Source organism: Clostridium sp. CS001, from assembly GCF_020443565.1.
In the GTDB taxonomy this organism is placed as follows: domain Bacteria; phylum Bacillota; class Clostridia; order Clostridiales; family Clostridiaceae; genus Clostridium_AD.
In genome coordinates, this window is the sequence record NZ_JAIZZN010000003.1 from 57,672 (window position 1) to 173,014 (window position 115,343).

General features: G+C 31.4%; 107 protein-coding genes, 1 other RNA gene, 2 pseudogenes and 1 riboswitch (2 of these 111 cut by a window edge). Of the genes and pseudogenes, 104 read left to right on the forward strand and 6 right to left on the reverse strand.

Annotation, left to right across the window (positions count from 1 at the left end; genetic code table 11):
* The 8 genes from LGK97_RS03155 to holA all read left to right on the forward strand — a co-directional run.
* Positions 1-339, forward strand: the 3' portion of a protein-coding gene (locus tag LGK97_RS03155) for a V-type ATP synthase subunit D (RefSeq protein ID WP_226258289.1). The gene continues 282 nt to the left of window position 1, outside the view; only the last 339 of its 621 coding nucleotides appear in the window; its start codon lies beyond the left edge, outside the window; it ends in the stop codon at positions 337-339.
* A gap of 318 nt (positions 340-657) precedes the next feature.
* Positions 658-837: a hypothetical protein gene (locus LGK97_RS03160; RefSeq protein WP_226258290.1), complete on the forward strand. Its 180-nt coding sequence runs from the start codon at positions 658-660 to the stop codon at positions 835-837.
* A gap of 195 nt (positions 838-1,032) precedes the next feature.
* Entirely contained in the window at positions 1,033-1,197 is a 165-nt protein-coding gene (locus LGK97_RS03165; RefSeq protein WP_165413721.1) for a zinc-ribbon domain-containing protein, read from the forward strand.
* 163 nt (positions 1,198-1,360) lie between these two features.
* Complete coding sequence (locus tag LGK97_RS03170; protein ID WP_226258291.1) at positions 1,361-1,912, forward strand: MORN repeat-containing protein; 552 nt, start codon at positions 1,361-1,363, stop codon at positions 1,910-1,912.
* A gap of 505 nt (positions 1,913-2,417) precedes the next feature.
* Entirely contained in the window at positions 2,418-4,880 is a 2,463-nt protein-coding gene (locus LGK97_RS03175; RefSeq protein WP_226258292.1) for a cation-transporting P-type ATPase, read from the forward strand.
* A gap of 90 nt (positions 4,881-4,970) precedes the next feature.
* Positions 4,971-5,213, forward strand: coding sequence for a hypothetical protein (locus LGK97_RS03180; protein WP_226258293.1), 243 nt, complete (start codon positions 4,971-4,973; stop codon positions 5,211-5,213).
* Positions 5,214-5,257: 44 nt separating this feature from the next.
* Complete coding sequence (locus LGK97_RS03185) at positions 5,258-7,000, forward strand: ComEC/Rec2 family competence protein (RefSeq protein ID WP_226258294.1); 1,743 nt, start codon at positions 5,258-5,260, stop codon at positions 6,998-7,000.
* A gap of 16 nt (positions 7,001-7,016) precedes the next feature.
* Positions 7,017-8,051 carry a DNA polymerase III subunit delta gene (holA, locus tag LGK97_RS03190; RefSeq protein ID WP_226258295.1) on the forward strand — a complete coding sequence of 345 codons (1,035 nt, stop codon included), beginning with the start codon at positions 7,017-7,019 and terminating at the stop codon, positions 8,049-8,051.
* A gap of 85 nt (positions 8,052-8,136) precedes the next feature.
* Here the strand turns inward: holA and rpsT are convergent, their stop codons facing one another.
* Positions 8,137-8,403 (reverse strand): 30S ribosomal protein S20, encoded by a 267-nt coding sequence (gene rpsT, locus LGK97_RS03195; protein WP_226258296.1) that lies wholly within the window; start codon positions 8,401-8,403, stop codon positions 8,137-8,139.
* A 231-nt stretch (positions 8,404-8,634) separates the two neighbouring features.
* On the opposite strand from rpsT, the gene gpr reads away from it, so the two are divergent.
* From gpr to ppdK, 24 genes are all read left to right on the forward strand, one after another.
* Positions 8,635-9,609: a GPR endopeptidase gene (gene gpr / locus LGK97_RS03200; RefSeq protein WP_226258297.1), complete on the forward strand. Its 975-nt coding sequence runs from the start codon at positions 8,635-8,637 to the stop codon at positions 9,607-9,609.
* Positions 9,610-9,751: 142 nt separating this feature from the next.
* Positions 9,752-10,009, forward strand: a complete 258-nt coding sequence (locus LGK97_RS03205) for a hypothetical protein (RefSeq protein WP_226258298.1) — start codon at positions 9,752-9,754, stop codon at positions 10,007-10,009.
* A 183-nt stretch (positions 10,010-10,192) separates the two neighbouring features.
* A complete protein-coding gene (gene lepA, locus LGK97_RS03210; protein WP_226258299.1) occupies positions 10,193-11,998 on the forward strand; it encodes a translation elongation factor 4 in 1,806 nt (601 codons plus the stop codon).
* Between the two features lie 30 nt (positions 11,999-12,028).
* The gene (gene hemW / locus LGK97_RS03215; RefSeq protein ID WP_226258451.1) at positions 12,029-13,150 is read left to right on the forward strand and encodes a radical SAM family heme chaperone HemW; all 1,122 of its coding nucleotides are present in this window, start codon (positions 12,029-12,031) and stop codon (positions 13,148-13,150) included.
* 180 nt (positions 13,151-13,330) lie between these two features.
* The gene (gene hrcA / locus LGK97_RS03220) at positions 13,331-14,377 is read left to right on the forward strand and encodes a heat-inducible transcriptional repressor HrcA (protein ID WP_226258300.1); all 1,047 of its coding nucleotides are present in this window, start codon (positions 13,331-13,333) and stop codon (positions 14,375-14,377) included.
* A gap of 113 nt (positions 14,378-14,490) precedes the next feature.
* A complete protein-coding gene (grpE, locus tag LGK97_RS03225) occupies positions 14,491-15,126 on the forward strand; it encodes a nucleotide exchange factor GrpE (RefSeq protein WP_413228415.1) in 636 nt (211 codons plus the stop codon).
* A 79-nt stretch (positions 15,127-15,205) separates the two neighbouring features.
* Positions 15,206-17,050: a molecular chaperone DnaK gene (gene dnaK, locus LGK97_RS03230; protein WP_226258301.1), complete on the forward strand. Its 1,845-nt coding sequence runs from the start codon at positions 15,206-15,208 to the stop codon at positions 17,048-17,050.
* Positions 17,051-17,203: 153 nt separating this feature from the next.
* Positions 17,204-18,316, forward strand: coding sequence for a molecular chaperone DnaJ (gene dnaJ, locus LGK97_RS03235; RefSeq protein WP_226258302.1), 1,113 nt, complete (start codon positions 17,204-17,206; stop codon positions 18,314-18,316).
* 240 nt (positions 18,317-18,556) lie between these two features.
* Complete coding sequence (prmA, locus tag LGK97_RS03240) at positions 18,557-19,492, forward strand: 50S ribosomal protein L11 methyltransferase (protein ID WP_226258303.1); 936 nt, start codon at positions 18,557-18,559, stop codon at positions 19,490-19,492.
* A gap of 37 nt (positions 19,493-19,529) precedes the next feature.
* Positions 19,530-20,282: a 16S rRNA (uracil(1498)-N(3))-methyltransferase gene (locus tag LGK97_RS03245; RefSeq protein WP_226258304.1), complete on the forward strand. Its 753-nt coding sequence runs from the start codon at positions 19,530-19,532 to the stop codon at positions 20,280-20,282.
* Positions 20,282-21,589: a tRNA (N(6)-L-threonylcarbamoyladenosine(37)-C(2))-methylthiotransferase MtaB gene (gene mtaB / locus LGK97_RS03250; RefSeq protein WP_226258305.1), complete on the forward strand. Its 1,308-nt coding sequence runs from the start codon at positions 20,282-20,284 to the stop codon at positions 21,587-21,589. Before LGK97_RS03245 ends, mtaB begins: the two co-directional genes overlap by 1 nt.
* Before the next feature lie 85 nt (positions 21,590-21,674).
* A complete protein-coding gene (locus tag LGK97_RS03255) occupies positions 21,675-22,025 on the forward strand; it encodes a histidine triad nucleotide-binding protein (RefSeq protein WP_226258306.1) in 351 nt (116 codons plus the stop codon).
* A gap of 174 nt (positions 22,026-22,199) precedes the next feature.
* Positions 22,200-22,376: a 30S ribosomal protein S21 gene (gene rpsU / locus LGK97_RS03260; protein WP_226258453.1), complete on the forward strand. Its 177-nt coding sequence runs from the start codon at positions 22,200-22,202 to the stop codon at positions 22,374-22,376.
* Between the two features lie 386 nt (positions 22,377-22,762).
* Positions 22,763-23,047 (forward strand): sporulation protein YqfC, encoded by a 285-nt coding sequence (gene yqfC / locus LGK97_RS03265; RefSeq protein ID WP_226258307.1) that lies wholly within the window; start codon positions 22,763-22,765, stop codon positions 23,045-23,047.
* A complete protein-coding gene (gene yqfD / locus LGK97_RS03270) occupies positions 23,040-24,164 on the forward strand; it encodes a sporulation protein YqfD (RefSeq protein ID WP_226258308.1) in 1,125 nt (374 codons plus the stop codon). Before yqfC ends, yqfD begins: the two co-directional genes overlap by 8 nt.
* 43 nt (positions 24,165-24,207) lie before the next feature.
* Complete coding sequence (locus tag LGK97_RS03275; RefSeq protein WP_226258309.1) at positions 24,208-26,379, forward strand: HD family phosphohydrolase; 2,172 nt, start codon at positions 24,208-24,210, stop codon at positions 26,377-26,379.
* Between the two features lie 5 nt (positions 26,380-26,384).
* Positions 26,385-26,885: an rRNA maturation RNase YbeY gene (gene ybeY / locus LGK97_RS03280; protein ID WP_226258310.1), complete on the forward strand. Its 501-nt coding sequence runs from the start codon at positions 26,385-26,387 to the stop codon at positions 26,883-26,885.
* Between the two features lie 95 nt (positions 26,886-26,980).
* Entirely contained in the window at positions 26,981-27,679 is a 699-nt protein-coding gene (locus tag LGK97_RS03285; protein WP_226258311.1) for a diacylglycerol kinase, read from the forward strand.
* Positions 27,680-27,840: 161 nt separating this feature from the next.
* Entirely contained in the window at positions 27,841-28,239 is a 399-nt protein-coding gene (locus LGK97_RS03290) for a cytidine deaminase (protein ID WP_226258312.1), read from the forward strand.
* A 38-nt stretch (positions 28,240-28,277) separates the two neighbouring features.
* The gene (gene era / locus LGK97_RS03295; RefSeq protein ID WP_226258313.1) at positions 28,278-29,159 is read left to right on the forward strand and encodes a GTPase Era; all 882 of its coding nucleotides are present in this window, start codon (positions 28,278-28,280) and stop codon (positions 29,157-29,159) included.
* 21 nt (positions 29,160-29,180) lie between these two features.
* A complete protein-coding gene (gene recO / locus LGK97_RS03300) occupies positions 29,181-29,921 on the forward strand; it encodes a DNA repair protein RecO (protein ID WP_226258454.1) in 741 nt (246 codons plus the stop codon).
* Between the two features lie 32 nt (positions 29,922-29,953).
* Positions 29,954-30,535: a DUF4342 domain-containing protein gene (locus tag LGK97_RS03305; RefSeq protein ID WP_226258314.1), complete on the forward strand. Its 582-nt coding sequence runs from the start codon at positions 29,954-29,956 to the stop codon at positions 30,533-30,535.
* Between the two features lie 323 nt (positions 30,536-30,858).
* On the forward strand, positions 30,859-31,491 hold the full coding sequence (locus tag LGK97_RS03310; protein ID WP_413228416.1) for a helix-turn-helix transcriptional regulator: 633 nt from the start codon (positions 30,859-30,861) through the stop codon (positions 31,489-31,491).
* 96 nt (positions 31,492-31,587) lie between these two features.
* Positions 31,588-34,224, forward strand: coding sequence for a pyruvate, phosphate dikinase (gene ppdK / locus LGK97_RS03315; RefSeq protein WP_226258455.1), 2,637 nt, complete (start codon positions 31,588-31,590; stop codon positions 34,222-34,224).
* Positions 34,225-34,291: 67 nt separating this feature from the next.
* Here the strand turns inward: ppdK and LGK97_RS03320 are convergent, their stop codons facing one another.
* Entirely contained in the window at positions 34,292-35,374 is a 1,083-nt protein-coding gene (locus LGK97_RS03320; protein ID WP_226258316.1) for a CotS family spore coat protein, read from the reverse strand.
* Positions 35,375-35,590: 216 nt separating this feature from the next.
* On the opposite strand from LGK97_RS03320, the gene LGK97_RS03325 reads away from it, so the two are divergent.
* From LGK97_RS03325 to LGK97_RS03400, 16 genes are all read left to right on the forward strand, one after another.
* Entirely contained in the window at positions 35,591-36,619 is a 1,029-nt protein-coding gene (locus LGK97_RS03325) for a deoxyguanosinetriphosphate triphosphohydrolase (RefSeq protein ID WP_226258317.1), read from the forward strand.
* A gap of 227 nt (positions 36,620-36,846) precedes the next feature.
* On the forward strand, positions 36,847-38,616 hold the full coding sequence (dnaG, locus tag LGK97_RS03330; protein ID WP_226258318.1) for a DNA primase: 1,770 nt from the start codon (positions 36,847-36,849) through the stop codon (positions 38,614-38,616).
* Between the two features lie 22 nt (positions 38,617-38,638).
* Positions 38,639-39,733 (forward strand): RNA polymerase sigma factor RpoD, encoded by a 1,095-nt coding sequence (rpoD, locus tag LGK97_RS03335; protein ID WP_226258319.1) that lies wholly within the window; start codon positions 38,639-38,641, stop codon positions 39,731-39,733.
* Between the two features lie 102 nt (positions 39,734-39,835).
* Positions 39,836-40,723, forward strand: a complete 888-nt coding sequence (locus tag LGK97_RS03340) for a PH domain-containing protein (protein ID WP_226258320.1) — start codon at positions 39,836-39,838, stop codon at positions 40,721-40,723.
* A gap of 11 nt (positions 40,724-40,734) precedes the next feature.
* Positions 40,735-41,427, forward strand: coding sequence for a tRNA (adenine(22)-N(1))-methyltransferase (locus LGK97_RS03345; RefSeq protein WP_226258321.1), 693 nt, complete (start codon positions 40,735-40,737; stop codon positions 41,425-41,427).
* Between the two features lie 53 nt (positions 41,428-41,480).
* An RNA gene (gene rnpB / locus LGK97_RS03350) (RNase P RNA component class A) lies at positions 41,481-41,869 on the forward strand.
* A 273-nt stretch (positions 41,870-42,142) separates the two neighbouring features.
* Entirely contained in the window at positions 42,143-43,486 is a 1,344-nt protein-coding gene (locus tag LGK97_RS03355; RefSeq protein WP_226258322.1) for an alanine/glycine:cation symporter family protein, read from the forward strand.
* Between the two features lie 185 nt (positions 43,487-43,671).
* On the forward strand, positions 43,672-47,484 hold the full coding sequence (locus LGK97_RS03360) for a phosphoribosylformylglycinamidine synthase (RefSeq protein WP_226258323.1): 3,813 nt from the start codon (positions 43,672-43,674) through the stop codon (positions 47,482-47,484).
* 296 nt (positions 47,485-47,780) lie between these two features.
* A riboswitch (purine riboswitch) is annotated at positions 47,781-47,880 on the forward strand.
* A 130-nt stretch (positions 47,881-48,010) separates the two neighbouring features.
* A complete protein-coding gene (gene purE / locus LGK97_RS03365; RefSeq protein ID WP_226258324.1) occupies positions 48,011-48,490 on the forward strand; it encodes a 5-(carboxyamino)imidazole ribonucleotide mutase in 480 nt (159 codons plus the stop codon).
* A gap of 24 nt (positions 48,491-48,514) precedes the next feature.
* The gene (gene purC, locus LGK97_RS03370; RefSeq protein ID WP_226258325.1) at positions 48,515-49,222 is read left to right on the forward strand and encodes a phosphoribosylaminoimidazolesuccinocarboxamide synthase; all 708 of its coding nucleotides are present in this window, start codon (positions 48,515-48,517) and stop codon (positions 49,220-49,222) included.
* A 41-nt stretch (positions 49,223-49,263) separates the two neighbouring features.
* The gene (gene purF / locus LGK97_RS03375; protein WP_226258326.1) at positions 49,264-50,697 is read left to right on the forward strand and encodes an amidophosphoribosyltransferase; all 1,434 of its coding nucleotides are present in this window, start codon (positions 49,264-49,266) and stop codon (positions 50,695-50,697) included.
* 9 nt (positions 50,698-50,706) lie between these two features.
* Positions 50,707-51,705: a phosphoribosylformylglycinamidine cyclo-ligase gene (gene purM / locus LGK97_RS03380; protein ID WP_226258327.1), complete on the forward strand. Its 999-nt coding sequence runs from the start codon at positions 50,707-50,709 to the stop codon at positions 51,703-51,705.
* Positions 51,693-52,301: a phosphoribosylglycinamide formyltransferase gene (gene purN / locus LGK97_RS03385; protein WP_226258328.1), complete on the forward strand. Its 609-nt coding sequence runs from the start codon at positions 51,693-51,695 to the stop codon at positions 52,299-52,301. The genes purM and purN overlap by 13 nt, the downstream gene beginning before the upstream one ends.
* A gap of 29 nt (positions 52,302-52,330) precedes the next feature.
* Positions 52,331-53,833, forward strand: a complete 1,503-nt coding sequence (gene purH / locus LGK97_RS03390; RefSeq protein WP_226258329.1) for a bifunctional phosphoribosylaminoimidazolecarboxamide formyltransferase/IMP cyclohydrolase — start codon at positions 52,331-52,333, stop codon at positions 53,831-53,833.
* 84 nt (positions 53,834-53,917) lie between these two features.
* The gene (gene purD / locus LGK97_RS03395) at positions 53,918-55,168 is read left to right on the forward strand and encodes a phosphoribosylamine--glycine ligase (RefSeq protein ID WP_226258330.1); all 1,251 of its coding nucleotides are present in this window, start codon (positions 53,918-53,920) and stop codon (positions 55,166-55,168) included.
* Positions 55,169-55,294: 126 nt separating this feature from the next.
* On the forward strand, positions 55,295-55,555 hold the full coding sequence (locus LGK97_RS03400; RefSeq protein WP_226258331.1) for an ATP cone domain-containing protein: 261 nt from the start codon (positions 55,295-55,297) through the stop codon (positions 55,553-55,555).
* 55 nt (positions 55,556-55,610) lie between these two features.
* Here LGK97_RS03400 and LGK97_RS03405 read toward each other — a convergent pair whose 3' ends face one another.
* On the reverse strand, positions 55,611-56,366 hold the full coding sequence (locus LGK97_RS03405; protein ID WP_226258332.1) for a TSUP family transporter: 756 nt from the start codon (positions 56,364-56,366) through the stop codon (positions 55,611-55,613).
* A gap of 363 nt (positions 56,367-56,729) precedes the next feature.
* On the opposite strand from LGK97_RS03405, the gene LGK97_RS03410 reads away from it, so the two are divergent.
* From LGK97_RS03410 to recJ, 8 genes are all read left to right on the forward strand, one after another.
* On the forward strand, positions 56,730-57,131 hold the full coding sequence (locus LGK97_RS03410; protein ID WP_226258333.1) for an RDD family protein: 402 nt from the start codon (positions 56,730-56,732) through the stop codon (positions 57,129-57,131).
* Between the two features lie 16 nt (positions 57,132-57,147).
* Positions 57,148-58,503, forward strand: coding sequence for a 23S rRNA (uracil(1939)-C(5))-methyltransferase RlmD (gene rlmD / locus LGK97_RS03415; protein WP_226258334.1), 1,356 nt, complete (start codon positions 57,148-57,150; stop codon positions 58,501-58,503).
* A gap of 123 nt (positions 58,504-58,626) precedes the next feature.
* Complete coding sequence (locus LGK97_RS03420; RefSeq protein WP_226258335.1) at positions 58,627-59,031, forward strand: hypothetical protein; 405 nt, start codon at positions 58,627-58,629, stop codon at positions 59,029-59,031.
* 111 nt (positions 59,032-59,142) lie between these two features.
* Positions 59,143-60,171, forward strand: coding sequence for a tRNA 2-selenouridine(34) synthase MnmH (gene mnmH / locus LGK97_RS03425; RefSeq protein WP_226258336.1), 1,029 nt, complete (start codon positions 59,143-59,145; stop codon positions 60,169-60,171).
* Between the two features lie 154 nt (positions 60,172-60,325).
* Positions 60,326-62,281 carry a DNA gyrase/topoisomerase IV subunit B gene (locus LGK97_RS03430; RefSeq protein WP_226258337.1) on the forward strand — a complete coding sequence of 652 codons (1,956 nt, stop codon included), beginning with the start codon at positions 60,326-60,328 and terminating at the stop codon, positions 62,279-62,281.
* 17 nt (positions 62,282-62,298) lie between these two features.
* Positions 62,299-65,235, forward strand: coding sequence for a DNA topoisomerase IV subunit A (locus LGK97_RS03435; protein ID WP_226258338.1), 2,937 nt, complete (start codon positions 62,299-62,301; stop codon positions 65,233-65,235).
* 106 nt (positions 65,236-65,341) lie between these two features.
* Entirely contained in the window at positions 65,342-66,577 is a 1,236-nt protein-coding gene (locus LGK97_RS03440) for a M16 family metallopeptidase (RefSeq protein ID WP_226258339.1), read from the forward strand.
* Between the two features lie 101 nt (positions 66,578-66,678).
* Positions 66,679-68,457, forward strand: coding sequence for a single-stranded-DNA-specific exonuclease RecJ (recJ, locus tag LGK97_RS03445; RefSeq protein WP_226258340.1), 1,779 nt, complete (start codon positions 66,679-66,681; stop codon positions 68,455-68,457).
* A 37-nt stretch (positions 68,458-68,494) separates the two neighbouring features.
* On the opposite strand, the gene LGK97_RS03450 is transcribed toward recJ, so the two are convergent.
* Positions 68,495-68,686, reverse strand: coding sequence for an alpha/beta-type small acid-soluble spore protein (locus LGK97_RS03450; protein WP_226258341.1), 192 nt, complete (start codon positions 68,684-68,686; stop codon positions 68,495-68,497).
* A gap of 230 nt (positions 68,687-68,916) precedes the next feature.
* Positions 68,917-69,102, reverse strand: a complete 186-nt coding sequence (locus tag LGK97_RS03455) for an alpha/beta-type small acid-soluble spore protein (RefSeq protein WP_226258342.1) — start codon at positions 69,100-69,102, stop codon at positions 68,917-68,919.
* A 221-nt stretch (positions 69,103-69,323) separates the two neighbouring features.
* On the opposite strand from LGK97_RS03455, the gene LGK97_RS03460 reads away from it, so the two are divergent.
* From LGK97_RS03460 to LGK97_RS03675, 45 genes and pseudogenes are all read left to right on the forward strand, one after another.
* Positions 69,324-70,397 (forward strand): undecaprenyldiphospho-muramoylpentapeptide beta-N-acetylglucosaminyltransferase, encoded by a 1,074-nt coding sequence (locus LGK97_RS03460; protein WP_226258343.1) that lies wholly within the window; start codon positions 69,324-69,326, stop codon positions 70,395-70,397.
* 177 nt (positions 70,398-70,574) lie between these two features.
* A complete protein-coding gene (locus tag LGK97_RS03465) occupies positions 70,575-71,000 on the forward strand; it encodes a flavodoxin (RefSeq protein ID WP_226258344.1) in 426 nt (141 codons plus the stop codon).
* Between the two features lie 103 nt (positions 71,001-71,103).
* The gene (gene nifJ, locus LGK97_RS03470; protein ID WP_226258345.1) at positions 71,104-74,622 is read left to right on the forward strand and encodes a pyruvate:ferredoxin (flavodoxin) oxidoreductase; all 3,519 of its coding nucleotides are present in this window, start codon (positions 71,104-71,106) and stop codon (positions 74,620-74,622) included.
* Positions 74,623-74,797: 175 nt separating this feature from the next.
* Positions 74,798-75,196 carry a DUF1292 domain-containing protein gene (locus tag LGK97_RS03475; RefSeq protein WP_226258346.1) on the forward strand — a complete coding sequence of 133 codons (399 nt, stop codon included), beginning with the start codon at positions 74,798-74,800 and terminating at the stop codon, positions 75,194-75,196.
* Between the two features lie 108 nt (positions 75,197-75,304).
* Positions 75,305-75,949, forward strand: coding sequence for an HAD-IB family hydrolase (locus tag LGK97_RS03480; protein ID WP_226258347.1), 645 nt, complete (start codon positions 75,305-75,307; stop codon positions 75,947-75,949).
* A gap of 86 nt (positions 75,950-76,035) precedes the next feature.
* A complete protein-coding gene (locus LGK97_RS03485; protein ID WP_226258348.1) occupies positions 76,036-76,911 on the forward strand; it encodes an aminotransferase class IV in 876 nt (291 codons plus the stop codon).
* Positions 76,912-76,996: 85 nt separating this feature from the next.
* Positions 76,997-78,985: a flagellar assembly protein A gene (locus LGK97_RS03490; protein WP_226258349.1), complete on the forward strand. Its 1,989-nt coding sequence runs from the start codon at positions 76,997-76,999 to the stop codon at positions 78,983-78,985.
* Positions 78,986-79,059: 74 nt separating this feature from the next.
* Complete coding sequence (locus tag LGK97_RS03495) at positions 79,060-79,509, forward strand: chemotaxis protein CheW (protein ID WP_226258350.1); 450 nt, start codon at positions 79,060-79,062, stop codon at positions 79,507-79,509.
* A gap of 12 nt (positions 79,510-79,521) precedes the next feature.
* Positions 79,522-80,010, forward strand: a complete 489-nt coding sequence (locus LGK97_RS03500; protein ID WP_226258351.1) for a chemotaxis protein CheD — start codon at positions 79,522-79,524, stop codon at positions 80,008-80,010.
* A gap of 34 nt (positions 80,011-80,044) precedes the next feature.
* Positions 80,045-81,085, forward strand: coding sequence for a protein-glutamate methylesterase/protein-glutamine glutaminase (locus tag LGK97_RS03505; RefSeq protein WP_226258352.1), 1,041 nt, complete (start codon positions 80,045-80,047; stop codon positions 81,083-81,085).
* Positions 81,086-81,094: 9 nt separating this feature from the next.
* Positions 81,095-81,859, forward strand: coding sequence for a CheR family methyltransferase (locus LGK97_RS03510; protein ID WP_226258353.1), 765 nt, complete (start codon positions 81,095-81,097; stop codon positions 81,857-81,859).
* Between the two features lie 49 nt (positions 81,860-81,908).
* Positions 81,909-82,698, forward strand: a pseudogene (locus LGK97_RS20025) (Hpt domain-containing protein); the annotation flags it as partial.
* Positions 82,699-82,853: 155 nt separating this feature from the next.
* Positions 82,854-83,993 (forward strand): annotated as a pseudogene (locus LGK97_RS20030) (chemotaxis protein CheA); the annotation flags it as partial.
* A gap of 12 nt (positions 83,994-84,005) precedes the next feature.
* Complete coding sequence (locus LGK97_RS03520; RefSeq protein WP_226258355.1) at positions 84,006-84,605, forward strand: chemotaxis protein CheC; 600 nt, start codon at positions 84,006-84,008, stop codon at positions 84,603-84,605.
* 16 nt (positions 84,606-84,621) lie between these two features.
* Complete coding sequence (locus LGK97_RS03525) at positions 84,622-84,981, forward strand: response regulator (RefSeq protein WP_226258356.1); 360 nt, start codon at positions 84,622-84,624, stop codon at positions 84,979-84,981.
* A 12-nt stretch (positions 84,982-84,993) separates the two neighbouring features.
* Entirely contained in the window at positions 84,994-85,395 is a 402-nt protein-coding gene (locus LGK97_RS03530) for a chemotaxis protein CheW (RefSeq protein ID WP_226258357.1), read from the forward strand.
* Between the two features lie 73 nt (positions 85,396-85,468).
* On the forward strand, positions 85,469-86,464 hold the full coding sequence (gene fliM, locus LGK97_RS03535) for a flagellar motor switch protein FliM (protein ID WP_226258358.1): 996 nt from the start codon (positions 85,469-85,471) through the stop codon (positions 86,462-86,464).
* Entirely contained in the window at positions 86,457-87,599 is a 1,143-nt protein-coding gene (gene fliY / locus LGK97_RS03540; protein ID WP_226258359.1) for a flagellar motor switch phosphatase FliY, read from the forward strand. Before fliM ends, fliY begins: the two co-directional genes overlap by 8 nt.
* 163 nt (positions 87,600-87,762) lie before the next feature.
* The gene (locus LGK97_RS19915; RefSeq protein ID WP_226258360.1) at positions 87,763-88,035 is read left to right on the forward strand and encodes a flagellar biosynthesis anti-sigma factor FlgM; all 273 of its coding nucleotides are present in this window, start codon (positions 87,763-87,765) and stop codon (positions 88,033-88,035) included.
* Between the two features lie 2 nt (positions 88,036-88,037).
* Positions 88,038-88,448, forward strand: a complete 411-nt coding sequence (locus LGK97_RS03550) for a flagellar protein FlgN (RefSeq protein WP_226258361.1) — start codon at positions 88,038-88,040, stop codon at positions 88,446-88,448.
* Between the two features lie 14 nt (positions 88,449-88,462).
* Positions 88,463-90,265, forward strand: coding sequence for a flagellar hook-associated protein FlgK (gene flgK, locus LGK97_RS03555; RefSeq protein WP_226258362.1), 1,803 nt, complete (start codon positions 88,463-88,465; stop codon positions 90,263-90,265).
* A gap of 38 nt (positions 90,266-90,303) precedes the next feature.
* On the forward strand, positions 90,304-91,263 hold the full coding sequence (gene flgL / locus LGK97_RS03560) for a flagellar hook-associated protein FlgL (RefSeq protein WP_226258363.1): 960 nt from the start codon (positions 90,304-90,306) through the stop codon (positions 91,261-91,263).
* Positions 91,264-91,342: 79 nt separating this feature from the next.
* Entirely contained in the window at positions 91,343-91,768 is a 426-nt protein-coding gene (fliW, locus tag LGK97_RS03565; protein WP_226258364.1) for a flagellar assembly protein FliW, read from the forward strand.
* A gap of 50 nt (positions 91,769-91,818) precedes the next feature.
* The gene (gene csrA, locus LGK97_RS03570) at positions 91,819-92,034 is read left to right on the forward strand and encodes a carbon storage regulator CsrA (protein WP_226258365.1); all 216 of its coding nucleotides are present in this window, start codon (positions 91,819-91,821) and stop codon (positions 92,032-92,034) included.
* A gap of 16 nt (positions 92,035-92,050) precedes the next feature.
* Entirely contained in the window at positions 92,051-92,398 is a 348-nt protein-coding gene (locus tag LGK97_RS03575) for a flagellar protein FlaG (RefSeq protein WP_226258366.1), read from the forward strand.
* Positions 92,399-92,471: 73 nt separating this feature from the next.
* On the forward strand, positions 92,472-92,762 hold the full coding sequence (locus tag LGK97_RS03580) for a hypothetical protein (protein WP_226258367.1): 291 nt from the start codon (positions 92,472-92,474) through the stop codon (positions 92,760-92,762).
* A gap of 12 nt (positions 92,763-92,774) precedes the next feature.
* Positions 92,775-93,170, forward strand: a complete 396-nt coding sequence (gene fliS, locus LGK97_RS03585) for a flagellar export chaperone FliS (protein WP_413228413.1) — start codon at positions 92,775-92,777, stop codon at positions 93,168-93,170.
* A 15-nt stretch (positions 93,171-93,185) separates the two neighbouring features.
* The gene (gene fliD, locus LGK97_RS03590) at positions 93,186-94,844 is read left to right on the forward strand and encodes a flagellar filament capping protein FliD (protein WP_226258368.1); all 1,659 of its coding nucleotides are present in this window, start codon (positions 93,186-93,188) and stop codon (positions 94,842-94,844) included.
* A gap of 35 nt (positions 94,845-94,879) precedes the next feature.
* Complete coding sequence (locus LGK97_RS03595) at positions 94,880-95,221, forward strand: hypothetical protein (RefSeq protein ID WP_226258369.1); 342 nt, start codon at positions 94,880-94,882, stop codon at positions 95,219-95,221.
* Positions 95,222-95,504: 283 nt separating this feature from the next.
* Complete coding sequence (locus tag LGK97_RS03600) at positions 95,505-96,332, forward strand: flagellin (RefSeq protein WP_226258370.1); 828 nt, start codon at positions 95,505-95,507, stop codon at positions 96,330-96,332.
* A gap of 119 nt (positions 96,333-96,451) precedes the next feature.
* A complete protein-coding gene (locus tag LGK97_RS03605; protein ID WP_226258371.1) occupies positions 96,452-98,251 on the forward strand; it encodes a motility associated factor glycosyltransferase family protein in 1,800 nt (599 codons plus the stop codon).
* A gap of 29 nt (positions 98,252-98,280) precedes the next feature.
* Positions 98,281-98,628: a hypothetical protein gene (locus tag LGK97_RS03610; RefSeq protein ID WP_226258372.1), complete on the forward strand. Its 348-nt coding sequence runs from the start codon at positions 98,281-98,283 to the stop codon at positions 98,626-98,628.
* Between the two features lie 12 nt (positions 98,629-98,640).
* Positions 98,641-98,856 (forward strand): hypothetical protein, encoded by a 216-nt coding sequence (locus LGK97_RS03615; protein WP_226258373.1) that lies wholly within the window; start codon positions 98,641-98,643, stop codon positions 98,854-98,856.
* 60 nt (positions 98,857-98,916) lie between these two features.
* On the forward strand, positions 98,917-99,915 hold the full coding sequence (locus tag LGK97_RS03620) for a DUF2920 family protein (protein ID WP_226258374.1): 999 nt from the start codon (positions 98,917-98,919) through the stop codon (positions 99,913-99,915).
* Positions 99,916-100,056: 141 nt separating this feature from the next.
* Complete coding sequence (locus tag LGK97_RS03625) at positions 100,057-100,245, forward strand: hypothetical protein (protein ID WP_226258375.1); 189 nt, start codon at positions 100,057-100,059, stop codon at positions 100,243-100,245.
* 137 nt (positions 100,246-100,382) lie between these two features.
* A complete protein-coding gene (locus LGK97_RS03630; RefSeq protein WP_226258376.1) occupies positions 100,383-100,559 on the forward strand; it encodes a hypothetical protein in 177 nt (58 codons plus the stop codon).
* Positions 100,560-100,577: 18 nt separating this feature from the next.
* The gene (locus tag LGK97_RS03635) at positions 100,578-100,835 is read left to right on the forward strand and encodes a hypothetical protein (protein ID WP_226258377.1); all 258 of its coding nucleotides are present in this window, start codon (positions 100,578-100,580) and stop codon (positions 100,833-100,835) included.
* 157 nt (positions 100,836-100,992) lie between these two features.
* Positions 100,993-101,730, forward strand: coding sequence for a cytidylyltransferase domain-containing protein (locus LGK97_RS03640; protein ID WP_226258378.1), 738 nt, complete (start codon positions 100,993-100,995; stop codon positions 101,728-101,730).
* Positions 101,731-101,779: 49 nt separating this feature from the next.
* Positions 101,780-102,364 carry a formyltransferase family protein gene (locus LGK97_RS03645; protein WP_226258379.1) on the forward strand — a complete coding sequence of 195 codons (585 nt, stop codon included), beginning with the start codon at positions 101,780-101,782 and terminating at the stop codon, positions 102,362-102,364.
* A gap of 4 nt (positions 102,365-102,368) precedes the next feature.
* Complete coding sequence (pseI, locus tag LGK97_RS03650; RefSeq protein ID WP_226258380.1) at positions 102,369-103,424, forward strand: pseudaminic acid synthase; 1,056 nt, start codon at positions 102,369-102,371, stop codon at positions 103,422-103,424.
* A 367-nt stretch (positions 103,425-103,791) separates the two neighbouring features.
* A complete protein-coding gene (pseG, locus tag LGK97_RS03655; protein ID WP_226258381.1) occupies positions 103,792-104,787 on the forward strand; it encodes a UDP-2,4-diacetamido-2,4,6-trideoxy-beta-L-altropyranose hydrolase in 996 nt (331 codons plus the stop codon).
* 221 nt (positions 104,788-105,008) lie between these two features.
* Positions 105,009-106,226 carry a flagellin lysine-N-methylase gene (gene fliB / locus LGK97_RS03660; RefSeq protein WP_226258382.1) on the forward strand — a complete coding sequence of 406 codons (1,218 nt, stop codon included), beginning with the start codon at positions 105,009-105,011 and terminating at the stop codon, positions 106,224-106,226.
* Between the two features lie 35 nt (positions 106,227-106,261).
* The gene (locus tag LGK97_RS03665; RefSeq protein WP_226258383.1) at positions 106,262-107,269 is read left to right on the forward strand and encodes a dTDP-glucose 4,6-dehydratase; all 1,008 of its coding nucleotides are present in this window, start codon (positions 106,262-106,264) and stop codon (positions 107,267-107,269) included.
* Positions 107,270-107,291: 22 nt separating this feature from the next.
* Entirely contained in the window at positions 107,292-108,308 is a 1,017-nt protein-coding gene (locus tag LGK97_RS03670; protein WP_226258384.1) for an SDR family NAD(P)-dependent oxidoreductase, read from the forward strand.
* A 145-nt stretch (positions 108,309-108,453) separates the two neighbouring features.
* Positions 108,454-108,633, forward strand: coding sequence for a YjfB family protein (locus LGK97_RS03675; protein ID WP_226258385.1), 180 nt, complete (start codon positions 108,454-108,456; stop codon positions 108,631-108,633).
* Between the two features lie 110 nt (positions 108,634-108,743).
* On the opposite strand, the gene LGK97_RS03680 is transcribed toward LGK97_RS03675, so the two are convergent.
* On the reverse strand, positions 108,744-111,086 hold the full coding sequence (locus tag LGK97_RS03680; protein WP_226258386.1) for a hypothetical protein: 2,343 nt from the start codon (positions 111,084-111,086) through the stop codon (positions 108,744-108,746).
* Positions 111,087-111,578: 492 nt separating this feature from the next.
* Between LGK97_RS03680 and LGK97_RS03685 the strand changes: the two genes are divergently transcribed.
* The 3 genes from LGK97_RS03685 to LGK97_RS03695 form a co-directional block, all read left to right on the forward strand.
* Positions 111,579-111,920: a hypothetical protein gene (locus LGK97_RS03685; protein ID WP_226258387.1), complete on the forward strand. Its 342-nt coding sequence runs from the start codon at positions 111,579-111,581 to the stop codon at positions 111,918-111,920.
* A 146-nt stretch (positions 111,921-112,066) separates the two neighbouring features.
* The gene (locus LGK97_RS03690) at positions 112,067-112,903 is read left to right on the forward strand and encodes a flagellin (RefSeq protein ID WP_226258388.1); all 837 of its coding nucleotides are present in this window, start codon (positions 112,067-112,069) and stop codon (positions 112,901-112,903) included.
* Positions 112,904-113,008: 105 nt separating this feature from the next.
* A protein-coding gene (locus LGK97_RS03695) for a DUF5050 domain-containing protein (protein WP_226258389.1) crosses the window boundary here: on the forward strand, positions 113,009-115,343 show its 5' portion. It continues 1,946 nt past the right edge of the window; the window shows 2,335 of its 4,281 coding nt (coding positions 1-2,335); its start codon is at positions 113,009-113,011; its stop codon lies beyond the right edge, outside the window.

Sequence of the window (115,343 nt, forward strand, 5' to 3'; positions counted from 1 at the left end):
AGTGTTATGGGAGTGGAAGTTCCTAAGATTGTTTTTGAAAAAAAAGAAATTAAGCCAAAGTATGGATTTTATAGAACTAGTGCGGCAATTGATGATGCAATGAAAGAGTTTAATAAGGTAAAGTATTTAACCTATGAGCTGGCAGAGGTAGAAAATGCTGTATACAGATTAGCCGTGGAAGTAAAGAAAACTCAAAAAAGAGCAAATGCACTTCAAAACATTCAAATTCCTAAGTTTGAGGAAATAGTAAAGTTTATTACAGAAGTTTTAGAAGAAAAAGAAAGAGAAGATTTCTTTAGATTAAAGGTAGTAAAAAAGAAACATAGGAAAGATGAGTAAAATTAAACTAATAAATACTTGAAAAGTTTAAAGATTAAATATTATGGCGCATATTAAGCTAAAAAGCTTGTATGCGCTAATTTTATTTAAAATAAAAAAATTATAAATGGATAATTAGAATAAGGAATATTCAAAATATTTTAAATGTGTTATAATGGTTTTATAAAAGGAGGTATATTGAAGTTGTAATAAGTTTAAAGTTACTAAATAAAATTTTAGGAAGTTTTAAGTTGAGTAGCATTAGTGTTTAGTTTCAAATGATATATACCAAATATATAATTATGAACAAAATTTTAAATAAATAATAAGAGGTGTAATATGGAAGAATATAGAGGGTATGCAATAGAAATCACAGAAAATAATGAAAAAGAATATCCATATAAGGTAATTGCAAGAAAAGGTGAAGAAGAGATAAAACACAAGGGATATAGCAAACTACAGGCTCTTGATCTTGTTAAGGAAACAATTAACCTATCAATAGCTAGAAATGGTAAATAATAAATATTTAGTATTTTTTTAAAGTATTTTTAATAAAAGTATTGCGTATTAGCAATATATATGTTATTCTAATTATGTTGTGATTGATAAAAATCAACAACAGCAAGATTTAATATGATTTAGACATTACCTTTTTAGGCATATCAGTAAATCAGATCTTAAATCTTAATATAAATAAAAAGGAGAAATGTTTAAATGGCAGATAAGACTATAGTATGTAAAGATTGTTCACAAGAATTCGTATTCACTGAGGGTGAACAAGAGTTTTATAAAGAAAAAGGATTCGAAAATGAACCACAAAGATGTCCTGATTGTAGAAGAGCTAAAAAACAACAAAACAATAGAGGATTTCAAAGATAATATTACTTAATAAAAATTGCCTATAGGAATTTATTCCTATAGGTTTTATTTTTGTAGAAAATTATTCTCTGATTTCCGCAAAATTATGATATAGTATATTTAAAGTATTGTATATTAAACAAAATGATAAGTAATGTATGATTTATAAAGGAGCGATTTGAACATGAAAAATATAAAATTAAGTAAAAGTAACTTGGATAAAATTAAAATACATAGTGGGATACTGCCAAAACCAAAATCAGCACATATTCATGGGGGAACCTATGAAGGAGAAAGACTTGAAGGTAAGAAACATGGAGAAGGAGTCTTTATTTACACTGACGGAAGTAAATATGTAGGCAATTGGAATAATAATCAGATGCATGGACAAGGAACTCTTACTTGGTCATGTGGAGAAAAATATATAGGTGAGTGGAGCAATGATGAAAAGCATGGACATGGAATATATACTTGGCCAGACGGTGAAAAGTATATAGGCAGTTTTGAAAATGGAGAAAAATCTGGAGAAGGTATATGTGTATGGCCAGATGGAGATATTTATGTAGGTGACTGGAAGGATGGTCTTAGACATGGTGAAGGCATTCATACTTGGTCACAAGGAGACAAATATGTAGGGCAGTGGGAAAATGATGAAAGAGAAGGTCAAGGAATGTACGTATATTCTGATGGGGTAATTGAAATGGGCCGGTCTAAAAATAATCAATTAATAAGATAAAATATATTACTAAAATAACAGAGGAAAGATTCTGTTATTTTTCTTTTTGCAACATTTAAATGGAACCTTTTCAGAGGCAATATAATACTATGTACAAACAAAAGAATCATTAAAGAAATAACTTAAGAAAGTGATTCTAAGAAGGAATTACTTGAGTATAGGTTAAAATTTTTTCCTTGAGAGAGGGTGAAATATATATGTGCTGCTGGCTAATAGCATTATTATTACTATGTGACAATAATGGATGTGATAATAATAGTAGTTGTTGTTGTTGCAATACTTTTATTATAAATGGCAATAAGAGACGTTGTAATAAAAATCATAATAAATGCAGATGTTAAATTTGCTGTAGTGAAACTTAAAAGGTTAATATATAAAAGAAGTAATCAAAGTAGTTTAAAATACAGAGGCTTTGGCTTTTACGCTAAAGTCTCTTATTAAATGGACGAAAATTATAATAAGTGAAAATTATAGTAAGCGAAAACACAAAGGATAGGTTGACAATATGATGAAATGGTATGGTGAAGCAATTGGAAAAGTAGTTCAAATTTTAAATTCAGATATAAGTTCGGGACTTACTGAAGATAAAATTAAATATATGAGAGAAAATTATGGAGAAAATATTATACTAAAACCTAAAAAGCCAAGTATTCTAAACTTAGTTATTGATGAAATAAAGCAATTATGGATGCTTATATCCCTTAGTTTAGTGGCTATGCTATGTTATAACGGATTATATATTATAGGGTGCATTGTAACTCTTACATTGATAATTAGTATTGCGCTATTAGTTAAGGCGGACTATAAAGAAGAAAAGAGTTTGAGGGCTATAGATAATTTAAACACGCCTTTTTCATATGTAATACGAAGTGGTAAGGTATGCCAGATAAGTTGTGAGGAAATTGTAGTTGGAGATATAGTTTTGCTAGAGAGTGGAGAATATGTTCCAGCAGATATTAGGATAATAGAATCTAAAGGGCTTAAGATAAAAGAGGTTGCAGTAACTGGTGAAAAATACGAAGTAGAAAAATACCCTATGGTGATAGAAGGAGAGGTTCTAAATCTTTCTGAACTTAAAAACATAGTGTTTAAGTCTTCTGTTGTTACCCAAGGGGAGGGGCTAGGTATAGTTATTGCTACTGGCATGGATACGCAGATAGGTGAAATAATAAAGGTGTTACTTGAACAGAAAAACAGCAATAGTGGTTTTAATACGGGGCTTACTAAGGCTTTAAATAAGATGTCTCTAATTACTGTAGTAGTAAGTATAGTTACTATAGGATTTGCTGTATACAAGAAATTTAATATTAATGAAATTATAAATGCACTTATACATATTGGTATAACATTTAATTTGCCAAGCTTTATTATAGTATTATTTATGTTTTTTGAAATTTTATTTATTAAATTTAAGAAAAAAAACATAGATATAAAGAATATTTCTGTTATATATTTTCTTTCCAATATAACTACAATATTTATGAAGAAACTAGGATCTGTTTCTGAGAATAAGCTTATTCTTAGAGATGTATATTGCAATAACATGTATATCGATGTTCGAAATGAAGGTCTTGAAATTGAAGATGCCATAGAAAGAATAATGAGTATAGCATTGCTTTGCAATGATGCAAAGTTAAAAGTTGAAAATGCTAATTCCTTTGAAGGCTTAGTAGAACAAACAATTCTTAAATTTTGCAGTGAAGCGTCAATAGAACTTAGTGAAGTTGATAGTAGGCAAGAGAGGATATTTCAAATACCCTATGATTCTCATAAAAGAATTAAAACTGTTGTAAATAGGATTGACAATAGGTATAGAGCTAATATAACGGGTGTTCTTGATAAGTTAATAAATAAATGTACACACATTTTAGTTAACGGTATAGAAAAGGAAATAAATGATGATGACATACAAGACATCATAAGTACGCATATAGCAATGTCTAACAAAGCCTATAATGTGGTGGCGTTTGGATACAGAAACTTTAATTATGAACCAAGTATTGATGAAAATATAGAAAGTAATTTAGTTTTTGTAGGTTTAATAGGATTTGAGAACCCCACAAAGGAAAGTTCATATGAAACTATAAAAACCTGTAAAGACATTAACGTTAGACTAATTATTGATGAAGAGGATAATAAATTAGCTGCATTTGCTTTTGGCAAGCAAGTAGGACTTGTACATAAAAAAGAAGAAATATTATCAGGTATAGAAATAGAACATATGAGTAAGGAAGAGTTTGACAGGAATATTGAAAGGATTAGTATTTTCTCAAAGATTTCTCCAAAACATAAGAGTGAAATTGTTAATACTTTAAATTCCAAGGGTAATTATATAGCTTCAGTAGGGGATACACTAACCGATTTGGAATATCTTAATAACTCCCAAATATCTATTTCAGCAGGAACCGAATGTAGCGCTATAGTAAAAAAACTTTCAAGTATATTTATGCTGGAAAATGATTTTAGTGAAATAATTAATTTAGTAAGGTATAGTAAAAGTATTATTAACTATGTAAGAGAAACAGTATTGTTTTTTATTGCTTCAGTGATGAGTGAGATATTTATTATATTAATAAGTTTAATTATTTTTGGCAAATTGCCATTTGAACTTGTTGAAATTTTATATTTAAACTTTATAATTATACCTATTTGTGGGATTTCAATTCTATTACAAAATAGAATTGCTAAACAAACTGTAAGTAATATTGACGGAGGTTACATAAGAAGATTCTCTATAAAGAATTCATTCTTAGCTAGTGTCATCTATTTTTCAATGCTTACTTTCATAGATAAGTTGTCCGTTATAAATAATCATCATGTTAGTTTTATTATTTTTGCTGTGTATGAAAATATATTTAGCTTAAAGCTATTAAATCAAAAAGGATTTTTTAAAAATAAAATTTCTTATGTACTGATTTTTTTAAATTTATTACTTCAAGGTATTTTTGTTTTATATTTAGTAAAATAACTTCACTTTCCTAAACTGGCATAAAATAAGTAAAAGAATGCTGATTAATTTAATACTTATTGGATAAGATAAAGTTGTGGAGGTGCTAAAATGCTTGAAAATATATTTGAAACAAAGGTTATAGGAAGTAACACCATTTTTTTAGATATACCAGAAGAAGAGTATTTTATTAATTATAGTAATTTATCAAACAAAGTAGCAGAGGAGATTACTTATAATTATTTCAAAGAAAGAAATAAAGTTGGAATACCTCATGTAAAGCATATTCGTGCAATTCCTAATATCCACAATGTTGAGATTGTAATAGAAGTAGAAAAGGATGGAACAATTTAATATGTTCTTATTAATAAATGCACTTTTAAGTAGGATAGTTTATCATGTCTAGGCCCTTGGTGTATTATGCAGCAACAATATTTATGGGATGCGTTACTTGTTTGATTTTAATTAATAATCTCATTTTAGGTGCAGCTATAGCTGCATCTTTTTTAGCTATAATGTATTTTACTATAGAAAAAAGGTTTTTTTACCTAGTTGTTTGTTTTTTTATCATTGGAACTGCAAATTATTACGCTTATTTCAATATTAATTTACCCAATTCACAAAATTTAAAAGTGAGGATTTCTGAAAAGAGCAAATATAATTGCATTGCAAAATCTGGTAACAAGAAGATTCTATTAGAAGGAAATGTTTTTAAATTAACAGAAGGTAGAAGTGTTTGGGTTAAAGGTAATTTTTATAAAAAAGCAGTTTATGAAAGAGGGATAGTTGGGACATATAAGGTTAATGATTATAAGATTTGCAATGAGGATTTAATTTCAAAAATTGAAAGTTTTAGAAGAGACTTATATGAGAAGTTCTCGAAAATACTGGGAAAAGAAAAATCAGCTATAGTAATGGCTGTGTGCTTTGGAGATAGCGGATATATAGAAAAGATACAAAAGGAAGATTTTAAAAAGTTAGGTATTAGTCACGTTGTAAGTGTATCGGGGCTCCACATGTCTATAGTTTATAAAGCTTTAGAACTTATTATTGGCTATAAGGTAGCTTTATTATTCTCTTTTGGATATATGATATTTACAGGTGGAAAAGCATCTACCATAAGAGCGTTTATAATGATTTTTATATTAAAGATATCTAGTAAGATTTATAAAAAATATGATAGTCTTTCATCTCTTAGTTTAGCAGCGGTTATACTTCTAATTATTAGGCCGTTTTCTATTCTTGATATAGGATTTATGCTTTCATTTCTTTGTGTTCTCGGGATTATAGTATACAATAAAAAGATGAAAAAAGTTTTATATAGATTGCCGAAAGTGTTAAATGAGTCCTTTAGTTTAAGCATAAGTTCACAAGTGTTTTCTATGCCTTATGTAGTTTTTGCTTTAAAAACTTTTAGCATAGGGTTTGTTTTAAGTAACTTATTATTATTACCGTTTTATACTGTGGTGGTTATACTAGGTAATGCTTGCTTGGTAAGTAGCTTAATTGACCCGATTTTCAATTTGATAAACTATGGATTGTTTACCGTTTTGATGATTTTAGAATTTATTCAGAAAAGTTTAGCATTAGCGTTGCCAGAACTGATATACTTTTCATATATAGACAGTTTAGTTGTGTTTGGGTTATATATATGTTATCTTGGAATTAAAAAAGGGTATGAACAATTTAAGTATGTTCCCCTTTGCATTATTTTTATTTTTGCATTTCAAAATTATAAGGTTTTTCCTGAGATTAGCTATATTAATGTAAATAATAATGATATAGTTTTATTGCAGTATAAAAAAGAGACAATTGCTGTGACCACGGGAAATATTAGTGCAAAAGATTTGAAAATACCTGTAAAAATAGATAAGTTTTTAAATGGATACAAGGGAGATTCAACTATAAGTATCGGTGGCAAATATAATATTAGGCTAATTAGTCTCAGAAATAAATTAGAGGTTGAGCTGTGTTTTTTAGAAAAATCAAACATAGAACCAGATTCTTCTGTATTTAACATAAGAGAGAGTACAGAATTTAAGTATAATATAAAGCTGAAAAAAGATGAAACATATACGCCACCAGGTACAATAATAAATAAATATATAATTATAGGAAATAAAGGTTTGAAATTTCCATAGGGTTGGAGGGGTTGCTTTGATTAACCATGCAGATTTAGAAAAGAAAATAAAAAAAAATGAATTTGATAACTGTTACATATTTTGCGGGCCTGATGAAAAATTGATAAAGGATTGCGTTAAAAGTATAACTGATAGAATATTAAGTAAGGAGTATATAGATTTAAATTATTCGAAATTCGATGGTAGCAAGGCAGATTTTGAGGTAATTATTGATGCTTGTGAAACCATGCCCTTTATGAGTGATAAAAAGGTAGTTGTAGTATATAGGGCTTCATTTTTAGAAGACAGTGCAGGAAGTAAGAGTTCTGGAGATTTAAAGAGTAGAAGCTTTGCTTTGATGAGTGAATATTTAAATAATCCTTCACCTAATTGTATTTTGATTATATATTATGTATTTTCAAATGACAGAGAAAAACCAAGTAGCAAAATAAAAAAACTAGATAAAAAGGCATGTGTAATAAAAGTTGATAAATTAAAAGGCGAATTTCTTCAAAAAAAATGTAGGGATTTATTTGAGGAGGCTGATGCGAAAATTGGAAAATCAGAACTTACGCTATTTTGTAGCCAAATAGATAACAATATTGATATTATATCAAATGAAATAGAAAAGTTAGCATCCTATGCTAATGGACGGGAGATTACAAAAGAAGATATATTTGCAATGATGCCTCAAAAGAGTGAAAATGATATTTTTAATTTAGTGGACTATTTATCTCAAAAAAATATTAATAAAGCTTTGGATATTTTAAATGAACTTATATTTAAAGGAGAAAAGATACCGTTTATTTTATTTATGATAGGAAGACAATTCAATATTTTATTTAATATTAAATTGGGGATTGACAGTGGTAAAACAAAAGAAATATTAGCAAATGAATTGAAACTTCATCCATATGTTTGTGAAAAGATGATTTCACAAAGCATGAAATTTACGTTAAAGGGCTTAAAAAGAAATATTGAGTTATGTGTTGATACAGAAAAGACATTAAAAAGCACTTCTAATGATCATAAGATAAATATTGAGGTTTTCATGATAAAGACTGTTATGTAAAAGATTAATATAATTTATTTACACTATGCAACAAAAATATAATAAACAAAAAAATAAAAAACCGGTGTAGATCACCGGTTATTTATTATGCAGTTAAAGAGTTTAACTTAGCTGCTAACCTAGATTTTCTTCTTGCTGCCTTGTTGATGTGAAGTATTCCTTTTGTTACAGCCATATCTAAAGCTTTAACAACACCTGCATATGTAGCTGTAGAATCTTCAACATTACCACTAACTATAGCTGCTTCGAATTTTTTTATCTTAGTTTTTAAAGCAGACTTAATCATTGTATTTCTAAGTGTTTTAGCCTCAGTAACTTTAATTCTCTTTTTTGATGATTTAATATTTGCCATTTGTTTTCACCCCCCTTTGTATTTAATAACGTTTCAGCAGCTTTGGGGAAAACTGCATACGAGTCTCTTTAATAGACAACTGAAATTATAGCATTAATATTAAAGCACTTCAAGTGAAATTTACTATGTACATGCAAATTTTAATAATAATTATGCTGAAAATGCGTTCTTCTAAGAATAGGAAAGGCTCATTTGGAAAAGCTAATATTAAAATTCAATTGAGGTGAAGTTATGAAAAATGTAAGAACTGACTTAGCGGTAGAAGCTAAAGAGATATACAAAGCGGAAAATAAAGGTGAGATACAAGGTGTTGAGGTAGAGGAATATAGCGAGGGTGATATTAAAATTACCAATGTGGAGATAGTAAGTGATATTGGGGAAAATATGATGGGAAAGCCAAAAGGTACATATATAACTATTGATATCCCGGAATTTGCTCACTATGATGCTGATTGCATGGATAGAGTAAGTGTGGTAATGGGAAAGGTTCTAATGCCATTAATAAAATTAGAGGATAGTATGACGGCATTAGTGGTTGGATTGGGTAATTGGAATGTTACTCCAGATGCCGTAGGACCAAAGGTAGTATCGAAAATAATGGTGACTAGGCACTTAAAAGAGTTGGTGCCAGATTCTATAGATGAAGGTATAAGGCCGGTATGTGCAATATCACCAGGGGTGCTTGGGATAACAGGTATGGAAACTGGTGAAATTGTTAGAGGGATAGTAGAGAAGATTAAACCTAATTTAGTAATTTGCATTGATGCGCTTGCTTCTAGAAAAATGGACAGAGTTAATAGGACCATACAGATAGGAACTTCTGGAATTTCTCCAGGAGCAGGAATAGGAAATCAGCGTATGGAAATAAGTGAAAAGACATTAGGTATACCTGTTATTGCTATTGGTGTTCCAACAGTGGTTGATGCGGCTACACTAGCAAATGACACCATTGATTTAGTGCTTGATGAAATGATTAAGTCTGCAAATGCAGGTGGAGAGTTTTACAATATGCTTAAATCAATTGACAAGGTAGAAAAACAAAAAATGATTACTGAGATATTAAATCCATACGTGGGTAACCTTGTGGTGACCCCTAAAGAAATTGATATGGTTATAAATTCTGTTTCCAAAATTATTGCTAATGGAATTAATATAGCTCTACAGCCAGCACTTGATTTAAGTGATATAAACAAGTATTTAAATTAATAATAACAGCTTATATTACCTCACATAAATTTTGTGTTATAAATCAAGAAAATGGGAAAACGAATAATTTTTTATAAAAAGTGCATCCTTAATAAGGAGATAATTATTATTTTCTTAAGCTAATGTTAAGGAGGCGCTTTTTATGCGTAAAAAAGGAAGAAGTAAATATTTTTTATTGGCTTTTCTTTGTTTTTCTATGTTTATTTATGGTTTCTTTGCAATTAATATTACAAAAGATGAGGATGTGAGAAAAAAATCAAAGTTTACAATAGACTTAAAATTGAAACCTGTTGATTTAAGAATAGAGACAAAAAAATATGTTTTTTATGCAAACAACAAAATTATTTATGATGTAAAAGAAAAATATATGGAAATTTATCATGAGATTTTGTCAAGATAATACAAATGCTAGCTTTTTTAGTGAAATAAATGAGTTGCAAAAGACTTTGTATTGACAAAGCTTTGGATATTTATGATATAATTTAATTTGATTTATAAAAACTACTATGTTTAAAAAAAAGATACTTAGGTTAAGCTAAAGAAAATGACTTAGCCACATATAGAATAATGGGGGTTAAAATTAATGCAAAGCGATAGACAAAAATACATAAGAAACTTTTCTATAGTTGCACATATTGATCACGGCAAGTCTACACTTGCGGACAGATTATTAGAAAGTACAGGTACTTTAACTAAAAGGGAAATGGAAGAGCAAGTGCTTGATAATATGGATTTAGAAAGAGAAAGAGGAATTACGATTAAATCTCAACCGGCACGGCTCGTTTATAAACGTGAAGATGGACATGAATACATATTAAACCTTATAGATACTCCAGGTCATGTGGATTTTAATTATGAGGTTTCAAGAAGTTTGGCAGCTTGTGAAGGCGCGGTACTTGTAGTAGATGCATCACAAGGAATTCAAGCTCAGACCCTTGCAAATTGTTATCTTGCCTTAGATAATAATTTGGATATTGCACCTGTTATTAATAAAATTGACCTACCAAGTGCAAGGCCAGAAGAGGTTATTCAAGAAATTGAGGACATAATAGGCATTGAGGCTGAAGATGCTCCACTAATTTCAGCTAAAACTGGACTTAACATAAAAGATGTTTTAGAAACGGTAGTTAAAAAGATTTCACCACCTAATGGAGATGAAGAAGCTCCACTTAAAGCTTTAATTTTTGATTCATCCTATGATAGCTACAAAGGCGTTGTATGCTATGTAAGGGTTAGGGATGGTAAAGTTAGAGCAGGATCAAAAATTAAGCTGATGAATACTAATAAAATCTACGATGTAGTGGAAGTTGGAGTGTTCGTGCCTAATTATCTACCTGTAGCTGAGCTAAGTGCTGGGGATGTTGGATATATAACTGCTTCAATAAAAAATGTTAGGGATGCACGAGTTGGAGATACAGTGACAGAGGCGGCGAGACCAGCGTTAGAGCCACTTATTGGGTATAGACCAGCTGTACCTATGGTGTTTAGTGGTATTTATCCTATAGATGGAGCTAAATATGGAGAGTTAAAGGATGCGCTAGAAAAACTTCAGTTAAATGATGCAGCTTTGGCATTTGAACCAGAAACATCAATTGCATTAGGCTTTGGATTTAGATGCGGATTTTTAGGACTTCTTCATATGGAAATAATACAAGAAAGAATAGAAAGAGAATTCAATCTAGATATTATTACCACAGCACCTTCAGTTATATATAAGGTAATGAAAACAAGTGGAGAATTAATAGAAATAACAAACCCTACAAATCTTCCAGAACCTACAGAAATTAATTATATGGAAGAACCAATAGTTAAAGCTTCTATAATAACTCCATCAGAACACTTAGGAACAGTTATGGAGCTATGCCAACTAAAAAGAGGTATATATATTGATATGAAGTATATAGAAACAACTAGGGTAGTAGTAAATTATGAGTTACCACTTAATGAAATAGTATATGATTTTTTTGATGCCTTAAAGTCTAGGACAAAGGGATATGCATCTTTTGACTATGAATTAAAGGGATATGTTACTACAAAGCTTGTAAAATTAGATATTTTACTTAATGGAGAAAAAGTTGATGCACTTTCTATGATTGTTCCAGAGGAGACAGCTTCTCATAGAGGAAGAATTATGACTGAAAAACTAAAAGAACATATACCAAGGCAAATGTTTGAAATTCCTATACAAGCAGCTATAAATGCAAAAATAATTGCAAGAGAAACTGTAAAAGCAATGAGAAAAGATGTTTTAGCTAAATGTTATGGCGGGGATATTTCGAGAAAGAGAAAGTTGCTTGAGAAACAAAAAGAAGGTAAAAAGAGAATGAGACAAGTTGGAAGTGTAGAAGTTCCACAAGAAGCATTTATGGCTATACTTAAGGTAGACTAATTAAAACAGTGGAGAAAGAAGGCTTTGATTATGAAAAGTGTGGCACTATATATACATATTCCTTTTTGCAAGCAAAAGTGCTTATATTGTGATTTTCCGTCCTTTGCTGGTAAAGAGGAACATATGCTTGATTATGCCGCAGCCTTAGCAAAAGAAATAGATAGTATAAAAAATAAAAAAATAAAAACTATTTTTATAGGTGGGGGAACTCCCACCTATTTATCTTTAGAGGGCTGGGAAATTATAAAGAAAAGTATAGACGGATTAGAAATCTGTGAGGATTTAGAGTTCACTGTGGAAGCAAATCCAGGAACTTTTACAAGAGAAAAATTAAAATTTTTAAAAGAAATGGGAGTAAATAGACTTAGCATTGGTCTCCAGGCATTTCAAGATTCTCTTCTAAAAGAATTAGGGAGAATCCATACTGCCAAGGATTTCAAGCAAAGCTTTGATATAGCTAGGGAAATAGGATTTGATAACATAAATGTAGATTTAATGTTTGGATTACCTAATCAAACATTAAAGCAGTGGATGGAGACATTAGAGAGTGTAGTTCAAATTAATCCAGAACACTTATCCTGCTATAGCCTTATTGTAGAAGAAGGCACAGACTTTTACAAAAGGTTTGAGAAAGGCATGCTAAACCTTCCAGATGAAGAATTAGAAAGAACTATGTATGCAGAGGCCATAGGATATTTAGAAAAGAAAGGTTACTTGCAATATGAAATTTCAAACTTTACAAAGAACCATAAACCTTGTAGGCACAACTTAGTATACTGGGAAATGGAAGAATATATTGGATGTGGTGCGGCTTCTCATTCATATAGTGATGGCTTTAGGTATAGTAATGAAGAAAATGTAGAAAAATATATAAATAAAATAAACCAGCAAGGTAGTGCAACGGTAGAAAAAACAAAAAATTCCTACAAAGATGACATGGAGGAGTTTATGTTTATGGGGCTAAGGAAAAATGTAGGCATAAACAAAAGTGAATTTTCAAAAAGGTTTAACAAAGATATACATAGTGTTTATGACCAAGTAATAAACAAGTATGTAAGCACAGGGTTTATGGAGGAAAGTGAGAATAACATTTTTCTAACGTATAAAGGTATTGAGTTATCCAATGTAATTATGTCGGAATTTCTTTTGTAAAACTAAGTCGCTTAGTAAGGACGAGATAAATTGAGCATTTTGAATTTAAAATCATTTAAAGGTCATAAAATAGCTATACTCATATATTAAGGTTATTGACAAATACATTAGTAAATGATATTTTAAATACATACTCGTTAGCACTCAACGACAGTGAGTGCTAATAAAAGAGGTGATATTATGGAAATGGATGAAAGAAAGATTAAAATACTTCAGGCTATAGTTACAGATTATATAAATAATGGTGAGCCTGTGGGGTCCAGAACCATAGCTAAAAAGTATGATTTAGGTATTAGCTCTGCAACCATAAGAAATGAAATGTCAGACCTAGAAGAGATGGGATATATAGAACAATTGCACACCTCATCTGGGAGAAAACCATCTGATAAGGGTTATAGGTTATATGTTGATAGACTTATGCAAATAACCAAGTTATCTAATGAAGAACAATATATGATTAAAAATCAGCTTATTAATGCTGCGTTGTATGAGGTTGACAAAATAGTTAAACAAGCAACCCAAATGCTTTCTGACCTTACAAATCTAACATCTATTGTTAAGGCGCCTTCAGTTCAAAAGAGTTGTGTAAAGTATGTTCAGCTAATGAGCTTAGATGCTTTAAGTGTTCTGTTCACAATTATTACTGATAGTGGTATTATCAAAAATAATGTAATTAAAATCAGTAAACCTATTAGCAATGACACCATGGAAAAGCTTACTAACATAGTTAATTTCAGATTAGTAAGATTAACCATAGAGCAAATAAATTTAGAGGTCATTAATAATTTAAAAGTTGATTTAGCGTCTTATCAAGAAATTTTCAATGGTATTATTCCAGCTTTATATGATAGTTTATCTGGTATTGAAACTTCAGAAGTTTATATTCAAGGTGCTACAAATATATTTAATTACCCAGAGTATAACAATATTGATAAGGCTCGCGAATTTTTAATTTTAGTAGACAATAAAGAAAGTATAAATACATTACTTGAAGCTAAAGACATTACCGGCAATATTACAATAAAGATTGGTGGAGAAAATTTTGTTGAATGTGCTAGGGAGTGCAGTATTATAACTGCAGTTTATAGCGCATCTGGAATACCACTAGGGTCCATCGGTGTTATAGGCCCAACAAGAATACCTTATGGTAAAGTTATATCTGTATTAACTGAAATAGTTAAAGAATTAAATGATAATATAGCTCAAATCTATGATGATCATAGGTAAAGCGCTATTTTTAAAAGCTTTACTTTGAGTTTGAAATGGAGGAATGATCAGTGCATACAAATAAAGTGCATAAAAGTAATAAAGAAATTTTAGAAGAAATTACAAAGATGTCAATGGAGGATGCGAGTCCACTTGATAAAGAGAATGAAATGGAAGAAATTCAAAGTGACGTTGATGGAACTAATTGTGTTAACGAGGAAACTTTAGAGCAAGCTAAAGCATCAGAGGAAGCAGAGTTAATAAATGAAGAGTCAAATGAAATTTTAGAAAGTGAAAGAGAAAAAGATATGAAGAAAAAAACAATTAAACTAGAAGAAGAAAATAAAAAGTTGCAAGATGAAATTGATATGTTTAAAGATAAACTTTTAAGAACAACTGCTGAATATGAGAATTTTAGAAGAAGAACAGCAAAAGAGAAAGAGGGCATATATGTTGATGCTTGTGCAGATGTTTTAAAGGAAGTTCTACCAGTCCTTGATAATTTAGAAAGGGCGATTTCTATTGATGGTTCTGGGGAAGAATTAAGAACTGGCGTGGAAATGACAGTAAGACAGTTTAATGATGCCTTTACTAAATTAGGAATAGAGGAGTTGCCTTCAGAAGGTAATTTTGATCCAAATCTTCATAATGCAGTAATGCATATTCAAGATGAGGATTATGGAACAAATGAAATAGTGGAAGTATTCCAAAAGGGATACAAAAAAGCAAATAAAGTGCTTAGGCATAGTATGGTTAAGGTAGCAAATTAAAATTTATAATATAAGAAATTCGAAAAACATAACAGTTATAATTGTTATAAATTAAAAGGAATATAGGGAGGAAATAATAATGGGAAAAATTATAGGAATAGACTTAGGTACAACAAATTCATGTGTAGCAGTAATGGAGGGTGGAGAACCCGTAATAATTTCTAATTCAGAAGGTGCAAGAACTACACCATCAGTAGTTTCATTTCAAGCTAATGGAGAAAGATTAGTTGGCCAAGTTGCAAAGAGGCAAGCAATTACAAATCCGGACAGAACAATAATGTCAATCAAAAGAGAAATGGGTAGTGACCATAAGGTAACTGTAGATGGAAAATCACATACACCACAAGAAATTTCAGCATATGTACTTCAAAAAATTAAAGCTGATGCTGAGGCTTATTTAGGAGAAACAGTTACAGAAGCAGTAATAACTGTACCAGCTTATTTCAATGATAGCCAAAGACAAGCAACAAAAGATGCAGGTAAAATTGCTGGACTTGAAGTAAAAAGAATAATAAATGAACCAACAGCAGCAGCACTAGCTTATGGTTTAGATAAAATGGATGTTAACCAAAAAATATTAGTATACGATTTAGGTGGCGGTACATTTGACGTATCTATATTAGAACTTGGTGATGGATTATTCGAAGTTAAATCAACAAACGGAAATACTAAACTTGGTGGAGATGACTTTGACCAAAAAGTTGTAGATTTTATAGCAGAAACTTTTAAAGCAGATAATGGAATAGACTTAAGAACAGATAAAATGGCACTTCAAAGACTAAGAGAAGCTGCTGAAAAAGCAAAAATTGAATTATCATCATCAATGCAAACAGCTATAAATTTACCATTCATTACTGCAGATGCAACGGGCCCAAAACATGTAGATATGAACTTAACAAGAGCAAAATTTAATGAGTTAACTCATGATTTAGTTGATGCTACAATAGAACCAATGAAAAAAGCTCTTGCAGATGCTGGTTTATCACTTAGCGAGATAGATAAAGTTGTGCTTGTAGGTGGTTCAACAAGAACTCCAGCAGTTCAAGAAGTAGTAAAAAACTTTACTGGAAAAGAGCCTTCAAAGGGAGTAAATCCTGATGAGTGTGTTGCAATAGGTGCAGCAATCCAAGCTGGAGTATTAAGCGGAGAAGTTAAAGATATTTTACTTCTAGACGTAACACCACTTACACTTGGAATTGAAACTTTAGGTGGGGTAGCTACTCCTTTAATTGAAAGAAATACTACAATTCCTGCTAAAAAGAGCCAAACATTCTCAACAGCAGCAGATGGTCAAACATCAGTTGAAATTAATATTGTTCAAGGTGAAAGACAAATGGCTGCAGGTAACAAGACATTAGGAAGATTTACTCTTTCAGGAATAGCAGCAGCACCAAGAGGAATACCACAAATAGAAGTTACTTTTGATATAGATGCTAATGGTATAGTTAATGTATCAGCTAAAGATAAAGGAACAGGAAAAGAAGCTAAAATAACAATTACTGCATCAACTAATTTAACTGATGCTGAAATTGATGCAGCAGTAAAAGAAGCAGAAAAATTTGCAGAAGAAGATAAAATTAGAAAAGAATCAGTTGAGGTTAAGAATGGTGCGGAACAATTATCATACCAAACTAAAAAAAGCTTAACTGAACTTGGAGAAAAGGTATCAGAGGAAGATAAGAAGGATATTGAAGCTAAATTAGAAGCTCTTGATAAAATTAAAGATGGAGAAGATACAGAAGCTATAAAGAAAGCTACTGAAGAATTAACTGAAGCTTTCTATGCTGTAACTACAAAAATATACCAAGCAGAAGCAGCTCAGCAAGATCAAGGTGCAGAAGCTAACCCAAATAACATGGGTGAAAATGCTGCTCATGATGACAATGTAGTAGATGCTGATTTCAAGGTAGAAGATAAAGAATAAATAAAATTATTAAAATTAAGGGATGGGTATTTACCCTTCCCTTAATTTTAGGCACATGAAAATAAATAAATAAGTATTATAGTTTGAGTTGAATTATTTTAAGTATTAGTTTATATTATACAAGTATATATATTTTAGGTGGTGGAAAACAGCATGGCAAAAAGAGATTATTATGAAATTCTTGGCATTGAAAGAAATGCTAGTGAGGAAGAAATTAAGAAGGCCTTTAAAAAGGCTGCATTAAAATATCATCCAGATAGAAATCCAGACAATAAGGAAGCAGAAGAAAAATTCAAAGAAATGAATGAGGCATATCAAGTATTATCTGATCCACAAAAAAAATCAAGATATGATCAATATGGCACAGCGGATGATAATGGAGCAGGCTTTGGTGGTGATTCAGGCTTTGGCGGTTTTGGAGACATATTTGGAGACATATTTGGAGGCGGTTTTTCTTCAAGAAATCAAAATGGACCAAGAAAAGGTGCGGATTTAGAATATAATCTAAATTTAAGCTTTGAAGAGGCTGTTTTTGGTGTAGAAAAAGAGATATCTATTACAAGAAATGAAAAATGTGAAAGCTGTAGCGGTAGTGGTGCCAAAGCTGGTACTTCAGCAAAAACTTGTGATAAGTGTGGTGGAAATGGACAAATAAAGGTTCAAAGAAACACTGCTTTTGGAAGCTTTGCTAGCATGAGTACCTGTGATAAGTGTGGTGGGAAGGGCAAGATAATTGCTGAACCATGTAAAACATGTCATGGATCAGGAAAAGAAAGAAAAAACAAAAAGATTACAATAAATGTTCCAGGTGGAGTTGATACTGGAAATGTTATGCCACTTAGGGGACAAGGTGAACCAGGAGAAAAGGGTGGTCCATCAGGAGATTTGTATATTAATATTAGAGTAGCTCCTCATAAAACATTTAAGAGGAATGGAATTGATATTCATATAGAAACACATATAAGCTTTGGATACGCAGCTCTAGGCACTGAAATTAAGGTAGCTACAGTAGATGGAGACGTTAAGTACAAAGTGCCTGCAGGAACGCAACCAGGTACAGTGTTTAGACTTAAGGGTAAGGGCATACCTAGAGTAAATGGACATGGAAGAGGAGATCAATACGTAAAAGTTATTGTTGACGTTCCAAAATCCTTAAATGATAAGCAAAAGGATGCGTTAAAGCATTTTATGGAAGCTAGTGGAGAAGTTATAGAAAGCTCTGAAGAAAATAAGAAATCTTTTGTAGATAAAATATTAGGTAAATAGTAATAAAAAACTTCGTTTAGTAAAACGGAGTTTTTTATTATAATATTGTGTTAGATTAATAGAAATGATACACTTATATAGAAAATTTCATACTCTTTTGTGTATGAAGGATCAATGAACAATGATCATTTTAAAATTGACTTGTTAATATTGCAGCACCGCAGGTGATGATTTAATGTTCATAATAACAGCATAGTAAACAATTAATATATAAAGCAGATATAAATAGGGAGGAAAACAATGGATAAAGATTGGATTGAAGTAACTATAATAACAAGCAGTGAGGCAGTTGAGGCTGTGTCAGGTATGCTATATAATACTGGCGTAAAAGGGGTTTCTATTTTAGATCCTTTAGATTTAATTTTTAGGCGTGACCACACCACAGATTGGGACTATTTTGATGAATCAATAATAGATACAAATAGTGGAGTAGTAATTAAGGGATATTATAAAAAAGATGAAAAGTTTGAGAGTTATTTAGAAGAAATTAAAGCTGGAGTAAATAGACTTACGGAGTTTGGACTAGACAAGGGAGCTGGAACTGTAACTGCCAATAAGGTAAATGAAGAAGATTGGGAAAATAACTGGAAACAGTATTATAAACCAATAAAAGTAGGAGAAAAGATAGTTATAAAGCCTATATGGGAAGAGTACAATAAAAAGTCTGATGAAATAATCGTAGAACTAGACCCGGGCATGGCTTTTGGTACTGGAACTCATGAAACTACTAGAATGTGCATAAAAGCTCTTGAGAGGCACGTGAAAGCCGAGACAACAGTATTTGATATAGGAACAGGGTCGGGGATATTATCTATCGCAGCGGCTAAATTAGGAGCTAAAAAAACCATAGGAGTTGACCTTGATCCTGTAGCTGTTGAATCTGCAAAGCAAAATGTTAGCTATAATGATTTAAATAACATTGAAATACTATATGGTGACTTAATGGAAGTTGTTAAAGGGAAGGCTGATATTGTTATAGCTAACATAATGGCTGACATAATTATGTTTTTAACTGAGCAAGTTAAAGGATTTATAGTAGAAGGCGGATATTTTATATCTTCAGGAATAATCTTAAGTAAAAAAGATGAGGTAATCAATAAGTTAACTCAGTGTGGATTTAAAATTGAAGAGATAAATATAGAAGGAGAATGGGTTTGTATAGTTGCAAAGTTATAATATAGTAACTATATAAAAATTAAGGAGAGAATTAATAATGCATAAATTTTTTGTTCCAAAACATAGCATAGTAGACAATATTGCCACTATAGATGGCGAAGATGTAAAACATATATACAAGGTATTAAGACTTAAACTTAAGGATAAGGTTAGTATAAACAACTGTGAAGGTAAGGAATACTTAGGTGAAATCACTTTAATAGATAAAAGCTCAGTAACTGTAAATTTACTAGAGGAAAGCGCTATAAATAATGAAAGCCCTATAGAGGTACATTTATTTCAAGGTATGCCTAAATCAACAAAAATGGATTTAATAGTCCAAAAGAATACGGAACTTGGGGTTAAATCAATAACACCTATAATTACAGAGAGGGTAATAGTTAAAACTGAGCTAAAGGAATTTAAGAAGGTAGATAGATGGAATAGAATAGCGCTTGAAGCTTGTAAGCAAAGCAAAAGAAGCTTGGTACCAGAAATCAATGTTCCTATGGAGTTTGAAAAGTTATTAGAAGAATTAAAACATATGGATTTAGTTGTAGTTCCTTATGAAAATGAAGAGGGTTATGGTATAAGGAAACTAGTAGAAAATATAAAAAAAGATACTATTAGTAAGGTTGCTATTATTATAGGACCAGAAGGCGGGTTCGAAGAAAGTGAAATATTAAAACTTAAGGAAATTGGAGCCATGGTAGTCACATTAGGACCTAGAATTCTTAGAACTGAGACTGCAGGGTTTACATGTTTAAGTTTAATAATGTATGAACTTGGAGATTTGGGGGGTGTTTTGTAATGAAAGTTGCTTTTGCCACCTTAGGTTGTAGAGTAAATCAGTATGAATCAGAAGCAATGACAGAAAAATTTATTAGAGAAGGATATGAAATATCTGATTTTGATGGATTTTCAGATGTATATGTAATTAATACTTGCACAGTTACCAATATGGGTGATAAAAAATCAAGACAGATGATAGGAAGAGCTAGAAGAAATAATGAGAATGCTATTATTGCTGTAGTGGGATGTTATGCACAAATAGCCACACAGGAAGTGTCCGATATCCAAGGGGTGGATGTAGTTTTAGGTAGTAGAAATAAAGGTGACATTGTTTATTGGGTAAACAGATCTCGTGAGGAGAAGAAACAAGTTGTAGAAGTTAGTGATGTCCTAAAAAACAAGGTATTTGAGGATTTAAACATTAATGAATATCAAGATAGAACAAGAGCTTTTTTAAAGATTCAAGATGGATGCAATAGATTTTGCTCTTATTGCTTAATACCATATGCAAGGGGAGCTGTATGTAGCAAAACACCTGAAAAAATAATATCAGAGGTTAAGGAACTCGCTGCAAATGGTTTTAAAGAAATACTTTTATCAGGGATACATATAGCATCCTTTGGGTTAGATTTAGAAGGGAACTGGGATTTAGTTAAAATTCTAGAGGAAGTGGATAAGGTGCCTGGCATTGAGAGGATAAGGATAGGGTCAATAGATCCAACCTTCTTTACAGAGGGCGTTATTGAAAAAATAATGTCACTTAAGAAGCTATGTCCTCATTTTCACCTTTCACTTCAAAGTGGATGTAATGAAACTCTTAAAAGAATGAATAGACGCTATACTGCGGAAGAATATAAAACAGTTGTAGATAATCTAAGGCAAAATATTAATGGAGTATCAATAACTACTGACATAATTGTAGGCTTCCCTGGGGAAACACAGGAAGAGTTTGATGAAACTTATGCTTTTTTAAAGGATATAGAATTATCAAAAATGCATATATTCAAGTATAGCCCAAGAAAAGGAACTAAAGCAGCGCAAATAAAAGAGCAGATCCAGGGAAACATAAAAGAAGAAAGAAGTCACAAGCTAATTGAACTTAACAATACATTAGAAAAGAAGTATATGGACAGATTTACAAACAGCTGCATGAAAGTTCTTTATGAGCAAAAGGTAAGTGGTAGTGCTGATGAGTTCGAAGGGTATACGGACAATTATATAAAGGTTATTTCTAAGGCTACTAGGAATATAGAGGGTGAACTTCATATGACAAACCTTGTAAAATGTCAAGATAATCATATAATTGGAGAAGTCTCTAATATTTAGCAGGAAAATAAAATTACATGTGGAATAGTATAATTGATCATTAGTTATTTGTACATTGATCATTAACATGATGGGAGGTGATTATATGGGTGAGGAAAATTGCATTTTTTGTAAGATTATAAAAAAACAAATTCCCTGTGAAGTGGTTTATGAAGATGATAAGGTTATAGGGTTTAAAGATATAAGTCCTCAGGCTCCTGTACATATTGTAATTATTCCAAAAGAGCACTTTGATGACTTAAATTGCGTAAAAGAAGAGCAAGCAGAAATATTAGGTCATATATTTATAGTTGCAAAGAAAATTGCGCAAACCCTAGGTGTTGCGCAAAGTGGATATAGAGTTATTACTAATTGTGGTGAGCAAGGTGGTCAAACTGTTGAGCATTTGCATTTTCATTTATTAGGGGGAAGAATGCTTCAGTGGCCTCCGGGATAATGTGAACTGATTTTATGAAGGTAAGCGCTAAGTAATTAATTATATATAACAAAATAGCAATGAAAATCTTGACATTATGTAAAAATGTGTTGTATAATAAAAACTGTGCTATTTAGCCCCGCATTGGCTACTTTTAATTTAAATTGAATTGAGCTAGCGGAGGGAGGGATAATGATGTCAGAAATTAAGGTTGGACCAGATGAGACAATTGAGAATGCTTTAAGAAGGTTTAAGAAAAAATGTGCAAGAAGTGGAGTGCTCGGAGAAGTAAGAAAAAGAGAGCACTATGAAAAACCAAGTGTTAAGAAAAAATTAAAATCAGAAGCTGCAAGAAAGAGAAAATTCAAATAGAATTTTTGAAATAAGGTACTGCTTTTGTCCCTTAAAGAAAGATTATATGAAAACTAGAAGTGCCATTGAAATATTGTAAAATACCTTCCTCAGCGGTTACTGAAGTATAAATTTCAGGTTTAATCAGGGAGACAATGGTAGAGTTGGGAACTAATAGCATGAAGCACGTGGGAAAAGTTATGTTTACCTTTTGCATTATTGCTTAAGTTTATATGCAAGGCATATGGTAAGCTTGTTAGTCAAATACTAAAATAATATTTGAATAAATAAAGATTCAGCAAAAGCTGGGTCTTTTTTTTTATTCGAAAATTATAAAGTTTTTAAAATGTAATTTCTTAGAGTTTTTTTTCATAAATTTAATATAAAGTATTTTATGAGGTGAGTGTATGGAAAATAAGTTATATACAGCAAAGGAAACTATAGCTAGCAAGTTAGAACTACCAAGAGATATTATATTGGATTTGCCAAGGATAACTATCTTGGCAAATAATGAGATAAATATAGAAAATCATAAGGGTGTGGTAATTTTCGAAGAAGATAAGGTAAAGATAAACTCAAATGTAGGACCAATTGCCATATACGGTAAAGATTTTAAAATATTATTCATAGGAGGAAACACAATAACCTTAAGTGGTAATTTTAAGTCTGTTGTGTATGAAAATCATGAATAATTTTAAAAGATATAAAAAAGGCATTATTACAATGGAAGCTCAATCATTAATGCCTGAGAAGTTTATAAATTTGTTATGGAGAAATAATATCGTAGTTAAGAATATAAAAAAGATAAACATAACAACTGTAGTTTTAGAAGTGAATTTAAGTGATTATGGAGAAATTAATAAATTGGCAAAAAAAGTGGACACCAAAATTAAGATTATAGGTAGACAAGGATTATCCTTTTTTTTAATGAAAGTAAAAAGTCGATTTGCACTTTTGCTAGGGGTAGTTTTATTTGGAAGCTTTATATATTATTTATCTTCATTTGTTTGGAATATTGAAATTAACACAGAGCACTATATAAGTCCTTATGAATTGAGGCGTCAAATTAAAGATTTTGGAATAAAACCGGGGCTTAGAAAGAAAGACATAGATGTTTATTATATTGAAAGTAATATTGCAAGAAATAATGATGAAATAATGTGGGTAAAAGCGAGGATTGAGGGTGTTAAGTTGAAAATTGATATAATAGAGCGGCAATCCCCCCCAATTATAATTAGTAACCAAACACCCTGTAATTTAGTAGCGAGTAAAGATGGTATAATAGTTAGGGTATTTACTTCAGAGGGAACGGCTATTGTGGAAAATGGAGATATGATTCAAAAGGGAGATTTATTAGTTAAGGGCGAACAAGGCAAAGAAGGAAGTGTATATCCTGTCCATGCAAATGGAGAGGTTATAGCAAAAACTTTTTACGAGGAGATTAAAGAAGTTCCATTATATAATATATCAAGAAGTAAAACAGGTAACAATATGACGAACTTATATATCAAATTTGCAAATAAAAAAATTTATCTAAAAAATAACTTAATTCCATATAGTAATTATGATAAAATAGAAGGTAATAGTAAAGTTATAAAAAAAGAAGGCTATTATGAGATAGAGGAAAAGACTATACCAGTGGATTCATCCAAGGTAGCGGAAGAAATATACTCTAATATGTTGAAGAACTTAGATAAAACTGTAAAAGTTATAGACAAGATTGTAGATGTAAAAAAGGAGAATGATAAGTATCTTATAAAAGTGTTAGTTGTTGCTGAAGAAAACATTGCAATAGAGGAGAAGCAATAACTGATATACTTTAGGTTGCTTAAGATGAAAAGGTGGGATAAATATGGAGGATATTAGAGAATTTATTAAGCTTGACAAAGTAAAACCGTATTTGGTTTTTATAGTTACAGCGGTTATAATGTTTTCGATTTTAGTAACAGCATTAGTTCCCAAAAAATATACACTAAATGTAGGTGATATTGCAAAGGTAGATATTAAAGCTCCTAGAGAAGTTGAAAATACTGTAGCTACAGAAAACAATAGAGCTAAAGCAATAGAAGCTATAGGTAAAAAAACAATCAAAAATCCTGAGATTGCTGAAAAGACTAAGGTGAGAATTGGTAAATTATTTTCTATGGTGGAGCAGTTAAACGCTAATGATACTAATGATAGTAGTAAATCGCAATCTAATAATAATGAAACCACAACTTCAAAGAAACTGTCAGAAAAGGAAAAGATAACGCTACTAAAAGAACAAAATCCAATACCAAATTTCACCTATGAAAGTTATCAGATTCTAATAAAACTAGAGAGTAAAGAAGCAGATGAACTAGAGAAGTTTCTTAAAAATACAATTACAACACTTTATGAATTAACAACAATAAACGAAAATAAGCCTGAAGAAATAATTATGGCACAAGGTATAATTGCCACGGCTTTTAATAACTCAAATTTTTCTAAAGATATACGAGAAATAGGAATGGCAATAGGGAATGCAGAGGTGCATCCAAATTCAATTTATGATAAAGAAGGAACCGAAGCATTGATTGAAGAAGCTAAAAAGAATGTTAAACCTGTAATGATTAAGAAGGATCAAATCATTATAAAAGAAGGGGAACCAATAACCTATGAGCAAAAGGCACTATTAGAATCTTTAGGACTTTTAGATAATACTAACAAATTTGAATGGCCATTATATTTAAGTCTAGCAGGACTTGTATGTCTGGTGATTTTCCTTCAATGGATTTATTTATATAAGTATCAGTTAGAGATTTTTAAAGATATAAAAAAAATAATCATGATTAATATTCTTAGTATAATAGCTATATTACTGGCTAGAATACTAGGTATAATTTCTTTGTTTGTAATTCCGCTAGCTTGTATACCTATGCTTATGGCCATTTTAATTAACGATGAATTATCCATAGCTATAAATATTCTTAACTGTATACTAATTAGTGTTGCTGTTAAGTTTAACTTTGAAATAACAATTCTTGCAATGATAAGTTCTATTGCAGGCGTTATATTATTAAAAAAAATGCAACAGAGGAACGATATATTATATTCATCTATATATATTGCAATAATAAATTCTGTTATGTACCTTTCTATGGGATTCTTGCTAAGTAATAGTATAATTGATGTATTTAAAAGAGCTGGAATGGTAGTTCTTGCAAGTATTATATCTGGAGTACTTGCCATAGGATTTTTACCGTTTTTTGAAAGTATTTTTGATATAGTGACTACGGTGAAGCTTTTGGAACTATCAAATCCCAATCATCCATTATTAAAAAGGTTACTTTTAGAAGCACCAGGTACCTACCACCATTCAGTACTTGTAGCTAATTTGTCAGAGGTTGCTGCAGAGGCAGTGGGTGCAAATCCTGTTCTTGCAAGAGTTTCTGCTTACTATCATGATATAGGTAAAATTAAAAGGCCTTATTTTTTCAAAGAGAATCAATTAGGAAATGATAATCCACATGATAAAATAACTCCAAATCTAAGCACGCTTATAATTATTTCTCATGTTAAGGATGGCCTTGAACTTGCAAAAGAATTCAAAGTTCCTAAAGTAATTCAAGATATTATTAGGCAGCATCACGCAACTTCTTTAGTTAAGTACTTTTATGTAACTATGAAAAATTCTTGTGATAATCCAGATGAAATTAAAGAAGAAGATTTTAGATACCAAGGCCCAAATCCTGAGAGTAAGGAAGCAGCGATAATAATGCTGGCTGATGCAGTAGAAGCGGCAGTGAGATCAATTTCTAATTCTACAAAGGGTAAAATTGATGAAATGGTTAATAGCATAATAAAAAATAGACTTAATGATGGACAACTAGATAATTGTGATTTAACTTTAAAAGATTTAGAAAAGATAAGAAAGGCATTTTTAAAAGTGCTTTCAGGAATATACCACGAGAGAATAGAGTATCCTTTGGATAAATGGGAAAAGGACACGAAAGATGAAAACAAAAAACAAATGAAAGATGTCACCAAAGAGATAGAGAGGTAAAAAGTATGATTTTTATTGATAACAGACAAAGTGAAATTCAGGTTACACAGGAACTTGAAACTACTATAAAGGATGTCATCGAGTATACACTTAAGGAAGAAAAACTTTTTGTTGAAAATGAAGTAAGTGTTATATTTATTGATAACAAAGAAATTAAAGAAATTAATTTAGAGCAAAGAAGGATTAACGAGGTTACAGATGTCTTATCTTTTCCTATGCTACATTATCCTGATAATAAGGTATTTAAAGAAGTATATTTAAATTATGAATTTGACCAAAGTGATTTATTTGAAGGAAGACTAATAATAGGTGATGTTGCATTATCTTTAGAACGGGCAAAGGAACAAAGTGAAGAGTTTGGTCATAGCTTTATTCGCGAATGCGCGTACCTTACAGTGCATTCAATTTTGCATCTATTAGGGTATGATCACATGGAAAAAGACCAAAAAGAAGTTATGAGGGAAAGAGAAGAAGAAATACTAAATAACTTTAAAATATCAAGATAAGCTAGGGTAATGAATAGTTATTTTGCAAATGTTTTTAATTTTACATATCATAGAATTAAGTAATGTATGAGAATACTTTTCAAAGGTGGTTGAGCATGAAAGTAAAGAAGTTAGTTGATAGTTTTAATTATGCTATTGAAGGAATTATATATTCTATTCGTACGCAAAGAAATATGAAAATACATATGTTGGCTGCCATTGTAGTGCTTTTATCTACGTTTTTTTATGATTTATCGAAGATGGAACTTTTAATTATAACTATAACTATAACGTTGGTTATAGTAGCTGAAATGATAAATACTGCTGTAGAATGTGCCATAGATGCTACAACAAATTTTTATCATCCGCTAGTTAAAATTGCTAAAAATGTTGCAGCAGGTGCCGTTCTAGTATCTGCTATAAACTCAGCGCTAGTGGGCTACGTGATATTTTGGGATAGGTTAGCGCCCTTTAATAGAACGGTAATGTCAAAGCTTAAAAAATCTAACCCGGATATGATTTTTTTTATATTGGTTATAGTTTGTATTGCTACAGTTGTGGTTAAGGCTATTTATGATGAAGGAACTCCACTTCGAGGAGGAATGCCAAGTGGGCACAGTGCAATTGCTTTTTCAGTAGCTACATCAATAACATTATTAACAAATGAACCTTTGATTATGGTATTATCTTATTTGTTAGCAATAATTGTGGCTCAAAGTAGAGTTGATTCGGAAATTCATTCTATTTTAGAGGTCATCTTTGGTGGAGTCTTTGGAACTTTATTAACATTATTACTGTTTAAAGTTTTAGGATAATGAAGTTCTGTACTGTAGGTATAAAACTCAAATATAATTATAATATTATTGAAATAGTAATATTTAGTGATATAATTGGTATACGTGATTTTTAATGTTAAAACACATGAATTAAGTTAATTATTTTCATGTGCTTAAATTATTTGTATAGGAGTGTAATGATGGATTATAAAAAATTAGCTAAGATTGCAATAGATGCTAGAGAGAATGCTTACGTGCCATATTCAAAATTTAAGGTTGGAGCAGCGGTTCTTACGGAGGATGGCTCAATATATTCTGGATGTAATATAGAGAATGCTTCATACGGTGCTACTAATTGCGCTGAAAGAACCGCAATTTTTAAAGCTGTATCTGAAGGCCATAAAAAGATTAAGGCTATAGCAGTAGTTGGCGATATGTCAACTAACACGTATCCATGTGGCATATGCAGGCAAGTTATAGTAGAATTTGCTACTGAGGATATAAATATTATATTAGTAAAAAATGAAGATGAATATGTAGTCAAAACAATGGAAGAGATATTACCAGGAGCTTTTACTAAAGAAGATTTATTAAAGTAAAAATTATTGTTTACTTTAGATAACGAGAAGGAGGAAATATGTTTAAATCAGGATTCGTAACAATTATCGGAAGACCAAATGTAGGGAAATCTACATTAATAAATTTTATTATGGGGGAGAAGTTATCAATTGTCTCCAATAGACCTCAAACCACAAGGAATAATATTCAAACTATTTTAACAAATAAAGATTCTCAAATAATATTTGTAGATACTCCAGGAATGCATAAACCTAGACATAAACTAGGTGAATATATGGTTAAAGTAGCTAAACAATCAACTAGTGAAGTAGATGTAATATTATTTATAACTACACCTGGGGATGAAATTGAACCAGGGGATATACACATTCTTGAACAATTCAAAGATATTAACACTCCGGTTTTCTTATTAGTCAATAAGATTGATGAGAATACTCAAGAAAGAGTAGCAAAAACTATTAAGTCATATTCTGAATACTTTAGTTTTAAAGAAATAATACCTATATCTGCAATGAAAGGCAAGAATGTTGACGTAGTTACAAACCTTATAGCAGAAAATATTCCTGAGGGACCAATGTACTACCCAGAAGATATGATTACAGATCAACAAGAAAGATTTATTATAACTGAAATTATAAGAGAAAAAGCTTTAAAACTATTATCTCAAGAAGTGCCTCATGGAATAGCAGTAGAGATTATTTCTATGAAAAGAGATGAAAAAAACTTATACAATATTGAAGCTAATATGCTATGTGAAAAGGATTCACATAAAGGCATAATAATTGGAAAAGGCGGAAAAACCCTAAAGCAGATTTCTACTTATGCAAGACAAGATATAGTAAAGTTCTTAGGAGAAAATGTATACTTAAGATTATGGGTAAAAGTAAAGAAAGAGTGGAGAGATACTTCAAGTATTTTAAAAGATCTTGGATATAAATAGGGCGTAGTAGGGGATGATTTTCTGTCAATTTTAAAAACTAGAGCTATTGTAATAAAAACACAGGAGTTTAAAGAGAATGATAAGTTAGTTTGGCTTTTTACTGAAGACTTTGGTAAAATAACAGCAATAGCAAAGGGAGCTAGAAAAAATAAAAGTAAATATATATCATCCACACTACCTTGTTGTTATGGAGAGTTTCTACTTTTTAAAGGGAAAAACTTATATACAATAAATGAAGTTACAATTATAGATTCTTTTCAACAAGTATTAAGAGATTTAGATACAATTACGTATGCATCATATTTCAATGAATTAATTGATATTTCAATGGAGAATGAAGAGCCTAATAAAGAACTTTTTAAACATTTAGTTACTGCTTTTTATTTTATAAAAAATGATGTTATGGATATAGAAATATTAGCACGTGCTTTTGAAACTAAGATTTTAAAGGCAACAGGCTATGAACTCAATTTTAATCAATGTGTTAAGTGTAGAAGAAAAATAACTTTATCTAATAATATTGATTTACAATCATGTGGTCCCATTTGCAAAGATTGTGAAAAGCAAAATAGTATATATATTTCAAATCCTACATATAATACATTAAAATTCTTAAATGGTTTTGGTATGGATAAGATTCATAGAATTGTTGTATCCCAAGCATCAAAGCTTGAGTTATATAAGATTTTATCATTTATTATTTCAGAAAACTATACTAGAAGGCCAAAGAGTTTAGAAATGCTTAATTATTTTAAAAAGTAGTATTTATACAAATTTTGAGGAGGATGATTTTAATGGCAGAAATTACACTTGAGAAAATTGACATAATCAAGGAACGGACAGGAGTTTCATACACTGATGCTAAGGAAGCATTAGAAGAATGTGATGGCGATGTTGTTAATGCTTTGATTTATATCGAGGCTAAACAAAGCAAAGCTTCTAAGTTTAACATGGAAGAAATGTATACAACAAAAGATGAGTTTATGACATGGGTAAAAGACATTATAAGAAAAGGTAATGTAACAAGGGTGAAAATTAAAAAGGATGAAACTGTAGTTGTAGATATACCTATTAACGCAGGAATTGCAGCAGGAATATTTGGATTAATATATCCAGCACTTATTGGTATAGGAGTATTAACAGCAGTGCTTACAAAAGTTACTATAGAGATAACTAAAGAGGATGGTAGTGTAGAAGTGGTTAACACTATTATAAAAAACACAGTTGATGAAGTAAAAGAAAGATTTAATGATACAAAAGATAATTTTACCAAAGGTAACAAAGATAGCAAAGAGGATATAAACGATAATGTGTATAAATATACAGTGGAATTTGATGAAAAACAAGACCAGCAGAAACAAGAAGAAGAAAAATAAAGGTAATTAAAGGGTAAAATATTAGTATAGGAATATTTTATCCTTTTAACAATATATTAATAGTTAGACCCTACATTTCATTGCGATAATGTGGTATAATATTTTGAATGCTATGAAAAAAATAGCTTAATTGCGATTTATAGTGCATATATACATATGTTTGATAAGTTAAATCATCATCTGCGATGCTGCAATATTAATAACTTTGGAAGCAGATTTAGACTAACACCAAAGTAGTCTTTCTGCGCTAAGCAACTGCTACTTATAGAAGATGGCAGACTTGAAGCTTCCAAAATGTTGTTAAAAGAAAGAAGGTGGGAGAAATAAAATTAACATCAAGGCAAGAAGAGATAATAAGATTAGTTAAAGAAAACCCACCTATCACCAGTGAACGTCTAGCAAGCAAGCTAGGGGTTACAAGAGCCGCGCTAAGACCAGATCTGGCAATACTTACTATGACTGGTATTTTAGAAGCAAGGCCTAAAGTTGGATATATATATTCAAAAAAACCATCTTACAGTTTAATTTATGATTATATAAGAAATATTAAGGTTAATGATATAATGTCTAAACCTATAATGTCAACAGAGGAAACTACAGTTTATGATGCTATAGTGCACTTGTTTTTAAATGATGTAGGCACTTTATTTATACATAATAAAGGTAATTTAGTGGGGGCTGTGTCTAGAAAAGATTTCCTTAAGATGGCAATGGGCGGCACAGATATGCACAAAGTGCCTGTAGGGATTATAATGACTAGAATGCCAAATATAGTGCTTGTTGAAAAAGAAGATAGTGTTTATTTAGCTGCACAAAAGATCATAGAACACGAGGTAGATAGTCTACCAGTAGTAGAAAAAGATTTTGAAAATGGAAAAGAAATATTTCGAATTGTAGGTAAGATATCTAAAACCAACATTTCGAGATTATTTGTAAAGATGGGTGAAAACGGTTAATAACTCAATTGAGTGAAATGAGTATTGATTGTTCCTAAGGAAACATTCTAATACTTGTTATCATATATAATTTAGAATCGAAGGGGTTGTATGAAAATGGAAAATAAGAAATATGTTTACCTTTTTAGCGAAGGTAACCTTTCAATGAAAAATCTTTTAGGTGGCAAAGGTGCAAATCTTGCTGATATGACAAGTCTTGGAATTCCTGTACCACAGGGATTCACTGTTACCACTGAAGCTTGTAATAAATACTATGATGATGGTCAATTAATTGCATCTGAAATTGTTACTGAAATTCATGCTCAAATGATTGAACTTGAAAAAATCACAGGAAAGAAATTTGGAAGTTTAGAAAATCCATTACTTGTATCAGTTAGATCTGGAGCAAGAGCATCAATGCCTGGCATGATGGATACAATTTTAAATCTTGGACTAAATGATGAAACAGTAGAAGTTATGGCAAAGTTAACAAATAACCCAAGATTTGCTTATGACTCATATAGAAGATTCATCCAGATGTTTGCTGATGTTGTTATGGATGTAGAAAAAAGAAACTTTGAAAACATAATGGATAAAATGAAAGAAGAAAAAGGTGTTGAATTTGATACTGAATTAGACGCTAACGATTTAAAAGAATTAGTTAAAAAGTTTAAACAATTTTATAAAGAAGAAAAAGGTGAAGAATTCCCAAGCGATCCAAAAATTCAATTAATAGAATCTATTACAGCAGTATTTAGATCATGGGATAATCCTCGTGCTAACGTTTATAGAAGATTAAATGATATTCCAGGAAACTGGGGAACAGCAGTAAGTGTTCAAGAAATGGTATTTGGTAACAAAGGAGAAACATCAGGAACTGGTGTTGCTTTCTCAAGAAACCCATCTACTGGAGAAAAAGGTATATATGCTGAGTACTTAATGAATGCACAAGGTGAAGACGTTGTTGCTGGAATAAGAACACCAAATGATATATCACAACTTGGAAAAGATATGCCAAAGGTATATGACGAATTTATGGCAATAGTTAATACACTTGAAAGCCATTATAAAGATATGCAAGATATGGAGTTTACAATTGAGGATGGTAAATTATACTTCCTACAAACAAGAAACGGAAAAAGAACAGCACAAGCTGCATTAAAGATTGCTGTAGAACTAGTTGAAGATGGAATGTTAACAAAGGAAGAAGCTATGATGAAGGTTGATCCAAAACAACTAGATACATTACTTCATCCTAACTTTGATGCAGAAGAATTAAAGAATTCTACTATAATAGCTAAAGGTTTACCTGCATCTCCTGGAGCTGCTTGTGGAAAGGTTTATTTCACAGCTGAAGAAGCAAAAGCTAGACATGAGGCTGGAGAAAAGGTTGTTCTTGTAAGACTTGAAACTTCACCAGAAGATATTGAAGGTATGGTTGCATCAGAAGGTATCTTAACAGTAAGAGGAGGAATGACTTCTCATGCTGCGGTAGTTGCAAGAGGAATGGGAACTTGTTGCGTTGCTGGTTGTGGAGATATAAAAGTTAATGAAGAAGATAAGAATTTCCAAATCGGACAAACCACATACCACGAAGGTGACTTTATTTCAATGGATGGAAGTACAGGAAATATATATGCAGGATCAATTAAAACAGTTGAACCTGAGATAAACGGTTACTTTGAAATATTCATGGGCTGGGCTGATGAAATAAGAAGTTTGAAAGTTAGAACTAACGCTGATACTCCTAAAGATACTGCACAAGCAGTTAAATATGGAGCAGAGGGTATAGGTCTATGTAGAACAGAGCATATGTTCTTTGAAGCTGACAGAATAATAGCTATAAGAGAAATGATTGTTTCTAAAGATGAAGCTTCAAGAAGAGTAGCACTAGAAAAGTTACTACCAATGCAAAGAAAAGATTTTATAGGTATATTTGAAGAGCTTGAAGGAAAACCAGCTACAATAAGATTCTTAGATCCACCACTACATGAATTCTTACCACAAGCTGATGAAGATATAAAAGAATTAGCTGCAGATATGGGATTAACATTTGAAGATCTAAAATCTACTGTTGAATCTTTACATGAAACTAATCCAATGATGGGGCATAGAGGTTGTAGACTTGCAGTATCATATCCAGAAATAGCTGAAATGCAAACTAGAGCGGTTATTGAAGCTGCTATAGATGTTAAGACTAGAAAAGGATATAATGTTGTTCCTGAAATAATGATTCCTTTAGTTGGAGAAATTAAAGAATTAAAATATGTTAAAGATATAGTTGTAAGAGTAGCTGATCAAATCATTGCTGAAAAAGCTAGTGATTTAAAGTATATGGTTGGTACAATGATTGAAATACCAAGAGCAGCGCTTACTGCAGATGCCATTGCAACAGAAGCAGAATTCTTCTCATTTGGAACAAACGATTTAACACAAATGACATTTGGATTCTCAAGAGACGATGCTGGTGCTTTCCTTAAACATTACTACGAAAAGAAAGTTTTCGAATTTGATCCATTCCAAAAGTTAGACCAAACAGGAGTAGGCAAACTTGTTGAAATGGCTGTAGAACTTGGAAGAAAAACTAGACCTAATATAAAACTTGGAATATGTGGAGAACATGGTGGAGATCCATCTTCAGTTGAATTCTGCCATAATGTAGGACTTGATTATGTATCATGTTCACCATTCAGAGTTCCAGTTGCAAGACTTGCAGCTGCACAAGCTGAAGTAAATAACCCAAGAAAAAAATAATATCTATTACTTATAGGTACATGATTATTTTAAAACAAAAAGCCGCTGCTTTGCAGTGGCTTTTTAATTATGAATAAGTTTTTGTTAAGGTTACTTTGAACTTATTTTCAATATAAGTTTTAAGTTTCTCAACGAAGTCTATTTGATATTGATTTTTGTTTATTGAGTTATTTAGTAGATTATAGAAGGCTTTTTTATTACATTTATTAATATTGCCGTAGTAATCCCTTGATATTTTCCAATATCTTTGGGGAAAAGATAAATAAACAAGAATGTATTTATAGTCATCCAAGGTTAAAGGCAGGATTTTATGATATAATTCTAGAAAACTTATTGCTATCTCTAAATCCCACTTTGTATTGTCTCTTTTCAGTAATCGCCTTAAACAATAGGAAATATCATGAGCGCAATAGTCATTTCTACACTTATCAAAATCAATTACCCATATTTCATTGTTATTATCGAAGATTATATTCTTATTGACATAGTCAAGGTGACACAATGATTTTGTAAGGTTAGTTACATCCATATTATAGGCAATGGTTGTTGAGTACTGAGCAAGTTTAATACTTGAATCAAAGTGCTCAAGGTAAAGTTTTGAAAATGAATCATTATATTTATAAGCTAAATTAGAGAAATTAAGAAGACTTTCGTAGTGCTTATAAATAGAAGTGCCCAAGCTGCCGTATCCTTCCTTTGCAGAACTGCCACATATAGGTTTAAAATTAATGCTTACTTTATGCATAATTGCAAGATTAGTACCACATGCTAATATATGATCAATATTATCGTAGTCGCATTTGGTGCCATTAACCCAGGGAGTAAGAATGAATAGCATGTTATTATAGGTTACAAATCTGTTGTTGGTCTTTGTTTTAAGTATACGAGGTACATTAACATTATTTCTATATAGCCATTCTATAGCCGAGTATACAAATAATAAATCCTTTACGCAGTAATAAACCTTCTTTAAACAATAACATTCATCGAAGTAGGTTACTTTATATACAGCTCTTTGTTTATCGGTATCTTTAAATTTAATTTGCATAACATCAGCATTGCTTAAGTTATACTGAGGTAGAACATATTTCTTTACATTTTCTTCAGATAATAAATCTATGTTATTAAGTTTTTCAGCCGTGGAGGGCATATTAACACTCCTAAAAGATTATTACATTATTAGGATATTAATAAAGATTTGATATTATACTTAAATATTTAAAAAAGGAAATTAAATTAATATGTAGAATACTAACTAAGGAATTAAATAAATAACAGATATATTTGCTGATTATTTTTTAAAAGTGGATAAATTAAAGGTAATACAATTAATTGCAGTGTTAGCAATGAATCCAGGAGGCACGTTATGAATATTCGCCAAAGAATAGAAACTAATGAAGATAATAATATTATATCATTTGGAGCCTTATCTTTAGCATCAAAAGGTAGGAAAGTATTAGAAGCTAAGGATGATATAAGAACTTGTTATATGGTGGACAGGGATAGAATAATACATAGTAAATCCTTTAGGAGATTAAAACATAAAACTCAAGTGTACATAAAGACTAGTAGCGATCACTATAGAACGAGATTAACCCACACTTTAGAAGTTGCACAGATAGCTAAAACTATTGGGAGAGGGATAGGCTTAAATGAAGATCTTATAGAGGCTATAGCTTTAGGGCATGACATAGGCCATGTGCCCTTCGCTCATAATGGGGAAGAGGTACTTAATGATATTTTGCCACAAGGATTTAGACACAATGAAAATAGCATTAGAGTGTTAACAAAAATTGAAAAATCGGGTGCAGGGCTTAATTTAAGTGAAGAAGTGTTAGATGGAATCCTCAATCACAGTGGCTTATCTTCAAAGTTTGGAAAAGCAACTACCTTAGAAGGTCAAGTGGTTAGGTATAGTGATAAAATTGCATACGTGAATCATGATATAGACGATTCTATAAGAGCTGGATTATTAACAGAAACAATGCTACCTATAATTGCCACTAAGATATTAGGTAAAAAACATGGCATGCGAATAGATACTTTAGTTAAAGATTGCATTTATAATACACTAGATAACTTAGAAAAAGGAATTATAGGTGTGTCACTTAGTGAAAATGTGGAAGGTGCATTAAGTGAACTTCGAAACTTTATGTTTGACAATATATATAAAGGTGAGATATTAAAAGAAGAAAGGCAAAAGGCACAATTTGTTTTAACGCAAGTATTCACATATTATTATAACAAGCCTCAGGCTATGCCAGATTTTTATAAAAACATAGTTGATAAGGAAGGATTGTATATAGGTGTAGCAGATTATATTTCTGGTATGAGTGATGACTATTGCTTAATGCTTTTTAATAATTTATATGTGCCTAAGTTTCTTATTTATTAAAAACTGAAAGCAATTAATACTAGGTTTGAGAATAGTATATCAACTCAAGATTTATAAAGAAATAAATATAAAATATAAAAATTGAAGGAAATTTGCATTTTATAAAGAATATAGTATAAACAAACATAATTATTATTTTAAAAAAGTGGATATAAAGCAGGATAATACACTTTTTTGTCGAATAAAAATATATTGTGAATTTATATAAGTAAGGTGGTAATAATCTATTGATTGCTGAAGATGTCATCCGAAAAATAAAGGAACAAAATGATATTGTGGATGTAATATCTGAAAGAGTTAAACTTAAAAAAGTAGGGAGGAATTATACAGGCCTTTGTCCATTTCATAATGAAAAGAGTCCGTCCTTTAGCGTGTCTCAAGACAAACAGATTTATAAATGTTTTGGATGTGGAGAAGCGGGTAATGTTATCAGTTACATTATGAAGGATAGAAATGTAGCATTTCCTGAAGCAGCAAGGATATTAGCTGAAAGGGCTAACATTACTATAGAGATTGAAAGCGAAGAAAATAATGAGCAAAAGGACATGCATAGAAAAATGTCCAACATTAATGTAGAAGCAGCTAGATATTTTTATGAAAATTTAAGAAAGGATAAAATCGCTGAAGCATATTTCTTAAACAGAGGAATTTCAAAGGTTACTATGAAAAACTTTGGACTGGGGTTTTCCTTTGATAAGTGGGATGGCTTGTTACTGCATTTAAAAAATAAAGGCTACTCAGAATTAGATTTACTTAACGTAGGGCTAATTATTAAAAGTCCCAAAGGGTCCTATTATGACAGATTTAGAAATAGAATAATGTTCCCAGTATTTGATTATAGGGGTAAGGTCATTGGATTTGGAGGAAGGGTTTTAGATGATTCAAAACCTAAGTATCTGAACTCACCCGAGACTCCGATGTTTCATAAAGGGTTACATCTTTATGGATTAAACTTTGTAATAAAAAACAATAGAAGCCGTACAATAATAGTTGTGGAAGGTTATATGGACTGTATTTCACTTCATCAATACGGGTTTTCAAATGTGGTTGCATCACTAGGTACAGCACTTACAATTAATCAAGCTAAACTATTAAAGAAATATGTAGATACAGTTATTATTTCATATGACGCTGATGTCGCAGGCCAAACTGCAACAATACGGGGACTAGAGATATTAAGAACTGAAGGCTTTGATTTAAGGGTACTTATAGTTCCAAATGGTAAAGACCCTGACGAGTATATAAAAAATAATGGAAATCAGGCTTTTCAGAAATTAGTGGATGAGGCTCTTCCTTTAATAGATTATAGGATTAAAAGAGCTGGCGATGGAATAAATTTTTCAAATAGTGAAATGATAATACAGTACGTAAAAAAAGTCACTGAAATTGTTGTAGATCTTGATCCTATTGAGAAAGATGTCTATATAAAAAAGATTTCTGAAGAAACAGGTATCAAAGAACAGCCAATATATGACTTATTAAGCAAGGAAATCAATAAAAATTCAAATAAATCGCAAAATATGAATATACAACAGGATTTTGGACAAAAATTATATTTAGAACCAGCATATATTAAAGCTGAAAGAAACTTATTAAGGTTTATGCTTATAAGTGAAGAAAGTTGCGATTATGTTACAGAAAATATGTTTGAAGAACAACTAATTCTTCGAAGTCATAAAAGTATTTACACATTAATTGTTGAGTATAAAAACTTAACAAAAGATGAAAAAATAAAAAATATTGAATTAAGATGTAATGATATAGAATTTACAAAAGAATGGATAAATATTATGGAAGTTGAGTTTATAGGAAATGAAGAAGAACATAAAAAACTTATAGATGATTGCATAAAGGAACTTAAAAAATTTAAGTTAGAGGAGTCGAAAAAAGAAATTATGAAGAAAATCAAAGAATATGAATCAAAAGGAATGCTTGGAGAGTCTATAAAATTAGCACAAGAACTTATAGAAGTGCAAAAGGATATAACACAATTATAGTATTTAGAAAGGAGGTAAGATCATGAAGGACAAAAGTGTAAGAATGGCCATAGTAAATAAGCTAATTGAAAAGGGTAAGAAGAAAGGATCCTTAACTTATAAAGAAGTAATGGATGAGCTTTATGAAATAGATTTAAGCCCAGAACAAATAGAAAAGGTTTATGAAGTTTTAGAATCAATGGAAATAGATGTAGTTGGAGATTCACATGAAGCAGTTCCAGGTGATTTAATTCAATCTGATACGGAACCAGAAGCAGAAGAACTTGATGTTAGTATACCAGAAGGTATATCCATTGATGATCCTGTTAGAATGTATTTAAAGGAAATTGGAAAGGTTCCACTATTATCATCTGCAGAGGAAATTGAACTTGCTAAAAGAAATGAAGAAGGCGATATAGTTGCTAAGAAAAAACTAGCAGAGGCTAACTTAAGACTAGTAGTAAGTATAGCTAAAAGGTACGTAGGAAGAGGGATGTTGTTTCTTGATCTTATTCAAGAAGGTAATTTAGGGTTAATAAAGGCTGTAGAAAAATATGACTATAGAAAAGGATTTAAGTTTAGTACTTATGCCACTTGGTGGATTAGGCAGGCAATAACAAGGGCCATAGCAGACCAAGCAAGAACCATTAGGATACCAGTCCACATGGTTGAAACTATAAATAAGCTTATTAGAGTTTCTAGGCAACTTCTTCAAGAACTAGGACGTGAGCCTCAACCAGATGAAGTAGCTGAAAGAATGGAAATGCCTGTGGCAAAAGTTAGAGAGATTATGAAAATTGCACAGGAACCAGTATCTCTTGAGACTCCTATAGGGGAAGAAGAAGATAGTCATCTAGGTGATTTTATTCCTGACGATGATGCTCTAGCACCAGCTGAAGCTGCTGCATTTACAATGCTAAAAGAGCAACTTATCAATGTTTTAGATACTTTAACTCCTAGAGAAGAAAAAGTTTTAAGATTAAGATTTGGATTAGATGATGGAAGAGCAAGAACACTAGAAGAGGTTGGAAAAGAGTTTAATGTAACAAGAGAACGAATAAGACAAATTGAGGCTAAAGCTCTTCGTAAATTAAGACATCCAAGTAGAAGTAAAAAATTAAAAGATTATTTAGATTAAAACACCTTAACAAGGTGTTTTTTACCTTTAATGTAATATTAAACAAAACTATTTACAACATTGATTTTAATATGCTATAATGTGCTTTGAGAAGGTGATTGAATGGATATTTATATATCTCAGCGTGGCCGTGGATTAAGTTTCATGTTCTTCATAGCTTTACTTTATAATGTGTTGATTTTAATATTACTAAGGTTTACTAATTCATACATTGTGGATAGTCTATTAAAGTTGATGTTGATATCGTGTAATACATATCTAGCATATTATATGATGCTTTTCACATCTCTTAAATGTACTATCGATGATCAAAATCTTAAAATTTCGGCTATGGCTTCATTAAAAAAAGTAATCATACCGTTAAGTGAAATAGAAGGGTATACTACTTCAAGTGGTACTATTAAAGGTGTTAAACTTTATGGTATAGCTTCTAATAATTTTGCAATTGGAAGAACTGTTATTGATAAAATCGGTATATCTAGAATGTTTGTTACAGATAATAAGAAGATTTTCCATATAAAAACTAAAGAAATGAACTATGCAGTTTCACCTCATGATTATGAGAAATTTGAGGAAACTTTAATACACCACAATATACATCAAATGCAGTGGAAATATAAGGTGGATGAAAGCTACAAACTTCATAAAGATAAACGTTTTATTTTACCTTTCATAGTGGTAAGTGTAGTAATATTAGTACTAACACTAAATCCGTTTATACTATATTTGAAACAAAGGTTACCTAGTAGCATGCCCTTGAACTTTGATGCAAGGTTTAATCAAGTAGAAATGGGTACGGGGAAGCAATTTGCATTTACTCAAATGATTTATGGAGTATTAAATATGGTATTACTTTTTTGTATGTATTATGCAAGTCATTTTTGTGCGAAATATGATAGAAAATCAGCACATAAATATATTTATATATCACTAATTGTAGCAACGGTATTTTTATTTGTTCAATTTAAAATATTAATTAACTTTAGATAAGGATGAAAATTATGGAACTTAGTATAAGGCTAAAAGCGATTTCAGGTATGATAGAAGAATGTACAAGTATTGTAGATGTGGGAACAGATCATGGGTATGTGCCAATTTATTTAGTAAAGAATAACGTAATAAAAAGAGCTATTGCCTCTGATATAAATAAAGGACCAGTTGAGAAGGCTAAAAAAAACGTTATTAGCAATAATTTGCACCGTCAAATTATTTGTAGACTAGGGAGTGGGTTATCTACAGTTGCTAAAGGAGAGGTTCAAGTAGCCATTATTGCAGGAATGGGTGGTAATTTAATAAGGGATATTTTAGAAGCTGACTTAGAGGTTGTTAAACAGTTAGAATATATGATACTTCAACCAGTACAAAATGCTGAGGTTTTGAGGGCGTATTTGTATAATACAGGATATGACATCTTAGATGAAGAGATCTGCAGTGAAGATGGTAAGTTCTACGAGATTATTAAGGCGCGGTATAATACTAATCCTGTAACATTGGATAATATATATTATGAAATAAGTAAAATACTATTAGATAAAAAAAGCCAAGAGATGAAGAACTTTATAGAATATAAATTAGAAAAATACACAAAGATATATGATACTTTAAGCGCGAATACAATTGCATCAAAAGATAGAAAAGATCAACTTTACCATTCTATTGTTGCACTTAAGGAGTTTTTAAAGGAATTTGCTTAATATATGAAAATATTATTTGATTTTTAATCTACAATATGATATTATAAGTTTTGTTAGTAAGCCAGACAATCGCTGCTAAATACTGTTTACAGCAATTTAGGAGAGGAAAGTCCGAGCTCCATAGGGCAGGGTGCTGGGTAACTCCCAGTGGAGGCGACTCTAAGGAAAGTGCAACAGAGAGATACCGCTAAAGGTATTGTTAAAGATTAGTTTTACTAACCTTTAACAATATACTAGCAAGGATGGAAAGGTGAGGTAAGAGCTCACCAGCGCAATGGCGACTTTGCGGCTATGTAAACCCCACTTGGAGCAAGATCGAATAGGAGAACATTGTGAGACTGCCCGTCTCGTTCTCGGGTGTATCGCTTGAGCCTATTGGTAACAATAGGCCTAGATAGATGATTGTCAAATACAGAACTCGGCTTATAGGCTTGCTTACACTATGGAAAACACTATGTTAATTGCATAGTGTTTTTTCGCGTTCAGATGTACAGAAATATCTGTATATACACTTGTATAAACTTACAATAATTAAATATTATAGCGTAATATTTATTATTGTGTATAAAGTTTAAATATTTTGAAAAGTTGTGGAAACTATGTTATAATAATAACAGGCAATAAATTCAGAAAAATCTATTTTTTATTAAGAAGGGATTAATTAGGAAATCTTCTTATATAAGTGGGTTTTAACAAGATGAGAGGAAGTGTACTGATGGACTTTTTATCAATTATTAAAAGTATTAACGAAGTTTTATGGGGGTATGTATTAATATTCCTACTATGTGGTACTGGAATTTACTTCACAGTAACTTTAAGATTTGTTCAAATTAGAAAATTTAAAGCTGCATTTAAGAAAACTTTTGGCGGAGTTAAATTTGGAAAGAAAGCAGGAAAGGATGGAATGTCATCATTTCAAGCTATGACAACTTCAATAGCTGCTCAAGTTGGAACTGGAAATTTAGCAGGAGCTGCAACTGCTATTGTAGCAGGTGGACCAGGGGCAATTTTCTGGATGTGGATAAGTGCTTTCTTTGGAATGGCAACCATTTTTGCAGAAGCAGTGCTTGGTCAAAAATTCAAACAAACTGTTGATGGTGAGATTACGGGAGGACCTGCTTACTATATTAGTAAAGGTCTTGGAAGTAAAAAACTAGCAGCATTTTTTTCTGTAACTATAATAATTGCTCTAGGCTTTATAGGTAATATGGTACAAGCTAACTCTATAGGTGCAGCTATAAGTGGAAATACTAGCATTCGTATAGTAGTTGGTGTGATTGTTGCAGCATTAGCTGGAATGATTTTTATTGGAGGAGTAGGCCGAATTGCTGCATTTACTGAAAAAGTAGTTCCAGTTATGGCAGTATTCTACATAGTGGGTAGTTTAGGAATTATATTAGTGAACTATGCTCATATAGGAGAAGCGTTTAGAATGATATTTGTAGGAGCTTTTAATCCTCAAGCTATCACTGGTGGTGTAATGGGAGTTGGAGTAAAAGAAGCTATGAGATATGGTATTGCAAGAGGATTATTCTCTAATGAAGCCGGAATGGGTTCAACTCCACATGCACATGCAGTTGCGAAAGTTAATCACCCAGCAGAACAAGGACTTGTTTCAATAGTATGTGTATTTATTGATACATTTATAATTTTAACTTTAACTGCAATGGTTATATTAACTACAGGAGCATTAGATGGAAAAACTACTGGTATAGCTTTAACACAAAAGGCATTTGGTAATGGAATGGGAAGTTTCGGGGGTACATTTATAGCTATTGCATTATTCTTCTTTGCTTTTTCTACAATAATAGCTTGGTACTTCTTTGGAGAAGCTAATGTTAAGTACTTATTTGGTAAAAAAGCGTTAAATATATATAGAGGGTTAGTTCTTGTATTTATAGTACTAGGTTCTGCTCTAAAGGTTGAATTAGTTTGGGAACTGGCAGATACATTTAATGCATTAATGGTTATGCCAAACTTATTGGCATTATTAGGACTTAGAGCTTTAGTTAAAAAGTCTTTAGATGATTATGAAGATGATTTTGAAAAGAGAAACTAAATTTATAACATTATCTTTTTCTAAAAACAGGATGACATTTTTATGTCATCCTGTTTTTTCGTTATATTTATTTAGAAATATGCTTTTATAATTGCTCAATATGTATTATAATGATAACATAACGAATTATAGAGAATATTTAGTGCTTAATATTCGTAAATTTTTTAATTTTGGAGGTATTAATCATGAAGAATAGAATATATAGATTATATGTTGAGAAAAATACGAACTATAATGTCGAAGGGGAAAAATTGCTAAGGGATATTAAAGTTAATTTAGGGATAACTAACTTGGATGCACTTAGATTAGTTAATAGGTATGATATTGTGGGGATAACGGAAATACAATACTTTGAATCAAGAAATACAATTTTTTCAGAACCTACAGTAGATATAGTTTATGATGAAAGATTAGAAATTCAAAATGATGAAATACAATTTGCTATGGAATATTTGCCTGGGCAATATGATCAAAGAGCAGATTCTGCTGCGCAATGTATACAAATTCTAACTGAGCAAGATAAACCTATGGTGAAAACTGCAAAAGTTATAATATTAAAGGGGAAAATAACTGAAAATCAATTAGAGACAATTAAAAATTACTGTATAAATTCTGTGGATTCTAGGGAAGCTGAAATTGATAAACCTGCTAGCTTGGAGCAAGAGTTTGAAGAAGCGAAACAAGTTAGTATAATAGAGGGCTTCATTAGTATGAATGATGAAAGTTTACAAGAATTTTTAAAAATTAATGGTCTTGCCATGAGTTTACTTGATTTGAAATTTTGTAGAGATTACTTTAGGGAAACTGAAAAGAGAAATCCGTCTATAACTGAGATAAAAGTTATAGATACATATTGGTCAGATCATTGCAGACATACAACATTTAATACTGTAATTGAAGATGTTTATATAGAAGAAGGAAAATACTCGCAGCCTATCAAATTAGCTTATAAAGAATATTTAGATACAAGAAATTTTGTTTATGGAGATAAGAGCAGAGATGTAACACTTATGGATATGGCTGTTATTGCCATGAAGGAGTTAAGAAAAAAAGGTAAATTAGAGGATCTTGATGTTTCAGAAGAAATTAACGCTTGTAGCATAGTTGTAGATGCAAGCATTGATGGACAAAAAGAAAAATGGTTAGTAATGTTTAAAAACGAAACCCATAATCATCCTACTGAAATAGAGCCATTTGGCGGTGCTGCTACTTGTCTTGGTGGTGCAATAAGAGATCCTTTATCTGGAAGAAGTTATGTTTATCAAGCTATGAGAGTTACAGGGTCTGGTGACCCTAGAGGGAAAATTTCTGATACAATAAAAGGTAAATTGCCTCAAAGAAAAATAACACTAGAAGCAGCTCAGGGGTACAGTTCTTATGGAAATCAAATAGGAATAGCTACAGGACTTGTTTCTGAGGTTTATCATGAGGGTTTTGTAGCAAAGAGAATGGAAGTAGGAGCAGTTATTGGTGCGGCGCCATATAAGAATGTAGTTAGAGAAAGGCCAATGGCAACAGATGTAGTTATACTGGTGGGTGGAAAAACAGGAAGAGACGGATGTGGTGGAGCGACAGGGTCTTCTAAAGAGCATAGTGAAAGTTCGATACTAACTTCAGGAGCAGAAGTGCAAAAGGGAAATGCACCTACTGAAAGAAAAATTCAAAGACTATTTAGAAATCCTAAGGTTACTACTTTAATTAAAAGGTGTAATGATTTTGGAGCAGGTGGAGTTTCTGTTGCAATAGGAGAACTAGCAGATGCACTTGTAATAAATTTAGATGCTGTTCCTAAGAAGTATGAAGGGCTGGACGGAACAGAACTTGCCATTTCGGAATCACAAGAGCGTATGGCTGTTGTTGTTCGCAAAGAAGATGTGGATTTATTCATAAAACTTTCTGAAGATGAAAACTTAGAAGCAGTTGTAGTTGCACAGATAACAGATGATAACAGACTTAAAATGATATGGAAAGGAACAACTATTGTTGATATTAGTAGAAGTTTCCTTGATACTAATGGAGTTAAGCAGTACGAGAATGTAAAAGTAGCAGCGCCAAAAGACAGTGAATATTATTTTTCAAAAGAATCAGAGAAACAATTAAAAACAGACAAATCAATTAAGGATTTGTGGAATGATACATTAAAGGGCTTAAATGTTTGTAGCCAAAGAGGCTTATCTGGTAGATTTGATAGCACCATTGGAGCAGGAACTGTACTTATGCCTTTTGGTGGAAAGTTTCAGAAAACACCAATTCAGTCTATGGTAGCAAAACTACCTGTGCTTGAAGGTAATACAAATACAGGAACAATAATGTCTTATGGATATAACCCTAGATTGTCATCATGGAGCCCTTTCCATGGAGCAGCGTATGCGGTAATTGATTCTGTAACAAAGGTAGTAGCTAGTGGCGGAAGTTATTCAAATACTAAGCTAACTTTCCAAGAGTACTTTGAGAAATTATCAAAAGATCCTTACAAGTGGGGAAAACCCTTTTCAGCATTACTTGGAGCATTGCACGTGCAAAAAGAATTTAGTATAGCTGCAATAGGTGGAAAAGATAGCATGTCAGGAACTTTTAACGAAATGAATGTACCGCCAACATTAGTTTCTTTCGCTGTAGATGTTGTGAATACAGAAAAAGTCGTATCACCAGAGTTTAAGACTAGTGATAGCAAAGTAGTATTAGTTTATGCAAATAGAAATGAAGATGGACTACCAAACTTTGAAGAACTTAGAGAAAACTACGAATTAGTAACTAAGTTAATAGATAGTGGTAAGGTTTTATCTACCTATGCAGTTGGAACAGGCGGACTAGCAGAGGTTATATCAAAAATGTGTTTCGGTAACAATATTGGTTTTAAATTTAATGATGACATTACTGTAGAAGCAATATTCAAAGAGGATTATGGCAGCATAGTTATGGAAATAGGGAATTCTGTACTACAAGAACTAAGTAAGAAAAACATAAACATTAAAGTGCTTGGATCTACGCAGACTGAACCATCTATTGTGGTTTTAGGAGAAACTATTAGTTTAAAAGAAGCCTTGAATAATTGGGAGATGCCTCTGGAAGAAATATTTAGTGCCACCCACATGGCAAGTGGCAAGTTTGAAAGTACAAAAGTGGGTGGCAAAAACAATGAGGACATAAAGAATATAGGAAATTTAAAATCTAAATTAACTTCCGTGATTAAAATTCCAAAGCCTAGAGTCCTAATTCCAGTTTTTCCTGGTACTAATTGTGAATATGATTCTATGAGGGCCTTCCAGGCGGCTGGTGCTGAAGTAGAAATTATGGTGTTAAAAAATTTATCATCAAGTCACATTGAACAATCTATAAAGGCTATGGCAGCAAAGATAAAAAATTCTCAAATTGTTATGCTACCAGGTGGATTTAGCGCTGGAGATGAACCTGATGGTTCAGGTAAATTTATTGCTACATTTTTTAGAAATCCCCTACTGCGAGAGTGTATTAGTGACTTATTGGAAAACAGGGATGGACTTATGTTAGGTATATGCAATGGATTTCAAGCATTGATAAAGCTAGGATTGCTTCCAGTAGGGAAGGTAGCAGATATAACTGAAAATAGTCCAACATTAACAAATAATGAAATAGGGCGACATGTCTCTTGTATGGTTCAAACTAAAGTAGTGTCAACCATGTCTCCTTGGATGAGCAGTTTAAAAGTGGGGGATATACATACTATCCCAGTATCTCATGGTGAAGGTAGATTTGTAGCAAGTGATGAAGTTATAAAAAAACTATTTGAAAATGGTCAAGTAGCAACGCAATATGTAGATTTTAGCGGAGAGCCAAGTTATGATATAAACTTTAATCCAAATGGTTCTTTTCATGCCATCGAAGGGATAACTAGTATGAATGGAAGAGTGTTTGGTAAAATGGGTCACTCTGAAAGAATTGGCGCAAACACATTAAAGAACATTTCAGGTGAAAAAGATCAAAGATTATTTGAATCAGGAGTTAAATACTATAAGTAAATAATTAAAAACAGTAAGTACATTAGTTATGTGCTTACTGTTTTTGGGTTTTTAGAATACATGCATGCTTTTCTTGTTATATATGAATCAACTTATACAAGTTACTGTGGATAAGATCTATACGCTATAGGTTGTCACTTTTGCCACTTGCCACGTGGGTGGCACTATACAAAATACGAACTATAATTTTAACAATAGCAAATTAAATATTAAATAGTCATGTAAATACGAACGATGCAAGCAAAATTATTTATAATGTATTGACTATGTTTTAAATAGGTGTTAAGATTAAATTATAAAAGAATAACTAGTTCATTGATATATTTCTTAGGATATGGCTAAGATGTTTCTACGAGGGGCCGTTAACTTCTCACTATTGATGAATCTTGAATTGATTATACAATAGGGGATTATGAAATATGCCCTTAATTCAGGATTACATCATTAAAGCAACTTTTTTATGGTGTAATCCTTTTATATTATTATTATAAAAGTTAAAGATTAATTTCACTTAGGAGGTAAGAAAATGAAGGTTGGAATCATTTTTGGAAGTAAATCAGATAAGGACATAATGAAAAATGCAGCGGTGGCACTTAAAGAATTTGATGTAGATTATGAAGTACATATTCTTTCTGCACACAGAGTACCAGAAAGATTAGCAGAAGTATTAAAAGAAATGGAAAATGGTGGCGTAGAATGTATTATAGCAGGAGCAGGTCTTGCAGCACATCTTCCGGGAGTAATTGCATCACAAACAGTAATGCCGGTAATTGGAGTTCCGATAAATGGCGGTATGGAAGGTTTAGACTCACTATTTTCAATTGTTCAAATGCCAAAGTCCATTCCAGTTGCTACTGTAGGAATTAACAACAGTTATAATGCAGGGATGTTAGCAGTCCAAATGCTATCCATTAAAGACAGTGGCCTAAAAGAGAAATTAATTAAATATAGAAAAGATATGAAAGAAAAATTTATAGCAAATAATGAGCAGTTCAACGAATTCTAAAAAAATATTAAGGAGTGATTATTGATGGAAAATTCAGTATTGTTATATGAGGGAAAAGCTAAAAAAATATTTGCTGCAGATAAAACAGATGAGGTTATAGTATATTACAAAGATGACGCAACAGCTTTTAATGGTATTAAAAAAGCTCAAATTGAGAATAAAGGAATTTTAAATAATAGTATAACTACAATGTTATTTGAGTTATTAGAAAAAAGAGGTATTAAAACTCACTTTATAAAGAAAATAGATGAGAGACAACAACTTTGTAAGAAAGTAGAGATAATACCACTTGAAGTAATTGTAAGAAACGTGGCAGCTGGTAGTATGGCAAAAAGATATGGCATAGCTGAAGGAACAGAACTAAAAACAACAGTATTTGAATTAAGTTATAAAAATGATGAACTAGGTGACCCACTTATAAATGATTATCATGCAGTAGCTATGGGACTTGCAACTTTTGAAGAATTATTAGAAATATATCATTTAGCTTCAGAAATAAATGATATATTAAAAGAAGTTTTCTTAAAAAGCGGTATTAATTTAATAGATTTTAAACTTGAGTTTGGTAGATTAAATGGAGAAATACTTTTAGCGGATGAAATATCACCAGATACTTGTAGATTTTGGGATGTTAAAACTGGAGAAAAGCTTGATAAAGATAGGTTTAGAAGAGATTTAGGTAATGTAACTGAGGCTTACGAGGAAATATTAAGTAGAATAAACACTAAATAAGATATAAATGAAAATCGAGAAAACAACAAGGAGGGATTTCTTTGAAAGAAATTCTAAGTTTAAATGAAATATCTATTAATGATGAAGATAAATTTAAAGAAGAGTGTGGCGTGTTTGGTATTTTTTCGCCAGACAAGAATTTAGATGTTGCTTCATTAACTTACTACGGACTTTATGCATTGCAGCATAGAGGAGAAGAAAGTGCTGGAATTGTATATTCTGATGGAGATACCCTTATTTGTGAAAAGGCAATGGGACTTGTATGCGATGTATTTAATGAAAAGCAACTTAGTGCAATGAAAGGTCATTCTGCTATTGGGCATGTTAGATATTCAACAACAGGAGGCAGTGAACTTAAAAATGCACAGCCACTTTTAAGTAAGTTTAAGCTGGGGGATATAGCTATAGCCCATAATGGTAACTTAGTAAATGCAGATGTTATAAGAGAGTTACTAGAGGATTGTGGCCATATTTTTCAAACTTCCATAGATTCGGAAGTTATTTTAAACTTAATTGCTAGGGGGGCAAAAAAAGGCGTGGAAAGAGCAGTAGTTGACGCAATACAGGCAATTAAGGGCTCATACGCCATTGTCATGCTTACAAAGGAAAAGTTAATCGGTGTTAGAGATCAAAATGGTATAAGGCCACTTTGTATAGGAACAATAGATAACAGCTATGTTCTTGCATCAGAAAGTTGTGCCCTAGATGCAGTAGGTGCAGACTTTTTAAGAGATGTAAAGCCTGGTGAGATAGTTATAATAGATGAAACAGGGCTTACATCCATTAATTTTGCAGAAAAAACTAAAAATGCAATTTGCTCATTTGAATATATATACTTTGCAAGACCAGATAGCACCATCGATGGAATTAATGTTTATGCTTCAAGAGTGCTTGCAGGAGAGCAGCTGTCTAGAGAAGCACCAGTGGATGCCGACATGGTAATAGGGGTTCCAGATTCAGGTATGGCTGCAGCTATAGGATATTCAAAGGTGTCAGGAATACCTTTTGGAATGGGTCTTATAAAAAACAGATACGTAGGGAGAACCTTTATAAGTCCTACTCAAGAGCTTCGTGAAAGAGCAGTATCAGTAAAACTAAATGCATTGAAAATTAATGTAGAAGGTAAAAGAGTTATTCTTATAGATGATTCTATAGTAAGGGGAACAACAAGTAAAAAATTAGTTGAAATATTAAAAAAGGCTGGGGCAAAAGAAGTTCATTTTAGAGTTTGCTCACCGATAGTACAATATCCCTGCTATTTTGGAATAGATACGCCATATAGAGATGGGTTGATTGGTGCAGATGGAGATGTAGAGAAAATTAGAGAAGATATTGGTGCAGATAGTTTAGCATATCTAAGTATGGAGGGATTAATAAAATCCTTGGGTCATTCTGAGTTTTGCTTTGGATGTTTTAAGGGCACATACCCAGTATCGGCTCCTTTTGAAAGTGATAAGGATAGATTAGAAAGGTAGGGGATATTCATGATAACTTATAAAGATGCAGGCGTTAATATTGAAGAAGGATACAAGTCAGTAAGTTTAATAAAAGAATATGCAGCTAAGACATTTACAAAAGGTGTTTTAAATCATTTAGGAAGTTTTGCCGGTATGTTTGAAATAGGTGAGGGATATAAAAATCCTATCTTAGTTTCAGGTACTGATGGAGTTGGAACAAAACTTGATATTGCTTTTAGAATGAAAAAATATGATACAGTTGGTATTGATTGTGTTGCTATGTGTGTTAATGACGTTCTGTGTCATGGTGCAAAACCACTATTCTTTTTAGATTATATTGCCTGTGGTAAGCTAGAAGCAGAAACAGCAGCACAACTTGTAAAAGGGGTGTCAGATGGGTGTATTCAAGCTGGATGTGCACTTATAGGTGGGGAAACTGCTGAGATGCCTGGGTTCTACAGAGATGGTGAATATGATATGGCAGGATTTACAGTTGGTATTGTGGATAAACACAAGATAATTGATGGGTCTTCTATAAAAGATGGGCATTCACTTATTGGGATTGCATCTTCAGGACTACATAGTAATGGATATTCTTTGGTCAGAAAATTAATACCTGATTTAAGCAAAGACTTTAATGGGAAAAATATTGGAAATACACTTTTGACACCAACAAAAATTTATGTAAAAACTGTACTAAGTCTCCTAGATAAATTTGATATAAAGGGCATGGCACATATAACTGGTGGCGGTTTTTATGAGAATATACCAAGAATGTTTAGTGATAAATTTACTGCAGTTGTAGATAAAAATAGCTTTAATGTTCCAGATATTTTAAGGCACATTATGTCTCTTGGGGTTGAGGAGGAGCATATGTTTAACACTTACAACATGGGAATAGGATATGTACTATGTGTTGAAAATAAGGATGCTTCTAGAGTCATAAAGACTATTGAAGACTTAGGAGACAGAGCATATAAAATTGGTCACGTTGAAGCTGGAGGTGGCGGAGTTTGCTTAAGATAGCCGTATTAATATCGGGGGGGGGAAGCAATCTTCAAGCTATACTAGATAGTATAGAAAGTGATGGCTTAAACTGCTCTATAGAAGCGGTAATTAGTGATAAAAAGGATGCTTATGGCATAGAGAGAGCAAAATCTAAAAATATTAACACATATGTTATAGATAAAAAACAGTATGGAGTAAAACTTTCAGATGAAATATTAAAGATTTTAGAAGGAAAAGTAGACTTAATAGTGCTTGCTGGTTTTTTATCTATACTCCAAGGTAAAATTGTTGAAGAGTTTAAAAATAAAATAATTAATATTCATCCTGCTCTTATACCATCATTTTGCGGCAGAGGAATGTATGGTATTAAAGTTCATGAAAAGGCATTAGAATATGGTGTTAAAGTTTCAGGATGTACTGTCCACTTTGTTGATGCAGGTACAGATTCAGGGCCTATAATAATCCAAAATGTTGTGCCGGTTTTTGGCACGGATACTGCTAAAGATTTGCAACAACGAGTTTTAATTGAAGAACATAGGGCTTTACCACTTGCTATTAAATATATAAGTGAAGGAAAAATAAAAATCCAAGGTAGAAAAGTTGTAGGTATTTAAATGTGCCTTACCAGAAAGGTGGAATAATAATGATTAAAAGAGCACTTATAAGCGTATTTGACAAAGAGAATATTTTAAGTCTTGCCACAACCCTTCAAAACAAGGGCGTAGAGATTATATCCACAGGTGGAACTTTTAAGTATTTAAAAGAAAATAACATAAAAGTAGTGGAAATTTCTGATGTTACAGGTTTTGAAGAAATATTAGATGGAAGAGTTAAAACGCTGCACCCAGTTATTCATAGCGGGATTTTAGCTATAAGAGGCAATAAGGAGCACATGGAAACTCTAAACTCTAAAGGAATAAAAACTATTGATATGGTAGTGGTTAATCTTTATCCTTTCTTTGATAAAGTTACACAAGATATAAGTTTTGAAGAAAAAGTTGAGTTTATTGACATTGGTGGACCAACCATGTTAAGATCCGCAGCAAAAAACTTTAAAGATGTTGTAGTACTCAGCGATACAAAAGATTATGAAAATGTTATAAATCAAATAGAAGCTTCAGAAGATGTAGATTTTGAAACAAGGAAATACTTAGCAGGTAAGGTATTCAATTTAACATCAGCTTATGATGCAGCTATAAGTAACTTCTTGCTTGGCGCAGATACATATCCACAATATCTTTCAGTTTCATATAAAAAACAAATGGACTTAAGATATGGTGAAAATCCACATCAAAGTGCGGCTTATTATGTATCCGCAGCAGGAACTGGCGCTATGAAAGATTTTGAAATACTAAATGGTAAAGAATTATCTTATAATAATATAAAAGATATGGATATTGCATGGAAAGTAGTATGTGAATTTGATGAAACAGCTTGCTGTGGACTTAAACACAATACACCTTGTGGAGTTGCTATAGGTCATAGTGTAGTTGATTCATACAAAAAGGCATATGATTGTGACCCTATGTCTATATTTGGTGGTATTGTTGCTTTTAATAAAAAGGTAGACAAAATAGCAGCTAATGAACTTGTAAAGACATTTCTAGAGGTGATTATTGCACCGGAATTTGATATGGATGCTTTAGAAGTTTTAAAAACTAAGAAAAACTTAAGGGTTGTAAAGTGTTTAAATATAGCTAAAGATAATATTGAAATGGTTAAAGTTGACGGAGGCATATTAGTGCAGAGCTCCGACAACAAATTAATAGAAGAAATGAAAGTAGTTACCACAAAGAGCCCAACAGAGATGGAAATGAAAGATTTGTTATTTGCAATGAAAGTAGTTAAGTACGTAAAATCAAATGCTATTGTAGCAGTTAAAGATGGTGTTACTAAGGGAATTGGGGCTGGTCAGGTAAATAGAATATGGGCAGCACAGCAAGCTCTAGAAAGAGCAGGAGAAGGAACAATACTAGCATCAGATGCATTTTTCCCTTTCGGGGATGTTGTAGAAATTGCTGCAAAATATAAGGTTAAGGCAATTATTCAACCAGGTGGATCTATAAATGATGAAAAGTCCATTGATGCATGTAATGAAAATGAAATTTCCATGGTTTGTACGGGAATTAGGCATTTTAAACACTAATCATTTAGATTTAAATAATGATGGAATAACTTTGTTATTCCATCAATTTCAATTTATAACTAAATTTCAAAGGGAGATGTTTTTATGAAGGTTTTAGTTGTTGGATCTGGTGGGCGAGAACATGCAATAGTATCAAAAGTTTTAGAAAATCCTAGGGTAAGCGCTGTGTATTGTGCTCCGGGAAATGGTGGAACAAGTAGAGAGGATAAATGCACCAACATTAATATAAAAGAAATACATGAACTTTTAGAATTTGCTATGGAAAATAAAATAGATATTACAATTGTTGGTTCAGAAGAACTTCTTGTAAAAGGCATAGCTGATAAATTCAAAGAAAAAGGACTTAAAATATTAGGACCAAGTGAAAAAGCAGCAAAACTTGAGGGAAGCAAATCTTATTCTAAAGAATTCATGAAAAAGTATGGTATAAAAACTGCTGCCTATGAAGTTTTTGAAAGTCAGAGCGAAGCTACTGCATATTTAGAAAAATGTGAGTATCCAATAGTAATCAAAGCGGATGGCCTTGCAGCTGGTAAAGGTGTAGTTATTTGCGATAATTTTTCAAATGCAAAAGACTGCATAAATGACTTTATGGTAGTAGATATATTTAAAGGCAGTGGAAAGAAAATTGTTATTGAGGAATTTTTGCAAGGAGTAGAGGCATCTATACTATCTATAACAGATGGGAAAGTCATACTTCCGTTTATATCTTCAAAGGATCATAAACAAATATTCGATGGTAATAAGGGACCTAATACTGGAGGAATGGGGGTTATAGCACCAAACCCTTACTGCAGCGCAGAAGTATTAGATGAGTTTGAGAAACATATATTAGCACCCACACTTAAAGGGATTCAAGAGGAAACTATGGATTACAAAGGTATAATATTCTTTGGTGTTATGATAACAAAAAAAGGAGTTTATCTTATAGAATACAACGTTAGATTTGGTGACCCTGAAACTCAAGCTGTGCTTCCACTTATGAAAAGTGATTTTGTAGAACTTGTACTTAGTGCTATAGATGGAAATCTTGATGATTTTAATTTACAATGGAATAAGGGATGCACTTGCTGCTTAATTGCAGCATCAAAAGGTTATCCAGGTAGCTATGATACAGGACTAGAAATAAAAGAACTTGATAAATTGCAAGGTAAATTATTTGTAGCAGGAGCTAAAGAAGAAGAAGGTATGCTTAAAACAAATGGTGGAAGAGTTTTTGGAATAACTGCTCTAGCACAAACATTGGAGGAGGCAAGGAAGACTGCTTATGATGATATGGAGAAAATTCAGTTTGAGGGAATGTACTATAGACGAGATATTGGTAAAAGTGAATAAAAGGTATTGAATATTGTGACAATTTCTTATATGATATAGCTATAGTATGAAAAGTTAACATTAAACTTTAAAACATATAAAGAGTAAATGAAATTGCATGATATTTATACATAGGAGATGATAATAATGAGAGTTATTAAACAAGATGGAAGACTTCAAGATTTTGATTTAAGCAAAATAGAAACTAGCATATATAAAGCTTCTGATGATGCTAATGAACCCTTAAATACGTCAGATATTAAGAATTTATCTGGAAATGTTGAAAAAGAAATAACGGAGCTTCAAAAGGATTCAATTCATTCTTATCTTATTAAAAGTATAGTTTTAAGTGAAATAGAAAAACTAGGTTTTCATATTGTGGGTAAGTATTATAATCAAGGTAAATAGGTATAACAAAAAAACAGATGAGTTAATCATCTGCTTTTTTTTTATTTAGTATGTACTATTGAAGCATGCTAAAGAGCATTTTAACAGCTACGGCTAAGGACATGGTTACAAATATGGGTTTTATAAGTTTTGAGCCCTTACTTAATGCAACGCTTGTTCCCATTCTAGCTCCCAGGATCATAGCTATGGCAACAGGTACACCAAACATATAATTAATCTTGCCACTTAGAGCAAACAAGACTAAGGCTGTTACATTACTGGTAAAATTTAAAATTCGCGCATTTGCTGAAGAAGAAACAAAGTTAAATCCAAAAATGTTTATAAAACCAAAAACTAAAAAAGAACCAGTTCCAGGACCAAAGAATCCATCATAGAAACCTAAAGAAAGAGCAAGAAGTATACCAAATCTCACATTCTTTTTAGTTAAGCCTTTAAAATTATCTTCTAGGCCTAAAGATTTAGAAAAAAGAGTATAAATTCCTATAAACATGATAAGAATTAAGACTAATGGAGTTAGAAACTTTTGATCAATATATAGCACTGCTCGTACACCTAGCATTGATCCAATGAGTGTAAAGGGAATAAGGTATCTTAAAAGTTTTAGATCTGCCTTGCCTGATTTTATAAATTTAAGAGAACTAGTAAAAGAACCTGCAGTTGCACTAAATTTATTAGTACCAAGTACCATATGGGGAGATAAACCAGCTAGCATAAAGGCTGGAACGCTTATGAGGCCTCCACCTCCAGCTATGGAGTCTACAAATGAAGCTAGAAAACCAGCTAAACATAAAAGAATAGTTGTAGTAATCATATAACACCTACCTAAATTTTATTAAATTAGGAACCTACAAATAAATATATGTATATTGTTACTTATTATTTGAGTGCACCTTTAAGAATAAATACAAGCTACCATATCATTATAAATGATTATGAATATAAATTAAAGAACATTATCTATTTCCATAGAAGTGAAATATGAATGATAAAAACAAAATAAGATACGTGTCTATTTCGTTAAGATACACAATAACCTATTGATTTATATTTAATATATACGTATTATATATAGTGGGAGCAAAAAACCATTAGTATTTATCCCTTTGTAAAGCTGATAAAATAAAGATTATAGAAAATAAAGTGATAAAAAATATAAAATGAGGGGGATTTAAAAATGTTAGAACAAAAAGAAACAAATGAAAATATTATTGAGGAATTAAACGATATAGAAAATAAAAATACAGCTAAAAATGATGAAATATTTGAAGCAAGTGATGCGAAGGAATATCTTTGCTGTGAGCATTCAAATGAGGATAAAGGTGTAAACCCTAGTTTTATGGATACATTGAAAGCAAACCTTATAGACCTAATAGCTATAGGTGGAATATCAACAGTTGGAGTATTTGTTGCCGATGCTCTTCTAAGGTTAACAGGATATGGTATAACTGAGAAGTTCCAGATGACTTTTATAATATTTATGGTTGTAATGGTATTATATATGAGTATTATGGAAAGTGGAAAAAACTCATCTACACTAGGGAAGAAAATCGCTGGACTAATTATTACAAAAGGATAGGAGAATTAGAAAACATATGAGAAAAAGAAAAGAATATGAATTTTATATAGAGGACATTGAATTTCCGGCACAAGGCATAGCTTTTTATGAGGGTGAAAAAGTGTCAATAAAAAGCACATTACCAGGCCAAAAGGTAATTGCTAGAGTATCAAAAAAGAAGCAAGTAGGAGTAGAGGCGAAACTGGTACGAATACTTGAAGATGTAGACTATAAAATAAAGCCACAATGTGAAATTACAGATTTATGTGGAGGATGTAGCCATCAATTTCTTTCTTATGAAAAACAATTAGAACTAAAAAAACAACAAGTATTAAAGCTGTTTGAAGAAGCAGAAATAAAAGATTTTGATTTCTTAGGTATAGAAAAGAGTCCTGAGGAATTCGAATATAGAAATAAAATGGAATTTACTTTTGGTGACTTTCAAAAGGATGGAGAATTAGCTTTAGGTATGCACACTAAAGGCAGAAGTTTTAGTATAGTTACTGTTGATGACTGCAGAATTGTGGATGGAGATTTTAGAGCGATTCTAAAGTTAGTATTAAACTACTTTAGAGAACTAAAGTTGCCTCAATATAAAGTTATGAGTCATGAAGGGTATTTAAGAAATTTAGTTGTTCGAAAGGCTAAAAATACTGGTGAAATATTAGTAAATATAGTAACTACCTCTCAAATAGATTTTGATTTTAGTGAAATAACTAATATGATTAAAGAGTTAAAATGTGATGGAGAAATTACAGGAATTATACATATGTTTAATGACTCATTATCAGATACTGTTCTAGCTGATAAAACAGAAGTTTTATACGGAAGAGAATATATTATGGAAGAATTATTAGGACTTAAATTTAAAATTAATCCATTAGCGTTCTTTCAAACAAATACAAAAGGTGCAGAAAAACTCTATAGTTTAGTTAGAGATTTTTTAGGGTCTGCAGACTCAAAAGTAGTATTTGATTTATATTGCGGAACAGGAACTATAGGACAAATTGTTGCGTCTAAAGCAAAAAAAGTTTTGGGTATTGAATTAATAGAAGAAGCAGTTGCTGCTGCAAATGAAAATGCAAAAATTAATGGACTAGGCAATTGTGAATTTATTGCAGGCGATATAGCAAAAGTTATAAAAGATGTGAAAGACAAACCAGATATAATTATTTTAGACCCTCCAAGAGCTGGAGTTCACCCTACAGCTTTAGATTATGTAATGAAATTTAATGCGGATCACATAGTTTATGTATCTTGCAATCCTAAAAGTTTAGTAGTTGATTTAAAAGAAATAATGAGTAGAGGATATAAGGTTCAAAAGGTAATACTTATGGATATGTTCCCTCACACACCTCATATTGAAACTATAGTAGATATAGTGAAGATTTAAGTCACGCAAATGATGATTTGGTTGTAAAAAACATAATTATCTCTAAATATAAGTTAATAAATGTATCCCTTTTTATTTGAATAGCATATAAAGTAATATAAGTTCTAATAAAGGGGGATGTGGGTGATAGAAATAATTATTCAATATGTGCTATTAGTGCTTCTGGTAATAGGACTTGGATATTTAGTATATTTGTTAAAGGATAAAGGTATTGATATTAAGGAGGACTATTTTGGTTTTGCTTATGTAATACTGGGATCTTTATTAGCTAGCGAAGCTACACCACAAAATATAAAGTTAATTATTAGAATTGTTTCAGCGGCAGTAAAATACGTGGAAACTAACTACAAAAATAGTGAGAATACTTTTAAAGAAGAAGAAGCTATTAGAATGGCAAAAAATGATATTGCTTTGCTACGCTTTCAAAATAGAATAGATGATGAAAGTATAAGGTATCTTACACGATTAGCAGCAGCATCATTGCCACCAACCAATAAGGAAATAGAACAAAGCATAGATGAAAATTAGAGCTAATTACTGTATTAACCGGCAGAAAGATTTTGTTCTGCCGGTTAATGTTTTTATACAGAAAAGGGCAATTATATTTCACTAAACTATACAAAGAAGGAGAAAAAACTAATGTTAAAAACTATAGAATATGGAGAAATTAAAGGCAGTTACATACTAGTTGACGTAAGGAGTCCTGGGGAATTTGCAGAGGCAACTATAAAGGGAGCAATTAACATACCTTTATTTGACGATGAAGAAAGAAAGATTATTGGTACGGTATACACAAGGGAAAGCGTTGAAAAGGCAAAAAGAATAGGGCTTGAGGTAGCTTCAAAAAAATTACTCCATATTTATGACGAAATTAAAGAACTTGAGAAAATACATGGTAAGATTGTGATATTTTGCTCAAGAGGAGGAATGAGAAGTGGTGTAATTGCTATGCTACTAAGCTCTTTGGGGGTAAATGTAGAGAGAGTAAGTGAGGGATATAAAGGATATAGAAAATTTATAAATGAAAACTTACAGCAGCTTAATGATAAAGTTCAGTATATTGTTTTGCATGGTAATACTGGTGTTGGGAAGACTGAAATACTTAAACAATTGGAATGTGATGGATTTGATGTTTTAGATTTAGAAGGATTTGCTAACCATAGGGGATCACTTTTAGGTACAGTGGGTCTTGGCAAAACTACTAGCCAAAAGCAGTTTGAATCTAATATATACCATATGTTAGTGGAAGCTAAAAGCTCTTATGTATTTATCGAAGCAGAAAGCAAGAGAATTGGGAATTCTATAATACCGGATTTTATATTTTCTAAAATGAAAAGCGGTATTCATATATTTGTGGATGCAGATATAGATTTTAGAACAGACCTTATTATTAAAGAGTATACAAAGCAGGGAAATTGTAATGAGGAAATAATTGATTGCCTGGTAAGGCTTGGAAAGTATATTGGAGAAAAGAATGTTGAAAGATATACACAATTAGTTTTAAAATCAGAGTATAAAGAAGTAGTAAGTGAGCTTATGACTAAGCATTATGATCCTATGTATATGCATTCTTCAGATAAATACGATTATAAATTAAAAATTCAAGTGGAGGATATAATCACTGCTACAAAAGAGATAGAAAATTGGTTTAGAGAAATTGAAAACTAATTAAAATAAAGATAAAAGAATAAAAATATTAAAAAACAGAAACTAATGTTCTGTTTTTTTATTTAAAATCCTTTACCTTTTCATGATAAACATATAAAATAACAAATGTATAACAAAATTTTAATTTGTAATAAAATTTTACTGGAGGACTTTTATGAGTTTTGATAAAGATGGAATTCAAACTTATGATGTAACCGACCTAACTTCGCTAGAGAAACTAGAGTCTGTAAGAATAAGACCTGGTATGTATATAGGATCTACAGGTAGCAAAGGATTACATCATTGTATATGGGAGATAGTAGATAATGCTATAGATGAAATAGCTAATGGCTATGGTGATAGAGCTGAAATAATATTAAATAAAGATAAAAGCGTTACAATTATTGATAATGGTCGTGGAATTCCTACGGGAATGCATCCAATAAAAAATAAATCTGGTGTGGAAATGGTATTTACTGAGCTTCATACTGGTGGGAAGTTTAATAATAAGAATTACAAAACTTCTGGCGGACTTCATGGTGTTGGAGCCGCAGTTGTTAATGCCTTATCAGAATGGGTAGAAGTTGAAATAAAGCAAAAGGGGCAGATTTTCAGTCAAAGATTTGAATATGCTTATGATGATGAACTAAAAAGACTTATGCCTGGAACTCCAGTCTGTAAGCTTCAAGTTATAGGGGAAACAAAAAAAACAGGTAGCAAGATTACATTTATGCCTGATAAAGATGTGTTTACTAGCCTAGAGTTTAAATATGATGTTATTGATGAAAGACTTCAAGAACTTGCCTTCCAAAATAAAGGGATTACCTTGGTACTTATTGATAAAAGAAAAGATGGTACCCCGCCGAAAGAGTACCACTCCGAAAGAGGTCTCTTAGATTTTATTGATTACCTAAATGAAAGCAAAACTATTTTGCATAAGGAGCCTGTTTATTTTCAAGGGGAAAGGGAGATAAATGGATTGAGTTTGTACGGAGAAGTATGTATGCAATTTACGGATTCGACTACAGAGTACATTGCTAGTTACGTTAACAATATACCAACTACAGAATCTGGAACTCACGAAACTGGTTTTAAAACAGGTATGACAAGAGCTTTTAAAGAAGGAGCTAAAAAACTAAATCTTTTAAAAGAAAAGGATAAGGAATTTGAAGGCGATGATTTAAGAGAAGGCATGACAGCAATAGTTAGAATTAAAATTAGTAACCCAATCTTTGAAGGGCAAACTAAAAGTAAGCTAGGAAACAATGAAGCTTACAGCATGATGAATGAATTATGTTATGTTAAAATTTTAGAATGGATAGAAGATAATAAGGAAATGGCAACTAACATAATAAACAATGCTATTTCTGCTGCAACAAGACGAGATAAAATAAAAAAAATTAATGAAGCTGAAAAGAAAAAAGTAGGCAAAGGTGCAGCACCACTTGCAGGTAAGATTGCTGTATGTACGTTAAAAGATCCATCAGTTACAGAATTTATTGTGGTGGAGGGAGACTCAGCTGGTGGAAGTGCAAAGCAAGCTAGGGATAGAAGATTTCAAACTATAATGCCTTCTAAAGGTAAAATAATGAATACTGAAAAACAAAAATTAGAAAATGTTCTCTCTAGTGAGGAGTTAAAGATATTTAACACTGCTATTGGAACAGGAGTTTTAGAAAATTACAATGAAAAAGATTTAAAATATGATAAAATAATTATTTTAAGCGATGCTGATGTTGATGGGTATCACATTAGAACACTGTGGATGACTTTTATTTATAGATATATGAGGTCTTTAATAGCAAATGGCCATCTTTATATGGGCATGCCTCCACTTTATAAGGTTTACAAGATTGGTAAGAATGGCGAAGTGGCAAAGTATGCGTATAGTGATGAGGAATTAGCTAAAACTAAAAAAGAAATTGGGAAAGGTGCCCTTATCCAAAGATATAAAGGTCTTGGAGAAATGAATCCAGAACAACTTTGGGACACTACACTAAACCCAGCTACCAGAACATTGCAACAGGTTACTATTGAAGATGCGGCAAAGGCAGAGAAAATGGTTTCACTATTAATGGGAGATGTGGTTGCACCTAGAAAGAATTATCTGTATAAATATGCTGAGTTTTAACGGGGGGAATTTATTAAATGGCAAAAAAAATTGACATACCTAAAGATAATAATATAATAATGAGTCCAATCGAAGAAGCAATGCCAGATAACTATCTTCCCTATGCTGTGGAGGTTGCAAGAGATAGAGCATTACCAGACGTACGTGATGGTTTAAAACCAGTGCATAGGAGGATTCTCTACGGGGCATATATGCTAAAAGCATTTCCAGATAAGCCATACTTTAAATCAGCTAGAATAGTTGGAGATATTCTTGGTAAATATCATCCTCATGGAGATAGCTCTGTTTATGGAGCCATGGTAATTTTAGCTCAGAGTTTTTCCACAAGAAAACCTTTAATAGATGGACACGGAAACTGGGGAAGTCAAGATGGAGATAATGCTGCAGCTATGCGTTACACAGAAGCCAGGCTTTCACCTATTGCCCTGGAAATGATACGGGATATAGATAAAGGCGTTGTAGATATGGTAGACAATTATTCAGATACAGAGAAGGAACCATCTGTACTACCATCAAGGTATCCTAATCTTCTAGTAAATGGAACCTTTGGCATAGCGGTGGGCATAGCAACAAACATCCCACCTCATAACCTAGGAGAGGTAATAGATGGAGTGCTAGCTTATGCCGATAATGAAGAAATTACAACAAAAGAACTTATGAACTATATTAAAGGCCCTGATTTACCTACTGGAGGCATTTTGATAGGTAAGAATGCACTAGAAGCTGCCTATGAAACTGGTGAAGGTAAGGTAACTTTGCGTTCTAAAATGAAAATTGAACTCTTAGAAAGCGGACGTTTGGGCATAGTTATAACTGAGTTCCCGTATAGGAAAAATAAAGCCAAGTTACTTGGAACTATTTCTGATATGACTGCAGATAAGAAACATTCAAAAGCTTTGGAGTCTATTATAGATATTAGAGATGAATCTGATAGAAGTGGACTTAGATCAGTAATTGAATTTAAAAAATCTACAGATAAGGAAACTGCAAATAAAGTACTTAAATATTTGCTTAAGAAAACTGAACTTCAATGCAATATACCTTTTAATATGGTAGCACTATCCAATGGAAAACCTCAAACAATGGGACTTAAAACCATATTAATGCACTATTTAAATCATCAAAAAGATGTTATTACGAAAAGGACTCAGAGAGAACTAGAAGTTGCTCAGAAGAGATTTCATATTGTAGAAGGATTTATAAAAGCTATAGATGTAATGGATGAGATTATTGCAACTATTAGAAGTTCAAAGTCCAAAAAGGATGCCAGTCAAAACATTATGGATAAGTTTGGATTTACATCTCTTCAAGCTGAAGCAATACTTGAACTTATGTTATACAAACTAACAGGACTTGAAATAAAGATATTTCTAAAAGAATACAAAGAACTTGAAGCAATAATTAAAGGATGTAAAAAAATTCTTGAAAACGATAAAGAACTTTTAAAAGTAATAAAAAGAGAAATTACCGAGGTTAAAGAAAAATATAATGATGCAAGGCGAACTGAGATTATTGAAGATGATAGCGAAGCTAAAATAGATGTGGAAGAACTCATCGTGGTAGAAGATGTTATGATAACGCTATCTAACGATGGATATATAAAGAGAGTGCCAATGAAATCCTACAATAGGTCAAATGCCAATATAGAGGATATAGAGTACAGAGAGGGAGACTTTAATACACAGTTACTACAAACAAATACTAAGGATACCTTAATGATATTTACTAATCAAGGAAATATGTATCAACTAAGAGGCGATATAGTTCCAGAGTATAAGTGGAAGGAAAAAGGTGAAAGAGTTGATACTCTTATTAAGGGAATAGATTTAATGAGAGAAAAAATTATAGGTACTTTTTCATTAGAAAATGCACTTAGCCATAAGCACATTATGTTCTTCACAAACAAAGGTAATATAAAGAAAACAGGGTTGGATAAATTCATTACAAGCTACAGTAAATTATCTGCTTTAAAACTAAAGGAAAATGAAAAACTCCTTCAAATTAAGTTACTGGATAAAGAAAGTATAGAATCTTTTATAAAAGTCTGGACTAAAGAAGGCCTAGAGTTTTCTGTGGAAGAACCGGTACTTGAAGCTATTGATAGAAATATAATGGGAACACAGCTGTTTAATCTAGCATCAGAGGATGAAGTTGCAAAAATAGAATTTACTCAGGATAAGGATTATAAAGAATTTAGTGTTAGTATTACTGCAAAAGGTATAATAAAGATATCCAATAAAAAAATAAACACTACCTTAAGCACATACGCTAAATCCACCTCCACCTTGCTTGTATTTACAGAAAAAGGATTAGCATATAAATTACCTAGCTATATGGTTCAAAATATTGATAAAAAAGGTACAGGTATTAATACCTTGTTAGATAATTTTGATGTAGATGATAAAATAGTAAATATTAGCTCTGTTGATGATTTAAGAGAAGAGAGTAGTATATATTTCTTCACAAAGAGAGGATTTACAAAGAGGACTAAGCTATGTGATCTTGAAGGTGATTTCTTGAAGACTTTAGTTTATAAACTTAAAACTGAAGAAGATAAGTTAACATCTATAAAAATTAATAGGGATACCATAGATAGGGATGTGCTAATGGTAACAAAAAAAGCTATGTGCATAAGATTTAATGTAAACACAATTAATTTTATGGGCAGGGTTGCATCGGGAGTAACTGCAATAAGCTTAAAGGATGATGATGAGGTTATATTTGTAGATTTGGTGCCGTCAGTAGCAAAACCAATAGAAGGTAGCAATGAGATGGCAATTACTCTAGAGGAAAATTTAAGTCTAGAGAATATTAGTTTAACTGTGAATTCTTTTAAAGGTGAAAAAAAGGTTATGAAACTTTATGACATAAAAGTTCAAAATAGAGCAGGCAGGGGTAAAAATTTGACTAATGCACTTATTGATGATTATGTGGAAGAAGTTGTTTTAAAATAGAAATATAATAATATAATCAGATAAAAATGGCATGCAATAAAAGTTAAACAAAATTTAATTTTAGCATGCCTTGTTTTTACTAAATAAAAAAAGTCGGAGGTGGATCATGGAAAAGGTAATATTAAAAAACAAGATAAAATTATTATATAAGAAGGCTGAAAACAATTTAACATCTTTTACAATAGGGTTTAATGCAGGTGCAAATCAAGAGGTGGACGAAAACTTAGGCGTTGCACATGTGGTTGAACATATGCTTTTTAAAGGAACTACTTCTAAAAGTGAATATGAAATAAATAAATTATGTGATGAAACCTTCGGGTTTTGTAATGCAATGACCAATTATCCCTATGTAGTATACTATGGAACCACATTAGATGAGGAATTTGAAAAGGGTTTTGAGATTTACTCGGATATTCTTTTGAACCCATCTTTCCCACTAAGCGGATTCAAAGAAGAAATAGAAGTGATTTGCGAGGAATTGAAGGAATGGAAAGATGAGTTGTACCAATTTTGTGAAGACTCCATGCTTTATAATGGATTTGATAAAAGAAGGATAAAGAATTTAATTATAGGTACACAAGAGAGCGTACGTTCCATAACTATGAAGCAAATTAAGGATTTTTATCATAGGTACTACGTTGCAGATAATTGCGTGGTAAGTGTAACATCTTCTATGAGTCTTAAGCAGGTTTCAGATATAGTAGAGAAGTATCTTAGTGGATTCGATGTAAGATTAGTTAATGGAAGTGAGTCTTTAGGCAGCAAACCGAAGGATTTATATGAAGAAAACAAACCAGGAACGTACTTTCAGTATAGAAATGATATGCAAGGTGCCAAAATTCAATACTGCTTTCCAATACATAATTTAAGTTCAAGAGAGATTAGCGCTTTAAAGCTATTTAATCTAGTTTTTGGAGAAGGTACAAGTAGCATCTTATATGATGAAATCAGAACTAAGAGAGGCCTTGTATATGACATAAGTAGCAAGATTAAAAATGAAACAGGAATAAAACTGTTTACAATTACACTTGGAACTTCCCATGAGAATGTTAGTAAGGCTATAGAAATTATTAATAATGAAATAGAAAAGGTAAAAGAGCTAAAGGGCTATTTTCATAAGCAATGCATAATAAAATTGTGTAAGAGTTATAAATTAAGAAGAATGCTTGCAATGGAAAAGTCTATTCAAGTTAGTGTGAGCTTATGCACCTATGAAATTATGCAAGGTGATGGGTTTGAAATTTTCACAGAGTTTAAGCAAATGGAAAGTATTGTAGACGAAGAGGTAATGAAAGTGGTGAAAAAGGTTCTAGTAAATCCTACAATTCAAGTTTTAATGTAAGGAAGGATTAAGGGACGTTAAATCATCATCTGCGATACTGTAATATTAACAAGTCAGCGTTAACTTACAAATATAGAAAAACAATTGATTAGGAGATAAATATGGAGAAAAAATGGTTAATAAAAAGCACCTCTAAGGATGTAATTACTTTGGCAAAAGATTCAGGAGTTAGCGCTACCGTAGCTAAGATTTTAATTAACCGGGGATTAGATAATGCCATAGACATAAAAAAATTCATGAGGGCAAGCACTGATGATTTGTATGATCCGTTTTTAATGAAGGACATGAGAAAAGCTATAGATTTAATTAAATTAGCCATAGAAAACAAAGAAAAAATAGTGGTATATGGAGATTATGACGCGGATGGAGTTACTAGCACCGTTATAATGTATAAGGCATTAAAACACTGTGGAGCAGATGTAGCATACTATGTGCCGGATCGAGAACATGAAGGCTATGGCATAAATAGTGATAGAATAAGGAAACTTAAAGAGGAAGGTTTTTGCCTGATTTTAACTTGTGATAATGGAATTGCGGCCTTAGAGCAAGTGGAACTTGCAAAGGAACTGGGAATGACTGTTATAATAACTGATCATCATGAGTTACAATTTGAAGAGGATATACGAGGCGACAGAACTTTTAAGGTTCCAATAGCAGATGCAGTTATTAATCCTAAGCAAGAGGATTGTAACTATCCCTTTAAAAATTTGTGTGGCGCAGGCATTGCCTTTAAGTTTGTACAAGCATTGTATATTAAACTTGGAATTAATGAAGAGTTTGCAAGAGAATTCATAGAGATAGCAGGAGTTGGAACCATTTGTGATGTAGTAGATTTAACTTCTGAGAACAGAATAATTGCAAAGAATGCCTTGGCAATGTTAACAAATACAAAAAACTTGGGACTTAAATGTTTAAAGGAAGTTTTAAGTATTAATGATAGGGACATAAAATCATATCATGTTGGATTTCAAATAGGACCATGCATAAACGCCACGGGAAGGTTAGAGACAGCAGCTCTTTCTGTTGAATTACTTATATGTGACGAAGAAGATAGGGCTAAAGAACTAGCAAAAATATTATTTGAACTCAATAAAAAAAGACAAGAGATGACAACGGAAAACGTAGAAGAGGTAATAAATCTTATAGAGCATTCCACCTTTAAAAATGACAAAGTATTAGTGGTTTATAAAGATACTATTCATGAGAGTATTGCAGGAATTGTAGCAGGTCGAGTTAGGGAAGCTTTCAATGTACCAACAATAATTCTTACTAAGGGTAAAGATAATCCAAAAGGTTCAGCAAGATCTATTGATGAATATAACTTATTTGAAGAATTAATAAAGTGCGAAGAGCTACTAGAAAAATTCGGAGGCCACCCAATGGCTGCAGGTCTTTCTATAAAAGAGGAAAATATAGAAAAGTTAAGGCAAAAGCTAAATAGTATTTGCAAATTAACAGATGAAGATATTGTGCCTAAAATAAGAATTGATGAAAGAATGGCTTTAAATAAAATAAATTATGACATAATTCATGAATTAGAACTTTTAGAACCCTTTGGAAAAGGTAATCCATCTCCATTATTAGCTGAAAAGGGTATTCAAGTATTAAGAATAGATATACTGGGTAAAAACGCTAATACAATAAAGATAAAATTTGCAATGCCGGGTGCAAGTAAAACTATTGATGGAATATGTTTCAATAGAGTAGATGAGTTTATAGAAATGTTAGAAGATGGATATGGAGAAGATCATATGAGCTATCTCAACAACCCAAGAGGTATGAAACTGGATTTAATTTATTCGCCTCAAGTCAATGAATATAACGGATATAAATCTATTCAGCTAAAGATTTTAGAATTTAAACTTAGCAAAGGCATATAGACCTAGATCTATATGCCTTAATGTTACTTATCTGAAATTATAAATTTCTTTCGTATTGCTCTACCATTTTTTTAACCATTTGTCCACCAACAGAACCACATTGTCTAGAAGTAAGATCTCCGTTATAACCTTCTGATAAACTAACCCCAACCTCTTGAGCCGCTTCCATTTTAAATCTGTTTAAACCCTCTCTAGCTTCAGGTACTAATGTTCTACTTCTGTTTGCCATTTGATCATCACTCCTTTTATATTTTGTTTTTGCTATAATAGTATCTTGTGCAAAAATTCAAAATATATAAGAGAATCTTTAAGGAAAAGAAGGCAAGTACAACAACTTAAATGAGTATCTACCATCATATGAAATATTTAAGTAGCATGCAAAACAATTACATGGTATAAAGTAACAAGAGAAAAGGTATATGCTTAGCATATACCTTTTCTCCCTTTTGAAACTTTTAATTACAGATTTTTTTCGTACTGTTCTACCATTTTTTTAACCATTTGTCCGCCTACTGAACCATTTTGTCTAGAAGTAAGATCACCATTGTAACCTTGTGATAAGTTAACTCCAACTTCTTGAGCAGCTTCCATTTTAAATTTGTTTAATCCCTCTCTTGCTTGTGGTACCAATGTTCTGTTTGCCATAGTTAATTACCTCCTTCTAAATTGTTATTGTGTTATGATAGTAGTTTATCCTTATATTCAAATTTTATTTTAGTGAGTTGAAGGATACTTATGAAAAATATATACTGTTTAGAAAATTATGGACAACTTAATTTTCAATAATAATAGAACCTTTTATTCTAATTGGTGTATAATAATGTAGAATATATTGAGTAAAGCATGTTTTTAGAAGGAGTGTTAAAGTGAAAAAACATAAAATAATAATGACTGGTGGAGGCTCAGCAGGCCATGTAACACCAAATCTTGCGCTTATACCAAAACTTAAAATGTTAGGTTACGAAATTGAATATATTGGAACTAAAGAAGGAATTGAAAGGAAAATAATAGAGGGTGAAAATATTAGATATTATCCTATCTCTAGTGGCAAACTTCGTAGATATTTTGATATTAAAAATATATCTGACCCATTTAAAGTAATTAAAGGAATCTTTGAAGCTAAAAAAATAATAAAAATGCAGAAACCAGATATTGTTTTTTCAAAAGGCGGATTTGTTTCTGTACCTGTTGTACTTGCAGCATATTTAAATAAAGTACCGGTAATTGCACATGAATGTGATATTACACCAGGACTTGCTAATAGACTAGTATCTCCATATTGCAAGATAGTATGTGCAACCTTTCCAGAGGCCTTAAATACTATTAAAAAGGGCAAAGGAGTTGTTACGGGAAATCCTATAAGACGTGAGTTATTTGAAGGAAGCAAAACAAAAGCTAAGGAAATATGTGGTTTTAAAGATGAAAAACCAGTATTAATGATTATAGGCGGTAGCTTAGGTTCTAAAGTTATAAATGAAGCAATACGTGCAAAACTTCAAAAACTAATGATTAAATATAATATTATTCATATTTGTGGCAATGGTAACATTGATAAAACACTTGAAGGTAAAAATGGGTATAAACAGTTTGATTATATAAAAGATGAACTTCCTCATTTGCTAGCAAGTGCAGATATTGTTGTTTCGAGAGCTGGTGCAAATGTAATTTTTGAACTTTTAGCTCTAAGGAAACCAAATTTATTAATCCCACTATCAGCCAAGTCAAGCAGAGGAGATCAGATACTTAATGCAAAATCCTTTGAAAAGAGTGGCTATAGTATGGTTATTCAAGAAGAGGAATTAACTCCAGAAAATTTAGAAATAAAAATTAAAGAGTTGTATGATGACAAAAATAAATATATTAAAAATATGAATAATAGTAACACTGAAAAGAGTATTGATTTAATAGTGGAATTAATAGAAAAGTATAGAAAAAGATGATGAAGGTATAACTTCTTCATCTTTTTTTATATACTCCAAAGAACATTAAAATGAAGTGAGATTATTAATTTTAAAATTTAATATAAAAGTACAAAAAACTTGAATATTTTTCATTATGATGTATAATTAAGGGGTACCAAAAACTATCTAATAATATAAGTATATGGGGTGATAGTAATGAAGAAGTTAACAATAATTTATTGGAGCAATGGCGGTAATGTTGAAGTTTTAGCTAATCATATAGCTAAAGGAGCAAAAGACGCAGGAGCAGAGGTGCTAGTTAAACTAGTTCATGAAGCTACTGTGGAAGATGTAACTAGTGCAGATGCAGTTGCTTTTGGAAGTCCATCAATGGATAACAATAGAATAGAGCAACAAGAAATGCAACCTTTTGTTAATAAGTTTAAAGATATCCCAGTTAACAATAAGATTACAGGATTGTTTGGATCTTATGGATGGGACGATGGAGAGTTTATGAACAAATGGAAAAGCTTAATGACAGATTATGAATTTAATGTAACAGAAAGTTTGACTGTTAATGAAGCTCCTTCACAAGAACAATTAGAGAAGGCAGAAGAAATGGGAAGAAGTTTAGTTAACTAATACTGAAAAGTATTAGTTAATTTTGCATGAAATAATTTAAAAAGCTGTTATTTTAAGCTTTTAAATATCTTTACAATATTATTAAAGAAAGAAGGTTTATTAAATGAGAAAAATGAAAACTATGGACGGGAATGCAGCAGCAGCACACGTTGCTTATGCCTATACCGATGTAGCAGCAATTTATCCTATAACACCATCTTCAACAATGGCGGAGTATTGTGATGAATGGGCAGCGCAAGGAAGAAAAAATATATTTGGCCAAAAGATTAAACTTATGGAGATGCAATCAGAAGCAGGAGCAGCAGGAGCAGTTCATGGTTCACTTGAAACTGGAGCTTTAACTACAACATTTACTGCTTCTCAAGGTTTACTATTAATGATTCCAAATATGTACAAAATAGCAGGAGAACTTTTACCTGGAGTATTCCATGTAAGCGCTAGAGCATTAGCTACTCATGCTTTATCTATTTTTGGAGATCATCAAGACGTAATGGCTACAAGACAAACAGGATTTGCTTTACTTGCATCTGGTAGCGTACAAGAGGTAATGGACTTAGCTCCAATTGCTCATTTAGCTGCTATTGAAGGAAGAGTTCCTTTCCTAAGTTTCTTTGATGGATTTAGAACTTCTCATGAAATACAAAAGATTCAAACTTGGGATTATGAAACTCTAGGAAGTCTTTTAAATAAAGAGGCACTAGAAGCATTTAGAAATAATTCTATGAGTCCAGCTCATCCTGAAACACGTGGAACAGCACAAAACCCAGATATATATTTCCAAGGAAGAGAAGCTTCAAACAAATTCTATGATGCTCTTCCAGAAAACGTTGAAAATTACATGGGTAAAATAAATTCATTAATCGGAACTGATTACCACTTATTTAACTACTATGGTGCACCTGATGCAGATAGAATGATAATAGCAATGGGTTCAGTTTGTGATACTATTGAAGAAACTATAGATTATTTAAATGCAAAAGGAGAAAAGGTTGGAGTTCTTAAAATACACCTTTACAGACCGTTCTCATTAGATCATTTCTTTAAGTACATACCAAAAACAGTTAAAAAGATATCAGTACTTGATAGAACAAAAGAACCAGGTTCAATAGGAGAACCATTATTCCAAGATGTTAGAAATGCTTATTATGAAAAAGAAAACAGACCAGTTATAGTTGGTGGAAGATATGGCCTTGGATCAAAAGATACTACTCCAGCTCAAATTGTTGCTGTATATGAAGCATTAAAAGCAGATTCTCCTAAAAATGGATTTACTATAGGTATCGTTGATGACGTTACTAACACATCACTTACAACTGGAGAAGCAATAACAACAACTCCTGATGGAACTATAGAATGTAAATTCTGGGGTCTTGGATCAGACGGTACTGTTGGAGCTAACAAAAGTGCTATAAAAATCATAGGAGACCATACAGATATGTATGCTCAAGCATACTTTGCATATGACTCTAAAAAATCAGGTGGTATAACAGTTTCTCACTTAAGATTTGGTAAGAAAGCAATAAAATCACCATATTTAATTAGTGCTGCAAACTATGTTGCTTGTCATAATCAATCTTATGTAGATAAATATGATGTTTTAAAAGGAATTAAAGATAATGGAACATTCCTTCTAAACTGTATATGGAGTGTAGAAGAATTAGAAATGCATTTACCAGCAACTATGAAGAGATATATTGCTAATCACAATATTAACTTTAATATTATTAATGCAGTAGGTATAGCTGAGGAAATAGGTCTTGGCGGAAGAATCAACATGATAATGCAATCAGCATTCTTTAAACTAGCAAACATTATACCGCTAGAGGATGCAGTTAATTATCTTAAAGAAGCAGTTGTTAAATCTTACGGTAAAAAAGGCGAAAAGATTATTACAATGAATAATGCAGCAATAGACAAAGGAATTCAATCAGTTGTTAAGGTTGAAGTGCCAGCAAGCTGGAAAGATGCAAAAGATTTAGCAGAGCATCAAGTAGCAGCTAGACCAGAGTTTATTAAAAACATTGTTGATGTAATGAACAGACAAGAAGGAGACTCTTTACCTGTAAGTGCATTTGCTGGAATAGAAAATGGATCATTTGCACCAGGAACAGCTGCATTTGAGAAGAGAAGTATTGCTGTTAACGTACCAGAATGGCAAGCAGACAAATGTATACAATGTAATCAATGTGCATACGTATGTCCACATGCTGTAATAAGACCATTCTTATCATCTGATGAAGAGCTTACTAATGCTCCAGCTAGCTATGAAAGCAAAAAAGCAGTTGGTGGAAAGAACTTTGAAGGATATAACTTTACTATAGGCGTAAGTATGGAAGATTGTACTGGCTGTGGTAACTGTGCAGAAGTTTGTCCTGCAAAAGAAAAAGCTTTAATCATGAAACCATATGAAACACAATTAGCACAAAAAGAGAACTGGGAATTTGCTTTAAAATTATCTAAAAAAGAAAATCCTATGGGAACAGCAACTGTTAAGGGAAGCCAATTTGAGCAACCATTAATGGAATTCAGCGGAGCTTGTGCTGGATGTGGAGAGACACCATATGCTAGACTTATTACTCAATTATTCGGAGACAGAATGATGGTAGCTAATGCTACAGGATGTTCTTCAATTTGGGGAGGAAGTGCTCCAGCTACTCCATATACAGTTAATGAATGTGGTCAAGGACCAGCTTGGGCTAACTCACTATTTGAAGACAATGCTGAATTTGGACTTGGAATGTTCCTTGGAAATAGCCAGTTAAGAGATAAAGTTGAACTTTCAGCTAGAGAAGCATTAACTTTAAACACAAGTGAAGCGTTAAAAGCAGCTATCAATGAATGGATTGAAAATAAAGATGATGCAGAGGGTTCAAAAACTGCAACAGCTAAAATGTTACCATTATTAGATGCTGAAAAATGCAACAATGAAGCATTAAAAGAAGTATTTAACAAGAAAGATCATTTAGTTAAGAAGTCTCAATGGATATTTGGTGGAGACGGTTGGGCTTATGATATAGGATATGGCGGAGTTGACCATGTACTTGCAACTGGTGAAGATGTAAATATTTTCGTATTTGATACAGAAGTATATTCAAATACAGGTGGTCAATCTTCAAAATCTACTCCAACTGCAGCTATTGCAAAATTTGCAGCAGCAGGTAAGAGAACTAAGAAAAAAGATTTAGGTATGATGGCAATGAGCTATGGATACGTTTATGTTGCTCAAATAGCTATGGGTGCTGATAAAAACCAAACACTAAAAGCTATAAGAGAAGCAGAAGCATATAAAGGACCATCACTAATAATTGCATACTCTCCATGTATCAATCATGGTCTTAAAGTTGGAATGGGATGTACCCAACTAGAAACTAAGAAAGCTGTTGAAGCTGGATATTGGGGTATGTACAGATTTAACCCAGAACTTAAGGAAGCAGGAAAGAATCCATTTATATTAGATTCCAAAGAGCCAACAACTTCCTTTAGAGAATACTTATTAGGTGAAGTAAGATATTCATCACTTTCTAAGTTATTCCCAGAAATAGCGGAAGAGTTATTCGCTAAAACAGAAAAAGATGCTATGGAAAGATTAGCAGGATACAGAAAGCTTGCAAACCAAGAATAGTTTTTAAATGTTGTTAATTCAAGGGAAGATGGATGAAATTTCATCTTCCTTTGAATTTAAAATGGTTTATTGAAGGGTTTAACAATGATTTAATAAAAATATTCAAAAAACCCCTTTTAATATTTCGTAATAAAGGGTAGAATGGAACTATACTGAAAATAGGAGGTACTACACTATGAATGAAGATAAAAAAACATCATGCGGATGCTGTGATGAGGATAATGAAGTTAAAAATGAAGGCTGTGGCTGCGAAAATAACGAAGGTTGTGGATGCGGAGGTCATGAGCATGAACATGATCATGAAGACTGTGGTTGCGATTGTGGCTGTGGAGAAGGAGAAGCTTTCACTGTAGACTTAGAAGACGAAGAAGGTAATGTAATTCCATGTGAAGTTGTAGATGGATTTACTTATAAAGATAATGAATATGCGTTAGTTCAAAATCCTGAAGATGATTCAATATATCTTTTCAAGGTAATTGGAGATGAAGAAACAGGAGAATTAATCATCCCTGAAGATGAAGAATTCGAAGAAGTAACTAAATATTATGAAGAAATGATTAAAGACGAAAAATAGTCTTAAAATGAGTCGTTGCTAATGCATCGGCTCTTTTTAGATTTAAAAAGGAATTAATAGCTATATAGTGGTAACAATATTCATAATACTATTTAAAAGGAGGACATAATGAAAGAGAAATTAGCTATTTTTGATGTTGATTACACTTTAACAAAAAGGGAGACCTTAGTAGAATTTTATCTTTTTATGATAAAAAAGAATCCTAAGCTTTTAAAGTATCTACCTAAGAGTTTATTCTCATCAATGTTTTATTTTTTTAATATACACGATGCTTCCACAGTAAAGAAAATCTTTATTAGATTTATTGATGGTATAGATGAAAATGAAATGAAAAAGATTGTTAAAGAGTTTTATGAAAAGCGGTTAAGCAGAATATTATATAAAGATGCTATAGATATGATTAAAAAAATGAAAATGCAGGGATATAAGATATATTTAATTTCTGCCTCAGCTGAATTTTACTTAAATGAGCTTTACAACATAAAGGAAGTAGATAAGGTTATAGGAACAAGGTTTACAGTGGAAAATGGACTACATAAGAATGAAATTCACGGTGAAAATTGTAAAGGAGAAGAAAAGGTAAAAAGATTAGAAGAAGTGTTAAAAGAAGAAAAAATAGAAGTTGATTTTAAGGAGTCTTATATGTTTTCTGATTCGCTATCAGATTTGCCTCTTTTTAATCTAGTTGGGCATCCTTATTTAATAAATTTCAAGAAATCTCATGATAAAATTCAAATATTGAAATGGAAGTAATGTAATAATTATAAAACTTTGGTGCTAATTTTAGAGAGCTAGTATTTAATAATTTAAAGCTGTCAAAAGCAATGAGGAGGATTTATATGGATAAGTGCATGAACACATATTTTTTATATGAAAACGAAATCAAGTTATGTGAGGAGTTTAAAGATTACTATAGGGAAGACGGGAAATCATTATATGAGGTTATAAGAATTGACGATGGTATCCCAGTTTTTCTTATGGAACATATAGAACGTCTTTATAATTCTGCGGAAATTATGAAATATAATATAAGCATAACAACTGATGAAATCATTAATAGAATTCTGAAATTAATAAGTGAAAATAACGTTAAAGAAGGAAACCTAAAGTTAGTTATAAACTATAGCTTAGACAGTGGGAATAAAGAAGGTTCTAAGAATAATAACATTAAGAAAAGATTCTTAGCATATTTCTTGCCTCATTCTTATCCTTCAAAAGAAGAATATGCGCAAGGAGTAAAGACTATTATCTATCATGGAGAAAGAAGCAATCCCAATGCTAAAGTTATTAATAGTGTTTTTAGAGAAAAGGTAAATGCCCTTATTAGTAGTAAAGATGCATATGAGGCAATTTTAGTGAATGATGCTGGTTTTATTACAGAAGGTAGTAGATCAAATATTTTTATGGTTATAGGTTCTACAGTGGTTACTTCAAAACTTGAAGACGTATTACCAGGCATTACAAGACAATTTATTATAAAGGCTTGTAAAAGTTTAAATGTAGAATTTGAAGAAAGAAATATTCATGAAAAAGATTTAGAAGCTTTAACTGGTTTATTCATATCAGGAACATCACCTAAAGTGCTTCCAATAAAAAGTGTTGATGATTTATTATTTAATTCATCAAGAAATACAATAATAAACTTAATAATGAAGGAACTACAAGTTGAAATTAATAAAAATAAGCAGAGTTTTGTAAAGTATATGAAAAATTAGACGATAAATAATAAAAGCTTTTGATATATTGTGCAAAAAATGGAGGAATCATGGTATAATTTTCTTATGTAAAGGAGTGGAGAAAATGGCTGATGAGGTAAAGTGTAAGAAGTTTGAAGGTGCTACTGTTGTAGAATGCTTGAAAAATGCAAGTATTAGCTTGGGTGTTCCCATAGACAAGATAAAGTATTCAATAATAGAAGAAAAAAGAGGTTTATTTAAAAAACATGCTATAATTTCTATTGATAGTGTAGATTCTATAGATGATCTAAGTGGAAAAGAAACTTATAATAAGGAAAATCTAAGTAATGGGATTCAAAACGAAAACATAAATGGAACTGTAGAAATTAAACAGGGCAAGATTATTATAAAAAACCCTAAAGAAGCTGGGAAACCAGCAATGATTACTAGTTCAAATAACATTACTGTAACTGTAAATGATGAAAAAATAATCTCTCTCACAAACGTATATGAAGATAGCAATGTGGCAGTTGCTTTCGATGATGTCGATGCCAAAAGACTTATGAGTTTTAAAATAAATGAAGATAAGACACAGGCATATATTAGTATTACATATAAACCAAAAATCAGTTATAAATTAAAGGATTCAGAACCTACTAATTCACTCAAGATGGAACTAGAAGTTAAAGAAGAAATTATGCCACCTAAATTCACAGATTCTGAAATTAAAAGTGAGTTAATAAACCAAAACATCAAATACGGAGTTTTAATGATGAATGTCATAAAGTGTGCGGCGGCAACTGAAATTTCGGATATGCTAATTGCACAAGGGAAAGAAACGGTGCAAGGTATAGACGATATGCTAGAAGTTAAATATAAACAGGTTGGTGCTCAAGAACAACAAAGTGAGGACAGTAGTAAGAATATAGACTATAAGGATATAGGCTCCGTTGAAGGAGTAGAAATAGGACAAGTTTTAGCTGTTCTTCATCCCGGCAAAGATGGTGAAGACGGAATGGAGATTACAGGTAGGAGTGTAAAGGCTAAGAATTCGAAAAAGATAGTATTAGCTGTAGGTGAAGGTTGCAAAATAGTAGATGAATATACTGTTGTAGCAACAATTGAAGGTAGACCATCATCAAAGGGAAATATGTTTTTCGTTTATAAAATACATGAAATAAATGGAGATGTAGAGATAAAAACAGGTAATATTAAATTTGTAGGCGATATAGTTATAAGTGGGAATGTAAATGAAGGAATGAAGGTAGAAGCAGGTAATTGCATTTTGATTAAACAAAATGTTACTGATGCAGAAATTATTGCAAATGGAGATATAGTTGTAAATGGGAATGTAATTCATTCAACAGTTGCAGCTGGAAAAGAAGACGTGTTAACTTTAGAATATTTAAGTGACCTAAATAGCATGAAAGATGATCTGGTAAAATTAATATCTTCTATAAGTCAACTTAAGGATATGAATCTTTTGCAAAGGAATACCCGTGATGGTGAACTCATTAAGACTTTGCTAGAAACAAAATTTAAAAAACTTCCTCAAGCATCTTTGCGGGTAGCTAAAAGAATAATGCTGCAAAATGAAGAAGACGAATTAGTATATATAATTAAGCATAAAATACTTGATTTGGGACCTCTTAATATAGATAGCTATGAAGAGTTAAACCAAGCAGTTAAAATCATTGAAAATAAAATATCTATACTTGAAATGAATTTAACACTTCCTGTAGACGTTAAGCTAGACTATTGTCAAGATTCTACAGTTAAAAGTTCGGGTAATATTATATTTAGTGGTAAAGGGCAATATGTGTCACAAATAACAGCAAGTGATAGTGTAATATTTGAGCACGATAAAAGTATAGCTAGAGGTGGAGTAATACAGGCTGGAAAAGAAATTAAGTGTAAGAAAGTTGGCGGTCATGGGGGTGTATCAACAAAGCTTATTGTAGAAGCTAATGGTCATATCTGGGCAAAAGTTGCTTATGCAAATACTAAGTTTATGGTGGGTGCAAAGGAATATATTCTAGATGCGGATAGTAAAGACGTACATGTTTTTCAAGATGAGAACAGAGAATTAATTATTGAAAAACTTCTACTGTAACTTGGTTTAACAACATCTCAGATGATGATTTAATGCTAACAAAGTAACTTAATGTGATTTAAGGAGGACATAACATGAAGGAACAAGAAATTAAAATTTTGATTTTTAGCATAAATGGAGAGCATTATGCTACCAATATTATGGAAGTTGAAAGAATATTAGAATATGAAAATTCAACTAAGATCCCAGACTCCCCAGCATTTGTTGAAGGTGTAATAAATTATGAAGATATGATTCTACCAATTATATCCTTATCAAAAAGATTTAACTTGCCTTTTACGCAAATACAAGAACAATCCAAGATAATAGTTGCTAAGCAAAATCAAGGTAAGATAGGTATAGTGGTTGATTTAGTTTCTGAAGTTAAAGATGTGAAGGTTGATAAGATAGAAGATTCTCCAGAAATAGTTGATGGAATATCAAAAAGATATATCAAAGGACTAATTAAGATGGATGGCAGAATAATTATATATTTAAATCTTTCAGCAATATTAACAGCAGAAGAAAAAAATCAATTATTATAAATAGGGTGAAGTATGGAATATAATGAAATAAAAGTTGGGATAGCAGATTTAAATATAGCATTTTCTCCAGATAAATTAATAACTGTGGGACTTGGTTCATGTGTGGGGATTGCAATTTATGACAAAACCACAAGGCTTGGTGGGCTTGCCCATATAATGCTTCCAGATAGCAGTCAATTTAACACAGTAACAAATCAAGCTAAATTTGCAGATTTAGCCATCCCCATATTAGTTGAGGATATGATAAAAAAAGGTGCGAAACTTAGAAATATGACTGCTAAAATAGCAGGTGGAGCTTCAATGTTTAATTTCTCGGATAAAAGCATAATTATGGATATTGGTAACAGGAATGGTATTGCAGTGAAAAATGCATTGAAAATTTTATCCATTCCAATTTTAGCAGAAGATGTTGGAGGTAATAAAGGAAGAACCTTGATATTTGATACTGAAAGCGGTATATTGTCAATTAGAACTGTAGGCATGGGAACTACAGAATTTTAAAAAATGTATAAAGTTAATGAGGTGATATATATTGTTGAGAAAAATTAAGGTGATTGTAGTAGATGATTCGGCATTAATGAGAAGAATTGTTTCTGATATGATTAATGCACAGGAAGAAATGGGAGTTATAGATACAGCAAAAAACGGCGAAGATTTGTTAACAAAGATAGGCCTCAAAACCCCAGATGTAATAACTTTAGATATTGAAATGCCTAAAATGGATGGTAGAGAAACCTTAAAAGCGTTAAAGAAAAATAATATAAACATACCAGTTATTATACTTAGTAGTGTTTCTAAAGCTGGAACAGAATTAACTATGGAATGCCTTGAACTAGGAGCTTTTGATTTTATAACAAAGCCATCAGGTGCAATATCCTTAGATATTGACAAAGTTAAAATTGAGCTTATTCAAAAAATAAAACTTGCTTTTATGCAAATGGAAGGTAAAATTACATCTAGAGTAGAGAATGAAATAGCTGTAAGCAAGATTAAAACAGGAGGGGTGAAGAAGGTAGAAGCTGTAGTTATTGGCGCATCAACAGGAGGACCTAAAGCATTATATAAAGTAATAACGGCACTGCCCGATAATATAGGGGTACCAATTTTAGTAGTACAGCATATGCCAGTGGGATTTACAAAGGCTTTTGCTGATAGACTCAATTTAAACAGTAAATTAAAAGTTGTAGAAGCAGAGGATGGTGAAATGGTAGAAAAGAATGTAGTTTATATCGCACCTGGCGGTTATCATATGGAGATTGGAAGCGATAAGAGAATACATTTAAATACAGAACCTAGCATATGGGGAGTGAGACCAGCAGTAGATAAACTCTTTATATCAGCTACTAAAGTTTATGGAGCCAAGCTGCTAAGTGTTATACTTACTGGAATGGGGCGCGATGGTGCAGATGGTACAGTTGCTGTTAAAAATAGCGGTGGATTTACCATGGCTGAGCATGCATCTACTTGCACTATATATGGAATGCCAAAGGCTGCATTTGAAACAGGTAAGGTAGATGAAGTTGTTTTACTGGGCAATGTTTCAGAGGAAATTATTAAATCTGTATTAGGGAGGTGACTATAGTTAATGGATTTGAAATATTTTGAGCAATGGGTTTTAAAAGAATATAGCATCGACTTATCAGCGTACAAATCAAATCAATTACATAGGCGAATTTTAAGCTTAATGTCAAGGGTTGGTGCAAATTCAGTAGAAGAGTATATTGCTTTGTTAAAGCAAGACCCTACACAAAAACAGAGATTTTTAGATTTTATTACAATAAACGTAACTGAGTTTTTTAGAAATCCGGAAATATTTGAGGAGCTTTCAAAAAAGGTTAAATCTGAACTATCATGTAGCTCAGGACTTAAAATTTGGAGTGCAGCATGCTCTATTGGAGCTGAGCCTTACTCCTTAGCTATGATTGTGGATAATTTAAATTCAAGTGCTAGGCATAAAATCATAGCTACAGACATAGATAATACCATTTTGCAAAAAGCGAAAAATGGTGAGTATGTTTACTCAGAAGTTAAAAATGTACCCAAACCACTTTTTGATAAATATTTTATAGTTAATAATGACAAATACCAAGTTAATTCTCGAATCAAAGGTATGGTGGAATTTAAGAAACATGATCTTATTTTAGATAATTATGAAAGTGACTTTGATTTAATAGTATGTCGAAATGTAGTTATATATTTCAATCAAGATACTAAGGATAAAATATACAAGAAATTTAGTGCATCATTAAAAAAGGGTGGATTACTTTTTGTTGGTGCTACTGAAAGTATATATAATTATAAAGAGTATGGGTTTGAAAAGACATCTACATTTATTTATAAAAAAATATAAACAGATAACCATAAAAGCTAAAGAATAATAATTGATGAGGAGGAAGTAAATGGATACATCGCAATATATGTCAATGTTCCTAGAAGAGTCTATGGAAAATTTACAGACATTGAATGAATCTCTTCTTGAACTAGAACAACATCCAGAAAACATAGACAAGCTAAATGAAATATTTAGAGTAGCTCATACAATCAAGGGAATGGCAGCAACAATGGGCTATAGTCAAATGGCGGAACTAACACATAAAATGGAGGATGTTCTATCAAAGTTCAGGGAAGGCAAGCTTAAGGTTACAGAAAAGGTGGTAACAGTTTTATTCAGATGCCTTGATACATTAGAGAGAATGGTTAATAACATTACAGAAGGAGTTTCTGAGGAGCTTTCAATTGAGGATATACTAAGTGATTTACACTCTATTGCAGAGGGAAATGACACCCTTAAAACTTCAGAGACCAAAGGTAATAATAAGGACGGAGAGCAAGTAGGTGTACAAGACACCGCAAATGAAGAAATATCTGCAATTAATGAAAGTGATTTTAATGAGAAAATTACACTTAATGAATATGACATTAATGTTGTTAAACAAGCTCTAGAGAAAAAATTTGATGTTTATGAAATAAAGATTTTAATAAGTGAAAACACACTACTAAAATCAGCAAGGGCATTTCTAATTTTTAAAAGCTTAGAAGAATATGGTGAAATAATAAAATCTATACCGGGATCAGAAGAAATCGAAAATGAAAACTTTGAATTTGAAATAGATTTAATTTATATTACCAACAAAGAAAAGTCAGAAGTAGTAGATATCTTACTAGGTATTTCTGAGGTAGAACAGGTAATGGTAGAACATCTTGATGTTAAAGTTAATGCAGATAAACTATCAGATGAATCCGTGAACTTAAACCCAGTAGAAAATGCACAAGATGCTAAAACAGAGGCTGTAAAAACTACGGAAGCTTCAGAAGATAAAAAAAGTGATAAGAAGGAAGCGGTAGTTCATAAAAAAGCCCATCAATCTGTGAGAGTTGAACTTGATAGACTAGATAAATTCATGAATATGGTTTCAGAACTTGTAATTCATAGAACAAGACTTGAACAAATAAGCAGTAATCATAGATTAACTGATTTAAATGAAACCTTAGAACAAGTTGCGAGAGCCACCTCAGAGTTACAAGACTTAGTAATGAAAATAAGAATGCTACCTCTAGAAGTAGTATTTAATAGATTCCCAAGAATGATAAGGGATTTGTCAAAAGATCTGGGGAAAGAAATGGAACTTGAAATACAAGGGCAAGGCACCGAACTTGATAGAACAGTTATAGATGAGATTGGTGAGCCACTACTACATTTGCTTCGTAATGCAGCAGACCATGGTATTGAAACAAGTAAAGATAGAATTGCAAAAGGAAAGAGTCCCGTTGGTAAGATTAAACTTATAGCTTACCCTGAAGGTACTAAAGCAATAATAAAGGTTGAAGATGATGGGAAAGGCCTAGATGTTGATAAGATTAAGGCAAAAGCTAATAAAGTAGGCATAAACACAGAAGGTATGTCAGATTCAGATATAAAGAATTTGATTTTTGCACAAGGATTTAGTACTAATGAAAAAGTAACAGATATCTCCGGGCGTGGAGTAGGCATGGATGTTGTTAAAACTAAAATTGCTGCGCTTGGCGGAACAGTAGATGCAATAAGTGAAATTGACAAAGGTACCTCATTTATTATAAGATTACCATTGACACTACAAATTATTCAAGCGTTACTTGTAAAAATCGGTGATGAAACTATGGCTATTTCTCTTGGTTACATTGATAGGGTAATAGATTATAAGGATGAATTAGTTAAGAAAACTAATAATAAAGAAGTTATTGTGTATAATGATAATATAATCCCATTAGTAAGAGTAAGCGAAATACTTAAACTGGAAACTAGTGAGAAAGCAAAAAAATATATTGTTATTGTAAAAGTAGGAGAAAAAATAGTGGGACTGTTAGTAGATTCATTGCTAGGACAACAAGAAATAGTAATAAAGCCCCTAGGGAAAACATTGCATGATTTAAAAGAGTATATAGGTGCAACTATTTTAGGGGATGGCCTAGTTACGTTGATACTAGACGTTGCTGCGCTAGTGTAAGGAGTGTATAATATGGAATTTTCCAATCTAAATGCTATGCAATTAGATGTACTACAAGAAGTTGGCAACATAGGGGCAGGAAATGCCGCTACTGCACTATCTCAATTGTTGAATGAAAAAGTTGATATGACAGTGCCAGCAGTAAAAATTATTCCTTTTGATGATATTTTCTCGAAAGTAGGGGTTGAAGAAGTAGTAATTGGTGTAATCGTAAGAGTCCTTGGGGATATACCTGGTAATATACTGTTTACTTTAGAAAAAGAAGCTGCTTTAAAGATTATTTCAAAACTTACAGGTGAAAACCAGGAACATATATCAGAGCTTGGAAATTCTGCATTGTGTGAAATAGGAAATATTGTTTCTAGTTCATATATGAATGCTATAGCAAAGCTTACAAATCTTCTGCTTATGCCTTCAGTACCAGCTGTTGCACTAGATATGATGGGAGCAATACTCTCAACTACTTTTATTGAATCAGGTCAATTCGATGAGCGAGTACTTGATTTAGAAACACAGTTTCTACAAGAAAATGAAAAAATAAGTGGGCATTTCTATTATATACCTATGCCCGGATCACTAGAAAAAATATTAAATTCATTAGGTGTAAATTAATTGGAGGTATTAAAAAATGGCTAAAGTATTAATTGTTGATGACGCTGCATTTATGAGAATGATGATAAAGGATATCTTGGAAAAAAACGGATTTGAAGTTGTTGGTGAAGCAAGTAACGGGTTAAAGGCTGTAGAATTATACAAAGCTGAAAAACCGGATGTTGTTACCATGGATATTACCATGCCCGATATGGATGGTATTGAAGCAGTTAAAGCAATAAAAGAGTTTGATCCTGCTGCAAAAGTAATTATGTGTAGTGCTATGGGACAACAGAGCATGGTTATGGATGCAATTAGAGCTGGGGCAAAAGATTTTATTGTTAAACCATTTCAAGCAGATAGAGTCCTTGAAGCAATAAAAAAAGTTGTAGGCTAGGAGGGGAAAGTTATGCAAGTAGTTGTATTCAAAGTTAATGAAGAACAGTTTGCAGTAGAAGCAGCAAAGGTTCAAAGCATTAATGATATGATGGAAATAACAAAAGTACCTAAGTCCGCGCAGTACATAAAAGGTTTAATTAATCTAAGAGGTACTATAATTTCTCTCTTAGATATAAATCTTCTTTTGCATATTGAAAAGTCTGAGGGCAGTCAAGAAAATATTATTATCTTAAATCTGCAAGATGAATCTGTTGGAGTTACTGTGGACCAGGTTGATGAAGTATTAGAAATTGAAGAAGATTTGGTAGAAAAAGTTGAAACTGACAGAAACAAAGCTTATATCAAAGGGGTTATAAACTTTAAAGATAGAATAATTACATTGATTGATATAGCTAAACTTATTGAGAATTAATATAGTATAAAAAAGAGTACAGATGTAACAATGCCTATTAATAATATTCTATATAAAGAAATGAGGTAGAAATATGGCAGAAGTATTATCGCAAAGTGAAATAGACTCACTTTTATCTGCCCTATCTTCTGGGGAGATAGCAACAGATCAGCTCCCGGGCGAAGAGGAAAAGCATAAAATTAAATTATATGATTTTAGAAGCCCTCAAAAGTTCTCAAAGGATCACCTTAGAACTCTTGAGCTAATTCACGATAATTATGGAAGAATAATATCAAGTTATTTATCTGCACAACTGCGAAGCAATGTAAAAATTAAAATTGAAAGTATTCAGCAAATAACCTATGAAGAGTTTGTTCATTCAATTCCTAATCCAACAGTTTTGACTATATTTAAGATGCCACCTTTAAGTGGCTCAATATTATTTGAAACCAATCCACAATTTGCTTTTCAAGTAATAGATATTCTCCTTGGAGGAATGGGAAATAGGAAATTTAAGGCTAAAGAATTCTCTGACATAGATAAGAACATATTGAAAAGTGTTAATGCAGGGCTTATAGCTAACTTAAAGCTTGCTTGGGAAGATGTTTTAGAAGTAGAACCGGAGATTGAAGCATTGGAAACTAATCCGGCATTAAATCAAACTTTAGCACCAAATGAACCAGTTGCACTAATTACTTTTTCTGTGGAAATGGGTAATAGCAGTACGTTTATTAACATCTGCATACCGTACTTAAGTATTGAAAAAGTACTTGATAAATTGGTTGTTCAATATTGGTTTAGAGAAAATGATGAAGATATTGTAAATGAATCTAGAAATAAATTAAAAGAACGATTAAACATAGTAAACGTACCAATGACAGGAATGCTAGGTAGTACAAATATTACTGTAAATGAATTTTTACAACTAAGCGAAGGGGATGTAATTACCCTAGATAACTTAAGTGATAGCCCAGTTAAAGTATTTGTTGAAGGACAGTTATGTTATACTGGAATGCCTGGCACCATAGGTAAAAACAGAGGTATTGAGATATTAGATATAATAGATAAGGATGTGCAAAATTATGAGTAATGGCTTTCTTTCGCAAGAAGAAATTGACGCTCTCTTAAATGGAGGCGACGACATACCAGAACCTAAACATGAATTTGAGCTTACTGATAGTGAGAAAGATTTGTTAGGTGAAGTTGGAAATATTTCTATGGGATCGGCATCAACTGCACTTTCCACTATTGTAGGTCAACCAGTGAATATTGCAACGCCAGTAGTTTCAGTAACTACACTTAGAAAATTAAGATCACAATATGAGACTCCCAATATTGCTTTAGATGTAAAGTTTGTAAGTGGTATTTCAGGTGGAAATCTTTTAGTAATAAAAACTAGTGATGCAGCAGTTATAGCTAGTTTAATGATGGGTGGAGACGGAAAAGTAGAAGGTGTGCCAGCACTTTCAGAAATTGAAATTAGTGCAGTTTCAGAAGCTATGAATCAGATGATTGGTTCTGCTGCAACTTCTATGGCAACAATGTTTGGTAGAATGGTAAACATTTCACCTCCTGAATCTAAGATATGGGACGACACTACATCACCTTTAAATGATAGTATAGACGAAGATGAGGAAGTTGTTCAAGTAGCGTTTAAATTGACTATTGGTGATTTAATTGATAGTACTATAATGCAAGTGCTTCCTATAGAAACTGCCCAAAAAATTATTTCTATTATGATGGGTACAGAAGAAGCAGAAGTAGCTATAACACAAGATGAAGTAAAAGGGCCAGAGGCTAAGCAAGTTCATGTAAATGAAGCTCTGCAAAGTGCGCCAGTTTACCATGAAGCAGCGCCTGAAGTGGAATATTATTCAAAACCAATAGAGAGGCAGGAATCACAAGTGGAGGTAAGGCAAGCATCGTTTAAGCCATTAACACAATCACATATGCATAATGCACCTAGAAATATTGATTTAATATTAGATGTACCATTAGATATTTCAGTAGTGCTTGGAAAGACTAAAAAGAACATTAGGGATATTTTGAATTTGGGAACTGGATCTTTAATTGAACTTGATAAGCTAGCAGAAGAACCAGTAGAAATATTGGTAAATGGCAAAAAAGTAGCTTATGGTGAAGTAGTAGTGGTAGATGAAAACTTTGGAGTTAGAATTACTAGTATAATTAGTGGAGAAGAAAGAGTTAAAGCTATTGTAGAATAAAGCAATAAACTCTAAACTAGAATTACATATACTATAAAAAGGAATAATGAAAATTTATTTCTTTTTATTTTTTTGTATAAACTTTAATGGAGTATATACGATAATAGAAATAGATAGAAGTAGAGAGGGATATTAATTTCTATAAAGCTAGGAGTGGATAAGAGTGAAAATAAATGCAGTGAAAAATAATGTTGTTAATACTTATAAAAACAGTACATCAAAAGTAGATGCAAAGGTATCTATTTCAAAAAAGGATACTATAGAGTTATCCTCAGCAGGTAAAACTCTAAGTGCATTTGCCTTAGATAGTAAATGTGTAAATTCAAAAGAAAAAATAGATGCTATTAGAAGTGAGGTAATGCAAGGCACTTACAAAATGGATTCAACATTAACTGCTAAAAAGATTATTGAGGTTATGAAAGGGAGAGACATTTAGTTATGAAAGATAAACTAAATAGTGTCATAATACAGGAAATAGAAGCAATATTAATACTTTTGCTAGCACTAGAAGAGCAACACAAATGTATAATTGTTGCTGATATTTTTGGAATGGAAGCCTGCGTAGGAAAAATTAAAGATGCTAACAAAAACATAGCCAGCATGGAAGTTGAGCGGAGAAAACTTACGCAAAGCAAGGGCATGACAGAGATAATTGAAGAACTTAGAGATGACGAGCTTGAAAGTAATTATCACAAAATTAAGCAGTTACTGCAAGAAGTTGTACTACAAAAGGATACAAATGAACTGCTTATAAAACAAGGACTTAGTTTTACAAATAGAATACTAAATGTATTAAACCCGGTACGGGAAACAAAAACTTACAATGCTTATGGCAAAGTAAAGAAATAACATGAGGTGAAGAGATGTCAGGATTATTTGGAACTTTTAATGTAGCTAAAAGAGGTATGTTCGCACAACAAAAGGCAATTGATGTAACAACTCACAATATATCTAATGCTAATACAGAAGGATATTCAAGGCAGAGAGCTACAATGGAGACTACAAGGCCATTTGGTATGCCTAGTATGAATAATGCAATTGGACCAGGGCAATTAGGTACTGGAGTACAGATTTCCTCCATATCAAGAATTAGAGATAGTTTTTTAGATTATCAGGTAAGAACAGAAAATGGTACAAAAGGCTGGTATGAGGGTCGAGAGCAGTTTTTAACAGAAATTGAAAGTATCATGAATGAACCTAGCGATACAGGGGTTTCGACTCTCCTAGGAAAGGTTTTTGACTCCTGGCAAGAACTATCAAAGCATCCAGAAAGCTCAAATGCAAGAACAGTAGTAGCCCAGCAATCTAAAGCTCTTACTGATGAATTAAACAATACCTACAAGCAATTAATAAACCTAAAGGGCAATAGTCAAGATGTTATTAAACAAAATGTAGTAGACATAAATAATATGCTTAATCAAATAAATGAACTAAATCAGCAGGTTATAAGTGTTAAGGTTGGTGGAAATGAACCCAATGACTTAATGGATAAAAGAGATTTACTAGTAGATCAACTTAGTACAAAATTTGGAATTAACATTGATAAAAAAAACTTAGCTGGAGAAGACCTTAAACCAACTGATACTGAAGGTATGGAAAATGCATATCTTGTGAGATGTAATCCTAATGATGAGGTTAGAAGATTTTCTTATGTGAATAGTATTCTGCCAAGCAATCCACCAAAACCGGGTCACACTGAAAGATATGAAGTGACTTATTACAGAAATGGAGATATGTCAAAGGAAGAGAATAAAGTAACTATTACAATGGATTTAGATAGTAAAGGTTACAAAGACTTAGATCAAGGTAGAGTGCTTTGGGCAGACAAAGAAGGCTATGCCATAGATGGAAGTGGAAATAGAATTGCTGGTAAGAATTCCAATGGGGATGAAGTTCCACCGGGGATAACAACAGTAACTACACCAGCAAGTACAACTACACCGGTAAACATGGACGACATTAAGCTTTTCAAGCCGGAAAAAGGCGAACTAAAGGGATATATGTCTGTACAAGAAGATATTGATATATATGTGGATCAGTTAAACAGATTAGCTAAGGGTATTGCATTTTCTATAAATGCGGTGCATAGTGGTGAAAGTACTGCCAATGAAGACTTGTTTTTTGTTAATGGCGATAATGCTACTGCTTCTGGAGAATTGGACATTAATGCAGGGAATATTTCTATTAATGAAGATTTGCTAAAAGATGTTATGAAAATTAATGTTGGAAAAATAGCTGGAGCAGGTGCTACAGACGGAAATAGAGCACTAGCTATTGCAATGCTTAGAGATGTAAGGTTAGAGATACAAGGTGTGGAGGCGGATACAACAAGAGAAGCTTTTCTTTTAAAAAATGAATTTAAAAGTGATACTGTTTTAGGGGTCATGATGGTTAATTCTAATTCAAATGGAATGACAATTGGTGGTTATTTTAAAGATACTGTAAATAGATTAGCTGTTCAGACCCAAGAAGCAAAAAGAATTGTAAAAAACCATGAAGCACTATTATCAAGCTTAGATGAAGCAAGAACCTCCATATCAGGGGTGTCATTGGATGAAGAAATGGCTAACATGATTCAATTTCAACATGCTTATCAAGCTAATGCAAAAATTATTTCAACTGTTGATGAACTTCTAGATGTAGTTATCAATGGGTTGAAAAGATAAATATAAGAAAATACATAGAGTAATTAAGGGGTGAAGATATGAGAGTAACCAATAAGATGCTGTCAAATAATTTTTTAAGAGATATGAGAACAAATTTAAATAATATGAATAGATTGCAAGGTCAAATGACTTCTGGTAAAGAGATAAGAAAACCTTCGGATGATCCTTTTAAGGCTTCTAGGATAATGCAAATGTATTCTGATATAGATGCAAATAAGCAATATAAAAATAATATTAAAGATGCTATTAATTGGCTTGATACTACAGATACAGCATTAGGACAATTAGGAAATGTATCTGGAAGAATTGAAGAACTTTTGATATCTGCTGGAAATGCTACCTATAGTGATAGTGAAAGAAAAGCCATAAAAGATGAAATAAATCAAAAGGTAGGAGAAATGTCACAAATACTAAATACTAGTTTTGATGGAAAGTATATTTTTGGAGGTACAAGGACAACAATCAAACCTGTGGAAACAGAGATGACAGGTGGAAATACCGATTTGATTTATAATACAGATACAACGGAACCAGCAAGGACTGAACAATTGAATATGATTAAAGATAAGCGATTGGTAGAAGTGTCTCAGGGAGTAACAATGGATTATAATATTACAGCAACACAAGTTATAGATTATGGTACAGGTGTAGATGATAATCTCATGAAATTATTACAGGATATTACTGCACACCTCGATTCTGATGATTCAAACGAGATTAAAAAATTGACCAATGAGGACCTAACAGGTATTAAAAGCTTTATGACTAATATTTTAAAGTTACGTTCTGAAGTTGGAGCAAAACAAAACAGGATGGAAAGTGCGGAAGCTAGAAATACAGATTTGAATTTTAATATGACAGAAATTTTGTCAAGAACTGAGGATATTGATATTACAGAAAAAACAATGGAATATGCTACTATGCAAACAATATATATTGCATCCCTTCAAACTAGTGCTAAAGTACTTCAACCTTCATTACTGGATTATCTGAGATAAATATTACTATACACAATAAATAGTTAAGAGTTAAACAATTAAGAAGAAAGTAATTTTTTATAAAGGAGTGAGTTGCAATATGGAGATAGTTACTAGGCATCATGGAATTGTGACCTACAATGACGAAGATGTTATAATATTCAAGAAAGGTCTACCAGGGTTTAAGGAGCTTAAAAACTTTATAACTTTCCCTTTAGAAAGTAATGAAGATTTTACTATATTACATTCTATTGAAGATGTTGAAGTTGGATTGGTACTGATATCTCCATTCACTATCACTTTGGATTATCAATTTAAAATACCAGACACACTTATTAAAGAACTTCAAATTGATAATGAGGAAGACGTATTAGTTCTAACTACAGTAACTTTAAATTCAAAAATTGAAGATATGACTACTAATTTAAAAGCTCCCATTATTATTAATATAAAAGAAAAATTAGGGGAACAATTAATATTAGATAATGATAAATATAAAATAAAACAGCCACTATTTGAAATATAAAATAATAATAATTGCTATGGACTCCAAAGAGGCGCAAGGAGGAGGTCTAAATGCTGGTAATAAGTAGAAAAAAGGGTGAATCACTGTTAATAGGAGAAGATGTAGAAATAACCATAGTTAAAGTTGAAAATGGCACTGTAAAAATCTCTATAAATGCACCAAAGGAAATTAGCATTTTAAGAACAGAGCTTTACAAGGAAGTCAAGGATGAAAACCAAAACGCAATGACTTTTGATGCAGCAGCTTTGAAAAAGTTAAAGAAATAAAATACGGGGGGTAAACATGGATATTGGGGGTATTAGTCAAAGCAAGCCATTAGAAATAGATAGATTTTATAAAGCACCACAAAACATTAAAATTTCAAATTCAACGGAAAATAATAATTCATTAGGTGAAAAAGAAAATAACGAAATAGAGATTAAAAATGCAGTAGGTAAGATAAATAAGGTTTTAGAGGGGCAAGGTACACATCTACAATATGAAAAACATGATGTACTTAATCAAATGATTATAAGAGTAATTGATGATAATACTAAAGAAGTGATAAAAGAAATCCCTTCAAAAAAGATTTTAGATATGGTAGCTAAAATGTGTGAAATGGCTGGTGTTTTAATATATAAAAAGGCATAATTTTTTAGAATAAAAAGCATAACCGTTTAGCATAAAAGGAATAACCCTTTATGGAAGATTTAGGAGGGATGTTATGGAATTTAAATTAAATAAAATTGATGTTGAAATAAGGCAGAGAGTTAAAGATACAACAAAATCTGGTGTAATTCATAGAAAAGATTCGATAACTGTAAATAAGGATAGAAATCCTAAAGATAGTTCCAGTTCTTACGAGGAATTTAAGGACAAGCTTTTAAAATATAATAATGACCATAAAATAACTGTGAAGGCCTTTAAAAACCAGCAATATGAGGTAGAAGTTTTTAAAGAAAACTTAGAAAAAGAGCAAATGGATATAGGTCATTTTATTGATACTAAAAAGTAGAGGTGAAGCAATATGGCAATGAACACACAGGCAAATGCATTTAATACTTATAAAAACAATAGTGTGAATTTCGCATCAAAGGATCAATTGCTTTTAATGCTGGTAGATGGGGCTGTAAAGTTTTCTAAAATAGGTAGACAAGCTATTTTAGATAAAGATGTTAAAAAGGCTCATGAACACATTATAAAAACTCAAAATATATTTTATGAACTAATGACCACATTAGATGTAAATATTGGAGGAGTATGGGCTCAAAATTTAATGAGTATATACGATTTTATAATAAGAAGACTTGCAGATGCTAACATTAAGAAAAGTGAAAAAATTATGAATGAAATAATTCCACTAATCGAAGAGGTTAGGGATATTTGGAGTGAAGCATATAAATTATCTAAGGTAAATAAATAGAGGGGGTTGGATTAAATGAGAATTACTGGTATGGCTACAGGAATGGATACGGATACTATGATAAAGCAAATGATGAAACCTTATACCATGAGAGTGGATAAGATGAAACAGGATAGGCAAATGGTAGCGTGGAAGCAAGAACTTTACAGGGATATATTATCAGATACAGCTTCTATGAAAAACACATATTTTGATTTGCTAAAACCAGATACCAATATTTTGCGTAAAAGCAACTATTCGGGATTTGATATAACGGCTACTAGCAGTATAGCAGGGGAAAGTGCTGGGGTTAGTGCTACAGTGTCGGCGGGAGCTGTGGCTGGGACGTATAAGGTGGAAGTAACGGAGTTAGCTACACCAGACAAAATAGAAGGTGGCAAAGTAACGGCAAATAAATCTACAAAATTAAGTGAATTAGGTATTGTAGCTACTGAAACTTTAACATTTAAGTATAACGACGCTGCTGGCCAACCAAAAGAAATGATACTAAAGGTAGCAAATCCTACAGACCCAGTAACGCCTACAATACCAGGAACCACTACAATATCATCAGAAGCTACAGTATCACAATTAATGGATGCAGTTAACAAAGGTACCGGTGGGGAAGTTAAACTAAATTATAGTGAACTAACACAAAAATTTAGTATAGAGAGTTTACAAACAGGATATAACAAAGCATCTTTAGCAGTAACAGAAAACGAAGTAGAAGTAGGAAAGGGGGGGATTTTAACAAAATTTAATTTAACTGTAGCTAAAGGTGGAAATGTAACGGCTGGAATAGATGCTATAGTTAAAATAACTCCTCCAGGTTCTATAGTAGGAATTGATGTTACAAAACCTGGGAATGATTTTTCTATAGATGGAGTTAACTATACATTAACAAAGAAAGGCATAACCAATATCACAGTTTCTGCTAATTCGCAAAACACCTATGATAAAATCAAGGGGTTCATAGAAAAATACAATGAATTAGTGGAAAAGGTTAGCGGAAAAACTGATGAAAAGAAGCAATATAAGTATCTTCCACTTACTGATGAACAAAGGAAAGAAATGAAGGAAGATGAAATTAAACAATGGGAGACTAAGGCTAAAGTAGGACTTTTAAAAGGCGACCCAGGCCTCGACAACATGCTTACCTCAATGAGAAGGGCTTTCTTTGATGAAGTAAAAGATGCAGGCATATCTCTTTCTGAAATTGGATTATCGACATCACCAGATACAACTCAAAGAGGGAAGATTATAATAAATGAGGAAAAACTGAAAAGTGCTATTGAAACAAAAGGCGAAAAGCTTATACAGTTATTTACAAAGGAGTCTACAACTTCATATAATCCTAATGCTGGCAGTGATGAAAAAAGCAAAAGAAATGAAGAGCAAGGTATATTTCAAAGAATAAGTGACATTTTGCAAGATTATACAAGAACAACAAGAAATTCTGATGGTAAAAAGGGTATTTTGATTGAAAGAGCAGGTATAAAAGGAGATACAACCGAATTTAAATCTTTATTATCTGAGGATATTATAAAGAAAGATGCAAAGATAAATGAAATGATAAAAAGTCTAGCAGTTAGAGAGAATAGCTTTTATTTAAGGTTCTCAAAATTAGAAACAGCTATGAATAAGCTGAATTCCCAATCAAGTTGGTTAGCACAACAGATGGGTGGGGGACAATAAAATCCTTCTAAATTGTATGTAAGGGAGTGGTTTTAATGAAAGAATTAACACAGGAATTGATGCAATTTAAAAAGGTGACTATAGAGCTTATTGACGCTTTGCAGCAGGAGAAAGTACATAAATTAGACAATTTATTGAATAGTAGACAAATAGTTATTGAAAATATGGAAAAACTGCAATATACCTCGGAGGAATTTACAGATATATGTAATGGACTAGATATAGTAAATATACAGCACAAATTATTAGAACTAATGCAGCAAAGTAAAGAGGATACAAAACATGAACTAAATAAAATCCAACAAACTAAAAATGCTAATAGTAATTATAATAAGAGTTTTTATGATAATGTAGGAACATTTAATAAGAAAATATAACAGGTAGGCTAACAGTGGAGTTTTCCACTGTTTTTTTAGTGATATTTAATAATAATTAATGATAGTAAACTAAATAAAATGAATTTACGAATAATCCAAAAAAATATAAAAATAATTTCTAAAAACTATAAAGTATGCAATCATATTTACGATAGTATTAGTAGGAGTTGAAAATAAACATTAACGGTAGGTTTTCAGCTGACCAAGTTTTATTAGTCTTAAAGGCTTTTAAATAAAAATAGTGTGCAAGGAAGTGCACTTAAAACTCAAGGAGGAATATATTATGATAATCAATCACAATTTAAACGCTATGAACTCACACAGACAAATGGTAGGAAATACAGCTAATGCTGGAAAGTCAATGGAAAAATTATCTTCAGGTTTAAGAATCAATAGAGCTGGAGACGATGCCGCAGGACTTGCAATATCAGAAAAAATGAGAGGACAAATCAGAGGACTTGATCAAGGATCTAGAAATGCTCAAGATGCTATTTCTCTAATCCAAACAGCAGAAGGTGCTTTAAATGAAACTCACTCAATTCTTCAAAGAATGAGAGAAGTGTCAGTTCAATCATCAACTGCAACAAACACAACTGAAGATAGAGCAGCTCTTCAAACAGAGTTCACTCAAATGCAAGCAGAACTTACAAGAATAGGAACTCAAACAGAGTTCAATACAAAGACACTTATGGCTGGAGCTTTTTCAGGCGCTACTGCAGCATTGAAATTCCAGGTTGGTGCGAATAAAGACCAAACAATTAATTTAAACATAAAAACAATGACAGCAACAGGTTTAGCAGTAGCTTCTGCAATAAAAATAGACACTGCTACAAATGCTCAATTATCTATTACTGCAGTAAATACTGCAATAACAACAGTATCAACTGAAAGAGCAAACCTAGGATCAGTACAAAACAGATTAGAACATACAATAAACAACTTAAATACATCATCTGAAAACTTACAAGCATCAGAGTCAAGAATAAGAGATGTAGACATGGCAAAAGAAATGATGAATTTCTCAAAGAACAATATACTTCAACAAGCTGCTCAAGCAATGCTTGCTCAAGCTAACCAACAACCTCAAGGAGTTCTTCAATTATTAAGATAATTTGAAAAATAATAATTGAGTGGAAAGGAACAGAAATAATTTCTGTTCCTTTTTTCCTTTGTAAAGTATTTTATATTTTGTACGATATATATATGAGCATAGTTTTGGAGGAGTTATATATGAATGAAAATAATAAAGAAATATTAAATTATCTGAAACAAATTACGTTAAAAGACGAAGAAAGATATAAAATAGAAACTAGTAAGGATAATAAAAAAATAATAAGGATAAACATAGGTGGTAAACTTATATATTTGGGAAGCAAATATGCAGTGAATAGAGATATTGATACTTTTAAATCTACTATAAAAGCAATAAATGTTAATAACATTATTATAGTATGGGGATTTGGCACAGGAGAACATATTATAAATTTATTAAATGAAGCATCAAGGACTAGCAAAATTCTTATTATAGAACCAGATGAAAAAATATTAATAGAAAATATACTATCTAATAGTATAGAAAATATATTTGAAGATGATAGAGTATTTATAATAAATTATGAAAAATCAAATATGAAAATAATTCTAAATGAAATTATAAAAGATGTAGAAATTAGCAATGCGGAGATTGTGACTTATGCAAACTATGATAAAGTCTATGGCAAAGAGTATATGGAATTTAGCAAACAATTTATTGGATTTGTACATGATTCCCTTATACAGATAAGCACTTCACTAAATTTTTCAAAACAGTTTTTTAAGTGCTATGCAAGAAACATTAAAAAAATAGTAGACAGTAATATAATAAATAAATTCAAAGATAAATTCAAAGGGATGTCTGCTATAATCGTGTCAGCTGGTCCTTCGCTAGAAAAAAATATCCATTTATTAAAGGATATTCAAGATAAGTTTATTATTATAACTGGAGGAAGAACGCTAAATACACTTTTAGAAAAAGGTATAAAACCAGACTTTGTATGTTCAATAGATCCAGGAGATGCTTCTTATAAAGTAATCGAGAAGGCATTGAATAGTGATGTGCCATTAGTTTTTAGTGAGGTAAGTAACTATAAAATGGTGGAAGAATATGAGGGTGAAAAAATATTTTTTGAAGATATAGACTTCAAGGATACAACTGATAAACTATTAGGGCTAGAGGTGGATAGTTTGTGGCAAGGGGGATCTGTAGCGCATATCTGCATAAGTTTAGGTGCATATTTAGGTTGTGGTAATATTATTTTTATAGGTCAAGATTTAGCTTATACAAATAATAAATATCATGTAGAAAGTGCGAGCATTAGTAAAAGTAACAACATTATAGAAAACGATAATTATATAGAAGTAGATGATATATATGGTAAGAAAGTTACTACTACAAAAATATTAGATTTTTATAGAAAAAATATAGAGGAAATGAATTTAGTTTATAAAGATGTTAATTTTATTAATAGTACAGAGGGAGGCGCCAATATCAAAGGAACATCAGTAAAAACCTTACAGCAGTCTATCGATGAATACTCGTATAGTGAATGTATAGATAAAAATTTAGAAGATATACTAAGTAAAAAAAGTTTAGTAAATAAGCAAATAGTATATAAAAATATAAAGAAATTTATAAAGTCCATAGAAAACATAGAAGGAATATGTAAATCTGCTCTTGTGCATACTTCTAGGATGTATAAATATTACGATGAAAATATATTATTAGATATAAATTATATCTTAGGTGAGTTAGACAAGATAGACTCTAAATTAAATAAGGAAGTTGAAAAAGTACAAAGCATCAAAAAATTGTATGCACCACTAGTGGCAAAAATTATGTTCTCAGCTGAACTTAAAGAAAAACAAGGGGAAAGTGAGAAGGAAAAAGGTAAGAGACTTGCGTTAAAAAGTGAAGCAATATACAAGGGGCTTTTAGAAGTAATGAATTACGCAAAAACAGAATTTGAACAAGTTAAAAAAGATTTAACATAAAAGTTTATAATATATTGGAGGAATTACACATGAATGAGAAATTTGACACTTTAAAAACCGTAAGTGAATACATGGTGAATTTGATAAATGGAATAGATAAGGCAGTAGAATATTTCCAGGCAGGAGAAGATAAAAAAGGTTGTGATTTAATTTCACCTATTACAGAAGGGATGCAATGGATGAGTGATGCATTAATGGTTACAAAAGACATACATAAACAAGAGATGAATTTACAGCACATGAATGAAAAGTTAAGTGAAATAGTTGAGGCTTTAGAAAATGGAGACTTTATTTTAATTGGAGATTTATTTAAATATGAATTAACACCAGTACTTGGGGATATTCAGAAGAATATTAATAAGGCGATAGCAAATTAAACAGGAGGCAAAATGGCTAAAGAATATTGTATTTCAGAATTTGCACATAACAGCATATATACTCATAATAAAGTAAAAGATAATTATAAAAATAGAAAATTTAACAACATTTTGGAAGCTTCAAGTCTGCCATCTTCTATAAGTGGCAGTTGCCTAGCCCAGAAAAATTACTTTGGTAGCAGTCTAAATCTGCTTCCAAAGTTGTTAATATTGCAGCACCGCAGGTGATGATTTAATATATATTTCTCAGAGCCGGATGGGGGAATAAATTCAGATACAGGCATACTATTGTTTATTGCTGGATTTGGTGGAAATGCCAGTTCAAATGTTTATAAAAAAATGAGAAATGAGTTTGCAGACAAATATAATTTAGTAACTATACAATGTGATTATTTTGGATGGCAATTTATGCAACTAGCAGATAAAATTGTTGTGTCAAACTTGGACATGAATCAAATGAAACAAATTTTTACTGAAGAAGATATAAAAAACATATATATAACTGGTAAATTAGATTTTGATGAGTTTCTTAAAAATGCAATAAAATATAATTTAAATGTTAAAGTATATGCAGACTTATCCGGTGAAACATTAAATGATTTTAATGATATGGGCATAATGCAGGCAATAGATAATATCACCGCTGTATTAAGGGTTATGGCCATACTATATGATAATGGATACGAATTCAATGCTAAAAAGATTATTGCATATGGTCATTCTCATGGAGCGTATCTAGCATATCTATGCAATGCTTTTGCTCCTACACTTTTTTCTTTAATTATTGATAATTCTGCTTGGATATACCCTGCTTATTTGAAAGGTAATAGATATTTTATTCATAATGTAGATAGATTTACATTAAATATTGAATTTGATTACTTAGCAAAAAAAATGAATATTGATAAAGAACTTTTAAGTTTAGAACACATATACTCTAATTTTAAAAATACGTGTAAAATAGTATGTTACCACGGAACTACGGATAATCTTATAAGTAATTTTGAAAAAAGAGATTTTTGTAAAGCGGTAAAGAACTGTGAATATAACGAAATATCTTTAAATGAAGTTGATGGGGATGTATTTAAATCGACTAATCATGGTTTAGGTGCAGACTTTTTAAAATTATTCGATCTTATACATAAGAAAATCGAGAAGAATTTTGGAAATAGTAATTTTATAAGTTTACAAGATAATGTAAATATAAAAACTAATAAAGGGGAATATTTAATAAATTACGATGATATTTTACCAGAGTTTATACAGTTAAAAAATGATTATTTATGAATAGGAAGATTGAACTAATACAACTTTATTAATTGGAAGTAATTTATTTATGGTAAGTACTAACCGGCAAAAGAGGGAGAGAAATTTATAGAGCTTAATGAGAAGTTTTATAAAGATAAAGACGTTGTAGTGGTTTATGGTTTGGGGCTTGGTTATCACATCAAAGAGTTATTAAAAAAATGCAATAAAAACTGCAAAATATATATATTTAATTCAGATAAAGCAATATTAGATATAGTCGATGATTTAGGTATTTTAGATGATATAAGAAAAGATAAAAGAGTAAAGATATTTGATAACTATTCACAAAAGTTTTACAGGGTTTTGTGAATGTAGCACAGTTGGTAGATGATATATTCATATATAAACCTTCTGTTAAATTACTTTCAGATGAATAAATATCTTTAAAAAATGTACTTGAAGATTATAATGTAGCTAGAATAGCTGTAGAAAAATTTAGTGAAGTTATGAGTGAAAGTTATGAACATAACTTAAGGTTAAAAACTGCTACAATTAAAGAATTTTTTAATAGTATAAATATTAAGGGAGAAGCAGTAATAATAGTAGCAGCTGGATCATCTTTAGATTATAATATAAATACATTAAAAAAATTGAACGGAAAAGTTAAAATATTTTCCGTTTGAAGAGCGTTAAGAACACTTATGGAAAATGGAATTAAGCCAGATATGATTACCATAATAGATTGGCAGGAGCCTGTATGTAATCAGCTAAAAGGATATGAAAATTTAGATAACAAAAGTCATGTAGGAACAGGTAATGAGGTTGCAGAAGATGGTTTTTATAAAAAAGTTTTAGTAGTAGATGGAAATATGTTAAATACTGCAGATGGATATTTATATTTTAAAAGACAGATAGAAAAAGAAATAGAAAAAAATCCAAATGTGAGATTTATAAATTGAAGTAAGTGGGCCAGGATAAAAGGGACAGTGAAAATGGATTTAGAAGAAGTGAAAAAAGTATAATTTCTAAGAATGGTAACATACAACTTAAGAATAGCTTAGAGATTTAGTATTAGATTAGAGCTGAATATAATTACTTAGGACGGTGATATTTAAAATGAACGTAATATGTATAATTCAAGCTAGAATTGGTTCTACCAGATTACCAGGAAAAATTCTTAAAAAAATATGCGGTAAAACAATTTTAGAACATGATATAGATAGATTAAAAAGAGTGAAAAATATAGATAAAATAGTTATTGCAACTACAACATTAGAAAAAGACAATGAGGTTGTTGAAGAAGCTAAAAGATTAGAAGTTACATGTTTTAGAGGCTCAGAAGAAGATGTTTTATCTAGATATTATTATGCAGCTAAAGAAAATAATGCAGATATAGTTGTAAGAGTTACTAGTGATTGTCCACTTATTGATAGTGAGATTACTGAAAAAATAATCTCGTACTATATAAATAATAGGGATAAATATGATTATGTAAGTAATACAATAGAAAGAACCTACCCAAGAGGTTTAGATACAGAAGTATTTAGTTTCGGCACATTAGAAAAAGCATTTAATGAGGCGGTGAGTCAAAGGGATAGAGAACATGTTACACCATATATTTGGGCTAGTCCTAAAATATTTAGATTGGAACAATATAAAAATAATATAGACTATTCAGATTTAAGATGGACACTTGATACAATTGAAGATTTAGAATTAATAAAAACAATATATAATTTTATTTATAAGGAAGATAAAATTTATTTTAATATGAATGAAATCTTACAGTTATATAGGTTTCATCCTGAATTAAACAATATTAATAGTAATACAGAACAAAAAAATCTAAAATAATTGATTTAAAGTGAATAAATAATGAAAATATATTTTTAAAAGGTGAAGAATGAAAATACTTTTTTTAACTAACAATAATATTTCATATAAGTTATATAAATGGCTTAAATATAAAAAAAATGAAGATGTTATTTTATACGAAGATAAGATAGATTTAATAACTGTTGAGAAAATACACCCTAGTATAATAATAAGTTACAATTATAAGTTCATTATAAAAAAAGATGTAATAGATTATATGCAAAACAGAATTATAAATTTACATACGTCATTACTTCCATGGAATAGAGGAGCCTCTCCGAATTTATGGAGCTTTTTAGAAAATACGCCCAAAGGAGTTACAATCCATTTTATTGATGAAGGATTGGATACAGGAAATATACTTTTGCAAAAAGAAATCTTTTTTGATGAGAGTAAAGAAACATTAAAATCAAGTTATGACAAGTTACATGAGGAAATGCAAAGTTTATTTAAAGAAAATTGGTATGATATTAAGAATAACAATATAGTATCAACACCACAGAATAAGGGAGGAAGTAAGCATTTCATAAAGGATTTTAAAAACATAAAACATAAAATAGAAAAATGGGATATTAACATCTTAGAGTTAAAAAATATAAAAAATAAAAGGTGATTATATGGCAAAAACAATTGAAATAAATAATAAAATTATATCTAACAATAGTGCTGTGTTTATTGTAGCAGAAATTTCGGCTAATCATCTTCATTGTTTTGATAATGCAGTAAAGCTTATAAAAGAAGCTGCTAAAGCAGGTGTTGATGCGATAAAACTTCAAACATATACAGCCGATACTATAACTATAGATTGTGACAATGAATATTTTCAAATTAAACAAGATACTTTATGGGATGGAAGAACCCTCTATAATTTATATGAGGAGGCTTGTACTCCTTGGGAGTGGCAACCAAAATTAAAAAAAATTGCTGAAGAAGAAGGATTAATATTTTTTTCTTCGCCTTTTGATAAAACAGCAGTTGATTTTCTTGAAGATATGGATGTCCCAGCGTATAAAGTGGCTTCTTTTGAAATCACAGATATTCCGTTAATAGAATATATGGCATCAAAAGGAAAACCTATGATTTTAGCAACAGGAATTGCTACATTAAGTGAAATACAGGAAGCTATAGATGCGTGTAAAAGAGTAGGAAATGAACAAATAGCAGTATTAAAGTGTACAAGTGCTTATCCAGCACCATTAGAAGATATGAATTTAAAGACTATACCTAATTTAGCAGAAACCTTTAATGTAGTAGTAGGTTTATCTGACCATACACTAGGCATTTCTGTACCTATAGCAGCGGTAGCACTTGGAGCTAAAATTATAGAAAAACATTTTACTTTATGTAGAGCAGATGGCGGGCCAGATGCGGCGTTTTCTTTAGAACCAGATGAACTAAAAGCTATGGTGAAATCAATAAGGGATATTGAAAAGGCTTTAGGGAATGTTACTTATAATTTGACTAATAAAATGAAAAATAGCAGGACATTTTCTAGGTCGCTATTTGTTGTTACGGATATTAAAAAAGGAGATTGTTTTACAGAGAGCAATGTGAAATCTATAAGACCAGGTTATGGTATGCATACTAGATATTATAATGACATAATTGGGAAAGTGGCAAATGAAGATATCAATAAAGGAACTCCTATGGAATGGAAGTTAATAGACAATTAATTTAGTGATTAGTAGTTAATTCTACTAATCATTTTGTTTATCATTAAATAAATGTAAACTATTTAAGAAATCATACGAATATCATAGTATATATGATGAAATTACAACAAATAAATCTTTATCGAACAATTTAAAGAAAAGATTGGGAGCCAGTGGTTGAAAAGCTTTATAAGAGGAATATTAATCTTCTGTTATTCTATAAAATGAAAAGTGAGTATGCCGAAGATGTTATTAATGATATGTAAAAAAGCATTTATATATTATCCAAAATACTTAAAAGACAAGGTCGGTAGGTATAATTCATCAGATGAAAATATTTGAAGGAAAGAAAAGGGTAGGATATACTTAAGATGGGTTGGTGTAAATAATGAAAATAGCGATTCGAGCAGACGGTGGCGCAAACATTGGTATGGGACATATAATGAGAACTTTGGTTTTGGCTAAGGAACTCTCTAAAATGTATGATGTTTTTTATATATGTAGGGTAGATAATCCTTTAAGTGAAAAATATAAAATAGGTATTGAAAAGATAAAATCACATGGATTTATAGTTAAAACAATAAGAGAAGATTTTATATTACTTGATTTAAAAGGTATAAAAGCAGATTTGTTAATTACTGATAGTTACGACGTTGATGAAAATTATTTTGATGAGACTAAAAAAATGTTTAATCAAACAGCCTATATAGACGATATGAATTTATATTATTTTAATGTGAACTTTTTAATTAATCAGAATATAGATAGCGCAGATTTTGAATATAGGGTTAATGATGACACAAAGCTACTTATAGGTTCAAATTATATAATGTTGCGAGATGAATTTAGAGTTGTTTCTGAAAAGTACATAAAAGAAAAGGTAAATGACATAATGATAACAGTGGGTGGAGCTGATCCACATCATATTACAGAACAAATTTTAGAATATATAAAAATGCTAAATTATAACTTTCATATTGTTGTAGGTCCTTCTTTTGATAAAAATAACTCTTTGAAGAATTTTGAAACCTCAAAAATTAGTTTTTATCACAATGCTAATATGTACGAAATTATGCAAAAATGTGATATAGCTATTTCAGCTTGTGGCAGCACATTATACGAACTAGCGGTTTCTGGAGTATCCACACTAGGGATAATCATTGCGGACAATCAACAAGGGATAGCTTATAAGATGAATGAAATGGAGATAATAAAAAATATGGGGTGGTACGATCAATTAGATAAAGATACATTTGTAAGAGAGTTAAACGCTTTATGTAGTGATTATGGAAAAAGAAAAGAAATGTATACAAGAGCTAAAGGAGCTATTAATGGAAATGGTGTAAATGAAATAGTAAAAGGTTTGAATTTAGAGAAGTATTAGTATAAACATATTGTAATTGGAGGGTGATTGTTGCTTAAGTAGATTACTTAAAGCGATGGACACCTCTTTTACTATGTTTGCTAATTAAAATTATTTAAGAATACCTTAAAAACTACGATAATATATATAACAAGTAAATTATACATTTAATTAATAATGATATGATATTTATATCAACTGCTATTAATAAAAGTATCTTATAAAAATCAAAGGAGAAAACTATGAATAATAACATAATTCTTAGGCCAGAGTATATGAAAAATTTTCATTGTACAAGTTTAGAATGTAAAGACGATTGCTGTTATGGCTGGAAAGTTACAATAGACAAAGACACATATAAAAAATGCAGAAAAGTGCAGAAAACCGCTTTGAGAAATGAATTAAGTCGGCATATATTAATAGATAAGGATAGAAAAACATTTAATGACTATGCTTATATATCTATTGAGAAAGATAAAAGTTGCCCTTTTCAATGTGAAGATAAACTATGTAAAATACATGGGAATTTAGGTGAAGAATATTTATCATTAACTTGCAAGAACTATCCAAGACTTTATGCTAAAGTAGATTCAAATTTTGAAGTTTCACTAGATATGTCATGTCCTGAAGTTGTAAAACTTGTTTTATTTAACAAAGAGGTACTTGAGTTTGAAGAAGTTGAGACAGACAAAAATTTTAATAATAGTATAGGTATTTCAATTGATACTAACTCAGTGCCTATATACAATTATTTTTGGGATATAAGAATAGGGGTAATAACTATACTTCAAAACAGAAAATTATCCATTGAACAAAGATTGATATTAGTAGGACTTATGATAAATAAAATAGAAGAAGCAAAAAAGAATGGTAGCATAGAATCTATCTCAGACCACATAGATTATTATGTAAATAGAATAAATACTGAGGAATTAAGAGGACTTATAGACTCGCTACCTAATAATTTAGAAACTCAAATGAAGATTTTAGAACAAATAATAGCTTTTTCTTCTAATGGTTCCTTAAGAAAGAATTATCTTGAACATATAGAAAAGTTTAAAAAAGGTCTTGGTATTGAGAATGAAATTAAAATTGAAGAATGTATAAAAGTTTACAAAGATGCAACAAAAGTGTATTATGAACCATATATCAAGGAGAAGGAACACATTTTTGAAAACTATTTAGTAAATGATGTATTTCAAAGAATGTTTCCATATAAAGATGATAATTTTTTTAATGAATATATGGTCTTAGTATTAAATTATAGTATCATTAGATTATTGCTAACAGGAATGGCTTCTTGTGATAAGGAATTAACGGATACCATGGTTGTTGATTTAATTTATTCTTTCTCAAGAGCTGTACTTCACAATAATATGTTTATTAAATCCTTTATAGATGCACTTAATGAAAATAAATTTAATACACTTTCACATATGATAGTTTTAATAAAAAATTAAGAATCATAAATTATATTTAATAGGAGCTGATACATATGAATATATTAGTAACCGGAGGCGCTGGTTTCATAGGCAGATGGGTAGTTAAAAGATTATTAGAAGATGGTCACAGAGTAACTGCATTAGATAACCTATCAAATGGAGGACTTGAAAACATAGAAGACTTCAATGGCAACAGTGAGTTTAGATTTATAAAAGGAGATATACAAAGCGAAAAAACTCTAGATGAAGTTTTTAACGAAAAATATGATTTGATATATCATCTTGCTGCATCAATAAATGTTCAAGACAGTATAGATGATCCGAAAACTACTTTTTTCAATGATACTGTTGGTACTTTTAATATTTTAGAAAAAGCTAAAGTTCAGATGTTTGGCAAAAATGGAAACATGGATGGAGATGGATGGGTTTTAGATTCCAAAGAGGATACATACCCATGTAAGGTAGTATTTATGAGTACTTGCATGGTTTATGATAAAGCAGGAAATGAGGGCATAGATGAGTGTCATCCTACAAAGCCTGTGTCACCTTATGGAGGAAGTAAAATAGCTGCTGAAAACATGGTGCTTTCATATTATAATGCTTACAAGCTTCCAACTGTAGTTATAAGACCATTTAATACCTATGGACCTTTTCAAAAGACTGGTGGGGAAGGTGGAGTTGTTGCTATATTTATAAATAATTCAATTCATGAAAGATATATAAATATATATGGAAGTGGAGAGCAGACAAGGGATTTACTATATGTTAAGGATTGTGCTAGATTTGTTGTTATGGCAGGATACTCACAAAAGATTAATGGTGAATTAGTAAATGCAGGTACTGGCAGGGATGTTACTGTTAATGAACTTGCAGAGATTATAACAAAAAAAAGAGTTAAAATAAATCATGTAAAACACATTCATCCACAAAGTGAAATTATGAAACTAAAATGTAATTATAGTAAGGCTAAAGAACTTATGGATTGGAGTCCAGAATACACATTAGAGCAGGGAATAGAAGAGACAGAGCAGTGGATAAAGGATGCAAAAGCATTTAAATAATAATTGTAGTAGGAGATGTATTATGGGATATTATACAGGGAAAAAAATTCTTATAATTGGAGGAACAGGCACGATAGGTCATGGACTTATAAATGAACTTATGGAGCAAGAGCCAAGTGTAATAAGAATATTTAGCAGAGATGAATATAAACAATTTGTAATGGAAAATGAACTTGATAGTGATAAAAGATTTAGATTTCTAATTGGTGATGTACGAGATTATGAAAGAGTAGAAAGGGCTATGAATGATATAGATATAGTATTTAATTTAGCAGCTATGAAGCATGTACCAGCATGTGAGTATAATCCTAGTGAAGCTATTAAAACAAATGTTATAGGTATGGAAAATGTTATAAAAGCTGCTATGCATAATAATGTGAAATGCGTAGTATTTACAAGTTCAGATAAGGCTATAAATCCAGCTAATTCTTATGGGGCTACTAAACTTTTAGCAGAAAAATTGGTACAGGCCGCAAATTTCAATAAAGGCAATTGTAGGACTAAGTTTGTTGCAGTTAGATTTGGAAATGTTATGGGGTCTAGAGGATCTGTAATACCACTATTTAAAAAGCAAATCAGTGAAAATAGAAAAATTACAATTACGGACGCTGAAATGACTAGGTTTATGATGACGTTAAGCCAAGCTGTAAATTTAATTATGGATGCAAGTGAGAAATCTATTGGAGGAGAAACTTTTGTACTAAAGATGCCTGTAATAAAACTATACGACCTTGCAGAAGTGGTAGTTGAGGAAACTTGCAATAAACTTAACATAAGCAGAGAAGAGGTCAATTTGCAAACTATCGGGCTTAGAGCAGGGGAAAGAAAATTTGAAGAACTTATGACAAGGGAAGAATCTGAAGTTGCTTATGACTTAGGAAATATGTATGCAGTGCTATCACTGGCTCATGCTGGCTCTTGCAATGAAGAGTATCAGAAGTATAAAAAAGCTAAAGTTGGTAGCTATAATTCATCAGATGAAAATATCTTAAGTAAAGAAGAGGTCAGAACACTACTTAAGGAAGAAGATTTGGTATAAAAGGCTTAATTATTGACAGGTAATAAAATAAATTCTAATGTAAAGCACAAGTTTTGCTAATACATGCCGATAATAAATTATAATAACTTTTAAATAAACTGAAAAAACTGTGACTTAAGAGAAAAATAGTAAATAGGAGGTAAGTATGGATATAGGAGCATTATCAATGGTAACAAGTCAATCAAGAGTACAAGAATTAGCAGGTATAGCAGTAATGAAGATGGCAATGAATACTGGAAAAGAAACTGCTACGCAAATGGCGGAAATGCTAAAGAATGTTGCAGTAGACACTAATGTGGGACAGAACTTGGATGTTATGGCGTAATTATGGACAAGATATAAAAATTAAATGATATACAATTATAAAATAATATATAAAAAAGGTGCTAGAGGTTGTTTGGACAACCTCTAGCACCTTTTCTTTGACTTCAATAATTACTCAGCATCAAATCCTTTAACCACCCTATCAGATTCTTTAAGCCCTATACTAGTTACTGATACATAAATACTACCACTTGATTTGCCAAGTTGTGGTATCAATATTGTAGAATATGATTGATTAACTGCTACTTTTGTTGTTGCTAATGGATTTCCACCTGTCAGTGCAGTATAAATTTTAACTACATCTCCTGATTTTAAACCGTAAACTAATACCAAATCTTTACCAATATTGTTTATAGCAACTATCTTATCTACATCTGGAGTGGGTGTTATTGCTTCTGCAATATACGAAACTTCTATTCTATTACTTTCAAGCTTACCTTTGCTGGTTAATGAAATATAAACATTGCTTGATCCTTCAGGGAGTTGAGGTAAACTTATGGTTACTTCAGCTTTGTCTTTTGCTACTGTTGCTGTTCCCAATAGCTTTCCAGCTAATGCCAAATTGTATATTTTAATAACATCGCCGGGTGTAAGTCCTGTTACTTTTACTGTATCTGCTATGTATGCATTATTTTTTATGTCTATATTACCTATAATTGGATCATCAGACACCGCTTCTGCAACGTATGTTTGCTCTATTCTTTCTGATTCGCCCAAACCTGTACTAGTTACTGTTACAAAAATACTACCATTAGCTGTTCCAAGCTGAGCTATTGATATTGTTGCTACTGAAGATGTTCCAGTTGCAGTGGATTTTCCTAATGTTGTTATAATTTTATTATCTCTATATACTTTTATTACATCACCTAACTCTAGGCCAGTTACTTTTACTGTATCAGCTGTTCCAGCTATATTGTTAGTTACAGCTATTGAAGATTCGGTTAGTTTTTTTGTTGCTACTTCAGCAACGTAGGATACTTCTGATCTAGCACTTTCAAGCATACCCTTACTGGTTACAGAAACAAATACCTTACCTTCCTCTTTTGTGATTTGAGTTATTTTTACAGTTGCTTCAGTTTTACCTTTTGCTACAGTTGCTGTTCCCAATAATTTTCCAGCAGTTTCTAAGTTATATACTTTTATTAGATCACCTTCTAAAAGACCTGTTATAGTTACTGTATCTGCCATAGAGGCATTATTTAATATGGTTATAGTGTTTTCATTTGAGATTGTGGAAATTGGTTCTGCTAGGTATTCCATTTTTGTTTTTAGTGATTCTTTTGAGCCTTTATTAGTTACTGTTAAATAAACAACACCTTCAGTGGCTCCTAACTGAGAAATTAATATTGTTGCATCAGTATAACCATTTGCCACTGTTGATGTTCCGAATGCCTTTATATCTGCAAGGTTTCTATATACCTTTATTGTATCACCTGGGTTTAAGTTCTTTACGTTTATTGTATCAGATGTTCCAGCCATTTTGTTTGTTATTGCTATTGCCTCAGGGAGTAACGAACTTGTTTCTGCTTCAGCATCATATGATACTTTTGTCCTAGGACTTTCAAGCTTACCCTTGTTAGTTACAGAAACAAACACCATACCTTCCTCTGTTGTGATTTGAGTTATATTTACTGTTGCTTCAGCTTTACCCTTTGCAACTGTTGTTGTTCCCAATACTTTTCCAGTAGTTTCTAAATTATATACTTTAATTACATCGCCTTCCGCAAGGTTATTTACCGTTACGGTATCTGGTATTGATGCATTATTTACTATTTTTATATTACCTGCAACAGGAAATTCTGATACCTTCTCTGCTACATATGTCGTTTCTACTCTTTGTGATTCCTTCAAGCCAGTACTAGTTATTGTCACAAAAACACTACCAGAAAGTGTTCCTAGCTGAGTTATTGACACTGTTGCTACCGTTGTTGCACCAGTTACAGTAGTTTTTCCTAATGGTGTTATGATTGTATTATCTTTATATACATTTATTACATCACCAGCTTTTACACCAGGTACTGTTACGATATCTTTTGTTCCAGTTATATTATTTACTACTGCTATTGCATCCGGATTTAAGTTTGGTGATGTTGCTTCTGCACCATATTCTTTTTCAACTCTATCACTTTCGGGACTTCCCTTGCTTGTTACAGATACGTAAACCTTGCCTGCGTCTTCTGTGAGTTGAGATATCTTTACTGTGACCTCATCTTTACCTGCTGCAACAGTAGCTATGCCAAGCTGTTTACCAGTAGTTGTATAAACTTTTACGATGTCCCCAGGAGTCAATGACGTTACATTTACAGTATCAGTTATTATGTAATTATTTGTAATAGTTATATTTTTTTCAGCTGGTTTATTAGTTGCTTCAGTTGCTAAAACTGTGCCACTTAATTGTGTGATAAGTGTTGCAGCAACTATAAAAGATATTGATTTTGATAAATAGTTTTTCATTAAATACATCTCCCTTAAGTAATGTTATAAAATAAGTATTTTTGTATCAAATAAATAATTTAAAATTCAACCACATTTGTCTTTAAGCTATTGTGTATCTTTAATTTATTAAAGGTCTATATAGCGGGTTACATAAATATTATCGACTATTTCTTACAATACTTTAGTTATCATTCTAGGTTTTGGTTAGAGTAGAGAAATAATACAGTAAAATGATATAAGTATAATCAAAGCATCCAGGAATAGTACATTTAAACAATGAAGGGTTATAACTATTTTATATTTGAAGTTTATAGGTATCTATGCGATAATAGTTATAATATTAATAAATCAAAGATTGTAAAGATTAATATAAAGTTATTAATTATTTAAACGAAGAATAAAATAGACAATAAATTGCAATTAAGGACTACTTACAAATTGTTAGGGGTTAACAATTAATTATATGGTAACTGAAATAGGTACTTATTTAAAGTAAAGAGGTGATGTCGTATGAGTAACAACAATCAAGTTTCAATCAACATAGAAACAATTCAGGAAATTGTTAAAGAACTAGGTGAAATAAGTGATATTTCTTCTACTACACAAGTACGAATGAAAGTAGATAGACTACAAAAACTAGTTTCTGGTTTTCTAGATGTTAATAATAAGGTCCCTGTAGAAGATGTGATTTACGATAAAATGGTAGAAGTTAAGAATAGCAATCAGGATCTTCATTTGAAGCTATATATGTTATATAGAAATCTTATTAATGATAGAATATCAAAGGCAGATGCCATGGCAGCTTATGAAAGCTATTTAAGTATGTTTCCAACAGACGTTATGATATTCTAGATTTAACAATTTTTTTAATAATTCATAAAAGAGTTAATTTTAAAAGTACTAGGTAATAAAATCCTCAAAATTCCTAAAGAAAAGCCCAGTATATTCGATATACTATAATAATAGATATTAATAAAAAAAATAATGGAGTTGATTTTATGAGAATAAATAAGAATCTTGCATCTTTAAATATATACAGAGAATATAGTAAAAACATTACTAAGCAAAGTGGAGCTTTAGAGCGAATATCTTCTGGTATTAAAATAAATAGTGCTAAGGATAACCCAAATGCAATAGCTCAAAGCGAGAGACTTAGAATGCAGATAAGAGGTCTTCAAATGGCTGCGAGAAACACTCAAGATGGGGTTAGCATGCTCCAAACAGCAGAAGGTGGCCTTGAGGGAATTACTAATAGCTTGCAAAGAGTTAGGGAATTATTAGTACAAGCAGGTGGAGTTACAACTCCAGAGGATAAGGAAACCATTAAAAATGAAATAAACCAAATGTTAAATGGAGCAGAGGATATGGCAAAGAATACTGAGTTTAATGGAGTTAAGCTTTTAGTTGATGATAAACTTAATGATAATAAGGGTTCAACTGTTATAGATACTGTCACAGGAGCCAATGTAGGAGAAATAATTCAAATACCAAGATATAATCTAACTAAAGAAGGATTAGGACTTGATAATTTAGATTTAGATGATATAGGTGATTCCTTAAAAAAAGTAGATAGTGCACTTGATATTATCATAAGTGCTAGAAGTAAGTATGGAGCATTAGAAAATAGATTTGAAAGTAACTATAGTTCAACAATAGAATTATCTGATAAAATACAATCATCAGAAAGCACTATTAGAGATTCAGATATGGCCGAGGAAATGATGGGATATGCTAAGTATAACATTCTTATAGAAGCCGGGAATTCTATGATGGCTCAAACAAATAAATTTCCACAGGATATATTAAGGGTACTCGAGAATGTTAGAAGTAGATAAGGGACTCAGTTTAATGAGTTCTTTATCTATTTCTATAAAGTAGCAAAATTTATGATATAAAGTATAAAAGAGATGAAATTTATTTTTGATTAGGGAGATGAAAAAATGACATATACAAAAAGAAGTATAAAAAGCACTGCTGCTGCATTGATATTTTTGACGATGCTTTTCATAGTTTGCATTTCAAGTAGTATCCAAGGTGCGTCTTTAAATGATAACAATCAGGTTGATACAAAATATAATATAGCACCTGATAAGGTATGGAAGATTAACTTCAACAAAGAGATAGATTTAAATTCTATAAATAATGATAATGTTAAAGTTTATGATAAAATTACAGGTGGAACAATATCTATTAATATAATAAAGGATTATAAGGATTATAAATCCTTTAAAATTGACTCTTACACAGACTATACAAAAGGTAAGGGTTATAGAATAGAAATCATAAATGTAAAAACAAAAGATAACAGTAAGACATTGAAACCTACCAAAATGGATTTTTATGTAAAAAATATATATTCTGGATTGCCAGGAGAAAATGGATTGATTATTATCGAAGATAAGGCCTATGCCACTGAGTATTTATTAACTCATAGTAAAGAAGTTAATGAGATTATTTTAAACAAAGGCTATGATGTTTACTTTACCAATGATGTAAATTACGAACAACTTTCAAGTATACTTAAGTATGGATTTTTATATGGAAATACAGTGTCGAGAAATTACGATAAAATGACGTATATTGATAGTCAAGGGAAGAATCATTTATATATTTGGGATAAAGAAAATCAAGAGTATAAGTTATATCCGGCAACTGTAGATTTAAAAATTGTAGTGAGAAGCGATGTAAAGTTAATTAGCGTTACGCCAAGTAATTTGGTTTCTGTGCCTGGGGCAAGGTACTATAAATTAAAACATAGTAGCTCTATTAGTGATTTTGAGAAGGCTATGATTTATACCACCAACGATAAGATGGAAGAAATATCAATATTGTCTAGTGATAAAACAGTGCTGGCAAAGGGATATTTTAGCATTCAAGCCAACATGATAATAAAATGTTATTTAGATACTGTTGATGGATATGGCTCGGGTAATACAAGTGGAAATATTAATAATAATGGTATAGTTGCATTGGATTCAAATGGATTTATTTACTATTCAAATTCATGGGATAAAGAAAAACTTTATAAAATGGGATTTGATGGTGTGTTTAATAAAAAGATAAGTGAGGATAAAGCTCAATATATAAACATAACTCAAGATTATATTTATTATAGTAATTACTCAAATGGAGGAAAGTTATATAGATCAGAATTAGATGGTTCAAAGTCACAGCTTCTTGTAGATGATAAAGCGGCTTATATAACTTTATCAGGAGATTATATTTATTATAGCAACCATTCCGATGGGGGAAAATTATATAAAGTTAAAAAAGATGGTTCTGATGCAATTAAAAATCACGGTAATCCAGTTGCAAATGCATCAACAGGTGAGGTTGCCTATATTAGTATTGATGGAGAATGGATTTATTATATTAATCATTTAGATGGACACAAACCTTATGTAATAAATAAAGACGGTACTTATAAGGGGAAATTAAGTGATGAATATGCCACTAGTTTACAAGTATATGGAGATTCAGTTTACTATTGCTCCGGAGGCGGAGTTATAAGCAAAGTTAAAAAAGATGGTACTGGAGGCATAGTACGTATTAAAGGTACTGCTTCAGAAATCAACAAAGGCTTTCATATCAATGTATTTGATGAGTGGCTTTATTATAGTAACTCAGAAGATAAAAATAAATTATACAAAATTAAAACTAATGGAAGTGGAGAAAAAATAAAACTTTCAGAGGATTCAGTAGGATATATTAATATTGTTTCAGGATATATATACTACAACACAACAAATGGAAAGTTATTTAGAATTGATTTGAACGGAAATACAGCCACAAAACCAGAAGAAGTTGGGGGCAAGCCTGTTATAGAAAATATTTTGGATATAAATAACTTAAGGGCTGTTGTATCCTTCCAAGATGTTAATGAAGATATAAAGTTCCTCGAGAAAAAGTACCTACCAGAGAAGGTAGCTGCTATAATGGGGGATAATATCATGAAGCAACTAGTGGTAATTTGGGATACTACAAAGGTTACAGTTAAAGATGGGATTAGAACCTATAAGGGTAACGCAGTTGGATATAACAAAACTATAACTTTTGATTTAGTATTGCCATCAGAAATGCTAAATGATACTAATGAGATAAATATTTATAATAATAATGGTAAAAATGATACTGTGGAAGTAGTAGCTATTCAAACAGATATAAGCAACACTGCTCGCAGAATACAAGAGGGAGAAATAATTAGAGTATATAGCGATGAGGAATGTAAATATAAATTAGGAGAAGGAAAAGTAACTAGAGAGAAGAAGGTATTGA

Coding starts and splice junctions, on each gene's coding strand:
- LGK97_RS03160 (WP_226258290.1), top strand. CDS start 658: ATGGAAGAATATAGAGGGTATGCAATAGAAATCACAGAAAATAATGAA.
- LGK97_RS03165 (WP_165413721.1), top strand. CDS start 1,033: ATGGCAGATAAGACTATAGTATGTAAAGATTGTTCACAAGAATTCGTA.
- LGK97_RS03170 (WP_226258291.1), top strand. CDS start 1,361: ATGAAAAATATAAAATTAAGTAAAAGTAACTTGGATAAAATTAAAATA.
- LGK97_RS03175 (WP_226258292.1), top strand. CDS start 2,418: ATGATGAAATGGTATGGTGAAGCAATTGGAAAAGTAGTTCAAATTTTA.
- LGK97_RS03180 (WP_226258293.1), top strand. CDS start 4,971: ATGCTTGAAAATATATTTGAAACAAAGGTTATAGGAAGTAACACCATT.
- LGK97_RS03185 (WP_226258294.1), top strand. CDS start 5,258: ATGTCTAGGCCCTTGGTGTATTATGCAGCAACAATATTTATGGGATGC.
- rpsT (WP_226258296.1), bottom strand. CDS start 8,403: ATGGCAAATATTAAATCATCAAAAAAGAGAATTAAAGTTACTGAGGCT.
- gpr (WP_226258297.1), top strand. CDS start 8,635: ATGAAAAATGTAAGAACTGACTTAGCGGTAGAAGCTAAAGAGATATAC.
- LGK97_RS03205 (WP_226258298.1), top strand. CDS start 9,752: ATGCGTAAAAAAGGAAGAAGTAAATATTTTTTATTGGCTTTTCTTTGT.
- lepA (WP_226258299.1), top strand. CDS start 10,193: ATGCAAAGCGATAGACAAAAATACATAAGAAACTTTTCTATAGTTGCA.
- hemW (WP_226258451.1), top strand. CDS start 12,029: ATGAAAAGTGTGGCACTATATATACATATTCCTTTTTGCAAGCAAAAG.
- hrcA (WP_226258300.1), top strand. CDS start 13,331: ATGGAAATGGATGAAAGAAAGATTAAAATACTTCAGGCTATAGTTACA.
- grpE (WP_413228415.1), top strand. CDS start 14,491: ATGGAGGATGCGAGTCCACTTGATAAAGAGAATGAAATGGAAGAAATT.
- dnaK (WP_226258301.1), top strand. CDS start 15,206: ATGGGAAAAATTATAGGAATAGACTTAGGTACAACAAATTCATGTGTA.
- dnaJ (WP_226258302.1), top strand. CDS start 17,204: ATGGCAAAAAGAGATTATTATGAAATTCTTGGCATTGAAAGAAATGCT.
- prmA (WP_226258303.1), top strand. CDS start 18,557: ATGGATAAAGATTGGATTGAAGTAACTATAATAACAAGCAGTGAGGCA.
- LGK97_RS03245 (WP_226258304.1), top strand. CDS start 19,530: ATGCATAAATTTTTTGTTCCAAAACATAGCATAGTAGACAATATTGCC.
- mtaB (WP_226258305.1), top strand. CDS start 20,282: ATGAAAGTTGCTTTTGCCACCTTAGGTTGTAGAGTAAATCAGTATGAA.
- LGK97_RS03255 (WP_226258306.1), top strand. CDS start 21,675: ATGGGTGAGGAAAATTGCATTTTTTGTAAGATTATAAAAAAACAAATT.
- rpsU (WP_226258453.1), top strand. CDS start 22,200: ATGTCAGAAATTAAGGTTGGACCAGATGAGACAATTGAGAATGCTTTA.
- yqfC (WP_226258307.1), top strand. CDS start 22,763: ATGGAAAATAAGTTATATACAGCAAAGGAAACTATAGCTAGCAAGTTA.
- yqfD (WP_226258308.1), top strand. CDS start 23,040: ATGAATAATTTTAAAAGATATAAAAAAGGCATTATTACAATGGAAGCT.
- LGK97_RS03275 (WP_226258309.1), top strand. CDS start 24,208: ATGGAGGATATTAGAGAATTTATTAAGCTTGACAAAGTAAAACCGTAT.
- ybeY (WP_226258310.1), top strand. CDS start 26,385: ATGATTTTTATTGATAACAGACAAAGTGAAATTCAGGTTACACAGGAA.
- LGK97_RS03285 (WP_226258311.1), top strand. CDS start 26,981: ATGAAAGTAAAGAAGTTAGTTGATAGTTTTAATTATGCTATTGAAGGA.
- LGK97_RS03290 (WP_226258312.1), top strand. CDS start 27,841: ATGGATTATAAAAAATTAGCTAAGATTGCAATAGATGCTAGAGAGAAT.
- era (WP_226258313.1), top strand. CDS start 28,278: ATGTTTAAATCAGGATTCGTAACAATTATCGGAAGACCAAATGTAGGG.
- LGK97_RS03305 (WP_226258314.1), top strand. CDS start 29,954: ATGGCAGAAATTACACTTGAGAAAATTGACATAATCAAGGAACGGACA.
- ppdK (WP_226258455.1), top strand. CDS start 31,588: ATGGAAAATAAGAAATATGTTTACCTTTTTAGCGAAGGTAACCTTTCA.
- LGK97_RS03320 (WP_226258316.1), bottom strand. CDS start 35,374: ATGCCCTCCACGGCTGAAAAACTTAATAACATAGATTTATTATCTGAA.
- LGK97_RS03325 (WP_226258317.1), top strand. CDS start 35,591: ATGAATATTCGCCAAAGAATAGAAACTAATGAAGATAATAATATTATA.
- rpoD (WP_226258319.1), top strand. CDS start 38,639: ATGAAGGACAAAAGTGTAAGAATGGCCATAGTAAATAAGCTAATTGAA.
- LGK97_RS03340 (WP_226258320.1), top strand. CDS start 39,836: ATGGATATTTATATATCTCAGCGTGGCCGTGGATTAAGTTTCATGTTC.
- LGK97_RS03345 (WP_226258321.1), top strand. CDS start 40,735: ATGGAACTTAGTATAAGGCTAAAAGCGATTTCAGGTATGATAGAAGAA.
- LGK97_RS03355 (WP_226258322.1), top strand. CDS start 42,143: ATGGACTTTTTATCAATTATTAAAAGTATTAACGAAGTTTTATGGGGG.
- LGK97_RS03360 (WP_226258323.1), top strand. CDS start 43,672: ATGAAGAATAGAATATATAGATTATATGTTGAGAAAAATACGAACTAT.
- purE (WP_226258324.1), top strand. CDS start 48,011: ATGAAGGTTGGAATCATTTTTGGAAGTAAATCAGATAAGGACATAATG.
- purC (WP_226258325.1), top strand. CDS start 48,515: ATGGAAAATTCAGTATTGTTATATGAGGGAAAAGCTAAAAAAATATTT.
- purM (WP_226258327.1), top strand. CDS start 50,707: ATGATAACTTATAAAGATGCAGGCGTTAATATTGAAGAAGGATACAAG.
- purH (WP_226258329.1), top strand. CDS start 52,331: ATGATTAAAAGAGCACTTATAAGCGTATTTGACAAAGAGAATATTTTA.
- purD (WP_226258330.1), top strand. CDS start 53,918: ATGAAGGTTTTAGTTGTTGGATCTGGTGGGCGAGAACATGCAATAGTA.
- LGK97_RS03400 (WP_226258331.1), top strand. CDS start 55,295: ATGAGAGTTATTAAACAAGATGGAAGACTTCAAGATTTTGATTTAAGC.
- LGK97_RS03405 (WP_226258332.1), bottom strand. CDS start 56,366: ATGATTACTACAACTATTCTTTTATGTTTAGCTGGTTTTCTAGCTTCA.
- LGK97_RS03410 (WP_226258333.1), top strand. CDS start 56,730: ATGTTAGAACAAAAAGAAACAAATGAAAATATTATTGAGGAATTAAAC.
- rlmD (WP_226258334.1), top strand. CDS start 57,148: ATGAGAAAAAGAAAAGAATATGAATTTTATATAGAGGACATTGAATTT.
- mnmH (WP_226258336.1), top strand. CDS start 59,143: ATGTTAAAAACTATAGAATATGGAGAAATTAAAGGCAGTTACATACTA.
- LGK97_RS03430 (WP_226258337.1), top strand. CDS start 60,326: ATGAGTTTTGATAAAGATGGAATTCAAACTTATGATGTAACCGACCTA.
- LGK97_RS03435 (WP_226258338.1), top strand. CDS start 62,299: ATGGCAAAAAAAATTGACATACCTAAAGATAATAATATAATAATGAGT.
- LGK97_RS03440 (WP_226258339.1), top strand. CDS start 65,342: ATGGAAAAGGTAATATTAAAAAACAAGATAAAATTATTATATAAGAAG.
- recJ (WP_226258340.1), top strand. CDS start 66,679: ATGGAGAAAAAATGGTTAATAAAAAGCACCTCTAAGGATGTAATTACT.
- LGK97_RS03450 (WP_226258341.1), bottom strand. CDS start 68,686: ATGGCAAACAGAAGTAGAACATTAGTACCTGAAGCTAGAGAGGGTTTA.
- LGK97_RS03455 (WP_226258342.1), bottom strand. CDS start 69,102: ATGGCAAACAGAACATTGGTACCACAAGCAAGAGAGGGATTAAACAAA.
- LGK97_RS03465 (WP_226258344.1), top strand. CDS start 70,575: ATGAAGAAGTTAACAATAATTTATTGGAGCAATGGCGGTAATGTTGAA.
- nifJ (WP_226258345.1), top strand. CDS start 71,104: ATGAGAAAAATGAAAACTATGGACGGGAATGCAGCAGCAGCACACGTT.
- LGK97_RS03475 (WP_226258346.1), top strand. CDS start 74,798: ATGAATGAAGATAAAAAAACATCATGCGGATGCTGTGATGAGGATAAT.
- LGK97_RS03480 (WP_226258347.1), top strand. CDS start 75,305: ATGAAAGAGAAATTAGCTATTTTTGATGTTGATTACACTTTAACAAAA.
- LGK97_RS03485 (WP_226258348.1), top strand. CDS start 76,036: ATGGATAAGTGCATGAACACATATTTTTTATATGAAAACGAAATCAAG.
- LGK97_RS03490 (WP_226258349.1), top strand. CDS start 76,997: ATGGCTGATGAGGTAAAGTGTAAGAAGTTTGAAGGTGCTACTGTTGTA.
- LGK97_RS03495 (WP_226258350.1), top strand. CDS start 79,060: ATGAAGGAACAAGAAATTAAAATTTTGATTTTTAGCATAAATGGAGAG.
- LGK97_RS03500 (WP_226258351.1), top strand. CDS start 79,522: ATGGAATATAATGAAATAAAAGTTGGGATAGCAGATTTAAATATAGCA.
- LGK97_RS03510 (WP_226258353.1), top strand. CDS start 81,095: ATGGATTTGAAATATTTTGAGCAATGGGTTTTAAAAGAATATAGCATC.
- LGK97_RS03520 (WP_226258355.1), top strand. CDS start 84,006: ATGGAATTTTCCAATCTAAATGCTATGCAATTAGATGTACTACAAGAA.
- LGK97_RS03525 (WP_226258356.1), top strand. CDS start 84,622: ATGGCTAAAGTATTAATTGTTGATGACGCTGCATTTATGAGAATGATG.
- LGK97_RS03530 (WP_226258357.1), top strand. CDS start 84,994: ATGCAAGTAGTTGTATTCAAAGTTAATGAAGAACAGTTTGCAGTAGAA.
- fliM (WP_226258358.1), top strand. CDS start 85,469: ATGGCAGAAGTATTATCGCAAAGTGAAATAGACTCACTTTTATCTGCC.
- fliY (WP_226258359.1), top strand. CDS start 86,457: ATGAGTAATGGCTTTCTTTCGCAAGAAGAAATTGACGCTCTCTTAAAT.
- LGK97_RS03550 (WP_226258361.1), top strand. CDS start 88,038: ATGAAAGATAAACTAAATAGTGTCATAATACAGGAAATAGAAGCAATA.
- flgK (WP_226258362.1), top strand. CDS start 88,463: ATGTCAGGATTATTTGGAACTTTTAATGTAGCTAAAAGAGGTATGTTC.
- flgL (WP_226258363.1), top strand. CDS start 90,304: ATGAGAGTAACCAATAAGATGCTGTCAAATAATTTTTTAAGAGATATG.
- fliW (WP_226258364.1), top strand. CDS start 91,343: ATGGAGATAGTTACTAGGCATCATGGAATTGTGACCTACAATGACGAA.
- csrA (WP_226258365.1), top strand. CDS start 91,819: ATGCTGGTAATAAGTAGAAAAAAGGGTGAATCACTGTTAATAGGAGAA.
- LGK97_RS03575 (WP_226258366.1), top strand. CDS start 92,051: ATGGATATTGGGGGTATTAGTCAAAGCAAGCCATTAGAAATAGATAGA.
- LGK97_RS03580 (WP_226258367.1), top strand. CDS start 92,472: ATGGAATTTAAATTAAATAAAATTGATGTTGAAATAAGGCAGAGAGTT.
- fliS (WP_413228413.1), top strand. CDS start 92,775: ATGGCAATGAACACACAGGCAAATGCATTTAATACTTATAAAAACAAT.
- fliD (WP_226258368.1), top strand. CDS start 93,186: ATGAGAATTACTGGTATGGCTACAGGAATGGATACGGATACTATGATA.
- LGK97_RS03595 (WP_226258369.1), top strand. CDS start 94,880: ATGAAAGAATTAACACAGGAATTGATGCAATTTAAAAAGGTGACTATA.
- LGK97_RS03600 (WP_226258370.1), top strand. CDS start 95,505: ATGATAATCAATCACAATTTAAACGCTATGAACTCACACAGACAAATG.
- LGK97_RS03605 (WP_226258371.1), top strand. CDS start 96,452: ATGAATGAAAATAATAAAGAAATATTAAATTATCTGAAACAAATTACG.
- LGK97_RS03610 (WP_226258372.1), top strand. CDS start 98,281: ATGAATGAGAAATTTGACACTTTAAAAACCGTAAGTGAATACATGGTG.
- LGK97_RS03615 (WP_226258373.1), top strand. CDS start 98,641: ATGGCTAAAGAATATTGTATTTCAGAATTTGCACATAACAGCATATAT.
- LGK97_RS03630 (WP_226258376.1), top strand. CDS start 100,383: ATGAGTGAAAGTTATGAACATAACTTAAGGTTAAAAACTGCTACAATT.
- LGK97_RS03635 (WP_226258377.1), top strand. CDS start 100,578: ATGGAAAATGGAATTAAGCCAGATATGATTACCATAATAGATTGGCAG.
- LGK97_RS03640 (WP_226258378.1), top strand. CDS start 100,993: ATGAACGTAATATGTATAATTCAAGCTAGAATTGGTTCTACCAGATTA.
- LGK97_RS03645 (WP_226258379.1), top strand. CDS start 101,780: ATGAAAATACTTTTTTTAACTAACAATAATATTTCATATAAGTTATAT.
- pseI (WP_226258380.1), top strand. CDS start 102,369: ATGGCAAAAACAATTGAAATAAATAATAAAATTATATCTAACAATAGT.
- pseG (WP_226258381.1), top strand. CDS start 103,792: ATGAAAATAGCGATTCGAGCAGACGGTGGCGCAAACATTGGTATGGGA.
- fliB (WP_226258382.1), top strand. CDS start 105,009: ATGAATAATAACATAATTCTTAGGCCAGAGTATATGAAAAATTTTCAT.
- LGK97_RS03665 (WP_226258383.1), top strand. CDS start 106,262: ATGAATATATTAGTAACCGGAGGCGCTGGTTTCATAGGCAGATGGGTA.
- LGK97_RS03670 (WP_226258384.1), top strand. CDS start 107,292: ATGGGATATTATACAGGGAAAAAAATTCTTATAATTGGAGGAACAGGC.
- LGK97_RS03675 (WP_226258385.1), top strand. CDS start 108,454: ATGGATATAGGAGCATTATCAATGGTAACAAGTCAATCAAGAGTACAA.
- LGK97_RS03680 (WP_226258386.1), bottom strand. CDS start 111,086: ATGAAAAACTATTTATCAAAATCAATATCTTTTATAGTTGCTGCAACA.
- LGK97_RS03685 (WP_226258387.1), top strand. CDS start 111,579: ATGAGTAACAACAATCAAGTTTCAATCAACATAGAAACAATTCAGGAA.
- LGK97_RS03690 (WP_226258388.1), top strand. CDS start 112,067: ATGAGAATAAATAAGAATCTTGCATCTTTAAATATATACAGAGAATAT.